Below are 113,629 nucleotides of genomic sequence, written 5' to 3'. Positions count from 1 at the left end.
TGACCGTCCCAGGTGCTGGCCAGCGAGCCGAGCAGCACCACGGTGTCCAGGTAGACGTGCGGGTTGAGCCAGGTCAGCGCCAGGCACGTGGTCACCGTGACCAGGAGGCCGGCCCGGCGGCCGGCCTCCTCGGTGACCAGCGTGGCCGGCCGCGCCGCCCGCCGGGCGGCCATCACCCCGTACGCCAGGAGGAACGCCGCGCCGCCGAAGCAGACGGCCGTGAGCAACTCGGGCGCCCGGCTGACCAGCGCTCCGGCACCCGCCGTCCCCGCGGTGATCAGCAACACGTCGGAGACCAGGCAGACCCCGACGACGGCCGCCACGTGCTCGACCCGCAGTCCCTGCCGCAGCACGAAGGCGTTCTGGGCGCCGATCGCGATGATCAGGGACAGGCCGAGGCCGAGCCCGGAGACGGCGGCGAGGAGAGTGGGGGACACGCCGACGAAGCTAACGGCCGACATTCGTCACCACCGCTCATGTTCCTGACGCAGCTGAAGCGGCTCTAATGATGAAGTGGACCTCGACCTCGGTCAGCTGCGCGCCCTGCAGGCGACCGTCACTGCCGGCACCCTCGACGGCGCCGCCCGCGCCCTGCACGTGACCCCGAGCGCGGTCAGCCAGCGGCTCAAGGCCCTGGAGACGGCGACCGGCCGGGTGCTGCTGGTGCGGAGCAAGCCGGTGCGGGTGACGGAGTCCGGGCAGGCGGTGCTGCGGCTGGCCCGCCAGGTGGCCCTGCTGGCCGCCGACGCCGCCCGGGAGCTCGTCGGTGAGGAGCGGATCACGCTGCCGATCGCGGTGAACGCCGACTCGATGGCCACCTGGGTGTTGCCCGCCCTCGCCCCGCTGGCCGGTGAGCTGGCCTTCGACCTGCACCGCGAGGACCAGGAGCGCACCGCTGCCCTGCTGCGCGACGGGCGGGTGATGGCCGCGGTCACCGCGGACTCCGAGCCGGTGCCCGGCTGCACGGTCACCCGGCTGGGCGGCATGCGCTACCGGCCTATGGCGACCGCCGCCGTCGCGGGCCGCTGGTTCCCCCACGGGGTCACCGCCGCGGCGCTGGCCCGGGCGCCGGTCGTCGTCTTCGACCGCGACGACGACCTGCAGCACCGCTACCTGCGGCAGCGGGGCGTGGACCCGGCCGCGCCGCCGCTGCACCTCGTGCCGGCGTCGGCGGACTACGTCAGCGCGGTGCGGCTGGGGTTCGGCTGGGGCATGGTGCCCGCGCAGCAGGAACCGGCCGGGGAGCTCGTCGACCTCGACCCGGACGGCGCGGTCGACGTCGTCCTGTACTGGCAGCAGTGGAAGTTGCGCACCCCGTCACTGGACCGCGTCGCCGACGCGGTGCTCGCCGCGGCTCGCCGCGCGCTCGATGAACCCGCCAGGTCCTGACGTCGGCCCCGCCCCGGCCCCGCCCCGGCCCCGCCCTGGGGGTCCTTCTTCACGCGCTGACCGGCACCGCCGCGGCGGTCCGCTCCCGGGCCGCGCGCACGATCGGCGACTCCCGCACCCGGGCCGGGATCGCGAGCGCCGCCTGCCGGAACGCCCGCAGCGCCGCCGTGGCTGCCGGGTCGGTGAGACCGAGGCCGGGCAACCCGTACAGCCGGCGGGCCCAGCGCGGCAGCGTGACGACGCCGAGGGCGGCCAGCGTGCTCCACGCCGGGCGGGCCGGGGTGAGCAACTGCACCCAGCGGGGCATCGGCGGGACGAGGACGAACCGCGAGGCGTTCCGCGCCGCCGGGGTCAACGCCAGCTGCGGGCGCACCCGCGCCAGGTAGGCGTCCAGCTCGGCGACGGTCGCCGGGACGTCGGCCTCCGCGCAGCCGATCAGCACCGCGGCGGTCACCTGCTCGGCCAGGTAGCGGTCGGCGTCGGCGTCGGTCAGCGGGACCCCGGCCCGGCGCGCCACCGACAGCATCGACTCGACCTCGCAGCAGTGCACCCACAACAGCAGGTCGGCGTCGTCCACCCGGTAGGAGCGGCCGGTGGTCTCCTCGACGGCCGACTTGTCCCGGTGCATGCTCCGGACGCGGCGGATCGCCCGCAGCGCCTCCCGGCGGGTGCCGAAGGTCACCGTGGCGACGTACTCGGCGGTGCGGGTCAGCCGGGCCCACGGCTCGGCGGTGAAGGCGGCGGAGAACTGGTGCACGCCGTCCATCGCGACCGGGTGCAGCGCCTGCAGCAGCAGGGCGCGGATGCCGCCGACGGAGAACGCCGGGTCGGCGTGGATGCGCCAGCTGACGCTGTCCGGGCCGAAGAACCCCAGCAGGTCCTCCTCGGCGGTGAAGTCGCGGATGGACGGGGTCGGGTTCACCGGAGGACGCCGCCCGGCGGCCGGGCCGGGACCACGGCCCAGAAGTCCAGCACCACCTGCAGCGTCCGCGCGGGGTTCTCGATGGCGGGGGAGTGGACCGCCCGCGGGATCACCTCGTGCCGGGCGCCGAGCCGGGTGGCCATGTCCGCCTGGACGGCCGGGGTCCACGCGTCGTCGGCGACCCCGTGGGCCACCAGCACCGGCACGCCGGTGGCGGCGAGTTCGGGGACGCGGTCCGGCTCGGTGAGCATCGCGTCGGCCATGCCGCGCAGCCCGGCCTCGCTGTTGGCGAGGAACCGGCGGGTGAGGAACTCCCGGGTCGGGGCCGGCACCGTCTGCGCCCGCGGGTCGGTCATGGCGAGCTGCTCGAGGGTCTGGCTGACCAGCTGGACGCCGCCGGCGTCCAGCAGGGGGGAGAGGTGGTCGAGCAGCTCCCGGCGGGGGCCGGTGAGCCCCGCGGGACCGCTGCCCAGCAGGGTCAGCGAGTCGAACAGCGCCGGCTCGGCGAGCACCGCGCCCCGGGCGACGATGCCACCGAAGCTGTGCCCGAGCAGGTGCAGCGGGCCGGCGCCGCCCTCCCGCAGCCGGCGGCCGAGGGCGACCAGGTCGGCGGCGAGCTCGGCGACGCTGTAGGCGGCCGGCTCGTCCGGGCCGGGGGACTCGTACTGGCCGCGCTGGTCGATCGCCACCGCCCGCAGCCCCGCGTCGGCCAGCGGTGACAGCAGCGGGGCGAAGTCCTCCTTGCTGCCGGTGAACCCGGCGACCAGCAGGACCGTGGCCCCTTCGGCACGGCCGGTGTCGAGCGCGGCCAGCTCGCCCGCGCCGCCCGGGAAGGTCACCCGGACCGCGTCGTGCGTGGCCAGCTGGCGGAGGTCGTCGGGGGCGGCGTGTTCGGAGCCTCCAGGCAGGACCATGACCCGAGTCTGCCTCGCGATCCGCGGTCGTGCCGCGATCTTCCCTCGCTTGTCAGCCGTTGGGGAGTCTCCCGGCCTTCACCGCAGACCGAGCACCTGGTCCGACGTCGCGTAGACCACGACCGGCCCGAGCAGGGCGGTGCGGCCTCCGGCCGGCAGGGTCCCGGCGGCGGTGGAGCGGTCCAGCTCGGTGCCGTCGGCGAGCGACCGGCGGACGAACGCGCCGTCCTCGGGGACGACGACGGCGTCGTCCGCGCCGCGTGCCGGCAGGCCCGTGGCCGGCACCGACCAGCGCGGCCGGCCGGTCTCCTGGTCCAGCGCCCACACAGTGCCGCGGGCCCACAGCAGCGTCACGTCCCCCACCTCCGCCTGCTGCAGCGGCTCGGCACGGGCGTCGTCCCCGGCGGCGAGCGCGGGCAACGGGAGTGGCTCGCGCAGGGTGCCGTCGTCCGGGTCGATCACGTGCACGGTGTCGCCGACGACGACGTCCACGAGGCGGCCGACCCCGGCCAGGCGCGCGGTGCGGCCCCCGGTGTCCAGGTCCCGGGTCCAGATCACGGTGCCCCCGAACCCGTCGAGCAGCTGCACCTGCAGCGGCGCGGAGCCCTCGCAGCGCTGGAGCACCACCACGCCGGAGCTGCCCACGTCGGCGCCCACGAACCGGCAGCCGGTCGCCGGGGTGTACCGCCAGCGGGTGTTGTTGCCGGTCGGGTCGATCGTCATGACGCCGGTCGGGCTGGCGGCCAGCAGGATCTGGTCGGTGCTGGCCAGGTCGACGTCGGCGCGGAACCGCACGTTGCGGTACCAGTCGCGTTCCCCGGTGGTGGCGGTCAGCGCGACCGCCTCGTTGCACCGGCCGGTGGTGCGGAACACGGCGATCACCACGCCGTCGACGGCGGTGGCGTCGCACAGCGTGGCGTTGGACCGGCGGTAGTGCCAGGCCTCGGTGCCGGTCCCGGCGTCGAGCATCGCCAGTCCGTGCTCGTCGGTCACCAGCACCCGGCCGCCCTCGACGACCCGGCGGGGCCCGTCGGTGGTGGTCGCCGTCCAGGCCGGCGCGAGCTCGTCGGCCGGCGCCGCGTCGGGCACGGTGGGCGCTGCCGCCGTGGTGGTGGAGGTGGCGACGACGTCGGAGGTGCGCCACAGCACGACGGCGACGGCGGCCACCACGAGGGTGACCGCCGTCCAGGTCCAGATCCGCAGCGGCGGGCGCCGCAGCCTGGTGCGTCGCTGGAACGGCCTGCCTCCAGGGGCCCGCCCCGAGTGGAGGATGGCCCCGTCCAGAGGCTCGTCCCGAGCCTGCGAGGGATGAGGGGGACGAGGTCCTTCTCGGGGGGAAGGCAGGTCCTTCATCAGGCGGCGGACTCGGAGCCCCCGCCGCTGCGCTTGGCACCGCCGCGCCGCCGGCGCCGACGGCGGGGTGCGCTGTCCTCGCCGCCGTCGGAGGTGGCGGTCTCGACGGCCGCGGCGTCGGCCTCCGCGGGGGCCGCACCGGCCTCGGCGGCGCCCCCGCCGCGGGTGCGGCGGCGGGGCCGGCTCTTGCTCGGGCCGGCCGACGGCTCGGCGTCCTCCCGGCCCGGGCCGGAGTGCTGGTCGGAGCGCCCGGCCGGCCGGTGCTTGCGCCCGGTCTCGCCCAGGTCCTCGACCACCTCGGCGTCCAGGCCCTCGCGGGTCCGCTGCGAGCGGGGCAGCCGGCCGGTCGCGCCGGTGGGCACGTCCAGGTCGGTGTAGACCCACGGGGAGGTGGAGTAGGTCTCCGGCGGGTCGGCGAAGTCGAGGTCCAGCGCCTTGTTGATCAGCTGCCAGCGGGGGATGTCGTCCCAGTCGACCAGGGTGACCGCGACGCCGGTGGAGCCGGCGCGGCCGGTCCGGCCGATCCGGTGCACGTAGGTCTTCTCGTCCTCCGGGCACTGGTAGTTCACGACGTGGCTCACGCCGGTGACGTCGATGCCGCGGGCGGCGACGTCGGTGGCGACCAGGACGTCGACCTTGCCGCTGCGGAAGGCGCGCAGCGCCTGCTCGCGGGCGCCCTGGCCGAGGTCGCCGTGCACGGCGGCCGCGGCGAAACCGCGCTCGACGAGGTCGTCGGCGACCTTCTGCGCGGTGCGCTTGGTGCGGCAGAAGACCATGACCAGGCCGCGGTCGCGGGACTGCAGCACCCGGGAGAGCAGCTCGGGCTTGTCCAGGTTGTGCGCCCGGTAGATGAACTGCGTGGTCTGCGGGACCGTCGAGCCCTCGTCGTTGCCGTGCGCCCGGATGTGCGTCGGCTGGCTCATGAACGACCGGGACAGGGTGACGATCGGGCCGGGCATCGTCGCGGAGAACAGCATGGTCTGCCGCTTGTCCGGGACCATCGCCAGGATCCGCTCGATGTCGGGCAGGAAGCCCAGGTCGAGCATCTCGTCGGCCTCGTCGAGGACGAGCACCTTGACCTTGCCCAGGATCAGGTGGCCCTGCTGCGCGAGGTCGAGCAGCCGGCCGGGGGTGCCGACGACGATCTCGACGCCGGACTGCAGCGACTGCACCTGCGGCTCGAACGCCCGGCCGCCGTAGATCGCCTGCACGCGGATGCCGCGCTTGGCGCCGGCCGCGGCCAGGTCGCGGGAGACCTGCACGCACAGCTCACGGGTGGGGACGACGACCAGCGCCTGCGGGACGCCGTCGCCGCCCTCGGCCGCCGGGACGACCCGCTGCAGCATCGGCACGCCGAAGCCCAGGGTCTTGCCGGTGCCGGTGCGCGCCTGGCCGATCAGGTCGTGGCCGGCCAGCGCCAGCGGGAGGGTCAGCTCCTGGATGGCGAAGGTGCGGGTGATCCCGACCTCGGCCAGCGCGGCGACGATGTCGGGGTGCACGTCGAAATCGGTGAACAGCGGGCTGTCGCTGGCCACGGGGGCGCCACCCAGCTGCTCGACCTGCGACTCCAGCTCCTCGGGAGCCGGTGCGCCGGTCTCGGCGTGGTCGAGCTCGGGAGCCGCCGTGGGGGTGGGGGTGTTCTCGGTGGAGGTCAGTTCTCTCGCCTCAGGTCTGATGGGGGACCGTCCCGCGTCGCCGTGCGGCCCGTCCTCGGGGCGCCGCCGGCGACGCTCGCCGGTCCCGGTCGGTTCCGGGATGTCGATCCAGCGCCGACGCGGCCAGTCGACCGGGCGTCGAGTGCAGACTGCCCGGGAGAGCTCCGGGTGGAGCGTCATCCGGCGGCCATCAGCGCACATCGGGTTGCACAGGGTAGAACGAGCCGAGCGGCTGTCCCATTCCATCGTAGCCCGCGGCTCCCGTTAGCCTGCCTCCGCTGCCCGCTCGACACCCCGGAACACCACCCGAGGGGGAGGGCCGGCCGGTCCGGAGGGGGAGTGCACGTGGGTGAGGTCGACCAGAAGGCGGTCGTGGAACTGCTGGGGGTCCTGTCCTACGCGGAGCTGACCGCGTTCGACCGGCTCGCCGAGGACGCCCGGATGGCCCCCTCGATCCAGGGCCGCGCCGCCGTCGCCCGGATGGCGGCCGCCGAGGTCGCGCACCACGACCGGCTCACCGCGCGGCTGGTCGAGCTGGGCGTGGACCCGGCGGAGGCGATGGCCCCGTTCGCGGCCGCGCTGGACGCCTTCCACGACGGCACCCGGGCCAGCACCTGGCTCGAGGGGCTGGTGAAGGCCTACGTCGGCGACGGGCTGGCGGCGGACTTCTACCGCGAGGTGGCCGCGTTCCTGCCGCAGCCGGACCGGGCGCTGGTCGAGGAGGTGCTCGCCGACACCGGGCACGCGGAGTTCGCCGTCCGTGAGGTGCGGGCGGCCATCGCCGCCGACCCGGCGGTCGGCTGGCGGCTCGCGCTGTGGGCGCGCCGGCTGGTCGGCGAGGCGCTCACCCAGTCGCAGGCGGTGATCGCCGAGCACGAGCAGCTCGCCGACCTGATCATGACCGGCACCGGCAGCATGGCCGGCGTCGGTGAGCTGCTGCAGCGGCTGACGACCGCGCACGGCCTGCGCATGCGGGCGCTCGGCCTCAACCCCTGACAGAAGGACCCCGGTGCCCCCCACGCCTCGCGAGCTCGGCGTGGGCCCCTGCACCGGGGCCGTTCCATCAGGTTGCGTCGAGCGCCTCCGGCGCTCAGCCGGCGATGAAGCCGACCCGGCGCTGGTCGGCCTCGGCGATCTCCACGTAGGCGATCTTCGCCGAGGGGACGACGACCCGGCGGCCGCGCTCGTCGACCAGGGTCAGCAGGCCGTCCTTCGCCGACGTCATCGCCCGGGAGACCTCCGCCGCGATCTCGTCGGGGCTCTGCGGGCTGTCGATGACCAGCTCACGGGGCGAGTGTTGGACACCGATCTTGACTTCCACGTGCAGATGCCTCCTCAGGTCTGGCTGCTGCTGACCACGCTAGTCCAGGCGCTGCGGGGCAGCCGGTCCGGCGCATGCGCCGACAGCGAACGGGGAGGGGTGCTCAGTCGGCCTCGACGTCGTCCCGGCGGGGGAACCGGGAGATGCCCCGCCAGGCCAGCGTCGACATCAGCGACACCGCCTCCTCGCGGGACAGCGTGCCCTTGTGTGCGATCCGCCACCGCGCGCTGCTCTCGAACAACCCGGTCAGACCCGAGGCCAGCAGCAGCGCGCGTTCCTGGTCGGCGCCGGTGTCCGCGGCGATGACCTCGGCGATCGCCTCGGTGCACGCCCGGGTGCCCCGGTCGACGACCTCCCGCACCTCGGCGTCGTTGCGCAGGTCGGACTCGAAGACCAGCCGGAACGCCTCGCCGTCGGCGTCGATGAACGCGAAGTAGGCACCCACCGCCGCGTTGACCCGGGCCCGGTTGTCGTCGGTGCCGGCCATCGCCTGGCGCACCCGGTCGGTGAGCTCCTCGACCTGCTGCTCGAGCAGCGCCAGGTACAGCTCCCGCTTGCCCGGGAAGTGCTGGTAGAGGACCGGCTTGCTGACCCCAGCGCGGTCGGCGATGTCGTCCATGGCCGCCGCGTGGAAGCCCTGCGCGACGAAGACGTCCTGCGCCGCCTGCAGCAGCTGCACGCGGCGCGCGCCCCGCGGCAGGCGGGCCGTCCGGCGCTGGGCCGGCGGCGCGGGGACGGGGCGGCTGGGCTGCATGGCCCGGGGATCTTACGGCGGCCCGGCCGGGATGGCGCGGATCGGCCGGACGGCCCCACTCCGGGCGGGTGCGGGCAGTGGTGTCCTACCGTCGGTCAGGTGACCGACGCACGGCTGTCCTCGACACCCCTCGCACGGCTGGGGCCGCTGGGGGCGCCCATCCCGCCGTGGCCGGGACAGATGGTGCCGGTGTCCGGTGGCGGTGAGGTCCTGGTCCGCTGTACCCCCTGGCGAGGGCCGCTCGACCCCGCGCCGCCGGAGCAGGGCGACCCGCCCCGGGAGCGCGCGCTCTACGTGCACGGCCTCGGTGGCGCGTCCACGAACTGGACCGACCTGGCCGCGCTGCTCGCCGTCCGCTTCGACGGCTACGCGCTCGACCTGCCCGGTTTCGGGATGTCCGCGCCCACGGCGCGGGACTACTCCATGCGCCGCCACGTCGAGGCGGTCGTCGACGTCCTGGAGTGGATGGTCGCCCGTCCCGGTCCCGGCCAGGGGCGGCCGGTCCACCTGCTCGGCAACAGCTTGGGTGGGCTGGTGAGCGTCTGGGTGGCCGCCCGCCGTCCCGACCTGGTCGCCACCCTCACGCTCATCTCGCCGGCGATGCCGGTCTACCGGGTCCCACCGGCCTTCGACCGGGCCATCACCCTGGTGCTGCTGCCGGGTGTGCCCTCCCTCGCGGGACGGCGGATCGCCGGGGTCAGCCCGGAGCAGCGGGTCCGCGGCCTGCTGCAGATGTGCTTCGGCGACCCGCGCCGGGTGCCGGAGGAGCGCTTCGACGAGGCGGTCGAGGAGCTGCGCCAGTACGACGCCCAGCCGTGGGCCGGGCAGGCACTGACCCGCAGCCTCCGTGGCCTGATGACCTCCTACCTGCGCCTGGGCCGGGCCAACGCCTGGCGGATGGCCCGCTCGGTCCGTGCGCCCACGCTGGTGGTGTGGGGCGACCGCGACAAGCTCGTCGACCCGGGGCTCGCCGAGCGGCTGGTCGGCGTGCTGCCGGACGCCCGCCTGCAGATGCAGCCGGGCGTGGGGCACCTCGCCATGCTCGAGTCACCGGAGCCCACCGCCCGGGCGGTCCTCGCGCTCGCCGAGGACGCCGCGGCGCCCGTTCCGGCCGGCCAGGCGGCGGCGCGCGGGTGAGCCGCGGCCGACACGAGACCGATACCCGGGTGGCTGCGCCGCCCACGCGCTGCCACGTGAGAGCCTGACCGCCGTGACCAGGCCGGACCACCCGGACCGGTCCGCCGGACCGCCCGTGCGGACGCATGCCGGGACACCTCGCGCGACGGGACCACTGGGCCCGTACGTGCGCCCTGCCGTGCCGGCCGGTCCCGTGCCCCGCCGTCCGCCGCCCCGCGTCGCGCCGCGGGACCAGTACGGACCGGCGAGCGGGCCCCTGGCCCGCCCCGCCTCCCGCCGCCGGCGCGTCGCCGAGCCGGACGGCTGGGTCCGGCGCTTCGTCCGCCGGCACGGCTGGCGGGCGTACGCCATCCCGCTGCTGACCGTCGCGACCCTGCTGACCGTCGCCGACGTGGCCGCCACCGCCGACGGCGGGTCCTACAAGGCAGCGCCCGCCGCCGGCGCGACCACGGCCACCCCGCCTGGTGCGCCGAGCCCCGCCGGAACGCCCGCGCCACCGCCGGCCGAGGGGGAGGGGCTGCCCACCGCCACCCCGCCCAGCGCGGCGCCGGCCACCTACGTCGAGCAGGGCGCCGGCAGCGTCACCGTCGTGGACGGTGTCTCCCCGGTGTACGGCAGCGGACCGCTGCAGAAGTTCGTCGTCGAGGTGGAGGACGGCATCGGCGTGGACCCCGCCGGCTTCGCCGCGGCGGTCGAGGCGACCCTCGGGGACGGGCGGTCGTGGGGGCACGGCGGCGCGCTGTCCTTCCAGCGGGTCGGCGCCGCCGAGGCCGCCGCGGGCGACTACGTCTTCCGGGTCAGCCTGATCAGCCCCGGCAGCATGGAGACCTACTGCCCGGGCGTCGGCACCGGCGGGTACACGTCCTGCCGGTACGGCGAGCGGGCGGTCATCAACCTGGCCCGGTGGGAGACCGCCGTCCCCGACTACGCCGGGGACGTGGCGACCTACCGGCAGTACGTCGTCAACCACGAGGTCGGGCACGCACTGGGCAGGGGGCACCAGCCGTGCCCGGGGACCGGTGAGGTGGCGCCGGTCATGCAGCAGCAGACGCTCGGGCTGGACGGCTGCGCCAAGAACGCCTGGCCGTTCCCGTGAGCCGGCCGTTCCCGTGAGCCGGCCGTTCCCGTGAGCCGGCCGTTCCCGTGAGTCGGCCGGTCCCGACCCGAGGAGGTGGCCGTGTTCGGCCGACGTGAGCTGGACCCCCTGCGGCTGCGCTTCGAGGAGGTCCACCGCCACCGGCCGCGCTCGGTGCTCTCGCCGTTCGTCGCCGTCGACGAGGTGGACCCGGAGGCCCAGCGCGACGGTGGGCTCCGGCTGCTCGGGTCCGGACCGGTGGCGCCCTTCTGCGCGGTCGTGCTCGACCTCGGCCCGCAGGGGTCGGCGAGGGGCTGGTCGCCGGGCTCTCCGGGCCCGCCGGGTCCGTGCTCGCCCGGTGGGACGCCGCGACCGGGGAGGTCCGGATCGAGGTCACCGGGCCGGACGGCGTCACCGTGGCCGGGACGGCGCCGCTGTTCCCGGAGCCGGCCGGGCAGGTCGCCGTCGTCGTCAACGAGAACCAGGTCACCGTCCTGGCCGCCCCGGCCGGGGACGCGCTGTGCCCGCTGCTCACCTCCCGCGACCCGGTCCGGACCGCGCTGGACCTGCGGGACCCCGCCGTCCTGGGCGGCCTGCAGTACGCGTGGGGGGCCGGCGGCGGCAGCGCAGCCGGGGTCCGCCGGGTCCGGGCCGGACTGTCCGGCCCGGTGGGGGTGCGTGACCCGCAGGTCGTGCGCCGGCCGGACGGGACGCCGTACGTCGTGGACGGTCGCCTGTACCTCACCATGACCAGCGCCGGCCTCGGCTTCTTCCAGCAGGCCCACTGGGGCGTCTGGACGCTGGACCTCGCCGACCCCGCACGGCTCGAGCAGGTCGGTGCGCTGTTCTCCGCCCGCGACGGGCGGGTGCTCGGTGACCACGCCGGGCACCTGGTGGTCGACGAGCCGGCCGGCCGGACGATCGTCGTCGTCTCCTCCTGGGGTGACCACGACACCGCGGTGGGCGTGCACGTGCGGCACACCACCACGAGCGAGGACCTGCTCACCGGCGTGCACGTGCTGGAGACCGAGCGGCTCGACCTGCCGACCGAGGAGAGCGCCTGGGACCCGTCGCTGGCCCTGCTCGACGGCCGCTGGCACCTGGCGTTCGTGGAGTGCTTGGCGTTCTCGCCCCGCTACACCTTCCACCCGGCGCTGGCCGTCGCGACCGGCGCGGACTACGCCCAGGGCCTGCGCCTCGTCGCCGCGGACGCCTCGCTCGAGCAGACCGAGGGCAGCCTGCTGACGCCGATCGGCGGGGAGTGGTACGTGCTGGCCAGCGACGGGGACGGCCGCCGCTACCCGGTGTACGACCTGCGGCTGCGCCGGCTGGGCGACCTGGCCGCGCCCTACGGGACGAACATCCCGCACCCCGCGGTGGTCCGGGCCGGACAGGGCCGCCGGGCCCCCTGGTGGCTGCTCACGTTCGACGGGACGGCGTGGCACGAGGACGTGCTCGGCTACGGCACCCACGGCGACTTCGTGGTGCTGGGCGCCCGTCCCCGCTGACGGTCCGTCGGAGATCACGACCCGGACCGCGGACGGCGGAATGAGGGGGCCGTGTCAGGCTGTTGAGCACCTCAGGACGTCGGCCTCCGGGCCGGCCTGCCCTGACGACACAGCCGTGTGAGGAGCGCCCCGTGCAGTTGCCACCCCTGGTGGAGCCCGCTGAGGACCTGTCGATCGACGAGGTCCGCCGCTACAGCCGCCACCTGATCATCCCCGACGTCGGTATGGACGGGCAGAAGCGGCTCAAGAACGCCAAGGTGCTCGCCGTCGGCGCGGGCGGCCTCGGCTCCCCGGTGCTGATGTACCTGGCCGCGGCCGGCGTGGGCACCCTGGGCATCGTCGAGTTCGACGTCGTCGACGAGTCGAACCTGCAGCGCCAGATCATCCACGGTCAGTCCGACGTGGGCCGGTCCAAGGCCGAGAGCGCGCGCGACTCGATCAAGGAGATCAACCCGAACATCGACGTCCGGCTGCACGAGACGCGCCTGGACAGCGACAACGTCCTGGACATCTTCAGCCAGTACGACCTGATCGTCGACGGCACCGACAACTTCGCGACCCGCTACCTGGTCAACGACGCCGCCGTGCTGCTCGGCAAGCCCTACGTCTGGGGCTCGATCTACCGGTTCGACGGCCAGGTGTCGGTCTTCTGGGACGAGCACGGGCCCAACTACCGCGACCTGTACCCGGTCCCGCCGCCGCCCGGCATGGTGCCGAGCTGCGCGGAGGGCGGCGTCCTGGGCGTGCTCTGCGCGACCGTCGGAGCGATCCAGGCCACCGAGGCGGTCAAGCTGATCACCGGCATCGGCGAGACGCTGCTGGGCCGGCTGATGGTCTACGACGCCCTGGAGATGACCTTCCGCACGATCAAGGTGCGCAAGGACCCGGAGGCCGAGCCGATCACCGGGCTCATCGACTACGACACCTTCTGCGGCGTCGTCTCCGACGAGGCCCAGCAGGCGGCAGCAGGCGCGACGATCACCGTCGACGAGCTCAAGGACATGATGGACGCCGGCAAGGACTTCGACCTCATCGACGTCCGCGAGCCGAACGAGTACGAGATCGTCTCCATCCCCGGCGCGCGGCTCATCCCCAAGGACGAGATCCTCTCCGGCCGGGCGCTGGCGCAGCTGCCGAACGACAAGCCGATCGTGCTGCACTGCAAGACCGGGGTGCGCTCCGCCGAGGTCCTCGCCGCGGTGAAGAACGCCGGCTTCCGGGACGCCGTGCACGTCCAGGGCGGCGTCACCGCGTGGGCGACCCGGATCGACAAGACCCTGCCGACCTACTGAGAGGACCCCGTCCCTCCCCACGATCGAAGGACCCCCGTCCTCCTCGTCCCTCGCAAGCTTGGGGCGAGCTTCGGGAGGGGCCGGCGCCGTGGGGCCCTGGGACGAGGCCGTTCCAGCAGCTCACCCGGGGCCCGGCCCGCCGTTCGGCGGACCGGGCCCCGGCTGCGTTTACTGGCGCCGTGCCCGCGTCCCCCCATGCCGACCTGCTGCTGCTCTTCCAACGGGCCCAGGCGCAGTTCACCGATCGGGTGGACGCCGTGGCGGCGGGGGACTGGGCCGCCCCGGCGCTGCCGGCGTGGAGCGTCGCCGACCTCGTCGCGCACCTGACCAGCGAGCAGCTGCGGGTGCCACCGCTGCTGGCGGGGGAGTCCCCGGACGCCGTCGCCCCGCGCATCCCGACCGACCCGGACGAGCTGCTGGGCGGCGATCCGCTCACCGCCTGGGAGACCGCCGGCGACGCGGCCCTCACCGCCTGGGCGTCGCCGGACGCGCTGGACCGCAGCGTCCAGCTCTCCGGTGGGCCGGCGCCGGCGGCGGACCACCTCGTCGAGATGACCGCCGACCTCACGGTGCACGCCTGGGACCTGGCCCGCGCGATCGGCGGGGTCACGCGGCTGGACCCCGAGCTGGTCGCGGCAGCCGGGCGGTACGCGGAGGAGCGGCTGGGCGACCGCGGGGTCCCCGGGCTGATCGACCCGCCGGTGCCGGTGCCCCCCGGGGCCGATCCGCAAACCCGGCTGCTGGCCCGGTTCGGCCGGCGGGCCTGAGCGCCGGGACCCTCGCGTCCGCGTCCGGCCGAACCGTCGCCCCGACCCCCTAGGCTGCCTCCCCGGCAGCGCACAGCAGAGAGGGTCACCGATGAGTCAGCCACCCCAGGGGCAGGTCCCCAGCGGACCGGACGACCGGTCGTCGTCCGGCGACCAGCCGGGTCGGGGCGGTGGCTGGGACCAGCCGTCCGGTCCGCCTCCGCAGCACCCGCAGTCCGCTCCGACCCCGCAGCAGCCCGGCCCGGGCGGCTGGGGCCAGCCGGGGTGGCAGCAGCCGGGCTGGGGCCCACCTCCGGGTCAGCCCGGCCAGGGCGGTGGCTGGGGTCAGCCCGCCGGTCAGCAGCCGCCGCCCGGTGGCTGGGGCCAGCCGCCGGCACAGCCGGGCCAGGGCGGTGGCTGGGGTCAGCCCACCGGCCAGCAGCCGCCGTCGGGTGGCTGGGGTCAGCCGCCGGCGCCGGGCGGGCCGTCGCCGACCCAGGTGTTCGGGGTCCCCGGGCAGCCGCCGCAGCCCGGCGTGACCGGCTGGGGCGGCCCGGGCGGGCCGGGCGCCCCGGGTGCTCCCGGCGGGGGCGGCGGGAAGCGCACCGGGGTGATCGCGCTGATCGCCGGCCTCGTGGTCCTCGCCGTCGTGGCCGCCGTGCTGCTCTTCACGCTGGGCGGCGACCCGGAGGAGGACACGGACACGGCCGCCGGGAGCGCCACGAGCGCAGCTCCGTCGTCGTCGCCGAGCGCGCCGTCGAGCAGCTCGGGCGGCGGGTTCACCGCCGCTCCGCCGCCGGGCGGCTCGGGCGGCGACGCCAACGAGGAGTTCGTGGCCACGCTCCCGCTCGACTTCACCGACTGCGCGGGGGTGCCGCTCGCCGGGGACGGCGACATCGCTGCGGCCTCCTGCGGTGCGGCGGCGACCCAGCCCGGCCCGGCGGAGGCCCAGTTCTACCTGTACCCGGACAAGGCCACGCTGGACGAGGTCTTCTCCACCGACGTGGCTGGCCTGGGCACGACGGAGCTCCCGGCCGACGGAGACTGCGCGACGGCGATGGGCTCCGGCGAGTGGACCTACCCGGACGGCAGCGTGGGCGGCCAGGTGGTCTGCGCGATCACCGAGGACGGCAACGCGCTCATCGCCTGGACCGACGACGAGTTCCTCACGGAGGGCGTGGTGCGCTCGCCGGGCAGCACGCAGGAGGACGTCGCCACGCTCTACGAGTGGTGGTCCAACAACTCCGACTACCAGAGCTGAGCCCGGAGGGACGGCGGTGCGGGCACCCGGGCCGGTGGGCCGGTCGGCGGAGGACGTCGACGAGGCCGTCTTCGACGTGGTCGAGACGATCCCGCCGGGCCGGGTGAGCACCTACGGCGCGATCGGGCGGCTCGTCGGGGTGGGGCCCCGGCGGGTCGCCCGCGCGCTGGCCGGGGGCGGCGCGGCGGTGCCGTGGCACCGGGTCGTGCGGGCGGACGGGACGGCGGCCGAGCCGGTCCGGGTCCGCCAGCTCGCGCTGCTGGCCGGCGAGGGCGTGCCACTGCGGGGATCCCGGGTGGACCTGGCCGCGGTCGGCTGGCCGGAGGAGTGCTGAAGGACCCCGTCCTCCCCTCCGCTCGCGAGCTCGCGAGGGAACCCGGGACGGGGCCAACGGAACTGTCGGCACCGCGTGGTGTCATCGAGGGGTGCGGGGGGAGACGACACAGCGGAGCGACGGCGCGGCGCCGGTCTACCGGTTGGTCCAGCCGGCGGCCGTGCCGCTGGTGCGACCGCGCCTCGACCCGGCCCAGCAGACCGTGGTCGGGCACCCCGGCGGCCCGCTCCTGGTGCTCGCCGGACCGGGCACCGGCAAGACGACGACGATCGTCGAGGCGGTCGCCGCCCGGATCGACGCGGGCGTCGACCCCGAGCGGATGCTGGTCCTCACGTTCAGCCGCAAGGCCGCCGTCGAGCTGCGCACCCGCATCACCGCGCGGGTCGCCCGCACCATCCGTGAGCCGGTCGCCCGCACCTTCCACTCCTACGCGTTCGGCGTGCTGCGCCGCGCCGCCGTGCTGCGCGGCGAGCCGGCTCCGCGGCTGCTCACCGCCGCCGAGCAGGACGCGGTGGTCGCCGAGCTGCTGCGCGGTGACGCCGACGAGGACGGCGCGGTGCGGTGGCCCGGCGAGCTCTCGGCCGCCCTGGGCACCGACGGGTTCCGCGACGAGCTGCGCGAGCTGCTGCTGCGGGCCACCGAGCGGGGGATCGGCAGCATCCAGCTCGCCGAGTGGGGCCGGGCCCGCGGGCTCCCGCACTGGGAGGCCGCCGCCGCGTTCGCCGACCAGTACGCCGGCGTCACCGCGTTCACCACCGCGGCGCGGGGCGGCGCGAGCGGCTACGACCCCGCCGAGCTGGTCCGCGCGGCGATCGACGAGCTGCGGGACGACCCGGAGCTGCTGCGCGACGAGCGGGCCAGGGCCGGCTGGCTGTTCGTCGACGAGTACCAGGACACCGACCCCGCGCAGGTCGAGCTGGTGGAGCTGCTGGCCGGCGGTGGCGGCAACCTGGTCGCCGTCGGCGACCCGGACCAGGCCATCTACGCGTTCCGGGGCGCCGAGCCCCGGGGGATCATCGACTTCCCCACCCGGTTCCGGCACCGCGACGGCCGCCCCGCCGACCGGCTCTCCCTCGGTGTCTGCCGCCGCTCGGGTGCGGAGCTGCTGGCCGTCAGCCGACGGGTGGCCGAGGGGCTGCCCGGCCCGTGGGAGCACCGCCGGCTCACCTCGGGAGAGGGCATCGACCCGGGCGCGGCCGAGGTGCACGTCTTCGACTCGCCGTCCGTGGAGGCCGCCTTCCTCGCCGACACGGTGCGGCGCGCGCACCTGCTCGACGGGGTGCCGTGGTCGCAGATGGCGGTCGTCGTCCGCTCGGCCTCCGCGAGCCTGGGCCCGGTCCGCCGGGCGTTGACCCAGGCGGGGGTGCCGGTCGCGGTCAACGCCGACGACGTCGCGCTCGCCGCCCAGCCGGCCGTCCAGCCCTTCCTCGCCGCCGTGGGCGCGCTGCTGCCGGCCGCACCCGGCCCCGACGGTGTCGCCGGCGAGACCGGGCTGGACGAGCCGGGGGCCGAGGCGCTGCTCGCCTCCCCGCTCGGCGGCGCCACCGTGCTGGACCTGCGGCGGCTGCGCCGGGCCGCGCGCCGCGCGATGGCCGCCCGCGGCGAGGACCCCGCCGTTCGCGGCGCGCCCCTGGCCGCGGTGCTCCTGGACGCGACCCTGCTCGACGCGATGCCCGAGCACGTCGCCCGCGCGGCGCACCGGGTGGCCCGCGTGCTGGCCGCCGGCCGGGTGAGCCTGGCCGGCGGAGGCTCGGCCGAGGACGTGCTGTGGGCGATGTGGCAGGCGAGCGGGCTGGCCGGCCGCTGGGGACGGGCCAGCGCGGCGGGCGGTCCGTCCGGCGCGGTGGCCGACCGCGACCTGGACGCCGTCGTCGCGCTGTTCGACGCCGCGGCCGGGTTCGTCGACCGGCTGCCGCACGCGGGCGTGGCCGCCTTCGTGCAGCACCTGGTCGCCCAGCAGCTGCCCGGTGACAGCGGCGCCGCCCGCGCACCTGCCGGGGAGTCGGTCCGGCTGCTCACCGCGCACGCCGCCAAGGGCCTGGAGTGGGACCTGGTCTGCGTCGCCGGCGTGCAGGAGGGGGTGTGGCCGGACCTGCGCACCCGGGCCAGCCTGCTCGGTGCCGAGGATCTGGTGGAGGCGGCCGGGGGCACCGACCCGGCCACCCTCGACCGCCGCACGCTGGCGCTGGCCGAGGAACGCCGGCTGTTCTACGTCGCCTGCACGCGGGCCCGCCGCCGGCTGCTGGTCACCGCCGTCGACGGTGCGCTGGAGGGCGGGGACGCCGGCGCGACGGCATCCCGCTTCCTCGACCTGATCGCCCCGCCGCCGCCCGGGACCGACGGCGCCCGGCCGCACACGCCGTTGCCCCGGCAGCTCACCCTGCCCGCGCTGGTGGCCGAGCTGCGCCGGCACCTCACCGATCCGCACACCCCCGCCCCGCGCCGGGCGAGCGCCGCCGCGGTGCTGCGCCGGCTGGCCGACGAGCGGGTACCCGGCGCCGGCCCGGCGGGGTGGTGGGGCCTGGCCCCGCTCTCCGACGACGCGCCCCTCGTCGACCCGGACGCCGTCGTCCCGGTGCGACCCTCGGCGATCGACACCTTCCAGCGCTGCCCGCTCCGCTGGGTGCTCGGATCGGTGGGCGCCGAGGCGGCACCGGAGGCCACCCGCACCGTCGGCTCCGCGGTGCACGACGTCGCGCAGCAGGTGGCCGAGGGGCTGCCGCCGGCCGAGGCGGCCGCGGTGCTCGACACCGAGCTCGACGGCCTGGACCTCGGCCCCGGCTGGTTCGACCAGCGCCAGCGGCAGCGCGCACAGGAGATGCTCGCGAAGTTCGTCGTCTGGCACACCCGCGGCGACCGGGAGCTGATCGCCGCCGAGGAGGACTTCGACGTGGTCGTCGGCCGGGCGCGGCTGCGCGGCCAGGTCGACCGGCTGGAGCGCGACGCCGACGGCCGGCTGGTCGTCGTCGACCTGAAGACCGGCAAGACGCCGCCGCGCACGGTCGAGGATCACGGCCAGCTCGCCGCCTACCAGGTGGCGGTGGCCGAGGGCGCCTTCGCCGAGCACGGCACCGTGCCCGGCGGCGCCGCGCTGCTGCAGGTCGGCGGGGTGCAGAAGGCGGCCAAGGAGCACCACCAGCCGCCGTTGCCGGCCGACGTCGGACCCCGCGAGACGTGGGCCGGTCAGCTGATCGCCGAGGTCGGGGAGGGAATGGGCGGCGGCAGCTTCGCCGCGCGCACCGACACCGACTGCGAGCGCTGCGCGTTCCGGCGCAGCTGCCCGATGCAGGAGTCCGGCCGGCAGGTGACCCGATGAGCGCCCGGTCCGCGTTCGACGGGCAGCTGGCCTTCGACCTGCCCGGAATGGTCCCCGTCACGAGCCCGGAGCCGCCGGAGCTGCTCACCCCCGCCGAGGTGGCCACCCGCTGCGGCCTGACGTACGCCCCGTCCCCGGAGCAGGCCGGCGTAGTCTCCGCGCCGGTCGACCGGCCGCTGGTGGTCGTCGCCGGCGCCGGTTCGGGCAAGACCGAGACGATGGCCGCCCGGGTGGCCTGGCTGGTCGCCAACCAGCTGGTCGCCCCGGAGGCGGTGCTCGGGCTCACCTTCACCCGCAAGGCGGCCAGCGAGCTGAACGCGCGGGTCCGGCTGCGGCTGGGCGCGCTGGCCGACCACCCGCAGACCGATCCCGCGCTGCGGGAGCGGCTGGCCATCGCCGCGCCCACGGTCGCCACCTACCACGGCTACGCGGCCGGCATCGTCGCCGAGCACGGGCTGCGGATCGGCGTCGAGCCCGGCGCCGGGGTGCTCGGCCCGGCGATGTGCTGGGGCCAGGCGGCCACCGTCGTCGCCGCGCACACCGGTGACATGGCCGACGTGAACCTCGGCCTGGTCACCACCACCGAGGACGTGCTGCAGCTCGCCGCCGAGCTCGGCGAGCACGACGTGAGCCCGGCCGCCCTGCGCGCCTGGACCGTCCGCTTCGAGCAGCAGCTGCGCGGCTACCCCGACGCCCCCAAGAAGCGGGGCCCCTACGCCGAGGTGCTGAAGATGCTCGGCCGTCAGCGGGCCCGTGCCGCGCTGCTGCCGATGGTCGAGGCGTTCGAGGCGCGCAAGCGCGCGGCCGGCGCCATCGACTACGCCGACCAGGTCGCCTTCGCGGCCCGGGTGGCGGTCAGCTCCCCGGAGGTCGGCCGCCGGGAGCGGGCCCGGTGGCGGGTCGTGCTCCTCGACGAGTACCAGGACACGAGCGTCGGCCAGCTGCGCATGCTGGAGGCGCTGTTCGGCGGCCCGGGCGGGCACCCGGTGCTCGCCGTCGGCGACCCCCGCCAGTCGATCTACGGGTGGCGCGGCGCCTCGGCCGGCACGATCGAGCGCTTCGCCCGCACCTTCCCGGGCACCCCCGACCGGCCGGCCGAGCGGCTCACGCTGTCCACCAGCTGGCGCAACGACCGGGCCGTGCTCGCGGTCGCCAACACCGTGGCCGCCGCGCTGCCCGAGCCGGAGCAGCCGCTGCCGGACCTGACGCCCTCGCCGGTGGCCGGTCCCGGAGCGGTGCACGTCGGGCTCTACGAGACCGTGGCCGAGGAGACGGCCGCGCTGGCCGACCGGCTCGCGCAGTGCTGGACGAGCACCGGCGCGAACGGGCAGCGCCCGACCATCGCGGTGCTGGCCCGGCGCCGCGCGCAGCTGCCCGGCATCGCGGCCGCCCTGCGCGAGCGCGGGCTCCCGGTGGAGGTCGTCGGGCTCGGTGGCCTGCTCGACGTCCCCGAGGTGTCCGACGTCGTGGCCACCCTCCGCGTGCTGGTCGACCCCAGCGCCGGCGACGCGCTGGGCCGGCTGCTCACCGGCGCCCGGTGGCGGATCGGCCCGCGCGACCTGGCCGCGCTGGAGTCCCGGTCGCGGGCGCTGGTCAAGGAGCGCGCCGCGGCCCGCCCCGCACCGGAGGGCGGAGCGGACGCGCCGGCCCCCGAGCTCCCGCGGGAGCGCGGCAGCATCATCGAGGCGCTGGACGACCTCGGCCGGCCCGAGGCCTTCTCGCCCGAGGGGTTCCGGCGGCTGCGCCGGCTGGGTGCCGAGCTCGGCTCGCTGCGCGGACGGCTGGGGGAGTCTCTGCCCGACCTGGTCGACGAGGTGGTGCGCTCCCTGGGGCTGGAGACGGAGCTGGCCAGCCACCCCGACGTCACACCCGGCGGCGCGCGCACCCACCTCGACGCCCTGCACGAGGTCGCCGCGGAGTTCGCCGAGCTGGCCGAACTGCCCTCGCTGCCGGCGTTCCTGGGGTACCTCGCCGACGCGGAAGTCCGCGAGCGCGGCCTGGAGCCCGGCGAGGTCGCGGTGAACCCGGAGGCGGTGCAGCTGCTCACCGGGCACTCCTCCAAGGGTCTGGAGTGGGACGTCGTCGCCGTCCCCGGCATGACCAAGGACCAGTTCCCGGCGCGGTCCGACGCCTCCGACTCCTGGATCCGCGACCCCGGCGCCGTCCCGGTCGAGCTGCGCACCACCGACCGCGCCGAGCTGCCCCGGCTGCACCTGCCGGTGCCCGGGTCCGGAGACCAGGCCGCGGTCCGCGACGCGCTGGAGGACTACGTCGCCGAGTGGAAGGACTTCGGCCTGGCCGAGGAGATCCGGCTGGGCTACGTCGCGGTCACCCGCGCCAAGCACCTGCTGCTGTGCTCGGGCAGCTGGTGGCGGGACGGCAAGACCGCCTGCGGCCCGTCGTCCCTGCTCCTGGCGGTCAAGGACGCGGTCGGGGCCGGTGCGGGCGTGGTCGACGCGTGGGCGCCGCCGCCGGCCGACGACGCCGAGAACCCCGCGCTGGCCGAGTGGCCGGTCGGGATCTGGCCGGCCGACCCGCTGTCCTCCGGTCGCCGGCGGGCGCTGTCCGCCGCCGCCGAGCTGGTGGCCGCCTCGCAGCCGCACCCGCTCACCGACGAGGCGCTCCGCGCCACCGACGACCCCCTGGTGGCCGACTGGCTGCGCGACGCCGACCTGCTGCTGCGGGAACGCGCCGAGGCCGGCCGCGGCGTGGTCGACGTGCCGTTGCCACCGCACCTGTCGGTGTCCGCCCTCGTCGCGCTGCGCCGCGACCCGGCCGAGCTCGCCCGCCGGCTCCGCCGGCCGATGCCCGCCGCCCCCGCGCCGCTGGCCCGCCGGGGGACGGCGTTCCACGCGTGGCTCGAGGAGCGGTTCGGCACCTCCCGGCTGATCGACCTCGACGAGCTGCCCGGCTCCGGCGACGCGGAGGCGGCCCCCGACGAGGCGCTCACCGCCCTGCAGGACGCCTTCCTCGCCAGCGAGTGGGCCGACCGCCAGCCGGTCGACGTGGAGGCCCCGTTCGAGACGCCGCTGGGTCCGCTGACCCTGCGGGGGCGGATCGACGCGGTGTTCGCCGACGGGCAGGGCGGCTTCGAGGTCATCGACTGGAAGACCGGCCCGGTGCCCGGCCCGGCCGAGCTGGCCGCCGCCGGGGTGCAGCTGGCCGCCTACCGGCTGGGCTGGTCCCGGCTGACCGGGGTGCCGGTCGAGCGGGTCAGCGCCGGGTTCCACCACGTGGCGGCCAACAGGACGCTGCGCCCGGTCGACCTGCTCGACGAGGCCGGTCTGCTGGTCCTGGTGACGGGCGCCGGCTGACGGGCCCGCCGGCGCGCGCCGCTACAGGCTCTCGGCCGCCGCGGTGAGCACCGCGACCGACGCCGCGGGCGTCTCCTGGAGGTTTACGAGATGGACCACCACGTCCCCCACCCGCGCGAAGTAGTTCTCGTTCATCTCGAAGGCCTCGTCGCCGACGCCATCGAGCGGGATGCGTTCACCAAGACCGGCCGTGAACTGCAGGTCGTCCGGGGGGAGCACCGCGATCGTGAACTCCTTGCCCGAGCCCGCGCTCCACGTGCTCCGGGTCCACGTGTACGTGCAGCTGGGACTCCCGGAGCCGGATGCGATCTCGGAGGTCACGGTGACCGCGACCTCGTCGTCGGGGAGCTGCTCGGACAGGATCCCGGCCATCTCCTCGTCGCTGACCAGGCTGCACGGATCGATGTCCGGCGCGCCGGCCGGGGCCTCGGTCGGGACGTCCAGGGCGTCCGTGGCGTCCGCCGGGACCTCGGCTTCGGCGTCATCCGCAGCGTCGCCGGCAGCCGGGTCGGGATCACCTCCGCACCCGACCAGGATGAGCAGGGCGATGGCGCACCAGACAGCTGCCAGGCGTGGTCGCGTCGCGCGTCGCATCCCGATCACCCGCACCCTCAGGGGTCGCCGAGCACTCGGTGGAGGATGCTGGCAGGGTGCGGCGGCTCCTCGCAATGCCCGCGCGTCCGCGGTACGCGGGGGTCGCCGGCGCACGTCAGGGCGTGAGCGCCCCGGCGGAGGCGATCCGGTCCAGCACGGTGCGGGCCAGCTGCTCGGGCGCCTGCTCCGGCACCCAGTGGGAGATCCCGGACAGCTCCACGAACCGGTAGTCGGCGGTGACCTGGTCCGCGCACGCCTCGGCGGCGGTGCGCCCCACGGCGACGTCGCCGTCGCTCCACACGTAGGTGGTGGGCACGTCCACCGGGTCGACGTGGTTGCCCGAGCTCAACGCCCGGTACCAGTTCAGCGCCGCGGTCAGCGCGCCCGGTGCGGACAGCTGGGCCACGTAGGCGTCGACCGCCTCCGCCGGCAGCCCGGGCGCCTCCAGCACCCGGCGCAGCCGCCGGGCGCCGTCGGCCAGCAGCACCTCCTCGGCCCTGCCCTCCTGCCGGAACAGCGCGATGTAGCTCGACCGCTCCTTCTGCTCCGGATCGGCCCGGTAGGCCAGCGTGTACGCGGTCGGGTGCGGCGCCGAGACCGCGGTCAGCGTGCGCACCCGGTCGGGGTGCCACGCGGCCAGGCCCCACGCCACGTTCGCTCCCCAGTCGTGCCCGACCACGTGCGCCACCGGCACGTCCAGCGCGGTCATCAGGTCGGCGGTGACCTGGACCAGGTTGGTCAGCGCGTAGGCGTCGACGTCGAGCGGGCGGGCGCCGGGGGAGTAGCCGAGCTGGTCGGGCGCGTACGTGCGCAGCCCGGTCTGCGCGAGCAGCGGCGTCACTGCCGACCAGGACAGCGAGGTCTCCGGGAACCCGTGCAGCAGGAGCACGGGCGGCCCGTCGTCGGGCCCGTCGGTCCGGACGTCGAAGGTCAGGTCGCCGACGTCCACCTGCAGCATCCCCACGCCCATGCACGCAACGTAGCCCGGTCCCTGCCCGGGCCGCGCGGTGCCGGGGGATACGGTCACGGCCGTGAGCGAGCTTGCGAGCGAACGGATGAGCACAGCAGCACCGCGAACGCGCTCGACGAGCGCCAGCGAGGAGAACTCGTGAGCAGCAGCGCCGAACGCGACTTCGTCACCGCCCACCGCGACGACCTGCACGCCGACCTCGACGCGTGGCTGCGCATCCCGTCGATCTCCGCCGACCCGGCGCACGCGCCGGACGTGCGGGCCAGCGCGGAGTGGCTCGCCGGGGCGCTGCGGCGCACCGGCTTCCCCACCGTCGAGATCTGGGAGACCGCCGGTGCCCCGGCCGTGTTCGCCGAGTGGCCGTCGGCGGACGCCGGCGCCCCCGTCGCCCTGGTCTACGGGCACCACGACGTCCAGCCGGTCGACCCGGTGGCGCGGTGGGAGCACCCGCCGTTCGAGCCGACCCTGGTCGAGGGGCCCGACGGACCGGAGCTGCGCGCCCGCGGCGCGATCGACGACAAGGGCAACGTCGCGTTCCACCTGCTCGGCATGCGCGCCCACCTGGCCGCCACCGGCCGGGACACCCCCGCGGTCACCGTCAAGCTGATCGTGGAGGGTGAGGAGGAGTCCGGGTCGCCGTACTTCGCCGACCTGCTCCGCACGCACGCCGACCGGCTGGCCTGCGACGTCGTCGTGGTCAGCGACACCGGCATGGCCGCGCCCGGCGTGCCCAGCGCGGTCACCGCCATGCGCGGGCTCGCCGACGCGGAGATCACCCTGCGCGGCCCGAGGGTGGACCTGCACTCGGGGTCCTTCGGCGGCGCCGTCCCCAACCCGCTGCACGCGCTGGCCACCCTGCTCGCCGGCCTGCACGACGCCGACGGCCGGGTCACCCTGCCCGGCTTCTACGACACGGTGCGCCCGCTCACCGAGCGGGAGCGCGACCTGATGGGCCGGGTGCCCTTCGACGAGCAGGCCTGGCTGGCCGGGCCGGCGGCGTCCCGGGTCGCCAGCGGCGAGGCCGGCTTCACCACCCTGGAGCGGATCGGCGCCCGGCCGACCGCGGAGGTCAACGGCATGTGGGGCGGCTACACCGGCCCGGGCCACAAGACCATCGTCCCCGCCGAGGCGCACGCCAAGATCACCTTCCGGCTGGTCGCCGACCAGGCGCCGGCCGACCTCGGCGACCAGGTGCGCGCCTGGGTGGCCGCGAACCTGCCCGCCGGCATCGAGGCCGACGTGCACGTCTCGCCGGGCGGTGTCGCGCCGTGCGCCAGCGACCTGGACCACCCGGCCATGGACGCGCTGCTGCGGTCGATCGCGCAGGCCTTCGACACCGACGCCGACCAGGTGCTGTTCACCCGCGAGGGCGGCAGCGGCCCGGAGGCCGACCTCGCCGGCATCCTCGGCGCGCCCCTGGTCTTCCTCGGCGCGGGTCTGCCCACCGACCGGATCCACTCGCCGAACGAGCGGGTGCTGCTGCCCATGCTGCACCGGGGCGCGGAGGCGGCCGCCCACCTATGGCGGGAGCTCGCCACCGTCCCGTTCCCGCGCTGATCCCGTGGCGGGGGACGTGGGCGGGGACCGGAGGTTCGGCAGCTACCGGCTGCTGGACCTCCTCGGGGACGGCGACACCGACCAGCTGGTCCGGGCGCACGACCCGGCGCTCGGGCGGGACGTCGTCCTCCGGGTGCTGGCGCCGCAGCCCGGCCGGCGGGAGCGGTTCCTCCGCGAGCTGCCCGTCGTCCTCCGGCTGGCCGAGCCGCACCTGGTCCGCGTGCACCGGTACGGGGACGTCGGCGGCCGGCTGTTCGTCGCCACCGAGCTGGTCGAGGGCGAGCACCTGGCGGAGGTGCTCGCCCGCACCGGTCCGCTCGACCCGGCGCGTGCCGTCGACGTGGTCGGGCAGCTGGCCCGGGCGCTGGACGTCGTGCACGCCGCGGGTCTCGTGCACCGGGACGTCGGTGCCTCCCACGTGCTGGTGAGGGCGCGCCCGGCCGGCACTGGCGGGGACGCCGTCCTGCTGGCCGACCTCGGGACCGCGCCGGGCGCCGGCCGGGACTCCGAGCACCCGGCCCCGGAGCTCGCCGCCGGTGGACCCGTGGACGGCCGCGCCGACGTCTTCTCGCTGGCCGGCCTGCTCTTCGAGCTGCTCACCGGTGCCCGCCCCGAGCCCGGCGCCGACCCGCCGGCGCCCTCGGCGCTGCGCCCTGGGCTGCCCCCGGAGCTGGACGGGGTCGTGCAGCGCGGGCTCGCCGCCGATCCCGAGCGGCGCTGGACCTCCGCCGGGGGGATGGCCGCCGCCGCCCGCGCCGCGCTGGCGCTCAGCGGCGTCGAGGTCGCCCGGCCCGCGGACGACGCCACGGGGATGACGGGCGAACGGGCACCGGGGCCGCGTCGGATCGTGCCCGCCGGTGCCGCTGCGCTGCTCGCCGTCCTGGCGGCCACCGTGCTGCAGCGGCGGCGGAGCTCCGGACGGCGACGGTGAGCGGGCCACAGGGCGCGCCGGCCCCGGGCTGGTACCCCGATCCGGACGGGGCGCCGGGCCTGGTGCGCTGGTGGAACGGGATGACCTGGTCGGACGTGACCACCCCGGCCGGCCCCGGCGTCCAGGTCGGCGCCCCGTTCCAGCCGCCGGCCGCACCGCAGTGGGAGCAGTGGGGCGGCCCGCCGGAGCAGCCCCGCCGCCGGCGCCGGTGGCCGTGGGGCGCCGGGCTGGGTGCGCTGCTGCTGGTCGCCGTCCTGGTTCTCGCCGGCGTGCTGTCCGGCGGATCGCCGGAGGAGGTGGCGGACGCGCCGCTCCAGGTGCCGCCGACCCAGGCCGGTCCCACCTTCCCGCCCGGGACGGTGCGCATCTTCGACGAGCCCGCCGGGATCTCCTACCCCTTCCTCGGCGACGGCTGGTTCGAGTGGGACCGCGGGCCGCAGCTGGAGACCACCGAGACGGCGGGGCAGTACTTCGTCACCCAGGAGAACCTGCCCGACGGCTTCGACGTGTTCATCGCCCAGTGCACGTCCGGGCCGCTGGGGGAGGGCTTCGGGTGGAGTGGGGCGGGCAGCCTGCAGGCGACCACCACGGCGATCGCGGACTACGTCCGCGCCGCGCACTACCCGGCGCCGAACGAGCGCACCGTGCGCCGGGACGAAGCGGTCACCGTGGACGGCGCCGCCGGCTGGGTCTACGAGTTCGACCTGTCCTGGGACGTCGCCGGCTACGACTCGACGGGGGAACGGGCGGCCCTGCTGCTCGTCGACGTCGGCCGGCCGGCGCCCGCGCTGCTCTACCTCTCCATCCCGAACACGCACGCCGAGCTGTACGGCGTGATCGACCGCGTGCTGGCCGACGTCCAGCTGATCTGATCGGGAACCGGACGGCGACGGGCCTCCCGGCGCGGTTAGGGTCGGTCCCGTGACAGCCCCACTGACCCTGCGGCACCCGGTGGAGCGGTTCACGCTCGACAACGGGCTGCGGGTCGTCCTCGCCCCCGACCGGAGCGTCCCCGTCGTCGCCGTCAGCGTCTTCTACGACGTCGGCATGCGCTCGGAGCCCCCGGGCCGCACCGGGTTCGCGCACCTGTTCGAGCACATGATGTTCCAGGGCTCGGCGCACGTCCCGAAGATGGAGCACGCCCGCCTCGTCCAGGCCGCCGGCGGCACCTTCAACGGCTCGACCCACCAGGACTACACGAACTACTACGAGGCGCTGCCCGCCGAGGCGCTGGAGCGCGCGCTCTTCCTCGAGGCGGACCGGATGGCCGCCCCGGCGATCACCGAGGAGAACCTCCGCAACCAGATCGACGTGGTGAAGGAGGAGATCCGGGTCAACGTGCTCAACCGGCCCTACGGCGCCTTCCCCTGGCTGCAGCTCCCGCCGATCGCGTTCGAGAGCTTCGCCAACACCCACGACGGCTACGGGTCCTTCGTCGACCTGGAGTCCTCCACGGTCGACGACGCCCAGGACTTCTTCGACCGCTACTACACCCCGGCGAACGCGGTGCTGTGCATCGGCGGCGACCTGGACCCGGTGCACACCGAGACCCTGGTGCGCCGGTGGTTCGACCCCGTGCCGGCCCGCCCGGCCCCGCCGGTCCCCCACACCGGTGAGCCATCGCCCACCACCGTCCGCCGCGGCGTCGTCGAGGACCCGCTGGCCCCCGCGCCGGCCGTAGCCGTCGGCTGGCGGGTGCCCGACCCGGTCGGCGACCTGGACACCTACCTCGGCACCGTGCTGCTCAACGAGGTGCTCAGCGAGGGCGACGCCTCCCGCCTGGAGCGCCGGCTGCTGCACACCGACCGGCTCGCGGTGGCGCAGCACAGCTACCTCGGCCTGTTCGGCGACCCCTTCGACGTCCGGGACGCCACCCTCCTGGTCGCCCAGGTGCACCACCCCGCCGAGGTCCCGGTGGACAAGGTGCTGGACGCGGTCCAGGAGGAGATCGACCGGCTGGCGACCGACGGCGTCGGCGCCGACGAGCTCGCCCGGGTGCAGGCCCGGGCCGAGGCGCAGCTGCTGCGCCAGGCCGACTCGGTGCTCGGTCGCACGCTGGGCTTCGCCGCCGCCGAGCTGATCCACGGCCGGGCCGAGCTGGCCGGCGAGCTGGCGGCCCTGCTGGCCACGGTGACCCCCGACCAGGTGCAGGCGGCGGCCCGCGGGCTGTCCCGGGACACCGCCGCCGTCCTGGAGCTGCGCGCGACCGGAGCCGCCCGATGACCGCACCCGTGCTCGACCTCTCCCTCGTCCCGCCGCTGGGCGAGCCCCGCCCCGCGACGGTCCCGGAGGTGCACGAGACGTCGCTACCCAACGGGCTGCGGCTGGTCGTCGTACCCCGGCCGGGGGTGCCGCTGGTGGAGCTCCGGCTGCGGGTGCCCTTCGCCGCCTCCTCCGCGCGCTCGGCCGCCGCCCACGTGGCGCGCACCTCCGTGCTCACCGGGGCCCTGCTGCTCGGCGCGGGCACCCACGACCAGCTGGAGATCGCCCAGCTGCTGCAGGCGCAGGGCGCGGAGCTGTCGGTCTCGGCGAACGCCGACCGGCTGCAGTTCAGCACCACCCTGCTGCCCGAGGGGCTCGGCGCCGTTCTCGGCGTGCTCGCCGAGCTGCTGAGCCGGCCGGCCTACGCGGCGCCGCAGGTGGACGCCGAGCGGTCCCGCGTGGTGGAGCGGCTGCGCATCGCGCGGTCGCAGCCCGGGGTGATCGCCCGGACCGCGCTGGCCGCCCGCCTCTACGGCGCCCACCCCTACGCGCAGCAGCTGCCCGACGCCGACCTGGTCGCCGGCGTCACCCCGGCCGCGCTGCGCAAGCTGCACCGTGACCGGGTGCTGCCGGCGGGCAGCACGCTGGTCCTGGTCGGCGAGGTGGACCCCGCCGCCGCCGCCGACGCGGTCGCCGGTGCGCTGACCGGCTGGACGGCGGAGGGCAGTGCCGTCACCGCGGCGCCCGTCCCGGTCCTCGAGCCGGGCCCGCTGCGGGTCGTCGACCGGCCCGGCGCGGTGCAGTCCAACATCCGGCTCGGCGGCCCCGCCCCAGGCCGCACCGATCCGGAGCTGGCCGCGGCCCGGCTGGCCGGCATGGTCTTCGGCGGCTACTTCTCCTCCCGGCTGGTCGAGAACATCCGCGAGCGGCGCGGCTACACCTACAGCCCGCGCAGCGCGGTCGATCACCTGCGCGGCGGTTCGTCGTTCACCGTGGACGCCGACGTCGCCACCGCGGTGACCGGACCGGCGCTGCTGGAGACCTGGTACGAGCTGGGCCGGATGGCCCTCACCCCGGTCACCGATGCGGAGCTGGAGTCCGCCCGGCGGTACCTGCTGGGCAGCCTCGCCCTCCGCACCGCCACGCACGCCGGGCTGGCCAGCACCCTGTCCTCGCTGTTCGGGGCCGGCCTGACGGCCGAGTGGCTGGCCGACCACCAGCGGGCCCTGGCCACGGTCGGGATCGAGGAGGTCACCGAGGCGTCCCAGCGCTGGCTCGCCCCGGCCGGTCTCACCGCGGTCGTGGTGGGGGACGCGGCGCAGATCGCCGTGCCGCTCGGTGCGATGGGGCCGGTCGAGGTCACCGCCCCCGACGTCCCCGTGCAGGCGTGAGCGTCCCGGCGGGCGGGAGCACCCCGGCCGACAACCCGCCTCCGGCGACCCGCCGGGGGGACTGGCCCGAGGACCGCCGGGCCGGGGCGACCACCGACGTCCCGCTGCTGTCGCGCACCGGGCACGACCGGGGCCACCTCGCCCGGTCCCTGCCCGATCCGGCCGAGGGGCGCCCGGTGCGGGTGCTGCTGGTCGACGAGCGCCGCACCGTGCCGGTGCGGGAGGGCGACGCCGGTCCGGAGCTGGTCTACGACGAGCGCGCGAGCTTCCCCGAGGGCGGCATCTACCTGGGGCGGGCCGACGGCGCCGCCTATGCCGCGGTCCGCGCGCCCCAGGGGGTCGGCGTCGCCGGCCGGACGGTGGACCGCTGGGCCGGCCTGCGGGAGGTGGGCGCCGCGCTGGGCGACCTGGACGCCGGGTTGCTGGCCGAGGCGGTCGCGATGGTGGAGTGGCACGAGCGCAACCGGTTCAGCCCGCTCACGGGCGCCCGCACCACGGTCGAGCGGGCCGGCTGGGTGCAGCGCGACCCCGAGAGCGGGGTCGAGGTCTTCCCGCGCACCGACCCCGCCGTGATCATGCTCGTGCACGACGGCGGCGACCGGTGCGTGCTCGGCCGGCAGGCGGTGTGGCCGGCCGGCCGGTTCTCGATCCTGGCCGGCTTCGTGGAGCCGGGGGAGTCGGCGGAGGCCGCGGTCGCCCGCGAGGTCGCCGAGGAGGTCGGGATCGAGGTCACCGACGTCCGGTACGTCGCCAGCCAGCCGTGGCCGTTCCCGCAGTCGCTGATGCTCGGCTTCGTCGCCCGCGCCGTCGGCACCGAGCTGCGCGTCGACGAGGACGAGATCGAGGAGGCGCACTGGTTCACCCGGGACGAGCTGCGCGCGGGCACCGGTCCGCAGGCGCTGCCGCCGGCGGTGTCCATCGCGCGGCACATCATCGACCGCTGGGTGGCCGGAGAGCTGTAGTTGGAGGACCCCGCTACCCCCCACCGCTCGCAGGCTCGCGGCGGGCTCCTGCAGCGGGGCCGTCAGGCAAGGCGGCCCTGCAGCACGAGGGCGGGGCGGTCGGCGTGGTCGGCCAGGACGACGGCGTCCGCGAGGGCCACCGGGTCGACCTCGGCGTCGTAGCGGTCGAACGCCGGCAGCTCCCAGGCGCGGTCCGCGGGGATCCGGCGGTGGCGCGCCGGCGGGCTGACCCGCACGTGCACGACGACGTCGAAGGCCAGCCCCAGCCCCTGCAGCAGCGACCCGGGCACGAGCAGGACCGCGCCCGGCGGCACCGGCCGGTAGCTCTCCCGGGCCGCCCGGTCGCGGGTGAGATCCCACAGCGCCGGCAGGTACTCCCCGGGCCCCTGCGGGCCGCTGCGGTCGAGCACCTCGCGGGCGAGGGCGGGGGTGTCGAGCCAGTCGGTGTATCGCGCGTCGGGATCGGTGCGGCCGTGCTCCAGCCGCAGGGACGCCGGCCGGTAGAAGCCCTCCGCCGGCACGAGGACCGCCGGCCGGCTGTGCACGGGCAGCCGTTCGGCCAACGCCGCGGCGAGTGCGTGCGGGCCCGTCCCGCCCGGGGGGACGGGCAGGTCGGGCCCGTCGACGGCGACCCGGAGCGCGGCGGCACCCGGCTCCGGCGGGACGTCGGCGAGCAGACCGGCCAGCCGGTCGGCGAGCGCGGCGGGGGAGAGCGGGACCGGTGCGCTCAGCTGTGCGTCTCCGGGAAGGCGCCGTCCGCGGACGGCACCCGGCTCGGGCGCGGGCGCACGACGCGCGGCGCCTCCGGCACCGGGGCGGGTACCGGGGGCTCGTCCGGGGCGGCGGCGGGCAGCGTCCCGAGCACCTCCGCGGCCAGTTCGTGGGCGGGGCGGCCCTGTGAGCGGGCGCGGCGGCGCAGCTCCTCGAAGGCGACGCGGGGCGTGGTGCAGTGCCGCTCGGCCAGCACGCCGATGGCCCGCTCGATCGAGACACGGGCGGCGAGGGCGTGCTCGAGCTGGCTGATGGTCCGGCGCAGCTCGGCGAGCTCGGCGGCCCGGGGGTCGTCGTCCGGAGCCGCGACGGCGGCCGGGCCGCGAGCGGCACGGCGGGCCTGGCGTCCCGGCTCGGGATGGGCGCCCAGCTCCTCGGCCACGAGGTCGGCGAGGGTCATCGCCTCGACCAGGGACAGCCCGTCGAGCGCCGCGCCGGAGGTCCGGGTGTCCACCGGGCCGTCGGGGCCCAGCACGGTCCAGCCGCGATGGCTGCGCACCACGAGCGCGGCGGGCAGGCCCTCGGGTGTGCGCAGGAGGTCGCCGGCGACGTCCGGGCGTGCGGGGTCCGCGACGGGGTCCATCACACCCTCTCCCAGTGCCGGCGACGTGTCGGACGGGGGCACCCCCGCGGCCCCGCTACGGGCGATCATCACCCGCTGGGGGCCGCGGGTCCGGGATCACGCGCCGGAGAGCTGCTCGAGCTGGGTCCTGACCTGGTCGATGCTCGGGTTGGTCAGCGCGGTGCCGTCGGCGAAGACCAGCGTCGGCACCGTCCGGTTCCCTCCGTTGGCGCGCATGACCAGCTCAGCGGCCTGCGCGTCGTGCTCGATGTTCACCTCGGCGAAGTCGATCGACTCGCGCTGCATCAGCTTCTTCAGCCGGAAGCAGTAACCGCACCAGTCGGTCGTGTACATGGTCACCGCGGACGCTGAGGCGCTCATCGGGTGGATCCTCCCTCGTTCCTCCCCGGGCCGACCACCCCAGGTGGGAAGAGGCGCCACGGGGCTCATCAGTTGGAGCGAACACCTCTCCCCTGGGGATGCTTCCCCGGGTCGTCGGCCCGGGCTGGGAGGATCGGGGACGTGGGGACGCCGGGGATCGCAGGACAGGTGGACGGGGCGGCGCTGACCGGGGCGGAGGCGGTGCTCGCCGGGCTGGACGACGAGCAGCGGGCCGCCGCGTCGGCGGTGCGCGGGCCGGTGTGCATCCTCGCCGGCGCGGGCACCGGCAAGACCCGCACCATCACGCACCGCATCGCCTACGGCGTGCACCTCGGCGAGTACGTCCCCGAGCAGGTCCTGGCCGTGACGTTCACCGCCCGCGCGGCGGGGGAGCTGCGGGGGCGGTTGCAGGCGCTCGGGGTCGGCGGCGTCCAGGCCCGCACCTTCCACGCCGCCGCGATGCGCCAGCTGCGCTACTTCGCGCCGCGGGTGCTGGGCGGGCCCATGCCCGGCCTGGTCGAGAACAAGCTGCGGCTCGTCGCCGGCGCGGCGTCCCGGCACCGGCTGAGCACCGACCGCACCAGCCTGCGCGACCTCGCCAGCGAGGTGGAGTGGGCGAAGACCACGCTGGCCACGCCCGAGGACTACCCGGCCCGGGCCGCGGCGGCCGGCCGGGAGCTGCCCTTCGACGCCGCGGCCGTGGCCGAGGTGTACCGCAGCTACGAGGCCGCCAAGCAACGGGACGGCGTCCTGGACTTCGAGGACCTGCTCCTGGTCACCGCCTACGCGATCGAGGAGCACCACGACGTCGCCCGCGAGATCCGGGCCCAGTACCGGCACTTCGTCGTCGACGAGTACCAGGACGTCAACCCGCTGCAGCAGCGGCTGCTCGACGCCTGGCTGGGCGGCCGGGTGGAGGTCTGCGTCGTCGGCGACCCCAACCAGACCATCTACACCTTCACCGGCGCCGACCCCGACCACCTGCTCGGCTTCGCCGACCGCTACCCCGACGCCGAGGTGGTCAAGCTGGAGCGCGACTACCGCTCCACGCCCCAGGTCGTGGCGCTGGCGAACAAGCTGATCGGGCAGGCTCCGCCGCGGCGCGGGCTGCCCGGGCTGCGCCTGCTCGGCCAGCGACCGGAGGGCCCGGCGCCCCGGTTCGCCGAGCACCCCGACGAGCCCACCGAGGCCGCCGCGGTCGCGCGGGCCTGCCGGCAGCTCATCGACGAGGGGATGCCGGCGAGCGAGATCGCGGTGCTCTTCCGGATCAACGCCCAGTCGGAGGTCTACGAGAACGCGCTGACCGACGTCGGCGTCCCGTACGTGCTCAAGGGCGGGGAGCGGTTCTTCGAGCGGCCCGAGGTGCGCGAGGCGGTGCTGCTGCTGCGCGGCGCGGCCGCCGGGGGCCACGAGGCCGGCGCGCTGGTGCCCACCGTCCGCGACGTGCTCGCCTCCACCGGATGGGCCGAGCACCTGCCGCCGGCCGGTGGCGCGGCCCGGGACCGCTGGCAGTCGCTTGCCGCGCTGGTCGACCTGGCCGTCGACCTGGTGGCCGAGCAGCCCGGCCTCGACCTGGCCGGCTTCGTCGCCCACCTGGCCGAGCGCGCGAACGCGCAGCACGCGCCCACGGTGCAGGGCGTCACGCTGGCGTCCATGCACGCCGCCAAGGGTCTGGAGTGGGACGCGGTGTTCGTGGTCGGGCTGGTGGACGGCGTCGTCCCCATCGCCCAGTCGCTGTCCCGCCCGGACTCGGTGGAGGAGGAGCGGCGGCTGCTCTACGTCGCCGTCACCCGGGCGCGCGAGCAGCTGACGCTGTCCTGGTCGCTGGCCCGCAACCCCGGAGGGCGGCGGTCCCGGCCGCGCAGCCGATTCCTCGAGGGGCTCACCCCCGACCTCCCGGCGGCACCCCGGCGGCCGGCCAAGCGCCCGAAGGTGGTGCTCGAGGGGGAGGCCGGCGAGCTGTTCGAGCGGCTGCGGGCGTGGCGGAGCGCCACCGCCCAGGAGGCCTCGGTGCCGGCCTACGTGGTCTTCACCGACGCGACGCTGCAGGCGATCGCCGAGGCGCGGCCGAGGTCGCTGCGGGAGCTGTCCGCGCTGCCCGGTGTGGGGGCCCGCAAGCTGGAGCTCTACGGCGCCGGCGTGCTCGCGGCCGTCGACGCCTGACGCGCCGCTGACCTGCGACGACGTCTTCTCCCAGAAAGTTCTCGTAATTCGTTTGACCGGCCTCCGCGAGCTCCCCTAGCCTTCGCTGCACCACCTGGTTGTGACCCAGGACGCAGCATGCGCAGCGAGACCGGCCGGCAGACCGGCCTCCGTCCCCGGAGAGGAGGGGCCCCGTGATCAGCATCGACTTCGTCGCCACCGGCTCGGGCATCGCGGCCCCCACGCCGGCTGCCGGCGCGTGCACCCCCGCGTGGACCGAGCAGGTCGTCCGGATGGCGCCGTCCGCCGCTCCGTTCCAGGGGACCGGTCTGCCCGTCGCCACGACCGCGGTCCGGCTGCGCGATCTCGCGCCCGACGCCACCGGTATCTCCACCGGCACGCCCGCCTCCGTCAAGCACCAGACCCGCACGGGTCTCGCCTCTCCCGGCGTCCCCGCGCAGCGCACCACCCCGGGTGACCTGCCCCCGGAAGACCCACTGAGCTAGCGCGCTCAGCTGGTCCTCCTCGAGGCCGCGGAACCCGGACACCGGGATCCGCGGCCTTCGTCCTGTGATGGCCCCGCGGACCCCACCCCGACCACCGGTCGGCGGGATCCGCCGTCCGGCCGCACAGACGAAGGAAGAGGAGGACCGGCCGTGCCGACCACGATCGACTCCGCAGCGTCCCAGCGCCGGCGAGGGTTCGACCGCACGCACGTGTCCACCAGCGGTCGCGAGACCGCGCCCACCCGCCGGGTGCTGCCCTGCCGGGTCCAGGACCCCGAGCTCTGGTTCGCCGAGAGCCCCGCCCGCCTGGAGGAGGCCAAGACGTGGTGCCACCAGTGCCCCGTGCAGGCCGCCTGCCTGGCCGGTGCCCTCGACCGCGGCGAGCCGTGGGGCGTCTGGGGCGGCGAGATCTTCGACCACGGGGTCGTCATCGCCCGCAAGCGTCCGCGCGGCCGTCCGCGCAAGGTTCGCGCGGAGGACGCCGCGTGACCGGCCACCACCGCGGCACCCGACCGGCCCCCGTCCCGCGCCCGGGCGCCGGGGGACCACCCACCCGATGCACCAGCTCGCGCCGCACGGCGCGCCCACACCCCGAGGACGTGCGATGTACCTGATCGACCAGGACCTGACCCGCGCCTACATGGCCGAGCGGGTCGCCGAGGCGGATCGGACCGCCCGCGCGCGGCGCCTCGTCGCCGCCCGCCGGTGGAACCGCAAGGCCGAGCGCGCGTCCCGGCGTGCCGCCCGGCTCAGCGCCGCCGTCTGGTGACCCGGACCCACCCCTCCCACGCCGGGCCCGGACGCGAACCGCGTCCGGGCCCGGCCGTCACGCGCGTCGTCACCCGACCACCGGCCGGTGCGATGGGGCACGATCGGGCAGGTGAGCAGCACACCCGCCGCGGCGCAGCGGCTGCGTGACCTCGCCCGGCTGCGCCGGGTCCGGGACCGGATCGACCGGGAGTACGCGCAGCCACTGGACGTCGAGGCGCTGGCGCGCGGCGTGCACATGTCCGCCGGGCACCTCAGCCGCGAGTTCAGGGCGGCCTACGGCGAGCCGCCGTACGGCTACCTGATGACGCGGCGCATCGAGCGGGCGATGGCGCTGCTGCGGCGCGGCGACCTCAGCGTCACCGAGGTCTGCTTCGCGGTCGGCTGCTCGTCGCTGGGCACCTTCAGCACCCGCTTCACCGAGCTGGTCGGCATGCCGCCCAGCACCTACCGGCGACTCGCCTCGGAGGCGGCGGCGGGGATGCCGTCGTGCGTGGCGAGACAGGTGACCAGACCGGTCAGGAATCGAGAAGCACCGGTCGCCGAGCCGCACCTAGCGTGACCGCCATGGACCTCACCATCCACCAGACGATGCTCCCGCACGACGACCCCGACGCCTCCCTGGCCTTCTACCGCGACGTCCTCGGCTTCGAGGTCCGCAACGACGTGGGGTACGGCGGGATGCGCTGGATCACCGTCGGCTCGCCCGACCAGCCCGGCACGTCGATCGTGCTGCACCCGCCGGCCGCCGACCCCGGCATCACCGAGGACGAGCGCCGCACGATCTCCGAGATGATGGCCAAGGGCACCTACGCCATGATCCTGCTGGCCACCAAGGACCTCGACGGCACCTTCGAGCGGCTGCAGGCCGGCGGCGCCGAGGTGGTCCAGGAGCCGACCGAGCAGCCGTACGGCGTCCGCGACTGCGCCTTCCGCGATCCCGCGGGCAACCTGATCCGGATCAACGAGCAGCGCTGAGCCGCCCGGCGCCCCAGGGCGCGGGCCGCCGGGTGGTCATCGTCACCACCCGGCCGGCGCCGGCCGTGAGATCGTGGAGACGGGTCCGCGACAGGACTCCCGGACGAGCACGCCGTACCCGGACAGCGACAAGACGGCGTTCCAGGAGTTCCCGTGTACTGGTTCGTCCTCGTCCTCTCCGGCGTCCTCGAGGCCGTCTGGGCCACCGCCCTCGGCCGGAGCGAGGGGTTCACCCGGCTGGTCCCGACCGCCGTCTTCGCGGTGGCCCTCGCCGCCAGCATGGCGGGTCTCGCCTACGCCATGCGCGGGCTGCCGATCGGCACGGCGTACGCCGTCTGGGTGGGCATCGGCGCCGCCCTCACCGCCGGCTACGCGATGTGGGCCGGGCAGGAGCCGGTGTCGGCCGTCCGGGTGCTGCTGCTGGTGGGCATCGTCGGCTGCGTCGTCGGCCTCAAGCTCACCCACTAGGGGCGCGCGCCCGGGAGTGTGCGGTCGCCGCCCGCCGTCACACTCCTGGCATGGCGAGCTGGCGAGAGGTCGAGGAAGCAGTCCCTGAGCTGGCCGCCGTCGTCCGCACGGCCTTCACGGCCGGGAGGCACGCGACGATGGCGACCCTGCGGGCGAGCGGCGCACCGCGGATCAGCGGCACCGAGGTGGAGTTCAGCGACGACGGAGAACTGCGCATCGGGTCCATGCCGGGCGCGCGCAAGGTCCAGGACCTGCTGCGGGATCCCCGGGTGGCGCTGCACAGCCCCACCGCCGACCCGGGGGAGGACGGGTCGACCTGGCCGGGGGAGGCGAAGGTCGCCGGGCAGGTGATCGGGGAGGCGCCCGGCGACGACGGCGCGCACGTCTTCCGCCTCGACCTCACCGAGGTCGTGTGGACCGGACTCACCGACGACCGCACGGCGCTGCGCATCCGGTCCTGGCACCCGGACCGGGGGCAGGAGGAGCACATCCGCACCTGACCGGGACGGCGGGCCGGCTCAAGCCGCGAAGCCGGGCAGCCACTCCTCGACGACGCCGCGGTAGGGCGCCTCGGCGTCGAGCTGGCAGAGCACCCCGATCGACCCGATCGTCACCCGGTGGATGAGCAGGTAGGCCGGCGGCAGGTTCAGCTGCCGGCCCAGTCGGCTGGCGTCGCTGCGGGGGTCGCCGATCCGGGCCGCCTGCTCCTGCATCCAGCGGCGGGTGAACCGGAACCGGGGGACGGCGACCGGCTCCAGGAACGGCAGCAGGTAGTCCAGCACCCCCTGGGCGTCGACCTCGACGGACTCCCGGATGAAACCCTCGCGCCGCAGGTCGGTCAGCACGTCCTCCGCCCGGCCGTCCAGAGCCCACTGCACCAGTCGGCCGATCGGCTCCGGATGGCCGTCGGGCAGCCGGGCGGTGGCGCCGAAGTCGATGACGCCGAGCCGGCCGTCGTCCAGCAGCCGGAAGTTGCCCGGGTGCGGGTCGGCGTGCAGCAGCCCGGCCCGCTCGGGGCCGGAGAAGTGCAGCTCGGCGAGGAGCAGCCCGGCCCGGTCCCGCTGCGCCTTGGTGCCCTCGGCGATGATCCGGGACAGCGGGATGCCCTCCAGCCACTCCGACACGATGACCTTCGGCGCGCTGGCCACCACGCGCGGCACGACGATCTGCGCGTCGCCGGCGTAGGCGGCGGCGAAGGTGCGCTGCGCGTCCGCCTCGAGCCCGTAGTCCAGCTCCTCGACCACCCGGGCCTTCAGCTCGGCGATCAGCGGCTTGACCTCCATGCCGGGGAACAGCGCCGCGAACAGCCGGGCGAAGCGCGCGAGCTGGGTGAGGTCGGCCATCAGCGCCGGACCTGCCCCCGGGTACTGGATCTTGACCGCCACCTCCCGGCCGTCCCGCCAGGTGGCCCGGTGGACCTGGCCGATGCTCGCCGCGGCGGCGGGTGCGTCGTCGAACTCCCGGAACCGCTCCCGCCACCGGCCGCCGAGCTGCTGGTTCAGCACGGCGTGCACCGTCTTCACCGGCATCGGGGGAGCCGCCTCCTGCAGCTTCACCAGCGCCTCGCGGTAGGGCCCGGCCACCTCGTCGGGCACGGCGGCCTCGAAGATCGACAGCTGCTGGCCGAGCTTCATCGCGCCGCCCTTGAGCTGCCCCAGCACGGCGAACAACTGCTCGGCGGTGCGCTGCTGCAGCTCGGCGTTGACCTCTTCGGACGAGCGCCCGGACAACCGCTTGCCGATGCCCAGGGTGGCCCGCCCGGCGGCGCCCAGGGGCAGGGACGCCAGCTTCGCCGTCCGGGAGACCGTCCCACGGGGGATGTCCCGTCCGGTGTCAGTCACCAGGTCATTGTCCACGCTGCCCGGTCGCGGCGCCCCCGGCCGGGCCGGAGCACGAGCAACCCGGGTGCCGCGGCCAGCGGCGCAACCGCGGCAGCAGCCCGGGGGGACGGAACTCGAGCGTGGCGTCCACCGCCGCAGGAGTGGCGTCCCCGTCGAGGTGGGCGAGCACCTGGACGGCCGCGGTCAGCGCGGTGAGCAGGCAGGTGACGGTCGCCCCGCTGGGGACCGGTTCCCGTGCGGTGAGCTGGGTGGCCAGTCGCGGCCAGGCCGGGTCGTCCTCCCGGCGCCAGGCGTCCGCGCAGCGCAGGCAGCTGCTGCTCCCCGGCAGCACGAGGGGGCCCACGACCCCGTTCTCGCCGCGGACGGTGGCCACCAGGTGCGGGGTGCCGTCGCGGTGCAGCGCGGCCGTCAGCGGGTCCAGCGCCGCCCACGGCCGGCACAGGACCACCACGTCCGGGGACCGCCCCGGCGGCAGGGGGCCCAGCTCGGTCAGCGGGCTCACCCGGCGGACCGCGTCGGCGGCGGCCAGGGACCGGGGGCGGCCCTCGTCGCTCGCCGCGACCCCGCCGACCACGGCCTCGGCGGCCAGGGTGCTGCCCCGGTCGCGCACGTGCACCCGCCCCACGCCGCTGGCCGCGAGGACCGCGGCCAGCGGTGTCCCCACCCGGGTGGCGCCGTCGACCACCACCGCGCTCTGCCGGCGGTCCCGCCAGCGCCCGCCCGCAGCCGACCGGGGCACGGCCGCGGGCAGCTCGGTGAGGGCGCGGGCCGCGGCGGCCGGGCCCGGGTCGATGGCCAGCAGGTCCGCGGCGGTCAGGTCGTGCACCAGTCCCGCGGCGCGGAGACCGCCCAGCACGTCGTCGACCACGTCGGCCGGCGTGCCCTCCGCGACCGACTCGCCGCGCAGCTGCCGCTCGGAGCGGCGCCCGTCCAGCCGGCGGAGGAGCGCGTCGACCCCCGGCCCGGCGGAGGAGATGCGGACGCCGTCGGCGCCGTCGACGCCACCGACCTGGACCGCACCGCCGGTGCGCCCGTCCCCGCCGAGCCGCAGTACCGCCGTGCCGGGCGGGAGGAGGGGATGCGGGCTCTCGGTCACGGTCAGGAGGCTGCCAGCGCCGGACGCGGTCGGTGCCCGCTGCCCACAGCCTGTGGACGACACTGTGGACACAGTGGGGAACCGTCGGAGTGTCGCTGTGCACCGACGGGGGGTGGGCCCGGGGAAATACTCCGACCGGTCCGCGGTTCCACGGGCTGAGCTGCGGGGACGGCGTACCCGGCCTGTGGACGGCGAGCCGCCGGTCCACCGAACGGGGGACCCCCTGCCACCCGCTGTCCACCGCCTGTGTGGACCTGTCCCCGGTCGGGTGTCCCCGGGCTGGGCGGACCGTCGCCTGATGGCTACGGTGCGTTCGTGCAACAGCGACTCGACCGTGGCCTGCCGGCTGCGCCCGCCGCCTCCGTCCCCGTTCCCCCCGGACAGGCGGCACTCGGGTCGACGGGGCACACGGCCACCGAGCCGGTGGAGGTCCGCCGCAGCGCCCGCCGCCGGCGGACGGTGACGGCCTACCGCGAGAACGGGCGCACCGTCGTGCTGATCCCGGCCGCGTTCAGCGCCGCGGAGGAGCGGCGCTGGGTCGACCGGATGGTCACCAAGCTGCAGACCCGCGAGGAACGGCGCTCGCGCGGCCTGGCGTCGGACGACGAGCTGATGGCCCGCGCGCAGGAGCTCTCCGCCGCGTGGCTGGGCGGCCGGGCCGTGCCGGCGAGCGTGCGCTGGGTCGACAACCAGAACCGCCGCTGGGGCTCCTGCACCCCGGCCGACCGCACCATCCGGCTGTCCAGCCGGCTGCGCGGCATGCCCGAGTACGTCGTCGACTACGTGCTCGTCCACGAGCTGGCGCACCTGCTCGAGCCCGGCCACGAAGCGCGGTTCTGGGCGCTGGTGCAGGTCTACCCGCGGATGGAGCGCGCCCTGGGCTTCCTGGAGGGCGTGGAGTCCCGGGCCGCGGGCGCGCTGCCGCCGGCGGGCGAGGACGACGAGCTGGAGCCCGGCGCCGTCGACTAGGACGGCCCCCTTCCAGGGGCCCGCCGCGAGCGCAGCGAGTGGTGGGGAGGAAGGGGGTCCTTCGTCAGCCCCGCGTGGGTCCCTCCTCGCCGTCGGCCGGGCGCTGGTCGTCCGCCGGGGCGTCGCCGTCCCCACCCGTCAGCTCGGCGAACGGGTCGGCCGCGCCCTGGCGCGCGACGAAGTCCAGCGGCTCGTCGAGGTCGTCGGAGGTCGGCAGCAGGTCGGGGTGCGACCAGAGCCGGTCCCGCTCGGCCGACCCGTGCTGCTGGGCCATGGCGCCCCACACCGTGCTCGCGTCCCGCAGCCGGCGCGGTCGCAGCTCCAGGCCCACCAGCGTGGCGAACGTCTGCTCGGCCGGGCCGCCGGAAGCACGCCGCCGGCGCATCGTCTCGGCGAGCGCCGGGTAGCCCGGCAGCCGATCGGCCGCCGCGGCCGCGACCACGCTGTCCACCCAGCCCTCGACCAGGGCGAGCAGCGTCTCCAGCCGGCGCAGCGCCATCTGCTGCTCGGGGGTCTCCTCCGGCTCGAGCACACCGCTGCCCAGCAGCCGCTGGATGCTCTCGGGGTCGCTCGGGTCGAAGCCGCCACCCAGGCCGCCGCCCATCGCCTCGTTCAGCCCCCGCTCGATCGCCTCGCGGTCGACGTGGATGCCCCGGGCGTAGGCGTGGACGGCGTCGGTCAGCTGCTGGCGCAGCCACGGCACGTGCGCGAACAGGCGCTGGTGCGCCGCCTCGCGCAGCGCGATGAACAGGCGCACCTCGTCGTCCGGCCGGTCCAGTCCGGCACCGAACGCGGCGACGTTCTGCGGCACCAGGACGCCGGCGCCCGTGGGCCCCAGGGGCAGGCCGACGTCGGTGCTGGTGACGACCTCGTCGGCGAGCTTGGCCAGGGCCTGGCCCACCTGGGCGCCGAACATGACGCCGCCCATCTGGCTCATCAGCCCGCCCAGCGGGCCGGCGATCGCGGCGGCCTCCTGCGGCAGCGCGCCGGTCATCGCGGCGACGACCCGCTCCGCGAGCGGGTCGATCAGCGCGGTCCACGCCGGCAGGGTCTGCTCCACCCACTCCACGCGGGACCAGGCCAGCGCCCGGTCGACGCCGGAGGGCAGCTCGGTGACCTGGTCCAGCCAGAGGTCGGCCAGGCGCAGCGCCTCGGCGACGGCGGAACGCTCGCCCGCCGACGTCGGCTGGTGCCCGGGCGCCAGCTGGCTGATCGCGCCCTGCCGGGCGAGGTCCCAGTTCACCGGCCCGCCGGACCAGCTCATGAGGCGCTGCAGCTCGGCGAACAGCGGCATCTTGCCCAGCAGCTCCTCGGGTGTGCCGCCGGCACCCGCGCCGCCGCCGAACAGGGCGCCGAAGCCGAACGGGTCGTTGCCGCCGGCGCCGGGCTCACCCCGGCGCTCGGGGTCGCGGTCGGGGAGCCCGAAGCCGAAGGGGACATCGCTCATGGCACCACCGTAGACGGGTTGACCTTGCTCGGAGCGCCCGCGCGGGGGTGCGGGGGAGCTCCGCCGTCCGCCCTGAGCGGACGTCGCCCGGGCGGGCGGTCAGCTCGGTCGCCTACCCTCGCCGTTCGACGGGGCGGGTCCGGGTCCCGCCGTCCGTGCGAGGAGGAGACGTGAGCCGTCGGACCACCGTCCTGGCCACCGGGACGGTGCTGCTGTTCGTCTTCGGCGTGCTCGGCGCCCTGCTGCCGGTGCCCTACGTCGCGCAGGTCCCCGGGCCCACCTACAACACGCTGGGCGACATCGACGGGCAGCCGATCATCACCGTCACCGGCCGGGAGGCCAACGACACCTCGGGCAACCTGAACCTGACCACCGTCGGCGTGCCGCAGGGGCCGCTCACCCTGGTGGGGGCGGTGCAGGGCTGGTTCGACGACGAGGTCACCGTCGTCCCGCGGGAGCAGGTCTACCCCTCCGACCGGTCGGTCGAGGAGACCCAGGAACAGAACCGGCAGGCCTTCCTCACCTCCGAGCAGGCCGCGCGCAGCGCCGCCCTCGGGGAGCTCGGGTACCCGGAGAAGGTCGTCGTCCAGGACCTCAGCGAGGACTCGCCGTCCACCGGGCAGCTGGAGGCCGGCGACGCGATCGAGGCGATCGCCGGCACCGCGACGCCGGACCTGAACACGCTGTCGACCGTGCTCGCGGGCATCGCGCCGGGCACCGCGGTGCCCGTCGCCTACACCCGGCAGGGCGTTCCCGGCTCGGGCACGGTGACCACCGGCCCCGCCGCGGAGGGCGGCGGCTCCGCGCTGGGGGTCATGGTCCTGCAGACGCCCTACGCGCCGTTCGACGTCTCGATCGAGGTGGACGACGTCGGCGGGCCGTCCGCGGGCCTGATGCTCAGCCTGGGCATCATCGACCTGGTCGGGGACGACGACCTGACCGGCGGGGCGGTCGTGGCCGGCACCGGAAGCATCGACGGCGACGGGAACGTGGGCCCGATCGGCGGCATCCCGCTGAAGATGGTCGCCGCCCGCGAGCTCGGCGCGGAGCTGTTCCTGGTGCCGGCGGAGAACTGCGCCGAGGCCGTGCAGAACGCCCAGCCGGGCCTGGCCATGGCCGAGGTCGCCACCCTCGACGACGCGCTCGACGCGCTCGCCGACCTGCGCGCGGGGAAGACCCCTGAGCCCTGCTGACGCCCACCGGCGGACACCACCGGACCGGCAGTCAGGGAACCGTGGTGTGCTTGTGCCGACGCCGGGAACCCGCCGTCGCCGGGAGAAGTTGAGGGAACGGACCCGTGTGGCCCGTCCCGCCGGACCCGGCGGTGCCGAGGCCCGTGGTCGCCGTCCGGTGGCAACCGCGCCACCACCGAGGTCGTAGGAAGACAGGAGACCGACCGTGGCCATGCGGCCCCCCGTGCCGGTGCCGACGCTGTCCCGGCGCGCCAAGCTGGTCATCGGCGCCGTCGCCGTGCTGCTGGTGCTGTTCACCGTCATCGGCACGCTGACCAACGTCTACGTCGACTACCTGTGGTTCGACGAGACCAACTACACCGAGGTCTTCTGGACCGAGGTCCAGACCCGCGCGCTGCTGTTCGCCGTCGCCGGCCTGGCGACCGGCGGGCTGGTGGCGCTGTCGGTCCACCTCGCGTACCGGTTCCGGCCGACCTTCCGGCCGATGTCGCTGGAGCAGCAGAACCTGGAGCGGTACCGGCAGTCGCTGGAGCCGCGCCGCAAGGTCGTGCTCACCGCGATCGCCGTGGTGCTGGGGCTGTTCGCCGGGTTCACCGCGCAGGGCAGCTGGCAGACCTGGCTGCAGTTCCGCAACGGCACGGACTTCGGCCGGACCGACCCGCAGTTCGGCAGGGACATCTCGTTCTTCGTCTTCGACTACCCCTTCTACCGGCTGGTGCTCGGCTTCGGGTTCACCATCGTGCTGCTGGCGCTGATCGGGGCCGTGCTCACGCACTACGTGTTCGGTGGGCTGCGGCTGCAGACTCCGGGGCAGAAGCTCAGCGGCGCCGCCCGGGTGCAGCTGTCGGTGCTGCTGGGCCTGTTCGTCGCGCTGAAGGCGTTCGCCTACTGGCTGGACCGCTTCGGGCTGGTCTACTCCGACCGCGGTGACGTGTTCACCGGGGCGTCCTACACCGACGTCAACGCGCTGCTGCCGGCGAAGAACATCCTGGTGTTCGTCGCCGCGATCTGCGCCATCGCCTTCTTCGCCAACATCGTGGTGCGCAACACCCTGCTGCCGGCCGCCGCGCTGGTGCTCCTGCTGATCGCCAGCCTGGTCATCGGAGTGGCCTACCCCGCGATCGTGCAGCAGTTCGTCGTCCGCCCCTCGGCCGACCAGAAGGAGCAGGAGTACATCCAGCGGGCCATCGGGTCGACGCTGGACGCGTACAACCTCTCCGAGGTCGAGTACGTCAACTACGCCACCGAGTCCTCGGGCAGCGAGGCCGACACCAATGCCGCGCTGGCGGAGTTGCGGAACGACACCGAGACGATCCCGAACGCCCGGCTGCTGGACCCCAACGTCCTGGCGTCGACGTTCACCGCCCGCCAGCAGATCCGCAACGTCTACGGCTTCCCGGAGAAGCTGGACATCGACCGGTACACGATCGACGGGGTCACCCAGGACTACGTGGTGGCCGTCCGCGAGCTCAACAGCTCCGGGCTCAGTGAGAACCAGAGCAGCTGGATCAACCGGCACACCGTCTACACCCACGGCAACGGCTTCGTCGCCGCACCGGCCAACCAGGTGGTCGCCGGCCAGGAGGGCGGCGAGCCGAACTTCACCACCGGCGACCTGCCCACCCGCGGCGACATCGAGGTCGAGCAGGCGCGCATCTACTACGGCGAGCTGCTCAACGACAACGGCCAGGACGTGTACTCGGTGGTCGGCGGCGGCGACCCGCGTGAGTTCGACCAGCCGGAGGGCGGCTCGGACGAGGGGCAGATCAACTCGACGTACGACGGCCAGGGTGGCGTCTCGATGGGCAGCTTCTTCCGGCAGCTGACCTACGCCATCTACTACCGCGAGCGGAACTTCATCCTCTCCGGGGCCGTGAACGACGAGTCCAGGGTGCTCTACGTCCGCGACCCCCGGGACCGGGTGGAGAAGGCCGCACCCTTCCTCGAGGTGGACGGCGACCCGTACCCGGCGGTGGTCGACGGCCGCATCGTGTGGATCCTCGACGGGTACACGACCTCGGACGACTACCCGTACGCGGAGCAGATGTCGCTGGGGGAGGCCGCCACCGACGCGCTCACCGGCACGGGCACCACGGCCCTGCCCGACCAGCAGTTCAACTACATCCGCAACTCGGTCAAGGCCACGGTCGACGCCTACGACGGCACCGTGCGGTTGTACGCCTGGGACGAGAGCGACCCGGTGCTGCAGACCTACCGCAAGGCGTTCCCCGGCGTCATCGAGCCGCGCAGCGCGATGGACGACGAACTCGTCGGCCACGTGCGCTACCCGGAGGACCTGTTCAAGCTGCAGCGCGAGGTGCTGACCCGGTACCACGTGGCCAACCCGGTCGACTTCTACAACCAGAACGACCGCTGGCAGGTGCCCAGCGACCCGACGATCACGAACGCCACCGACGACCAGCCGCCGTACTACATCCTCGCCCAGCGGCCGGGTGACGAGGGCGCGAGCTTCCAGCTCACCAGCGCGCTGAACGCGTTCGAGCGGGAGAACCTGTCGGCGTTCATCTCCGCCTCCAGCGACCCGGCCACGTACGGGGAGGTCCAGGTCCTGCGGCTGCCGGGCAACACGCCGTTCCGCGGGCCGCAGCAGGTGCAGAACTCGTTCCTGAGCAACAACCAGGTCAGACCGGATCTGACGCTGTTCAACAGCGCCAACTCCGAGGCGGTGTTCGGGAACCTGCTGACCCTGCCCATCGGGGAGAGCGGACTGCTGTACGTCGAGCCCCTGTACGTCCAGGGGTCGGGCGAGAACGCCTTCCCGCTGCTGCAGAAGGTCCTGGTCAACTACGGCGACCGGGTCGGCTACGCGAACACCCTCTCCGAGGCACTGGACCAGGTGTTCGGCGCGGGCGCGGGGGAGGCCGCTGCCGACAGCGAGAACACCGGCGGGACCGCGCCGACCGGTGAGCCGGAGCCGACGGAACCGACCGGGGAGCCGGCTCCGACCGGTGAACCGCCGGCCGGGGACGGCGGCTCGGACAACCCGGCGCGGGACCAGGCGGTCGGCCAGATCAACGCGGCCCTCGAGGCGCTGGCCAACGCGCAGCGCAACGCGGACTTCGAGGGCATCGGTCGGGCGCAGGCCGACCTGCAGGCCGCGATCCAGGCGTACCAGGCCGCGGTCGGGCAGGCGGGCGCGAGCCCGACCGGGTGATCCACGGGGTGGTCGGGCCGCCGTCCCGGCGGCCCGGCCACCCCTCGCGGCAGCGAGCCGGGAGCTGGGGTATGGTGATCTCACCGACGCGGGGTGGAGCAGCTCGGTAGCTCGCTGGGCTCATAACCCAGAGGTCGCAGGTTCAAATCCTGCCCCCGCTACAACGACGGAACGGCCCTCACAGTCACTGTGGGGGCCGTTCCGGTTGGTGCGGCCGTCCCCGCACGGGCCGAGGCGCTAGCATCGGTCGAGCACCGCCCCGGGCGACGCCGCGCGTCCTGCGGCGCGCCCTCTGCGGTCGGTGCTCAGGCCATCCACAAGTGGCCGTCGGTCCCCACCGTGGACGGGTTGCGGCCCCGAGGCGCGATCTCCGCAGATCGGTGGGCCGGGTCGCGTGCGCGGGGCAGTTCCCCGGGCCCGCGCCGCGCGACGTTCTCGCCGCGACGGCGGGACCGTGTGCGGCATCCGGCCGCCGCGGCAGCCGTGCCGGGCATCCAGGAGGAGGAGTTCGTGGCTCGAGGAGGCCAGCGCCCGACGGGCACTCGCCGTACCGCCCCGCGGGACGAGCGACGCGCCCGCGACCGCGGCGACGTGCTGTCGGGGCTCGCCCGGGCCGTCCGGGACGTCGAGGCGGCCGCCCAGCGCGGCCCCGTGACACCCGCCGTGCGCACGAGGTTCCAGGCCGTCGCGCTGGAGCTGCGGGAGGAGCGCGCGCGGGTCCGGGGAGACCGGACCAGCAGCGAGAGCCACCGGGCGGAGCAGCTCAAACGCCTCGACGGGATCGCGACCGTGCTGGCGAGGACCGCCGTGCGCGACCCCGCGCTCCTCGCGCTGCTCGCCTCGGACGCCGTCGCCGCCGACCCCGCCCGGTCGGTCGGGCGGGACCTGCGCGGCGTCGTCGGTGTCGGGGCCACCGACGGAGCGGCGCCGACGGTGCGCGCGGAGGCCTCCGCCGCGCCCGAGCGGCGGGTCGTGCCGCAGTCGGTCGTCTCACGGCAGCTGGCCAACCCCTTCCTCGCCCCCGACTACGACTCCGTCCGGCAGAGCAGCAGGGCCCGGCCGCAGCGGCTGGCCGGGTGGGAGCTGCTCGGCCCGCTGCTCAGTTCCTTCGAGCGCGCCGGCGGCGGAGCTCCGGCGTGCATGGACCTGCCCGCGCCGTCCGACCGGCACGCGGCGGGCGGTCGTGAGCTGATGCCGCACCAGGCGCAACTGGTCGCCGCAGCGGCCGCCGGCCACCGGACCTTCCTGCTCGCCGACGAGCCCGGCCTGGGCAAGACGGCGCAGGCGCTGCTCGCCGCGGAGGCGGCGAACGCGTATCCGCTGCTCGTGGTCGTACCGAGCGTCGTCAAGACCAACTGGGCGCGCGAAGCCGGCCTCTGGACGCCGCACCGCTCGGCCACCGTGGTCCACGGCAACGGTGACACGGTCAACGGCTTCGCCGACGTCGTCGTCGTCAACTACGAGGTGCTCGACCGCCACGTGGGCTGGTTCGGCGAGTTCGGCTTCCGTGGCATGGTCGTCGACGAGGCGCACTTCATCAAGAACAAGACCTCCCAGCGCTCGCAGCACGTCCTGGAGCTTTCCGAGCGCATCCGGTCCCGCACCGCGCGCCCCCTGCTCATGGCCCTCACCGGCACCCCGCTGATCAACGACATCGACGACTTCCGGGCCATCTGGCAGTTCCTCGGCTGGATCGACGAGACCAAGCCGCTCGCCGACCTGATGGACGCGCTCGAGGAGACCGGCCTGTCGCCGGCGGACCCCGGCTTCCACCCCGCCGCTCGCCGGTGCGTGATCGACCTGGGCGTCGTCCGTCGCCGCAAGGTCGACGTGGCCGCCGACATCCCCGCCCGCCGGATCGCGGACCTCCCCGTCGAGCTGGACGACAAGGCCGGCCGTTCGATCCGGGCGGCCGAGCGCGACCTCGCCCGGCGGCTGGTGTCGCGGTACGAGAGCGCGCTCGCGAGCCGCGCGTCCGGTGCCCCCGTCGAGGGGATCGACCACGACCTCGTGCGCCGGGTGGCCCGGTGGGAGCTGAAGGACGCGACCACGGCGGAGGCCGGCGAGAACGTGTTCGGCATGATGCGGCGCATCGGCCAGGCGAAGGCCGGCCTCGCCGCCGACTACACCGCCCAGCTCGCGCGCAGCGCCGGCAAGGTCGTCTTCTTCGCCAAGCACGTCGACGTGATGGATGCCGCCGAGGAGACCTTCGCCAAGCTCGGGATCCGGTTCTCGTCGATCCGTGGTGACCAGACGCCCACCGCCCGGCAGAAGCACATCGACGCCTTCGTCAACGATCCCGGCGTCGCCGTCGCCGTCTGCTCTCTCACCGCGGCCGGCGTGGGGATCAATCTGCAGGTCGCCTCCAACATCGTGCTCGCCGAGCTCTCCTGGACCGACGCGGAGCAGACCCAGGCCATCGACCGCAGCCACCGGATCGGGCAGACCGAACCCGTCACCGCGTGGCGCATCATCGCTGCGCAGACCATCGACGCGCGGATCGCCGAGCTGATCGACAGCAAGGCGGGGCTCGCCGCCCGGGCGCTCGACGGCTCCGACGAGGAGGTGCAGTCGTCGGCCGACGTCCAGCACGAGGCGCTCGTCGCGCTGCTGACGGACGCGCTGACGCCGTAGCCGTAGCGGTCACGCTGACCGGCGCGCGCTGCCGGGCCGCCAAGCACCTGCGGTGCTGTGCAGCACGGTCGGCACCGGGTGCTCCCGCGGTGCGGGGACACGCCCATCTCTGGCCGGCGCCGGTCGGGCGCTCAGCGGATGAGGCGCTCGAGCAGGTCGACGGCCTGCGCCGTGGTCGGCAGTGCCCTGGCTCGTCGAGCGAGCTCCCGGGCGGCGGCCCGCTCGGGGCAGTCACCGGCGAGCAGGTGCAGGGCGTCGCTCCGCACCTCGCCCGGCGTGCAGGTCAGCGGGTCGAGCACGCGGCACACGCCCAGAGCACGGCCACGGTCGGCAACCCACGGCTGGTCGGCACCCATCGGCAGCAGCAGGGAGGGCAGCCCGAGGGCGAGGGTCGCGACGACGGTGCCGGAACCGGCGTGCGACACGACCAGATCCCGGTCAGCCAACGCCTCGGCGAGCGGGACGAAGCGCTCGATCCGGACGTTCGCCGGCTGCGGGCCCAGCTCGGCGGGGTCGAGCTGCCGGCCCACCGTGACCAGCACGTCGACGTCAGGCTCGTGCAGCCCTGCCAGCAACCGCGGGAAGAGGTCGCCCGACTCTTGGGCGAAGATCGTCCCCAGCGTCACGTACACCGACTTTCGGCGCGGCCGGGGCGGTGCCGGGCCGGCTGGCACGGCCTCGTCCAGGATCGGCGGCCGGACGGCAACCGCGGTGCTCGGCAACGGGTCCGTCGGGTCGCGCAGCCCGGGCGGCACCGGCTCGAGAGTCAGGTCGCCGTGCAGCCCGGCCCGCTCATCGGGCGGCAGGCCGTAAAGGCTGCGCAGTTCCCGCAGCGGTGCCCGCTGCAGGTCAGCGTCGAGCGCCCCGCCGACGGCGAGGACGATGACGTCGGCGCACGGCACCCCCGCTGCCTCGGCCGCCACGCCGACACCGACGTCGACCTCATCACGCAGTACCAGGTCGGGACGCCAGCCGTCGATGAGCCCGCCGGTCCGTGCGGCACGTTCGGTGCCCACCTGACCGATGAAGAAGTCGGTGACCACTCGCTGTTCCCGCGACCGGTCGACGAGCCCCAGTGGGCGTCGTTCGTCGGGTGGCAGCAGGGTCGGCCCGCCGGTGTCGGCGGCCGGGAAACCCTCAGCCTCGACCGGGGCCACCATCGCCGACTGGCAGGCGTAGCGGACCTGGTGGCCGCGGGCACGCAACTCGCGCGCGTAGGGCAGGGTGGGCAGGAAGTGCCCGGTGCCCCCGGCGAAGGTGACCAGGACGCGCATGGAGGCACTCCCTCCCGGGGCGGCGGGCCCGGCCGCTCGCCCCAGTTCTCGTCGGTCGGCTCGGGTGGTGTCGGTGCGGCTCGGCAGCCGCAACTCTCGGGCTGCCCACGACACCGTGCCGGACCACGCCAGCAAGGTCGAGCCACGGCGGGCCCCTCGTACGAGCCACTCAGATCGGCGGGTCGGCCGGGGCCGCGAGCAGTGGCGGGATCGTCCCCGCACGTCCGCCGGGCCCGAGGCGCAGGTGCTATGCGATCGGGTGGGTCGCCCGTCGCCAAGGATCGCCCTGCGCCACGACGTATCGCCGCCAGACGTGTCGCCACGGGACCACGGCCACGATGACGACGACCAGCGAGCAGTTGACGATCACTTCGCTCATGGCCTCGTCCATGTCACCGGCCGCCACCACGGGGGCGGCTACGACGGTCAGCCAGATCAGCTTCCACAGCACCTCGAACAGCAGGATCGGCAGCAGCCGGACGGGATACCGCAGCCCCAGCAAGGCCAGGACCGACATCGCGGTGAGCAGGACGGCGACGACTCCCTCGTACAGCGGCATCGAGGGGTCGTAGCCGATGACGTCCGGCCACTTGACCACCGCGAGACCGATGCCCATGACGGCGTATCCGACCCGCATGAGGTTCACGCGCCAGAGCGGCAGGTCGTCCACGACGCCAGGGCCGGCGGCGCGGGCGAGCCTGGCGGTGACGGTCATGCCCGATCTCCTCGCTGGGAGTGGCCGTGGGTCCGGGTGCCCGGGTCGACGCTGGCGATGGGGACCGGGTCCACGGCCGTGTGCGGGTCGTGCCGCTGGCTGAGCTGCTCCATGAGGACCATGTGTTCGAGCGTGCTGTCCAGGCGTCACCCGCACATCGGGCTTCGGTCGATGCACGATTCACCAAGGTCGGCGGTCCTCCCGACTTTGGTCTCGTGGTCGCTGTGCGTCCCTGGGGCCACGTGCTCATGCTCCCGGCGATGGCCGCGGCGATGCTGCTCCGGCCGGCCGAGTACGCGCCCTGCTGAACCTTTGACCGCCCGCGGCCGGGCTCAGGCGGTGAGGTCGTCCAGCAGGGAGCGGATCCGGCGGTCCAGCTCGTCGCGCAGCTCCCGCACCTCCTCCAGGGGCCGGCCCGCCGGGTCCGGCAGGTCCCAGTCCACGTAGCGGGCGCCGGGGACGTCCGGGCGGGCGTCCGCGGCGCCGATGTTCACCACGACGTCCGCCTGGCGGATCAGCGCGTCGGACGGCGGCTCGGGATAGGGCTCGGCGAGGGGGACCCCCAGCTCGGCGAGTGCCTGGACCGCGACCGGGTTGAGCCGCCCGGTCGGCTCGGTGCCGGTCGAGCGGACGTCGACCCGGCCCTGCGCGTGGTGGTCCAGCAGGGCGGCCGCGAGCTGGGACCGGCCCTCGTTGTGACGGCAGACGAAGACCACCTTGGGCACCGGGTGCGCGGACTCGTTGCGCTGCCGGGCCAGGTCCACCAGCCGGTCCTCCGCCCGGTGCCGGGCGAGCACCGGGAGGAACGCGGTGACCCGCGCCTTCCTGATCAGCTCCTCGTACGACGAGCGGACCACGTCCTCGACCTCGTCCCGGGTGAGCACGCCGCGGTGCAGGCCGGCCAGGTCGTCGGTGAGCCGGAGGACGACGTCGTCCATCAGGTGGTCGGCGCCCCCCGGATCAGGCGTGTCGATGGCCCTCATGGCTTGATGATGCCGGAGCGCCGGGCCCCGTAGTCGCGATCAGCACCCGCTCGGCCCCTCGCCGTCCGTCCCTGCCCGTCCGTCGAGCGAGGACCCGGGCTAGCTCGGGACGACCTGGCCGGACCCCTGGACGGTGCTGGTGACCTGGGCGCCGCCGGTGTACTCGATGTCCCCGCTGCCGGTGACGACCGCGGTGAGCTGCCCGGTGACCCGCACGTCGGCGTCGCCGGAACCGCTCACGGTGACGGTGGCCTGCCGGCTGTCCAGCGACGAGCCGTCGTAGTCCCCGGACCCCTCGACCAGCACGTCCTGGACCGCGGCGGTGCCCTGGGTCTCCACGTTCCCTGAGCCGGCCAGTACGACCGCCAGCTCCTGGACCGCCACGCCGCTCACCTCGACCTCCCCGGAGCCGTTGACCGCGATCGAGAGTGCGTCGGTCGGCACCGACGCGACCTCCGCGTCACCGGATCCGTCCACGACGAGGCCGTCCAACCGGGGGAGGGTCAGGAAGTAGTGGACGTCCCCCAGCTCGAGGACCCGGCCGTCGATCCCCAGCACGAGCACCCCGCCCTCGACGTCGCTGGTCAGCCTGTCGATCACCTCGCTCCCGGCGGTCACGGTGAGCTGCGGGAGGTCGCCGGGCCCGACGGACAGGTCCCCGCTCGTCTCCAGCCGGACGCTGGTGACGCCGGCGACGGCGCGGTCCTCGGTGGTGTCGGGGCCGGGATCGGCGAACACCGAGCAGCCGGTGGCTGCGGTCAGGACGAGAACGGCGGCGGCGGGCAGCGTTGTGGTTCGGTGCTCGGTCACGGGCTCTCCAGGGGGATCGGGTCGGCTCAGGTGGCGTCCCGGAGGAGGGCGGGGCGGCCGCGGTGGCGGTCGGTGAGCAGGTCGACGTAGCGGGAGGTGACCGGCACCGGGAGGCCGTGGCGGGCGGCCGCGCGCACGACCGCGCCCGCGATGGCGTCCAGCTCGAGGGGCCGGCCGGCCTCGGCGTCCCGCTGCATCGACGACTGCAGCCCGGCCGGGATGCCGTCGAAGAAGGCCACGACGGTCGCCGCGTCGACCGCTGCGCCCTCGGCCCGGGCAACGGCGGCGGCCTCGCCGACGAGCGCGATCAGGTCGTCGCGACGTCGTTCGCGGACCTCCCCGGCCGGGGCGCCGGCGGCCGTGGTGAGCAGGGCCAGCGCGGACAGGAAGGTCAGCTTGCTCCACATCACCGTGGCCGGGTCGTCGCTGACCTGGGCGGTGACCCCGGCCTCGCCGAGGTCGTCGGCGAAGCGCCGGACGGCGACGGCCAGCCGGCCCGTCGCGGCCATCTCCACCCGCACGAACGGGCTGTCGTGCCGGATGACGCCGGGCGCCGTGCGGGTGGACTCGCACCGGATCGTGGCCGGGACAACGCCGGCCCCGGGGTAGCGGCGCTGCAGCAGGTCGACGTGCTCGACACCGTTGAGCAGGGGCACCACCAGGGCACTGCCGACCGCGTCGGCCGTAAGGCGCTCCAGCGCGTCGGCCAGCTGCGTGGCCTTGACCGCGATCAGGCAGACGTCGACGCCGTTCCCGAGTCGCCCGGCGGCCCGCACCCGGACGGAGAACGTGCCGAACTGCCGGCTCTCGACGCGGAGCCCGTCGCGGGCCAGGACGTCGACCGTGGTCGGGCCGGCCAGGCAGGTGACGTCTGCGCCGCGGCGGGCCAGCAGTCCGGCCAGCAGCCCGCCCACCCCGCCGGGACCGAGCACCGCGATGCGCTCGGCAGCACCCGGAGTGGCGGCGTCCTGGCTCATGTGCCCTCCCGTCGCACGGCGCCGGGCCCACGCTCCTCGGGTCCGCAGACCGGGGCAAGGGACTCAGCCGCTGGTCGTACGCTCGACCGTGGTCCGGATGAGCTGCCGGGCGGCGGCCAGGGCCTCCTGCAGCGACATCCGGGCCCCCTCGGCCGACGCCGCGTCGGTGGCCTCGTCGCCCAGCCGGGCGCGCACGGCGGCGAGCGCCTGCTCGAGTCGCTGCCGGTCCCGGACGAAGCCGGGCTGGTGCTGCTGGTTGCGGCGCACCGCACCGCCCAGCAGCGCGGCGTCCCGGTCCTCGCCGAGGTCCGCGAGGAGCGCCGCCAGGCTGAGCAGCACCCACCACTGCGAGGCGGTGTTGCCGAGGTCCTGCCACTGGTCGAGCAGGCGGCCGAGCTCCCGGAGCGCGACCAGAGGTGAGTCCCGCCCACCCAGCAGGGGCGCCGCCGAGCTGCGGGCCAGCATGACGAGCAGCCGGTTGTCCACCCGGGACGCGTGCTCGACCGCCGCCGTGTAGTTCGCCAGCGCGCCGGCCGGGTCGGAGTGGAGGAGGGCCTCGCCCAGGACGTAGTGCCACCACGCGAGGGCGCTCGGGTTGCCGCTCGCGCGGACGGCGTCCCGCAGGTCGGCGGTGCGGGCGGCGGCCTCGGCAGCGCCGCCGTCGTAGGTGATCACCTGGCAGACCGACAGGTCGAGCGTCAGGCCGAGGAGGGGCTCGCCCGCCCGCCGGTAGAGGCCCGCGGCCTGGCGGTAGCGCCGCACGGCCTCCTCCGTCTGACCGGCGAACATCGCCAGCGCGGCCCGCTGGTCCAGCACCCGGGCCGCGGCGGGGGAGTCCGGTCCGCCGGCGGCCGCCAGACCCCGGCTGGTCAGCTCCTCGGCGTCGGCCATCCGGCCCACCGCCCACGCGGCGGCGGCCGCGGTGGCCATGGCGTCGGGGAGCCGGGGGTGCTCGACCTCCCACCCGGCGACGGTGAGGCCCCACTCCAGCAGGTCGACCCGCTGGTGGAAGTACGCGTAGTCGTGCACGTCGCCGGCCAGCCGGACGGCGAGCGGCCGGTCGTCCCGCACCGCGTGCGCCCAGGCCGCGTGGAGGTCGGCGGTGAGGGCGCCGAGTGCGGCCACCGCCTCGGGCTCGCGGGGAGTCCACAGCAGCGCGCTCCACGCGGCCAGGCATCCCGCGGTGTCCTCCGCGTGCCGGGCGCGGACCGCGCGTCGCTCGTCGTCGCCGAGGTGCTCGGCGGCGAAGGCGCGCAGCGTCTCCAGCAGCCAGAACCGGCCGTCCCCCGCCTGCACCAGCGACTGCTCGGCCAGCCGCGCCAGCAACGGCGCGACCGCGGGCGGGGTCAGCGGCGGTCCGCCGCACACCGCCTCGGCCTGGCCCAGGGTGAACGAGGACGGGAACACCGCCAGCCGGGCGAACAGGCGCGCCTCGTCGTCGGAGAGCAGCCGGAACGACCAGTCGACGACGGCGCGCACCGAGCGGTGCCGGGCCGCGGCCGTGCGGCGTCCGCCGGACAGCAGGTCCAGGCCCTGCGCCAGGCGGGCCGCGAACTCGCGCAGCCCGAACGTCGGTGCCCGCGCGGCGCCGAGCTCGATGGCGAGCGGGAGACCGTCGAGACGGCGGCAGGTGTCCGCGATGACCGCGACGTCGTCGTCGGAGAGCGCACCGGCCTCCAGCCCCGGCGCCCGGTCGATGAACAGCTGCACCGCCGGGGTGTCCCGGGCGGCGCCGGCGGGCACGGGCAGCGGCGCGAGGACGTGCACGTGCTCGTGCCCTACGTCCAGCCGCTCCCGGCTGGTCACCAGGAGCGTGAGGTCCGGGACCTCGGCCAGCAGGCGCTCCGCGAGCGGCGCGAGGTCGGCCAGCACGGTCTCGGCGTTGTCCAGGCACAGCAGGCCGCCGGCATCGCGCAGCGCCTCGGCGAGCGCCCCGGCGGCATCGCTCCCGCGCGGGAGGTCGACCGTGGTGGCCTCCGCCAGGGAGTCCACCAGGCGCTGCGCCGTCGTCGTCGACAGGTCGGCCCACCACACCGCGGCGTCGGCGCCGGCGAGGCGGTGAGCCGCCTCCATCGCCAGCCGCGTCTTGCCGACCCCGCCCGGTCCGACCAGCGTGACGAGCCGTTGCTGTCCCAGGCAGTCGGTCAGCAGCGTCAGGTCCGTGGCCCGTCCCAGCAGCGGGCCGGGCCGCCACGGCAGCGCGCGGACCGATCCGGCCGGCGCGGGCCGCGGCGGCCGGCGGGGCGGCTCGCGGGGCGCCGGCACCGCGCCGCGCAGGATCTGGGTCTGCAGCTCCCGGAGCGACTCGCGCGGGTCCATGCCGAGCTCGTCGGCGAGCAGTTGCCGGTGCCGGCGGTAGACGTCGAGCGCCTCGGCCGCGCGACCGTCCGCGGACAGCGCCCGCATGAGCACCTCCACCGTGCGCGGCCGGTGCGGATGGCCCGCGACGAGCTGCCGGCCGGCGGCGACGGCCTCGGGGACGGCGCCGCGCGCCAGCTGCAGCGCCGCCCGCTCCTCGAGGGCGGCGATCCGCAGCTCCTCCAGCCGGATGGCCGGCGCCCGCGCGAAGCCCTCGGCGAACTCGCCGTAGGCGGGTCCACGCCACAACGCCAGCCCGCGGTCCAGCGCGGCCGCGGCCGCGTCGGGGTCGGCGGAGGCCAGCGCGCCGGCCTCCCGGTACGCCGCCTCGAACACCTCGGCATCGACCAGACCGGCGTCGACGGCCAGCTCGTAGCCCGCCGGCCGGGTCCGGACCGCGGCACCCAGCGGGCCGAGGGCGGTCCGGAGCCGGCGGACCACCTGGTGCAGCGCGTTGCCGGGGTCCTGGGGCGGGTCCTCGTCCCACAGCACCTCGATGAGGCGGTGTGCCGGGACGGTGGTGTTCGGCTGAAGGAGCAGGGCGACGAGCAGCGCGCGCAGCCGGACGCCCGGCAGGAGGATCCGCTCGTCGCCGTCCTCGACCTCGACCTCGAGCGGACCGAGGACACGGAACATGTCGGCGGCCACCTCGACGTTTGACCGGGGCAGTCTGACATGCCCGCAGGGACGGCGACACCGCGACGACACCGGGCCGACAGGGGCCCCCCGCACGCTCCTCGCATCGGTTCCCCGCGTGGCGCTCCCCGCCACCGGCCGATGTCCCCCCGATCGCAGAGGAGCACGTCCATGCCCTGGTTCCCCGGTTCCGTCGGACGCGTCCACCACACCGCCTGGCACCCCGTGGGCGGGGTGCGCGGCGTCGTCGTCCTCCTGCACGGCTACGGCGAGCACGCCGGGCTGTACGACGCCCTCGGCCGCCGGCTCGCCGCCGACGGCTGGGCGGTGCACGCGATGGACGCCTGCGGCCACGGGCGCAGCGACGGGGAGCGGGCGGTCATCGCCACGTGGGACTCCTACGTCGACGACGCCCGGCAGCTGGCCGCGATCGCGCGGGCCGAGCACCCGGCCGGTCCGCTGGTGCTCGCGGGGCACTCCGGCGGTGCGCTGGCCGCCTACCTGCTCGCCCTCCGGTCCCCGTCGATCGCGGACGCGCTGGTCCTGTCCGCGCCGCCGCTGCGCCCGCTGGCGTGGGTCGCGGAGGAGCTGGCCGGCGAGACCGCGGACGAACCGGCCGACGTCGACCCCAGCGAGATCTTCAGCACCCACCCCGAGTACGTGCACGCGCTGCTGCACGACCCGCTGACCTGGCACGGCGGGTTCCGGCACGAGACGCTGCGCGCCGTGGCCGCGACCTGGCCGGAGGTGCGGGCCGGCCTGGACGGCGGCCGCCCGGACCTCCCGGTGCTGTTCGTGCACGGTGAGGAGGACCCGGTGGTCCCGCTCGCCGACGGACTCGCCAACGCGGAGCAGCTGCCGAACGCCTCGATCGTCACCTTCCCGGGCGACCTGCACGACGTCCTCAACGAGTGCGACCGCGCCCAGGTGCACGACGCGGTGGCCCGCTTCCTGACCACGACCGTCGACGTCGCGGCCCGCGCGGCCTGACCCCGCCCGCTGAGGAGGAACAGCGATGACCACCGTCCAGGACCCCACCGCCCCGGCTGCTGTCGCGCCGACCGCCGACGAGGTGGCCGAGCGCGTGTTCCAGGCCGCGCTCGGCGCCTTCGACACGCTGACCATCTACCTCGGCGAACGGCTGGGCTGGTACCAGGCGATGGCCGGCGCGGGCCCGCTGTCCGCGGCGGAACTGGCAGGCCGCCGGCGGTCTGCTCACCGCCGTCGAGCCGGCCGGGCCGGGCGAGCCCCGCCGGTTCGAGCTGCCACCGGGAGCGGCCGAGGTGTTCACCGACCGGTCCAGCCTGGCCTACCTCGCGCCGTTGACCCGCTTCGTGGCGGCTGCGGCCGGGCAGCTGCCCGCGCTGGCGGACGCCTACCGGACCGGCTCCGGCGTGAGCCGGGCGCAGTTCGGCCCGGACGCCCGCACCGGCCAGGCCGACATGAACCGCCCCTGGTACGAGCAGGAGCTGGCTCCGGCGCTGCGCCGCGTGCCGGACCTGCACGAGCTGCTCGACCGGCCGGGCGCCCGGATCGCCGACGTCGGCTGCGGCGAGGGCTGGTCGACGGTCGCTCTCGCCCGGGCGTACCCGCGGGCGTCCGTGCGCGGCTACGACGTCGACGCCCCGTCCACCACCGCGGCGGCGCGGCACGCCGCGGGCGGCGCCTGGGTGAGCGCGTCCGGTTCGTGACCGGGGACGCCGCCACGGCGCTGCTGGAGGCGTCCGTCGACGCCGTCTTCGCCTTCGAGTGCCTCCACGACCTGCCCCATCCGGTGGACGTGCTGTCGGCGGCGCGCCGGGCGCTGCGGCCCGGGGGAGTGGTCGTCGTGATGGACGAGGCCGCCGAGGAGGAGTCCACCGCGCCGGGAAGCGACGTCGAACGGCTGCTGTACGGGTTCAGCACGCTGGTGTGCCTGCCGGACGCCCGGTCGCACCGGCCGTCGGCGGCGACCGGGACGGTGATCCGGTCGTCCACCGTGCGCGACCTCGCGCAGCGGGCCGGGTTCGCGGCCGTCGACGCCGATCGAGGGGTTCGGCTTCTGGCGCTTCTACCGCCTGCGCCCCTGACCCGGCCGGCGGGCCCGGGTCACCGGAACGTCGCTCCGGTGATCCGGGCCCGGAAGAACTCACCCTCCGCCTGACGGTCCGTGCCCCACCACCAGCCGGCACGGAGGACCGAGCCGATGGTCACGCCGGCGGAGGTCCGCTCCGCCTCGAAGGCCACCCCGAACCGGTGCCGGCCGAACGGCGCGCCGCCGGGGTTCCCCCAGCGGTCCATCTCCGCGCCGAGCAGCCGCCCGTCCGGGCCCACCTGCAGCTCGACGCGCTCGTCCTGCCCACTGACGTGCCAGGTGGCGACGACCCGGTCCTCGGCGGACCCCGGCGTCCAGGTGGCGCTGCGGAACGCCGTCGGCAGCAGGGTCGCCTCGCCGGCCAGGCGGCCCGCCGCGCTGCGCGTGACGTCCGGCCCGGACGCGGACAGCAGGGGGACGAGCCCGCCCAGCCGCCAGCGCATCTCACCCGAGCCCGAGCTGAACCGGTCGAAGCCGGTCACGGGGAGCCCGTACAGCCGCGCGGTGGCCGCCCAGACGAGACCGCGCGGCGGCGCGAGCACCTGGCGCGCGGTGAACGGGCGCCACGTGCCGATGCGGATCTCCCCGCGCATGGACAGCTCCACCGTCCGCCACAGCGGGGTCCCGGGCGCGACGGCATGGGTGAGCCAGCGGCGCGCAGCGGCGGGCAGGTCGGCGACCATCGAGGGGTCGAACGCCGCCGGCCGCTCGGTGCGGCTGCTCAGCACGCGCCAGTCCCCTGCCACACGGCGTGCCGCCCGGGGGACGTGGTCAGCCGTCACCCGCCGGACCGTAGCGCCGGAGAGGTCCCGCCCGCTGCCAGGATGACGGCGTGACGACGGCGCTCGACGACTTCCAGGCCCAGCGTCAGCGGCTGTTCGGCATCGCCTGCCGGATGCTGGGCTCGGCCGCAGACGCCGAGGACGTGGTGCAGGACGCTTGGCTGCGCTGGCGGGGCGTCGACCACGCCCGGGTGTCGGACCCGGCGGCCTACCTGGCGCGCACCGTCACCAACCTGAGCCTCACCGCGCTGACCTCGGCCCGCGCCCGCCGCGAGGTCTACGTCGGGCCGTGGCTGCCGGAACCGGTGCTGACCGGGCCCGGCGCGGAGCCGGACCTCGGCCCGCTGGAGGACGCGGTGCAGCGGGAGAGCGTCTCGTTCGCGCTGCTGGCGCTCCTGGAGCGGCTGCCCCCGGCGGAACGCGCCGCCTACGTGCTCCGCGAGGCCTTCGCGTACAGCCCGCGGGAGGTCGCCGAGCTGATCGGGACCACTGAGGCCAACGCCCGGCAGCTGCACTCGCGGGCCCGGCGGCACGTCGCCGTCGCGCAGTCCCGGGAGGTGGACGTCGCCCACTGGCAGGACCTGATCGCCCGCTTCCTCGTCGCCGCCCGGGACGGCGACCTCGGCGGGCTGGAGGCCCTGCTGACCGCGGACGTCGTGTCGCGTGCCGACGGCGGTGGCGTGGTGCACGCGGCCCGCCGCCCGGTGCGGGGGCGCAACGACGTGGCCCGCTACGTCATCGGCCTCGTCCACCGCTTCCAGCAGGGGCTGCTCCCGGCCCTCGTCGAGGTCAACGGCGCCCCGGCGGTGGCCTTCACCGACGACGGGGACCTGCGCGCCGTGCTCGTGCTGCACACCGACGGCGAGCGGTTGACCGAGCTGGACCTGGTCGTGAACCCGGAGAAGCTGACCTACGCCCACGGGCAGCTGTCACGGATCGGCGGGCTGTCCGGTCTGAGCGGGTGAGAAAGGGAGAACCACCCATGACGACCACGTTGGTCACCGGAGCGACCGGCGTCCTCGGCGTCCCCACCGTCTCGCGGCTGCGTGCCGCCGGGCACCACGTCCGCGCCCTCAGCCGGCTCAGCGGCCCCGGGCTCACGACGGGGGACCTGCTCACCGGCGCCGGTCTCCGCGAGGCGGTGGCCGGCGCGGACACGGTGCTGCACCTGGCCACCGGGCCGCGGGGCAAGGGGGACGTCGAGGCGACCCGCAGGCTGCTGGACGCCGCCACCGCCGCCGGGGTCCAGCACCTCGTGCTCATCTCCATCGTCGGGATCGACGACATACCGCTGGCCTACTACCGGGACAAGGTGGTCATCGAGCGGCTGGTCCGGGAGTCCGGCCTGCCCTCCACCGTCCTGCGGGCCACCCAGTTCCACTCCTTCGTCGAGGCCATGTTCACCGCGCAGCGCCGTTCGCCGGTCGTCGTCGCGCCGGCGATCCGCCTGCAGCCGATCGCCGTCGAGGAGGTCGCCGACCGGCTGGCCGAGCTCGCCGGCGCGGCCCCGGCCGGGCGGGTGGCCGACATCGGCGGCCCGGAGCAGCACGGTCTCCCCGAGCTGGCCCGGATGTGGGCGCGGGCCACCGGCACGCGCCGGCCGGTGCTGCCGCTGTCCCTGCCGGGCAAGCTGTTCGCCGCCTACCGGTCGGGTGCGGCGCTGGTCCCGGGGCCGGCGTTCGGACGGCAGACCTTCGCCGCCCACCTGGCCACCCGGTCGGGAGCCCTCCGGTGATCCCCTTGCTGCGGGCCGGGCTGGCGCTCCTCGCGGCCGTGCAGATCGTGCTGGGGCTGTGGACGCTGTCGTCCCCGGCGAGCTTCTACGCCGACGTGCCCACGGTCGACCTCACGCCGCCGTTCAGCGAGCACCTCTTCCGCGACTTCGGGGGCGCCACGCTCGGGCTGGCCGTCGTCCTGACGGCCGCGGCCGTGTGGACGGAGCGCGGCTGGTCGTCGTGGTGCTGCTGGCGTACCTGACGTTCGCCGTCCCTCACCTGGTGTTCCACCTCGGGCACCTGCACGGCGCGAGTGCGGCCCAGGCCGCGGCGCTGGTGGTCGTGCTCGCCGGCTCGGTGCTGCTGCCGCTGGCGCTGCTGCTCGCCTGGCTGGTGACGTGGATGCCGCCGCCGATGACCGCGGTCCCCACCCCCCTGCGCGGCGTCCTCCCGGCCTGGGGTAACCTGATCCTACCGACGCGGGGTGGAGCAGCTCGGTAGCTCGCTGGGCTCATAACCCAGAGGTCACAGGTTCAAATCCTGTCCCCGCTACCAACCGGAGGGTCCGGTCACCGCACGCGGTGACCGGACCCTCCGTCTGTCTGCCTGCCGCTGTGCCAGCGGTGGACCGGAACAGGAGGAACGGATGGGACGGGGAGCCTCGACCGCGACGTCAGCGGAGTCCGCGCCGCACCACTGGCCCGGGCAGGTCACCGAGCGGGCCATGGCCGACAGCCGGCCGATTCTCTACTTCGACGACGAGGCGACGCCGGGGCCGGTGCACGACGCCGTCGACACCCGCCCGCTGCCCGAGCCCCCACGCGCCGGCGAGGTCCGCTTCGACGTGCTGACCGGCGAGTGGGTCACCATCGCCGGGCACCGGATGAACCGGACCTTCCTGCCCAGCGCGGCGGACTGCCCGCTCTGCCCGACCCGCGACCCGGCCCGCCCCAGCGAGGTGCCCGACCGCGACTACGACGTCGCCGTCTTCGCCAACCGCTTCCCGAGCCTCGCGCCGCTGACCGTCGAACCCGGCGCACCGCAGCCGCCGGTCCTGGGCCCGGCCGACGGGACCGCCTACGGGCACTGCGACGTCGTCGTCTTCTCCAGCGACCACGCGGCGTCGGTGGTGGAGCTGCCGGCCGCGCGGATGCGCACGATCGTCGAGGCGTGGGCGCAGCGGACCGAGGCCCACTCGGCCGACCCGCGGATCGCCGAGGTCTTCGTCTTCGAGAACCGCGGCGAGGAGATCGGGGTGACGCTCAGCCACCCGCACGGGCAGATCTACGCATACCCGTTCGTCCCGCCCCGGTCGGCGCAGTTCCTCGAGCAGGCCCGCCGCCACCGGCAGGCGACCGGCAACGACCTGCTGCGCGACGTGCTCGACGCGGAGCGCTCCGAGGGCACCCGCGTGGTGCTCCGCGGTGAGCACTTCACCGCCTACGTGCCCCGCGCCGCGCGCTGGCCGGTCGAGGTGCACCTCGCGCCGCACCGCGACGTGCCCGACCTCGCCGCCCTGGACGACGCCGAGCGGGACGAGCTTGCCGGGCTCTACCAGGAGCTGCTCCGCCGCGTCGACCGCTTCCACCCCGGGGTGGACCAGGTGCCCTACATCGCCGGCTGGCACCAGGCACCGACGGGAGAGGACCGGGAGCTGGGCCGGCTGCACCTGCGGCTGTTCTCGTTGCTGCGCGCGCCGGGAAAGCTGAAGTACCTGGCCGGCTCGGAGTCCGGCATGGGTGCGTGGATCAACGACACGACGCCGGAGCGGATCGCGGACCGGCTGCGCGAGGTGGCGTCGTGAGCGGACAGCGGCGTGAGCACCGCAGCGAGGGCCAGCGAGCGAGGAGCGGAGCGCCGCGCGGGACCGAACGGGGATTGCTGTGAGCAGTGCGAAGGAGCAGGCGGAGCTCGCTGTCGCCGAGCTGCGCTCGGTCTGGGGCGTGGAGACGGACGGGGTCTGGGCCGCCCCCGGCCGGGTCAACCTGATCGGCGAGCACGTCGACTACAACGGCGGACGCTGCCTGCCCCTGGCGCTCACCCGGGTGACCGCCGCGGCGGTGCGCCGCCGGGACGACGACCGGGTGCGGCTGGCCAGCTCCGACCCGCACGCCGCGCCGTTCGAGGGCACCCTCGCCGACCTGGGCCCGGGCGCGGTCTCCGGCTGGGCCGCCTACGCCGCCGGCACCCTGTGGGCGCTGCAGCAGGCGGGCGTGGACGTGCCGGGCATGGACCTCGCCGTCAGCAGCGACGTCCCGCTGGGCGCAGGGTTGTCCAGCTCCGCGTCGCTGGAGGCGGCCGTGGCGATCGCCGCCGCCGAGCTGGCCGGCCGGGACGACGACGAGACGCTGCGCCACCTGCTCATCCGGGCCGCGATCCGGGCGGAGAACGAGGTCGTGGGCGCCGGCACTGGCGGGATGGACCAGACCGTCGCGCTGCTCGCCGAGGAGGGCTCGGCGCTGCTCATCCACACCCGGGACTTCCGCACCGAGCCGGTGCACCTGGGCCTGGCGGAGGCCGGCCTGGAGCTCATGGTCATCGACACCCGGGTGAAGCACACGCTGGCCGACGGCCAGTACGCCAAGCGCCGCGTCGACTGCGACGAGGCCGCCCGGCAGCTGGGCCTGGAGTGGCTCAGCGACGCCGGCCCGGGCGAGGTCGAGCGGCTGACCGACCCGCGCCTGCAGGCCCGGGCCCGGCACGTTATCTCGGAGAACCAGCGGGTCGACGCCGTGGTCGAGCTGGTGCGCGCCGGGCGGGTGGCCGCGATCGGCCCGCTGCTGGACGCCTCGCACGCCTCGCTGCGGAACGACTACGAGGTCTCGGCGGTGGAGCTGGACGTCGTCGTGGCCGCGGCGCGGGAAGCCGGGGCGCTGGGCGCCCGCATGGTCGGCGGCGGCTTCGGGGGCTCGGCGATCGCGCTGATCCGGCCGGAGGACGCCGAAGCGGTGAGCGACGCGGTCGTCGCCGCCTGCCGGGAGCGGGACCTGACGGAGCCGGTCACCCTGACGGTGACCTCCGGTCCGGCCGCCCGCCGGATCTCCTGAACGCCGCGACCCGGTCGCCAGGCACTGAGCCCCCCTCCGAGGTGCTGCCGCCCGCCTGACAGGGTGGGACCCATGCGTGTCCTGGTCGCCGGGTGGTTCAGCTTCGACGAGGTGGTCGCCACCATCGGCGACGAGCTGGGAGCCGACGTCGTCGTCGGCTGGCTCACCGAGCTGGGCATCGAGCACGACGTCGCCTGGGCGCCCTACCTGCAGCGGGGTCCGCACTGGCGTGACCTGGACGCCGCGCAGTACACGCACCTGGTGTTCGTCAGCGGCCCGCTCATGGACATGCCGCTCATCCGCGAGCTGACGGCTGCCTTCGCCTCCGCCCAGCGCTGGGCGGTGAACGTCTCCGTGGTGCCCGACGATGCCCGCCCGCTGTTCCACCGGGTCTGGGAGCGGGACGGCGCCGGCACGTCCCGGCCGGACCTGGCCATCGCCACCACCACGCCGGACGTCCCGGTCGTCGCCGTCGCCTTCGCGCCGGCGCAGGAGGAGTACGGCAGCCGCAGCCGGGCCGCCGAGGTGCGCGCGGCCATCGAGGGCTGGCTGAGGGCCCGCGGGATGCCGTGGTTCGAGCTGGACATGGACCTGTACGACAAGCCGTACGAGCGGTTCCCGTCGCAGGTCGAGGCGCTCGTCCGGCGGGCGGACGTCGTGGTCAGCATGCGGCTGCACGCGCTGGTGCTGGGCCTGGCGCACGGCGTGCCGGTCATCGCCTGCGACGCGGTCGCGGGCGGGGCGAAGGTCAGCGCGCAGGCCGCCGCGCTGGGCTGGCCGGTGGTGCTCCGTGCCGGTGAGGTGGACGCGACGACGCTGGACGCGGCGCTGGAGCACGCGCTCTCGGGCACGCTCGGCGACGAGATCGCCGACGCCCGGCAGCGGGGCGCGGACGCGATCGCCCAGGCCCGGGAGTGGTTCACAGCGCAGCTCGCGGAGGGTTGACCGGGCCGGGCTCACCGGCCACGGTGGGCGGGCGCTCGCTCAGCCCCTGGAGGCCCCGTGTCCGTATCCGCCGTCCGGCCCGGTCTCGGCCTCGACGGGATCGACCTCTCCGACCGGGCCTTCTGGGCGCAGCCGCCGGAGATCAAGCACGCCGTGCTCGACCTGCTGCGCCAGGAGAGCCCGTTCGCCTTCTTCGACGAGCCGGTGCTCCCGTACATCCAGTCCGGCCCGGGCTACCACGCGGTCACCCGGTACGCCGACGTCGAGGCGATCAGCAGCCGGCCCGCCCTGTTCGCCTCCGGGCCCGGAGCGGTGTCCATCCAAGACATGCCGCCGGACCTCAGCGAGTTCTACGGCTCCCTGATCAGCATGGACGACCCGCGGCACGCCAAGATCCGGCGGATCGTGGCCCAGGCGTTCACGCCCCGGGTGCTGGAGCACCTGGTCGCGTCGGTGCAGTTGGTCGCCGACGACGTCGTCGTCCGGGCCCGGCGCAAGGCCGAGGACGGCGACGGCACCATCGACGTCGTGGCGGACCTCGCCGCGCCCATCCCGCTGCGGGTCATCTGCGACATGATGGGCGTCCCCGAGGGCGACCGGGCGATGGTGCTCGAGCAGTCGAACGTCATCCTCTCCGGCGGCGACCCCGACCTCGTCGAGGACGAGGAGTACGCCGTCGCCGCCTTCCTGCGGGCAGGGGAGCTCCTGGCGCGGCTGATGACCCGGCTGGCCGTCGAGCGGCGGCAGCGGCCGGCCGACGACCTGACCACCGCGCTGGTCACCGCCGAGGTCGACGGCGAGCGGCTCAGCGACCAGGAGATCGCCAGCTTCTTCATCCTGCTGCTGGTGGCGGGGAACGAGACCACCCGCACCGCCATCGCCCAGGGCGTGCTGGCGCTGGCCGAGCACCCCGACCAGCGGGACCGCTGGGCCGCCGACCCCGGCCTGACCCGGACGGCGGTGGAGGAGATCGTGCGCTGGACCAGCCCGGTCACCTGGATGCGGCGGACGGCGACGCAGGACGTCGAGCTCGCCGGACGCAGGTTCCGGGCGGGAACGAAGTTCGTGCTGTTCTACACCGCGGCCAACCGCGACCCGGCCGTCTTCCCCGATCCGCACCGCTTCGACCTGGGGCGGGACCCCAACCCGCACGTCGGCTTCGGGTCGCGGGGCCCGCACTTCTGCCTCGGCGCCCACCTGGCGCGCCGGGAGATCGGCGTGGCGTTCCGGGCCTTCTTCGACCACCTGCCGGACCTGGAGGTCACCGGCGAGCCGGACCGGCTGCGGTCCTCGTTCATCAACGGCCTCAAGCGCCTGCCGGCCCGGCTGACCGGCGTGCGCTGACCCGGGCCGGGGTCTGCTCCCTGCTGTCCGTGCTGCCAGCGCACCATCTCGGTGATCCAGATGGGCGCGAACGGGGACGTGCAGTTGGGGGGAGTCGGGTAGTCCCTGAGCGCGCGCAGCTTGCCGCGGTTCACCCCGTGGTCGTTCCCGTGCCGCTCGTTCACCTCGCGTGCCCTCGGGTCCTCGAGCGCGGCCGGCTCGGCCATCACCCCGGCCACCGTCGTCTCGGCCACCGTCGTCTCGGCCACCCGGGCCTCCTGTCGCTCCTGTGGGATCCAGCCGGAAGTGTCCTCCCGGGTGCTTGTGCTCTGAGTGCGGGTGGCACTCAGAGCACGAGCGCGCTTGGAGAACCTCAGCTGCTCAGCGGGCGGTCAGCCCAACGGCCGCTGGGCGGTGGCGAACCGGCGCTCCAGCTCGGGCGACACCGGCCGGCGCTGCCGCAGGGCGCGGGGGAGCAGCCGGGCGACGCCGAGCAGCGCCCGGCGGGCGGCCCCGTCGCGGGGAGCCCGGCGGATCAGCCGGCCGGTCGCGGCCAGCGCCACCGGCAGCGGCCGGCGCAGCCAGTCGACGAGCACGTCGTTGCGGGTCTGCAGCGCCCAGCGCTGCGGGGTGGGCCGGTCCGGGCCGGCCGGGGCGTGCCAGGCGACGACGTCCTCGGCGAAGACCAGCTGCCGGCCCGTCGCGGCGAGGTCCAGGGCCAGCAGGTGCTCCTCGCCGCCGAAGAACAGCAGCGGGGAGAACCCACCGACGGCGAGGTAGGCGTCCCGGCGGACGACGGCGGCGAACGCCGGGAAGCTGAGGACGTCGGGCCCCGGGGCGCCGGGGGAGCGGCCCAGCACCGCCGCCCGGTGCTTCCGCGTGACGGCGTCCTCCGACCCGTCGTCGGCCAGCCGCACCCGGCCGACGACGACCGCGGCCCGCGGGTGGGCGTCGAGCAGGTCGGCGGCGCGATCGAGGGCGCCGGGCTCCCACCAGGAGTCGTCGTCGGCGAAGGCGACGTACCGCGTCGACGTGCGGCGCACGCCGTCGGTGCGGGCGACCGCGCCCGCGTTGGCCGGCAGCTCGACGAGCTCGACCCGGGGGTGCTCGGCGCGCACTGCGGCGACGGTGCCGTCGGCGGAGGCGTTGTCGACCACCACCACCGGCGGGCCGTGCGGCCGGTCCAGGTGGGCGAGCGAGCGGAGCAGCGACTCCCGCCGGTCCCGGGTGGCGACGACGACGCTGACGCGGTGCACCCCCGCTGTCTACCGGAGGGGCTCCTGCGCCCGGCGGGGGGCGTCCTGGCAGAGTCGGGGCGTGATCGAGCTGCGCACACCCGGCGAGTTGGAGGCCATGCGCGCCGCGGGTGCGGTGGTGGCCGACATGCTGGCCGCCGTCCGGAACGCCGCGGCCCCCGGGGTCCGGCTGACCGAGCTGGACGAGGTGGCCCGCGCCGTCCTCGCCGACGCCGGTGCGACCTCCCCCTTCCTCGGCTACGCCCCGCAACCGACCACCCCGCCGTTCCCGGGTGTCGTCTGCCTGTCGGTCAACGACGTCGCGCTGCACGGCATCCCCACCTCGCGGGAGCTCGAGGACGGCGACCTGCTCAGCGTCGACGCCGGGGCCACCCTCGACGGCTGGGTCGGGGACTCGGCGACCACCTTCCCGGTCGGCACACCGCGGCCGGCGGACCTGGCGCTGGTCGACACCGCCGAGCGGGCGCTGCAGGCGGGGATCGCCGCGGCCGTGGTCGGCAACCGGGTCGGTGACGTCTCGGCGGCGATCGCGGCGGTCGGCCGGGCCGGGGGCTGCGGGATCAATACCGACCAGGGCGGTCACGGGGTGGGGCGGACGATGCACGAGGCGCCGCACGTCCCGAACGAGGGCCGCCCCGGGCGGGGCGTGCCGCTGCGCGCCGGGCTGGTGATCGCCATCGAGCCGTGGTTCCTGGCCGGCGGCGACGACGACTACCGGGTGGACGCCGACGGCTGGACGTTGCGCAGCGCCGACGGCAGCCGGGCGGCGCACGTCGAGCACACGGTCGCGGTCACGGCGGACGGCCCGCGCATCCTCACCGCCCCGCGTTGAAGGACTACCCGGTCTGAGCGAGGGCCTGCTCCAGGTCGGCGAGCAGGTCGTCGACGTCCTCGATGCCCACCGACAACCGCACCAGGTCGCCGGGCACCTCGAGCGGCGAGCCGGCGGCGCTCGCGTGGGTCATCCGGTGCGGGTGCTCGATGAGCGACTCCACCCCGCCCAGCGACTCGGCCAGGGTGAACAGCCGCGCCCGCTCGCACACCCGCAGCGCCGCCTCCTCGCCGTCCCGCAGCCGGAACGAGAGCATCCCGCCGAAGCCGGACATCTGCTTCGCGGCGATCTCGTGGTGCCGGTGCTGCGGCAGGCCCGGATAGAGGACGTCGCCCACCGCCGGGTGCTCGAGCAGCCACTCGGCGATCCGGGCGGCGTTGGCCGAGTGCCGGTCGATCCGGACGCCGAGGGTCTTCAGCCCGCGCAGCACCAGCCAGGCGTCCATCGGCCCGGCCACCGCCCCCATCGCGTTCTGGTGGTAGGCCAGCTGCTCGCCCAGCTCGGCGTCGGCGGTGACCAGCGCCCCGCCGACCACGTCGGAGTGCCCGCCCAGGTACTTGGTGGTCGAATGCACGACGACGTCGGCGCCCATGGTCAGCGGCCGCTGCAGGTAGGGCGAGGCGAACGTGTTGTCGACGACCAGCAGCGCGCCGGCGCCGTGCGCGACCTCGGCCAGCGCGGCGATGTCGGAGACGTTGAGCAGCGGGTTGGTCGGCGTCTCGCACCACACGACCCGCGTGGTCGGCCGGATCGCCGCCCGCAGCGCGTCGAGGTCGTTGAGGTCGACCGGCGTGTGCTCGACGCCCCACCGGGAGTACACCTTCGACACCAGCCGGAACGTGCCGCCGTAGGCGTCCCCGGGGAGGACGACGTGGCCACCGGGCGCGCAGACGGTGCGCAGCAGCGCGTCCTCCGCGGCCAGCCCGGAGGCGAACGCCAGCCCGGTGCTGCCCTCCTCCAGCGCGGCCAGCGCCTCCTGCAGCGCCGTGCGCGTGGGGTTGGCGCTGCGGCTGTACTCGTAGCCGCCGCGCAGGCCGCCCACGCCGTCCTGCTTGTAGGTGCTGGTCAGGTGCACCGGGACGACGACCGCCCCGGTCGTCGGGTCCGGCTCCTGGCCGGCGTGGATGGCGCGCGTGTTGAAGCCGGGCTGGGTCATGCCCCGACCGTAGGAGACAGGCCGACCAGGTGCCCGAGCACGTCCTGCCTCGTCACCACCCCGGCCGGCTTGCCGTCCACGTGCACGAGCAGCGCGTCGGCGGTGCCCAGCGCGCTGACCGCGGCGGTCACCGGCTCGCCGGAGCCGATGATCGGCAGCGGCGCGGACATGTGCCGCTCCACCGGGTCCGACAGGTTGGCCCGGCCGGCGAACAGCGCGTCGAGCAGCGTCCGCTCGGCGACCGAGCCGACCACCTCACCGGCGGTCACCGGCGGCTCGGCGCGCACCACCGGCAGCTGGCTCACCCCGTACTCGCGGAGGATGTCGATCGCGTCGCGCACCGTCTCGTTGGGGTGGGTGTGCACCAGCGCGGGGGTCCGCCCGGCCTTGGCGTCGAGCAGCTCGCCGACCGTCTCGCCGCCGGCGGCGGTCAGGAAGCCGTAGTCGGCCATCCACTCGTCGTTGAAGATCTTGTTCAGGTACCCGCGGCCGCCGTCGGGCAGCAGCACCACCAGGACGTCGTCCTTCGTCAGTCGCTCGGCGACCCGCAGGGCCGCGACGACGGCCATCCCGCAGGAGCCGCCGACCAGCATCCCCTCCTCGCGGGCCAGGCGGCGTGTCATCGCGAAGGAGTCGCCGTCGGAGACCGCGACGATCTCGTCGGCGACGGTCCGGTCGTAGGTCGCGGGCCAGAAGTCCTCGCCGACGCCCTCGACCAGGTAGGGCCGCCCGGTGCCGCCGGAGTAGACGGAGCCCTCGGGGTCCGCGCCGACGACGCGCACCCGCCCGCCCGAGACCTCCTTGAGGTAGCGCCCGACCCCGCTGATCGTCCCTCCGGTGCCGGCGCCGGTGACGAAGCAGGTGATCCGCCCGTCGGTCTGCGCCCAGATCTCCGGGCCGGTGGTCTCGTAGTGCGACCGCGGGTTGGCCGGGTTCGAGTACTGGTCGGGCTTCCAGCCGCCCGGGGTTTCGCGGGCCAGCCGGTCGGACACCGAGTAGTACGAGCGGGGGTCGGCCGGGTCGACGGCGGTGGGGCAGACGTGCACCTCGGCGCCGTAGGCCTTGAGCACGTTGATCTTCTCCTGGCCCACCTTGTCCGGGCACACGAAGATGCACCGGTACCCGCGCTGCTGGGCCACGATGGCCAGCCCGATGCCGGTGTTGCCGCTGGTCGGCTCGACGATGGTGCCGCCCGGGCGCAGCGCGCCGGCGGCCTCCGCGGCCTCGATCATCCGCAGCGCGATCCGGTCCTTCACCGAGCCGCCCGGGTTGAGGTACTCGACCTTGGCGAGGACCAGCGGCGCGTCGGGGCCCAGGTGCTCGGTGACGCGGCGGAGCCGCACCAGTGGGGTGTCACCGATCAGGTCGACGACGGACTCGGCGTACTGCACGGGATCTCCCTGGCGGACGTCGGGAGCCGGTGGCGGGGTGACGCGGCCGGCTGTGGACCTCATCCCATCAGACCGCGCCGCCGACGGCTGCGACGGTGCGGCGGGCACGCGAACCGGACCAGTTGATCGTTTACGGCGGATACGCTTTCTCCGCCGAGTTCGCGCTCGGGCGCGAGGCCGTCCACAGCACCGGCGGACCGTCGAGGGGAGGGTCATCAGGACATGAGCGAGGGTCTGGGCCGCCTGCACGCGGAGCTGGCCGGAGTGGTCCTGGTGGCCCGGGAGCTGCCGGACGTGCTCACCGAGGTCGTGGGCATCTCCCGGCGGGCGCTGCCCGGCGCAGAGGCCGTGTCGATCACGCTGATCCGTGAGGAGGACGCCTTCACCGCCGCGTTCGACGGGCAGATCGCCATGGACGCCGACGAGATGCAGTACGTGCGCGGCTACGGCCCCTGTCTGGACGCCGGGCGGGCCGGAGAGGTGTTCCTGATTGCGGACATGCGCGCCGAGGACCGCTGGCCGGACTACACCCAGCAGGCCGCGGAACGGGGCGTGGGCAGCTCGCTGTCGGTGCCGTTGCCCTTCCAGGGGGCGTCCATTGGGGCGCTGAACATCTACTCCTCCCGGGTGGGGGCGTTCCGCGACGCCGACGTCACGCTGGGGGAGGAGGTCGCCGGCTTCGTGGCGATCGCGGTGGCCAACGCCGAGGCCGCGGCCCGGGCGACGACCGACGCCGAGAACCTGCGCCGGGCGATGGTCTCCCGCGCGGTGATCGAGCAGGCCAAGGGCATCCTCATGGAGCGGTACAAGGTGACCGCGGAGCAGGCGTTCACCCTGCTCACCCACTCCTCGCAGCGCACCAACGTGAAGCTGCGGGACGTCGCCGAGCAGCTGGTCTCCACCGGGGCGCTGCCCGGCACCTGACCGGCTGGCGCCCGGTCGACCGCGGACGTCAGGATGCGGGCATGACGCGCAGCCTCCCGACCGTCCCCCGGCGCACCCTCGGCGGCCTGGAGGTGTCCGCCCTGGGCCTCGGCTGCATGGGCATGAGCCAGATGTACGGCGCCGCCGACCGCAGCGAGTCGCTGGCGACGATCCACCGCGCGCTGGACCTCGGCGTGACCTTCCTCGACACCTCCGACGTCTACGGCGAGGGGCACAACGAGGAGCTGGTCGGGGAGGCGATCGCCGGGCGCCGCGACGAGGTCCAGCTGGCCACCAAGTTCTCCCTCACGCACCGGGAGGGGGGCGGCATGACCATCGACGGCCGCCCCGAGAACGTGCGCGCGTGCGTGGAGGCGAGCCTGCGCCGCCTCGGCGTCGAGGTGATCGACCTGTACTACCAGCACCGGGTCGACCCGCGGGTGCCGATCGAGGACACCGTCGGCACGATGGCCGAGCTCGTGCAGCAGGGCAAGGTCCGGTACCTCGGGCTGTCCGAGGCCAGCGCGGCCTCGATCCGCCGGGCGGTCGCCGTCCACCCGATCGCCGCCCTGCAGAGCGAGTGGTCGCTGTGGACCCGGGACCTCGAGGGGGAGGTGCTCGGCGTCGCCCGGGAGCACGGCATCGGCATCGTGCCGTTCAGCCCGCTCGGCCGGGGTTTCCTCACCGGCGCGATCAACAGCCAGGACGACTTCGCCGAGGACGACTGGCGCCGCACGCACCCGCGCTTCACCGGCGAGGCGTTCACCGCGAACCTGCGGCTGGTCGACGCGGTCCGGGCGCTGGCCGAGGAGAAGGGGGTCACGCCGGGCCAGCTGGCGCTGGCCTGGGTCCTGGCGCAGGGGGAGGACGTCGTGCCCATCCCGGGCACCAAGCGGCGCAGCTACCTGGAGGAGAACGTGGGCGCGGCCGGCGTCGCGCTGACCGCCGAGGACCTGGCCCGGCTCGGCGAGATCGCCCCGCCCGGGGTCGCCGAGGGTGGCCGGTACGCCGACGCGTCCTACGCGTACGGGAACAGTCCCGAGCCGGCCTGAGCAGCGGCGTGGCCGAGCCCGTCGTCGTCGGTGCCGACCTCGGCACCAGCGGCCTGAAGGCCGCCGCGCTGGACTCCGACGGCGCGGTGGTCGCCGAGGCGGAGGCGCCGTACGTGGTCCAGCGGCCGCGGCCGAGCTGGGCGCAGACCGAGGTGGCGGTCTGGCTGCAGGCGCTGGACGGCGCGCTGGCCGAGCTGGCCGACCGGCTCGGCGGTCGCGAGGTGGCCGCCCTCGGGCTGTCCGGGCAGATGCACGGCGCGGTGCTGGTCGACGACGGGGGGACGGCGCTCGCCCCTGCCCTGCTGTGGCCGGACACCCGCGCCACCGCCCAGGTCGACCGGTGGCGGGCGCTGCCCGCCGCGGACCGCGCCGCCCTGGCCAACCCCCTCGTGCCTGGGATGACCGGCCCGCTGCTGGCCTGGGTCGCCGAGCACGAACCGCACCTGCTCGACCGGGCGGCCGCCGTGCTGCTGCCCAAGGACGCCGTCCGCGCGGGGCTGGTGCCCGGTGCGCCCCCGGGGGTCACCGACCGCAGCGACGCCTCGGCCACGCTGCTGTGGGACGTCCCCGCGGACCGCTGGTCCGTGGCCGCGGCGGCAGCCGGCGGTGTTCCGGGGCGTCTGCTCCCGGCGGTCCGCCCGGGCGCCGAGGTGGTCGGCACCGCGGTGACCCCGGTGGGGGAGGTGCCGGTCGTCGTGGGCGGCGCCGACACCCCGCTGGCGCTGCTCGCCGCCGGCACGCGCGTCGGGGTGCAGGTCAACCTCGGGTCCGGGGTGCAGCTCATCCGGCCGGGGGTGGCGCCGGCGCCGGTGCTGGACCCCGTCGTCCACTGCTACGCCGACGCCGGGGACGGCTGGTACGGCATGGCCGCGCTGCAGAACGGCGGCACCGCGTGGTCGTGGGTGCAGGAGGTGCTCGGGCTGGACTGGGCGGGCTTCGTCGGCAGCCTGTCGGCGGCCCGGCCGGGTGCGGGCGGCGCCGTCTTCACCCCCTTCCTCACCGGTGAGCGCGGCGGCGTCGCCGGCCCCTCGGCGCGCGGCGCGTGGACCGGGCTGACCGCCGACACCACCCGGGCGGACCTGGCTCGGGCCGCGCTGGAAGGGGTCGTGTTCGCGGTCGCCGCGGCCCGGCAGCTGCTGGGGCCGGTCGGGGAGGATCAGGTGGTGGTCACCGGCGGCGGTGCCCGCGACCCCGGGGTGCTGCAGCTGCTCGCCGACGTCCTCGGGGACCCCGTGCAGCACCTCGAGGTGCGCAGCGCGTCGGCGGCCGGTGCCGCGGAGCTCGCCGCCCGGGGGGTCGGGCGCGACGTCGTCCCGCGGCGGGTGGCCGGCCCGGTGGTGGAGCCCGCGCCGGAGCCCGGGCTCGCCGCGGCCCGGGACCGGTGGACCGCCGCGCTGGGATGAGGGCGCTCACCGCGCGGAACGTCTCGGCAACTGGCACCGTTGAGCGGAACGGACGGGGCCGGTGTGGCTCCTCGGAGAGGGAGGGAGGCGCGTCATGGCGTCGTCGCTGTTCAACAAGGTCGTCCAGTTCGCCAACAGCCCCAAGGGCCGGCAGGTGATCCGGCAGGCCACGGACAGGGCCCAGCAGATGGCGAAGGACCCGAAGACGCGTGCCCGCATCGACGACGTCCGGCGTCGGATGCAGGGCGGCCGCGGCGGCAGCGGGACCGGCCGCACCTACTGATCGCGGCTCAGTCCGACGGCGCTCGTCCCGTACGCGGGGCGAGCGCCGTCAGCACGTCGGGGTGCAGCACGCCGTTGCTGGCCACCGCGCTGCCCCCGGCCGGCCCCGGGGTGCCGGTCAGGTCGGTGAAGGCGCCCCCGGCCTCGCGCACGATCACGTCCAGCGCGGCGAGGTCCCACAGCGAGACCTCGGGCTCGCAGGCGATGTCCACCGCGCCCTCGGCCACCATCATGTAGCTCCAGAAGTCGCCGTAGGCGCGGGTGCGCCACACCGACCGGGTCAGGTCCAGGAAGCTGTCGAGGCGTCCCCGCTCCTCCCAGCCGGACAGGCTGGAGTAGGACAGGCTCGCGTCGGCGAGGGTGCCGACCTCCGACACCCGGCAGCGCGTGGCGTTCTCCAGCCGCCGGCCCGTCCACGCCCCCACGCCTGACGCCGCCCACCAGCGCCGGTTGAGCGCCGGCGCGGACACCAGGCCGACCACCGGCACGTCGCCGTCCAGCAGCGCGATGAGGGTCGCCCAGATCGGCACCCCGCGGACGAAGTTCTTGGTGCCGTCGATCGGGTCGATGACCCACCGGCGGTCGCCGCGGCCGGTGCTGCCGAACTCCTCGCCGAGCACCGCGTCGCGGGTGCGGGCGCGGGACAGGCTCGAGCGCAGCTGCTCCTCGACGGCGTGGTCCGCGTCGGTGACCGGGGTCAGGTCCGGCTTGGTGTCCACGCGCAGGTCCTGCGCGCGGAAGCGGTCCAGGCTGATCGAGTCGGCCTGGTCGGCCAGCACGTGCGCCAGGCGCATGTCCTCGTTGTAGCCCCGCTGCGCCGACGTCATGGCAGGCAACCTATCGGCCGGTGCCCCCCGCGCCCCGCCGACAGCTGGTGACGTGCGGGAACGGCCCCGGTGCGGGGGGCCGCGCCGAGCGGGCGAGGCGTGGGGGCAGGGGGTCCTCAGTCGAAGACGGCGGCGCTCACCCCGCTCGGTCCCTCGTACTCGCGGTCCTCGATCTTCTTCAGCGCGTCGAGGACGTCCTTGCCGCCGCCGTGGTCCTCGGCGTGCTTGACGATCTGCTCCTTCGTGGCCGGGTAGTCGATGCCCCCGAGGGCCTTCTGGATGTCGATGGGGCTCACCATGCGGCCCGGCGTACCCGCAGCCGCCCGACCGATGCACGGATACCGTCGGGCCGTGGACGCGGGGACGATCGTGGGGCTGCTGGCCGATCCGGTCCGGCTGCGGGTCGTCGCCGCGCTGGCGCTCGGCGCCGCGACGATCGAGGAGGTCGCGCAGGTCTCCGGGTTGTCGCTCAAGGAGGTCGCGCTCGCCGCGCGGCGGCTGGCCCGGGCCGGGCTGGTGCACCGCGACGGGCACCACCTGGCGCTGCACGCCGAGCGGTTCGGGGAGGCCGCCCGGGCCGCGGCGGCCAGCGCCCCGGCGGCGGAGCCGCTGTCCGAGGACCCGGCGCAGGACGCCGTCCTCCGGTCGTTCCTGCGCGCGGGCCGGCTGGTCTCCATCCCGGCCCAGCACAGCAAGCGGCGGGTGGTGCTGGAACACCTGGTGCACGTGTTCGAGCCCGGCGTCCGGTACCCGGAGCGGGAGGTCAACGCGCTGCTGGCAGCCTGGTACCCGGACGTGGCGGCCCTCCGCCGGTACCTGGTGGACGAGAGCCTGCTCTCCCGGGACGCCGGCGTGTACTGGCGCAGCGGTGGACACGTCTTCGTGTGACGGTGGCGGGAGCATCGCAGGGAGCGCCAGCGACCGACGAGCGGACCGCGGCCGGAACACGTCCAGTGTTGTCGACGCGTGATCGGGAGGCAGACGGGTGCGACGGCAGGTGTTCGCCTTCTCGGGGGTGCTCGAGCCGCGGGCCGGCGAGCGGGGCAACCGTCCGCTCGTCGAGCACGCGCTGGCGCTCGGGCGTGCCCGGCGGGTCGCCGAGGGGCCGGTCCGGCTCTGCTACCTGCCGACCGCGGTGGGGGACGACCCGGCGGCGGTCGCCGTCTACGCGCAGGTCTTCGGCGGCCGGCCGGACGTCGTCCTGACCTCGCTGCGGCTGTTCCCCCGGCCCAGCGTCCCCGACCTGCGGACCCACCTGCTCCAGCAGGACGTCGTCTTCGTTGAGGGCGGCAGCGTGGTCAACCTGATGGCGGTCTGGCGGGCGCACGGCGTGCCCGCGGTGCTGCGGGAGTGCTGGGAGGCCGGGATCGTGCTCGTCGGCCAGGGGGAGGGCTCGCTGTGCTGGCACGCGGGCGGGCCGACCGACGCGTGGTCCGCCGGGCTCGCGCCGTTCACCGAGGGCCTGCGCCTGCTGCCGCACAGCAACGGCGTGCACGACGACCGCACCACCCAGCCCCGCCGGGAGGTCTACCGCCGGCTGGTCGCCGAGTCGGTGCTGCCGCCCGGTTACGCCACCGAGGACGGCGTCGGGCTGCACTACATCGGCACCGAGCTGGCCGAGGCGGTGACCGTCCGGCCGGGTGCCCGCGCCTGGCGGGTGCGCGCGGACGGCGACGGCGGCTGGACCGAGCGCCCGGTGGCCGCGCGCGTCGTGTGAAGCAGGACTGAGGGTGGGCGGGGTCGTTTCCTAGTGTCCGGGGCCGAGCTGGCCTACCGCGCCGATGAGCCGGCGGAGGCTGTCCAGCCGCTCGCGGCCGGCCGGGGGGCCGGCGGCGGCCCACGCGTCCAGCGCGCACTCCGGGTCCTCGGCGCCGTGCCCGCAGCCGGGCGGGCAGTCGACGGCGGCCTCGGCGAGGTCGTCGAAGGCCTGGAGCACGTCGTCGGCGGTCACGTGGGCCAGCCCGAACGACCGGATACCGGGCGTGTCGATGACCGTGCCACCCCCGGGCAGGTCCAGCAGCACCACCGAGGACGACGTGTGCCGGCCCTTGCCGATCTTGCTGACGTCCCCGGTGGCCCGGAAGGCGTCGGGCACCAGCCGGTTCACCAAGGTCGACTTGCCGACTCCGGACTGCCCGACCAGCACGCTCATCCGCCCGGAGATCCGGACCAGCAGCTCGTCCAGCGGCGTCTCGCGCGACATCGGCACCGCCTCGACCTCGAGGCCGGCGTAGCGGTCCAGCAGCGGCTGCGGGCTGGCCAAGTCGGTCTTGGTCAGGCAGAGCAGCGGCTGGAGGCCACCGGCGTAGGCGGCGACCAGGCACCGGTCCAGGAAGCCCAGCGCCGGCTCGGGGTCGGCCACCGCCGTGACGACGACGAGCTGGTCGGCGTTGGCCACCACGATCCGCTCGGTGGGGTCGGTGTCGTCGGCGGTGCGGCGCAGCGACGTCACCCGGTCCTCGATGACGACGATCCGGGCGAGGGTGTCCGGCCGTCCGGAGGAGTCGCCGACCAGCCGCACCCGGTCACCGACGACCACACCGTGCTTGCCCAGCTCGCGGGCGCGCATCGCGGTGACCTCGACCGGGGCGCCGTCGGGGCCCTCGACCCGCACCTGCATCCGGCCGCGGTCCACCGCCACCACGAGCCCCGGGACGGCGTCGGTGTGCGCCGGCCGGGTGCGGGTGCGCGGCCGTGAGCCGCGCCGGCTGGGCCGGACCCGGATGTCGTCCTCGTCCGAGCGGCTGTCGTGCCGGCGGCTCATGCGGGGTCCCGGGGCGTCAGCGGTCCGCCCCGACCTGCTGGCCCAGCAGCTGCGTCCACCGGTCGACGAAGTCCGGCATCGTCTTGCCCACCGCGCCCGGGTCCTCGGCCTCGACGCCCTCGACGGCCAGCCCGAGCACCGCCGCCGCGTGCACCATGCGGTGGTCGGCGTAGGAGCCCAGCCGGGCCGGCCGCCCCGGACCGGGCTCGATCTCCAGCCCGTCGGGCAGTTGCCGGACCCGCGCGCCGACCGCGGTGAGCACCTCGTCGAGCGCCTGCAGCCGGTCGGTCTCGTGCCCGCGCAGGTGCGCGATGCCGGTGAGCCGGGACGGCCCGTCGGCGAGCGCGCACAGCGCGGCGAGCACGGGGGTGAGCTCACCGACCTCGCCGAGGTCGGCCACCAGGGGCGCGATCCGCGCACCGCCGGTGACCCGCAGGCCCTCGGCCGTGCGGGTCACCTCGGCGCCCATCGCGGTGAGCAGCCCGTCGAGCTGCGCGCCGGGCTGTGTGGTGTCGGTGGGCCAGTCCCGGACGGTGACCCGCCCGCCGGACACCAGCGCCGCCGCGAGGAAGGGGGCGGCGTTGGAGAGGTCGGGTTCCAGGACACGGTCCACGGCGGCGATCGGCCCGGGGGCCACCCGCCAGCCCCCGTCGGTGGGGACGACGTCCACCCCGTGCTCGGCCAGCGCCGTGACGGTCATCTCCACGTGCGGCATCGAGGGCAGCTCCCCGGCCACCCGCAGGTACAGGCCCTCGGCGAACCGGGGCGCGGCCAGCAGGAGACCGGAGACCACTTGGCTGGACTCGCTCGCGTCGACGGTCACCGCGCCGCCGCGCACCGCGCCGGTGCCGTGCACGGTGAACGGGGCCCGCCCGCGACCGCCGTCGTCGACCTGCACGCCGAGCGCGCGCAGCCCGGCGATCAGCCCCGCGTTGGGCCGGTCGTGCAGCCGCGGGTCGCCGTCGAGCCGGACCGGGCCGGTCGCCAGCGCCGCCACCGGGGGCAGGAAGCGCAGCACCGTGCCCGCGAGACCGGCGTCGACCTCGGCCGGCCCGCGCAGCTCGCCGGGGGTGACCAGCCAGTCGTCCCCGTCATCGGCGACGCCCACGCCGAGCGCGCGCAGCCCGGCGGCCATCAGCTCGGTGTCCCGCGCGCGCAGCGGCCGGGCCAGCCGGCTCGGCCCGTCGGCCAGGGCGGCGAGCACGAGGGCGCGCGCGGTCAGCGACTTGGAGCCGGGCAGGGAGACGACGGCGTCCAGCGGCGAGCCGCGGTGCGGCGTCGTCCAGACCTCGACCATGGGCTCCATCCTGCCCTGCCGGGTCAGCCCTCCCGCAGCGTGGCGACGGCGGCGGCCACCCGCCGGGCCCGGGTGGCCTCGGCCTTGGCGCCCTCGACGGCCAGCACGTGCCGGCGCTGGTTGCTGTAGGAGAGGGCGTCGAAGCGGCGGCGTGCCTCGGGCTCGGCGTCCAGCGCCGCGGTCAGGTCGGCGGGCACCTCCACGACCCGCGGTGCCTCGTCGAGCTCGACGTCCACCTCGACGGTGTCCCCGGCCGCCACCCCGGCCGCCGTGCGGTGCTCGGCGGCCAGCGGCAGCCAGTAGCTGCCGGCCATCGGCGCGACGGTGCTGCGGTAGGTGTGCCCGCCCACCGACACCGTCACCGGGGGCCGCTTGCCGGCACCCAGCGCCGTGACGACCTCGGCGGGGACCTCCAGACCCGTCGCCGTCTTGCCGCCCAGCACCACCGTCGTGGAGAACCTCATGGCCGGAGAGGATGGCAGCACCGGGCGACCGGAGTCACCCGCCCGCGGGCTTGTCGGCCTTCTTCGCCGGCAGCGTGCGCACCAGTCGGCGGTTGGCGAACTCGAACATGCCCAGCTCGGACAGCTCCCGGCCGTAGCCGGAGCGCTTCACCCCGCCGAAGGGCAGCTCGGGCGAGGAGCCGGAGGGCTGGTTGATCCAGACCATGCCGGACTCGATGCGCTCGGCGACCGAGCGGGCCCGGTCCAGGTCGCTCGAGTACACGACCGCGGACAGGCCGTACTCGCTGTCGTTGGCCAGCCGGACGGCCTCCTCCTCGTCGGCCGCCCGGTGCACGACCGCGGCGGGCCCGAAGAGCTCCTCGGAGTAGGCGCGCATGTCCGGGGTGACGTCGGCCAGCAGCGTGGCCTCGACGAAGGCGCCCGGGCGGTCGGGGCGGCCGCCGCCGGCGAGCACGGTGGCACCCTTGTCGACCGCGTCCTGGACCTGCGCCACGAGCTCCTGCGCGGCGCGCTCGGAGGAGAGCGGGCCGAGGGTGGTCGACGGATCCGCCGGGTCGCCGGGGGTGAAGCCGGAGAACGCCTGCTGCAGGCCGCCCACGACCTGGTCGTAGACCTCGTCGAGCACGATGAACCGCTTGGCCGCGATGCAGGCCTGCCCGGTGTTGGCCATCCGGCCCATCGTGGCGGCCTTGACGGTGCGACCGACGTCTTGGGCGTCGAGCACGACGAACGGGTCGCTGCCGCCGAGCTCCAGCACGGACTTCTTCAGGTGCCGGCCGGCGATCTCCGCGACGCTGGCCCCGGCCCGCTCGCTGCCGGTGAGGGTCACGCCCCGCACGTGCCGGTGCGCGATCACCCGCCCGACGTCGGGGATCCGCAGGAACACGTTCGTGTAGACCCCCTCGGGCGCCCCGGCGTCGCGGAACAGCTGCTCGAGCGCGAGGGCGCACTGCGGGTTCAGCTCTGCGTGCTTGAGCAGGACCGTGTTGCCCAGCACCAGGTTCGGGCCGGCCACCCGGACCACCTGGTACAGCGGGTAGTTCCACGGCTCGATGGCCAGCAGCACGCCGAGCGGCTCGTTCACGACGACGGCCTCGCCCTGCATCACGTCGATCGGCCTCGGCGCGAGGAAGCCCGGGCCCTTGGTCGCGTAGTACTCGAGGATGGCGGCGGCCAGCTGCACCTCACCGGCGGCCTCCTTGATCCGCTTGCCCATCTCCCGGGTGATGAGCGCGGCGAGGTCGCCCTGCCGCTCGCGCATCAGGTCCGCGGCCCGCTGGACGACGGCCGCCCGCTCCTCGACCGGCCGGCGGCGCCACTCACCGAAGGCCGCGTGCGCCCGCTCCACGACGCCGTCGACCGCGTCGGTCTCCAGGAACGGGAACTCCCGCTCGGTCTCCCCGGTGTAGGGGTTCACCGTCGCGTAGGGGCGGGCGCCGGCGTCGCCGGCGGTCTCGGGCTGCCCGCTCGCGGGCTCCTGCGTGCTGGTCACCTCGTCGTGCCTCCGTCGGCTGGTCGTCGTCGGCTCCCGTCCTACCCCTCCTCGGGAGCGCACGCGAGGGAGCGGCGACTGTCGGTCCCCCCACCTAGGCTCGGGGATCACGGGACCGGGCACCGGCCCGCCCGGGGAGGGAGCAGCCGTGTGTGGTCGGTACGCCGCCAGCCGCCGTCCCGAGGACCTCACGGTCGAGTTCGAGGCGGTGCCCGCCGAGGGGCAGTCCCCGCTGCCGGCCGACTACAACGTCGCGCCGACGAAGGACGTGTACGTGGTGCGGCACAAGAAGGAGCGGGACGCCGAGGGCGCGCTCACCGGCGGCGGGCACCGGGAGCTGCGGGCCGTCCGCTGGGGGCTGGTGCCCTCCTGGGCCAAGGACGCCTCGATCGGCAACCGGCTGCTCAACGCCCGGGTCGAGTCGCTCACCGAGAAGCCCGCCTTCCGCACGGCGGCCGCCACCCGGCGCTGCCTAGTCCCCGCCGACGGCTGGTACGAGTGGGCGCCGCACCAGGACCGGCCGGGGAAGCAGCCGTACTACGTCACGCCCGAGGACGGGTCCGGGCTGGCCTTCGCCGGCCTCTGGGAGGTCTGGGGGAGGGGTGAGGACCGGCTCTACACGTGCACGGTGGTCACCGCGCCCGCCGTCGGTGCCCTCACCGAGGTGCACCCGCGGATGCCGCTGGTGCTGCCCCGCGACCGGTGGGCCGAGTGGCTGGACCCGGAGCGGCAGGAGGTCGCCGAGCTGGCCACCCCCACCCCGCCGGAGTACGTCGAGCGGCTGGAGATCCGGCCGGTCGGCCCGGCGGTGGGCAACGTGGCCAACAACGGGCCGCAGCTGACCGCCCGCCTGGAGTCGGTGAGCGCGCCGGCCGACCAGCCCGCGTTGTTCTGAGCCCCGCCCGACCCCGAGCGACGAGGTGACCCGCTGACCACCGAGACGCCGCGCCCGTCCGCCGCGCCGCCGCACCCCGACCCGGCTCCGCGGGCGCTGCCCGGGTGGGTGGCGGCCGCGGTCACCTTCCTCGCCTCCGGGACCGTCCTGGTGCTCGAGGTGGTCGGCCTGCGTCTGATCGCCCCCTACGTCGGGGTGACCCTGCAGACCAGCACGGCGGTGATCGGCTGCGCGCTGGCCGCCATCGCGCTCGGGGCCTGGGCCGGCGGCACCACCGCCGACCGCAGCGACCCGCGGCGGCTGATCGCGCCGCTGCTGGTCGGCGGCGGCGCGCTGGTCGTCGCCGTCGTCCCGGTGGTGCGGTTCGCCGGTGCGCTGCTCACCGGCGCCCAGGCCGGGAACGTGCTGCTGCTGGCCTTCGTCGCCGTCGGCGTCCCGGCCGCGCTGCTGTCGGCCGTGCCGCCGATGGTGGTCAAGCTGCAGCTGAGCAGCCTGGCCGAGACCGGGTCGGTGGTCGGCCGGCTGTCCGGGATCGGCACGCTCGGCGGGATCGTGGCCACCTTCGCGACCGGGTTCGTGCTGGTCGCGGTGCTGCCGAGCAGCGTGATCCTGGTCGGCGCGGGGGTGCTCGTCGTCCTGGTCGGGGTGGCCCTCGCGGTGCTGCTGCGGCGCCGCGCGCCCGGCGCCGCCGGCCGGCTGCCGGTCGGCCTGCTGGTCCTCGCCCTGGCCGCGCCGGCGCTCGCCGTCGTCGCACCCACCCCGTGCGAGCAGGAGACGGCCTACCACTGCGCCCGGGTCGACGCTGATCCCGGGCGGGACAGCGGCCGGGTGCTCCGGCTGGACACGCTGCGCCACTCCTACGTCGACCTCGCCGACCCGACGTACCTGGAGTTCGAGTACGTCCGCGCGGTCGCCGCGGTCACCGACGCGCTGGCCCCGGCGGGCGAGCCGCTGTCGGCCCTGCACGTGGGCGGCGGCGGGCTGACGCTGCCGCGGTACCTGGCCGAGGTCCGCCCGGGCACGGTGAGCCGGGTGCTCGAGGTCGACCCCGGCGTGGTCGCGGTCGACGAGGAGGAGCTGGGCCTGCGGACCTCCCCGGCCCTGGAGGTGCGGGTCGGCGACGCGCGGGTCGGGCTGCTGGACGAGCCGGCGGGGGAGCGGGACCTCGTGGTCGGCGACGCCTTCGGCGGCCTGTCGGTGCCCTGGCAGCTGACGACCACCGAGGCCCTCGAGCTGGTCGACGCCGCGCTCACCGCGGACGGCGTGTACGCGGTCAACCTCATCGACCACCCGCCGCTGGACTTCGTCCGCGCCAAGCTGGCCACCATGCGCGCGGTGTTCACCCACGTCGTGCTGCTGGCGCGCGCGCCGGTGGTCGCGCGGCAGGACGGCGGCAACGTGGTGGCCGTCGCCTCGCAGCGGCCGCTGCCGGCCGCGGCGATAGCCGCGGGCCTGGCCGACCGGCGGCTCGCCTGGCAGGTGGTGGAGGGCGGCGAGCTGGACCGGTTCGTCGGCGACGCCGCCGTCCTCACCGACGACTTCGCCCCGGTCGACCAGCTGCTCACGCCCTACGGCTGAGACCTGCCCTGCGGATCATCGTGTGCCGTCACTGCTGCCGGTGTCCTCGAGCGGGCCACCTCCGGGGCTCAGCCGTTCGCACACCGTTGCCGGGTGAGGCGCAGGCCCGACGATGACGCAGTGCCGCGACCGCGACCGCGACGCTTCGCGCGTGGTGCGCACCGGCGCCGCGTGTGGATCGGGCCGAGCCTCGCCGGCATCACCGGTCTGATGGCCCTGGGCGATGATCCTCGGTGGCGCAGCGCGTCACTGGCCGTCGTCGCTGCTGCTCTCGTCGGTCAGGTCGTCTACGCGAGGCGACGCTGGCCAAAGCCTGAGCGGCCTCCTTCGGGACACATGGAGACGCGGCGTTCCCGCGGGAACGTGTGAGCGTCTCGCATCCCGCAGCACCTTGTTCTCGGGTTGCTCGTGGACTGGACGTCGGCCGGGTCGCGGGCGAGCTCCGTGTCGGACGTTCCCGCGGGAACGTCTTTCCGGCTGTCGCCCCAAGCCGCCCATTCTGGGCGACCGGCCCTATATGTATCTACCGGACACTGGCAAGGGTGCGAGTCACCTACGACGCAGAAGCCGACGCCGCCTACATCTCGCTCACTGACAGGCCGTCGGGCTGAACGACTGGTGGTTCGGCGGCGTCCTGCTCACGGGTCTTGCTCTCGTGATGATCGGCCGCTCCATCAAGGCCAGGAGATCCTGGCCGCGCAGCGATACGTGAGGCATATGTCCCAGTGCGGCCTTTGAGTGCTGGGTGCGGGATGTGTTCAGTTCGGCCAGCTCACCGTCACCCCCCGCCCGGCGGCGATGTGGACCGGCCTACTCAAACAGCAGTGAGCCCAGTCCACGACGGACGCCGGGCGTCTCGGCCACCCGGCGGATGGCCAGCATGGTGCCGCCGACGTAGGGATCCGGGGTCTCGCCGGTGTCGTGCCGCATGACCAGCCGCTCGCCGGTGCCGCCGAAGACGATCTCGGTGCTGACCGCGAAGCTGGGAAGCCGGACGGAGTGGACGCGGCTACCGGCCACCTCCGCGCCGCGCGCCTCGGGCGGGCCGTACAGCTCCGCCAGCGGGACCGCGGAGATCGGCGTGCGTACCGCGCCGAGGGTCTCGGCGAGTTCCCGGGCGGTGCCGCTGGGCACGTCGGGCTTTCCGGCGCTGGCATAGTCGATGATCTCCCAACGGTGGAGGTGCGCGACTGCGCGCATCGCTGCCTGCTGCAGCACGGCGGCCTGGATGGAGAAGTTGCCGGCGGCGATCACGCCGACGCCCTGGTCGCGGGCGAGTCGGTCCAGCTCTGTGTAGTCGTCGGCGGTCAGACCGCTGGAGCCGATGACCGTGTGCACGCCGGCGCGCACGGCGGTCCAGACATTGCTCTTGACCGCGGCGGCGCTGGTGTAGTCGACCAGCACATCGACCTCGCCGGCGTCGAGAGCGTCGGCGACGGTGGCGTGGACCTTCCCGTCGCTGGTCGACGTCGTGACCAACGACAGCCTCTGCCCGGCGGCGGACCGGGACACCCCCGCGGTCAGGGTCAGGTCATCGGCGGCGTCGATGGCGGCCAGGATGGGGGGTGCAGTCCAGCCGGTCACACCGGCGAAGCAAACCCGGGTCACGGGCGAACCCTACGGTCAGCGCGCGGCCCCCGCTTCCGATGTCCAAACGGGTGGGCAGGCGCTCCGACGGTGTCTCCAAGGCCGCCTTCAGGGACGGGGCGGTGAGGCACGAGATCCACAGGGCAGACCCTGAGGTGCGGGGTCCCGTCAGCTACGGGCGATCGGCGCGGTCCGGGCCCGGGTGAGCCGCACCAGGTCGGCCGGGTCGAGCTCCACCTGCAGCCCCCGGCGCCCGGCGCTGATCAGCACCGTCGGGAAGCCGAGCGCGGACTCGTCGACGACGGTCGGCAGAGCCTTGCGCTGGCCCAGCGGGCTGATCCCGCCGCGCACGTAGCCGGTGGCGCGCTCCGCGTCGGCCGGTTCGGCCATCGCGGCCCGGCGCCCGCCGGCGGCCGCGGCGAGCGCCTTGAGGTCCAGCTGGGCGCTCACCGGGACGACGGCGACGGTGAGCGCCCCGTCCACCCGGGTGACCAGCGTCTTGAACACCCGGGCCGGGTCGGCGCCCAGCGCGGCGACGGCGACCTCGCCGTAGCCGTGCCCTCCGGCGCCGTCGGCCGGGTCGTACTCGTGCAGGGAGAAGGACGCCCGGGCCCGTTCGAGGGCCCGTACCGCCGGGGTCGCCGCCACGGCCGAGGAACCTAGCCCAGTCGGCACCTCAGACGCCGGTGGACTCCCGGACCACGATGTCCGGCGCGAAGATGCTCTTCCGCGCCGGCAGGCTGCCGTCCTCCCGGCGGCCGTCGAGCAGCCGCACCGCCTCGCGGGCCATCGAGTCGATGGGCTGGTGGACCGACGTCAGCCGCGGCACGGTCAGCTGGCCCATGCTCGAGTCGTCGTAGCTGACCAGCTTGACGTCCCGCGGGACCTCGACGCCGGCCGCGCGCAGGGTGGTCAGCAGGGACACCGCGATGACGTCGGCGCCGCACACGATCGCGTCCGGGAGCGGCCCGTCGTCCAGGAGGGTCCGGGCCGCCTCCCGCCCCCACTCGGCGCTGAACTCACCGAGCAGGAACCCGCGGTCGGGGGCGACGCCGTCCGCGGCGAACCGGCGGAAGGCGCGGAGGCGCTCGTCGGCGGTGCTCGTGGTGGGCCGGGCGCCGATGTAGGCGAACGTCCGGCAGCCGCGCTCCCGCAGGTGCTCAACGCACTGCCGGACGCCTTCGTCGTTGTCCCCGCCGACGAAGTCGGTCCCCGCGGCCTCGGCGATGCGGTCGAACTGGGTCACCGCCACCTCCGCGGCCGCCGCCCGGAGGGCCGGCACGGAGTCGTGCGCCGAGACGGGGACGACGATCAGCCCGTCCACCCGACGGCCGACGAGCAGGTCGACGCGGGCGGCCTCGGTGGCGACGGTGTCCCGGGAGTCGCACAGGATCAGCGACCGGTCGGTCTCGGCCAGCACCTGCTCCACCGCCTCGACGGCCGCGACGAAGTACGGGTTGCTGATCGAGGGGACGACCATCCCGATGGTGTCGGTCCGCTGGGTCCGCAGCGCGCGGGCGAACACGTTGGCGCTGTACCCCAGCTCCCGGCTCGCCTTGAGCACGCGGCGCGCCATCTCGGGGTTGACCGACGGATGACCGGCGAGCGCGCGGGACGCGGTGGCGGGGGAGACGTGGGCCGCGGCGGCGACGTCCCGCACGGTGATGCTCCTGCCCATCGGCTCCTCCTCCCCTAGGAAATCGATTCCTGAACGGGCGCACTGTAGCCGCCGCCACGGGCTCCGTCACTGGTCTGACGGCCGGCAGGCGCGGCTCCTCCAGTCGGGTGGGGGGGGGCAGGTGAGCCGTTACCGGACCGCAATCAAGCCGAGGAGATGTGATGGTTGACACCGGCGGCGGCACCGGCTTACATGCCCTCTCGACTGAGAAATCGATTCCCCGTCCCCGAGACCTGAGGGTGTGGCAATGACGCCAACGCAGGTGGACGTTGCCGTGGTCGGCAGCGTCAACATCGACCTGGTCGCCTCCGTGGCGCGGCTCCCGCAGCCCGGCGAGACCGTGTCCGCGGACGACTTCGCCCAGTTCCCGGGCGGCAAGGGCAGCAACCAGGCCGTGGCGGCGGCCCGCCTCGGGCGTCGCGTCGCCTTCGTGGGGCTGATCGGTGACGACGCCGCGGCCGGCGAGGTGCGGGCGGCGCTGGAGCGCGTGTCCGTCGACGTCACCCACCTGCAGACCGAGCCCGGGACGCCGACCGGCCGGGCGCTGGTGGTGGTCGACGAGGCCGCCGAGAACACGATCATCGTGGTCGGCGGCGCCAACATGCGGCTGACCCCCGCGCACGTCGAGGCAGCCGGCGACGTGGTGCGCGGCGCCCGGGTGGTGGTGGCCCAGCTGGAGATCCCGGTCGAGACGGTCACGGCCGCGGCCCGGCTCTCCGGGGGCAGGTTCCTGCTCAACCCGGCGCCCGCGCGGGAGCTCCCCGCCGAGCTGATGGAGCGCGTGGACGTCCTGGTCCTCAACGAGACCGAGTACGAGGTCGTCGCGGGCCACCCGCTGCCGGACGACCCGGCGGACCTCGGCGCCCGGCTCGCGTCCTCGGGCTGGCAGTGCACCGTCGTGGTCACCCTCGGTGCCCGCGGCTGCCTGGTGTGGGACGGCGGCGAGGTCGCCCACGTCCCAGCCCCCGTCGTCCCCGTGGTGGACACCACCGGTGCGGGCGACACGTTCATCGGTGCCCTCGCCGACGCGCTCAGCCGGGACGAGCCGCCGCTGACCGCGGCGCGCTGGGCCGTGCACGCCGCGTCGAAGTCGGTGGGCGCGCTCGGGGCGACGACCGCCATGCCCGACCGGGCGGCCGTCCTCGCCGCGATGGCGAGCGCCGCCGACGGCGCCTCCGCCGAGCCCGAGGGCTCCCTCCCCAGCGAGGAGGCCCCCGCCGAGCAGCGATGACGACCCGGACCGGAACGAAGCAGCAGTTCCAGACACGTGCAAAGGAGCACAGCATGAAGAAGCAGCGCATGATGGGCGGCCTCGCGGCGGCGGTCGTCGTCGCCCTCAGCCTCACGGCGTGCGGCGGCGGGGACGACGCGGGCAGCGGGGGGAGCGCGTCGGGCGGTGGCTCGGACACGCCCGCGGTCGCCAACGTCATCAACGGGCCGCTGGGCGACCAGGGGTTCTTCGACGACGCAGCCCGCGGCATGGCCGAGATCGAGAAGGCCGGCAGCAAGATCCAGAACATCCAGGCGGACGCCAACAACCCGGCCCAGTGGAAGTCGAACCTGGAGTCGGTGTCCGGCGGTGACTGGGACCTGGTGATCACCGGGACGTCGCAGATGGTCGACATCCTCACCGAGACCGCGCCGCAGTACCCCGACCAGGACTACGTCCTCTACGACAGCGTGGTCGAGGCCCCGAACGTCGCCTCGATCGTCTACAAGCAGAACGAGGGCTCGTACCTGGCCGGCGTCCTGGCGGCGCAGGCGACCACCAACACCGAGGCGTTCCCGCTCTCCAGCGGGAGCAAGAAGGTCGGCCTGGTCGGCGGGATGGACATCCCGATCATCAACGACTTCGTCGAGGGCTACAGGAAGGGCGTCGAGACGGTCGACCCCACGATCGAGGTCCTCGTCTCCTACGTCGGTGACTTCACCGACTCGAACAAGGGCTTCGACCAGGCCACCGCCATGTACGAGCAGGGCGCCGACGTGGTGTTCCAGGTGGCCGGTGGTGCCGGGATCGGTGTCCTGAAGGCGGCGGAGGAGTCGAACAAGTACGCCATCGGCGTCGACTCCAACCAGAACGGCCTGCACCCGGGCCACGTCCTGGCCTCGATGCTGAAGAACATCGGCGTCTCGCTGGAGTCGGCCGTCGAGGACTACAAGGCCGGTGAGCTCGCCTTCGGGGAGACCACCGAGTACGGCCTGTCGAACGACGGTGTGAGCCTCACCTTCGAGGACAACGGCGACACCGTGCCGCAGGAGATCCAGGACCAGATCAAGGACTACGCCCAGAAGGTCATCGACGGCGAGATCCAGGTCCCGACGGCGCTCTGACGCCCGGCGGGGTGCCGGCCGGCCGCCGTGGCCGGCCGGCACCTCCCTCGCTCGACGCACACCGACGTGCTCGCCCCCGAAGGAAGACGCCTCATGGCCACACCGCTCCTCGAGCTCCGGCACATCACCAAGGCCTTCGGGCCGAAGGTGGCCAACGACGACATCTCGCTGTCGGTCCAGCCCGGGCGCATCCATGCCCTCGTGGGCGAGAACGGCGCCGGCAAGACGACGCTGATGACCATGATCGCCGGCACGGCGCAGCCGGACGCCGGGCAGATCATGTTCGACGGCGCCGAGGTCTCCATCACCAGCCCGAAGAAGGCTGCGGAGCTGGGGATCGGCATGGTGCACCAGCACTTCAAGCTGATCCCGTCGCTCAGCGTGGCCGAGAACGTCTTCCTCGGCCGCGAGCTGCGCACCGCGCGGGGCACCGTGGACACCAGCCGCATGGAGCGCGAGGTGGCCGCGCTCAGTGCGCAGTTCGGCCTGGAGATCGACCCCCGGGCGAAGGTCGCGTCGCTGTCGGTGGGCCTGCGTCAGCGGGTCGAGGTGCTCAAGGCGCTCAGCCACGACACCCGGCTGCTCATCCTGGACGAGCCCACCGCCGTGCTGACCCCGGGCGAGACCGACGACCTGTTCGTCGTCGTCCGGTCGCTGGCCGAGAAGGGCTGCGCGGTCCTGTTCATCTCGCACAAGCTCGGCGAGGTGCTCGCGATCGCCGACGAGGTGACCGTGATCCGCGACGGCCGGGTCATCGACACCCTGCCGGCGGCCGGGCTCTCCCAGACCGACATCGCGCAGATGATGGTGGGCCGCGAGGTGCTGCTGCGCATCGCGCACACCCCCGCGCGCCCCGGCGCCCCGGTGCTCGAGGTCGACGGCCTCACCGTGGTGGACGAGCGCGGGGTCACCGTGCTCGACGACCTGTCGCTGACCGTCCGGTCGGGCGAGATCGTCGGGATCGCCGGCGTCGAGGGCAACGGCCAGTCCGAGCTCGCGGCCGCGATCGCCGGCATGCAGGCCGTCGACGGCGGCCGGGTCGCCCTGGCCGGGAGGGACATCACCTCCGCGAGCGTCGCCAGCCGCCGCGCCGCCGGCCTGGCCTACATCCCCGAGGACCGCGACTTCGTGGGCTCCGGCCCGGCGCTCTCGGTCACCGAGAACGTCATCCCCACCCATCTCACCCCGCCGGTGGCCCGCCGCGGCTGGGTCAGCGGGCGCGCCGCGGACGCCTTCGCCGGGCGCCTGATCAAGGAGTTCGACGTCCGCGGGGCGGGTCCGTCGACGCCGATCGGCACCCTGTCCGGCGGCAACGTGCAGAAGGTGATCATCGCTCGGGAGTTCGCCAGCGACCCGACGCTGCTGATGGTCAGCCAGCCCACGCGCGGCGTGGACGTCGGCGCGATGGAGTTCGTCCACAACGCGATCGTGTCCCGCCGGGACCAGGGCAGCGGCGTGCTGCTGCTGTCCGCGGACCTCAACGAGGTCATGTCGCTGTCCGACCGCCTGCTGGTGATGTACCGCGGCGAGATCATCGCCGAGTTCACCCAGGAGACGATGAGCGAGGCCGCGGTCGGCCTCGCGATGGCGGGCGTACGGCCCAGCGCCGAGGAGGTCCGCGAGGCCGAGGCGAGCCACGAGCAGGTCGCCGCCCTGGTCTCCACCCACGAGGAGGTCGCGGGCGAGCAGGTCGAGGAGCGGGTGCTGGCCGCCGCGGCCGAGGTGCGCCCCGCCGGTGCCGACGACGCGCCGGCCGCGCCGCCGGCGGTCCCGGTACGCCCCGACGACGACGTGGCGGCGCCGCAGGAGGGCTGGCAGGCCAAGCTCAGGCGGGGTGCCCTCACGGCGCTGCGCGGGTCGGTGCAGCCCCTGGTGGCCGTGGCGATCGCGCTGCTCATCGGCGCCGGCGTGATCCTCGCCCTGGGCGAGAACCCGCTGGCCGCCTACGACCAGCTCTTCTTCTCCAGCCTCCGCCGCCCGCAGGGCGTCGGTGCGCTCATCGCCCAGTTCATCCCGCTCGCCGTGCTCTCGGCGGCGGTGATCATCAGCTTCCGCGCCGGCTTCTTCAACATCGGTGGCGAGGGCCAGCTGTTCGTCGGCGCCTTCACCGGCGCCTGGGTGGCGTTCACCTTCACCTCGCTGCCGGGGCCGGTGCTGATCGTGCTGACCCTGCTCGGCGGCATGGTCGGCGGTCTGGTCTGGGGCTTCATCCCCGGTGCGCTGCTCGCGCTGTGGCGGGTGGACATCATCGTCACCACGCTGATGATGAGCACGATCGGCATCCTGCTCACCGGTTACCTGGTCACCGGGCCGTTCCAGGACCCCACCGCGGGGCTGGCGGGCTCGCCCAAGGTGGCCCCGCAGGCGCGGTTCACCATGTTCGACCCGCAGTTCGGCGTCGGGATGGACCTCGTGATCGCGATCGTCGCGGTGGTCGCCCTCGGGTTGATCCTCACCCGCTCGGTGTGGGGCCTGCGGGTCCGCCAGCTCGGTGAGATGAACCGCTTCGCGGAGTACACCGGGGTCAGCCCGCGCGCGATGAGCGTCCAGGTCATGGCGCTCTCGGGTGCGGTGTCCGGCCTCGCCGGCGCGATCTTCGTGCTCGGTCCCAACGGCGGCCGGTTCCTGCTGACGTTCTCGCCGGGGTACGGCTTCCTGGGCATCACGGTGGCCCTGCTGGCCCGGCTCAACCCCTGGGCCGCGGTCCTCGCCGCTGCCTTCTACGCCGACATGATGGCCGGCTCGAACGCCATGCAGATCAACACGTCGGTTCCCTTCCCGCTGGTCAACGTGCTGCAGGGCATCATCATCCTGCTCATCACCGCAGTGTTCGTGGTCGACCGGCGCACCCGGCAGCGGGTGCTGGCGCTGCTGCCGCTCCGCCGTCCGGGCGCCACCGCCGCGGCGACCGCGCCCGTCGTCCTGGCCACCGAGGCCGAGGAGAGCACCCCCCTGGCGCCGGCCGGCCGGTCCGGTCCCGACGCGACGCCGCCACCACCGTCGGGCACAGCCGCGCACGGCGCGACGGCGGTCCCGGTCCGCACCGACACCACCGAGTCCCGCGAGGACGTGCGATGAACGCCCTGGAGCAGATCCTCACGGCCGGCACGCTGTTCGTCATCCTGATGAAGGTGGCGCCGCTGCTGCTGGCCGCCATCGGCGGCGCCTTCACCCAGCAGGGGAACATCCTCAACATCGGCCTCGAGGGCATGATGCTCATCGGCGCCTTCACCGCGATCTCCGTGGGCTCAGCGTTCGACAGCGCCCTGGTGGGCGTGGTGGCCGCCGTGCTCGCGGGGCTGGCCCTGTCGCTGGTCTACGCGGCGGGCACGCTCTGGCTCAAGGCGGACTTCATCGTCGTCGGCATCGGTGTCAACCTGCTGGCCGCGGGGCTGAGCGTCTTCCTCCTGCAGGTGCTCTACGGCAACCCCGGCGTGACCCCGCCGTCGGCGAACATCACGCTGCCGCGCATCTCCCTCGGCCCGCTGGCCGACGTGCCGGTGCTCGGCACGGCGCTGAACAACCAGACCGCCCTGGTCTGGCTGGCGCTGCTCAGCGTGCCGCTCGCGTCGCTGGTGCTGTACCGGACGCGGTACGGCGTGCACCTGCGCGCCGTGGGTGAGGACGCCGACGCGGCCGCCGCGGCGGGCATCCGGGTCACCCGGGTCAAGGCGCAGAGCATCCTCATCTCCGGGGTGCTGTGCGGTGCGGCCGGCGCCCAGCTCGCCATGGCGACCCTGGGCAGCTTCACAGCGGACATGACCTCGGGCCGCGGGTTCATCGCCGTCGCCGCGCTCACCTTCGGGCTGGCCCGCCCGGTCCGGACGATGGTGGCCGCGTTCATCTTCGGCGCGGCCGACGCGGTGGCCGACCAGCTCGGCATCGCCGGGTTCAACTCCAACCTGGCGCTGATGACCCCCTACGTCATCACGATCCTGGCCCTGGTGGTCGCGGGCATCCAGTTCCGCCGCATCCGGGGGGCAAGGGCGTCGGCGACACCGACGCCGCAGGTCGCCTGACCGCCCCACCCCGACAGCTCACCACCGCCGCGCGACGCGGCGGAGACCCCACCTGCTGCGAAGGAGCACTGCCGCATGACCGAACGCCTCATCCTGGACTGCGATCCGGGGCACGACGACGCCCTGGCGATGATCCTCGCGGCCGGCGACCCGCGGGTGGAGCTGCTCGCCGTCACCACCTGCGCCGGCAACCAGACGCTGCCGAAGGTGACCCGCAACGCACTCGCCGTCTGCGCCGTCGCCGGCATCGACGTGCCGGTCGCAGCCGGGTCCGTGGGGCCGCTGGTCCGTCCGCAGATGGTGGCGCCGGAGATCCACGGCGAGTCCGGGCTGGACGGCCCGGTGCTCCCGGAGGCGACCCTCGAGCTGGACCCCCGGCACGCGGTCGACCTGATCATCGACGTGGTCCTGGCCGCCGAGCCCGGGACCGTGACGCTGGTGCCGACCGGACCGCTCACCAACATCGCCCTGGCCATGCGCAAGGAGCCGGCGATCGTCGAGCGGGTCAAGCGGGTCGTGCTCATGGGCGGCTCCTACACCCGGGGCAACAAGACCCCGACGGCGGAGTTCAACATCGCGGCGGACCCGGAGGCGGCCCAGGCGGTCTTCTCCGCGCCGTGGCCGGTGACGATGGTCGGCCTCGACCTCACCCACCAGGCCACCGCCGACACCGACGTGGTGGACCGGATCAAGGCCATCGGGTCCCCGCTGTCGTCGTTCGTGGTCGACGTCCTGGAGTTCTTCGGCAGCACCTACCGCGAGCAGCAGGGCTTCGACGCCCCGCCCGTGCACGACCTGTGCTGCGTCGCCTGGCTCGGCGACCCGGAGGTCTTCACCACGCGGGAGGCCTTCGTCGCGGTGGAGCTCACCGGGACCTGGACGAACGGGATGACGGTCACCGACTTCTCCGGCCTGCTCGGCCAGCCGGTCAACACCGACGTCGCCATCACGCTGGACAAGCAGAGGTTGTGGGACATGACCGTGGACGCGATCGCCGCCCTCTCCGCGCAGCCGGAGGTGGCGGCACGATGACCACCGAGCTGATCTTCGACTGCGACACCGGCATCGACGACACGATGGCCATCGTCTACGGCGCCGGCAACGGCGCGGAGTACGTGGCCTGCACCGTCACCCACGGCAACGTCCCGGTCGAGGTGGGCACCCGGAACACGATCACGGTGCTGGACACCCTGGGGCTGACCGGCGTGCCCGTGCACCGGGGCGCCGCGCGCCCGATGGCGCAGCCGCTGGAGACGGCGGAGTTCGTGCACGGCCAGGACGGGCTCGGGGACGCCGGGGTGCCGGCGTCGACGCGCCAGCCGGCGGGCACGCTCGCCGCCGCGGAGATCGTGCGCCTGGCCCGCAGCCGGCCGGGCGAGCTCACCCTGGTCGCCGTCGGCCCGCTGACCAACATCGGGCTGGCTCTCCTGCTGGAGCCCGAGTTGCCGCGGCTGATCAAGGACGTTGTGGTCATGGGCGGCGCCGTCGGCGTGCCGGGCAACGCCTCGGAGATGGGCGAGGCCAACATCTGGCACGACCCGGAGGCCGCCCAGCTCGTGCTGGACGCGCCCTGGGACGTGGTGCTCGTCGGCCTGGAGATCACCATGTCCACGCAGCTGACGCAGGAGGCGCTGAAGCGGATCGAGACCTCTCCGGACCCGCGCGCGCAGTTCATGTGGCCCGTGATGCAGCAGTACCTGGACGTGTACGAGAAGAACCTGGGCGAGCGGACCTGCGTGCTGCACGACCCGTTGGCGATGGCCCTCGCCCTGGACCCCGAGCTGGCCACCTACCGGCTGGTCCGGGCGTCGATCGAGCTGCGCGGCGAGCGGTCGCGCGGTCAGGTCGTGGCCGACCTGCGCGGCTACGAGCCGACGCTGGAGGACCCGCGGGAGCCGGGGGTGGTGCGCCTGGTCGACACGCTGGACACCGCCGCCTTCCACGAGCGCTTCCTGCGCTCCCTCGGTGCCTGAGGGAGGGGGAGTCATGCCTCGTCCCGTGCTCATCGACACCGACCCGGGTCTGGACGACGCGCTGGCGATCATGCTGGCGTTCGCCTCACCGGAGCTCGACGTCCGGGGGGTGACCTCGGTCGGCGGCAACACCGGCCTGCAGCACACCACCGAGAACGCCCTGCGGCTGCTGCACCTGCTGGACCGCGACGACGTCCCGGTCGCGGCCGGCGCCGACACCCCGCTCGTCCGCCGGGACTCCCGGCCGGCCACGGAGGTGCACGGCGAGGAGGGGATGGGCGGCGTCCGGCTGGACCCCGCCCCCCGCGGCGCGGACGCCCGGTCGGCCGTCCAGCTGATGACCGACGTCATCGAGCAGTCCGCCGAGCCGGTCACGCTGATCGCGCTCGGGCCGCTGACCAACGTGGCGGCGCTGTTCGCCGCAGCGCCCCTGACGGCGGCCAAGCTGGAGCGGATCGTCCTCATGGGCGGCGGCGCCCGGATCCTGGGCAACACCACGCCGACCGCCGAGTTCAACATCTGGTTCGACCCGGACGCCGCCTCGCGGGTGTTCGCCGGCGGCGTCCCGGTCACCATGGTCGGGCTCGACGTCACCCACTCCGCGGTCACCACCCCGGAGGACTGGGACCCGCTGCGCGGCGGCGGCCGGATGGCCGAGGCCCTCCTCGGGATGGTCGACTTCTACACCGCCCGGCACGTCGAGTGGTCCGGCAGCGACCGCACGCCGCAGCACGACTCGCTCGCCGTCGCGGCGGCGATCCGCCCGGAGCTGGTCACCACCCGGCACCTGCACGTGGACGTCGAGTGCGCGGGTGCGCTGACCCGGGGGATGACCGTGGTCGACCTCGAGAGGCTGTCCGGGGAGAAGGCGAACACCGACGTCGCGCTTGAGGTGGACGGCGCCGCCTTCGCCCAGCTGCTGGTCGGCCGCCTGGCCGAGCTCGACGCCCGGCTCGGCGCATGACCGCGGACCTGCGGGCCGATCGCGCCGGCCGGCCGCTGAAGATGGTGCTGGACTGCGACACCGGCGTCGACGACACCCTGGCGATCCTCTACGCGGCCCTGCACCCGGCCGTCGAGCTGGTGGGCGTCGGGTCGGTGTGGGGCAACGTCGACGTCGAGACCGCGACCCGCAACTCGCTGCACACCGTGCACATGGCCGGCCACCCGGACGTCCCCGTGGCGCGGGGCGCGGCCGGCCCGCTGACCGGGGCACCGGCGGTGTACGCGTACCACGTGCACGGGCGGGACGGGCAGGGCAACGCCGGCACCGGCCGCACGGTGGGGGAGCCGGTCGCGGAGACCGCCGCCTTGCAGATCATCCGGCTGGCCCGGGCCTACCCGGGTGAGGTGGAGGTCGTCGCCGTCGGCCCGCTGACCAACCTCGCGCTCGCGCTCGGGCTCTGCCCCGAGCTGCCCGAGCTGGTCTCCGGCGTGACGATCATGGGCGGCGCCGCGCTGGCGCCGGGCAACGTCACCGAGGTGGCCGAGGCCAACATCTGGTGCGACCCGGAGGCCGCCGCCGCGGTGTTCCGGGCGCCGTGGCCGCTGACCATGGTCGGCCTCGACGTCACCATGCGGACCACGCTGGACGAGGGGCACCGGGCCCGGCTGGCCGCCGGCGGCACGATCGGCGGCTACGTCGCCGGCATCCTCGACCACTACATGGGGTTCTTCGCCGAGGCCGCCTTCGGTGAGCGCCGCAGCTGCCTGCACGACGTCCTCGCCGTGGCGGTCGCCGCCGGGACCCTGGTCCCCACGCTCGCCCCCACCGTGCGGGCGTACGTGGAGACCGGCGACGGGCCGACCCGCGGGCAGACCGTGTGCGACCTGCGCGGCATCTACATGGGCTTCCCCGCGCAGGACGGCGCGCACTGCCGGGTGGTCCTGGAGACCGACCCCGCCTTCGCCGAGGCCGTGGTCGACCTCATCCACTCCGCGGGCGACTCCGCCGTCCCGCTCGATCGCGAGGAGCAGGCATGAGCGGCCTCACCGGGCAGGTCGCCCTGGTCACCGGCGCCGCGCGTGGCATCGGCCGGGCGACCGCGCTGGCGCTGGCCGAGGCCGGCGCCGCCGTCGTCGTCAGCGACATCGGGCGGCAGGTGGAGGGGCTGACCTACGGCACCGCCACGAACGAGGACCTCACCACCACGGTCGCGATGATCGAGGAGGCCGGCGGGCGGGCGGCGCGGGCCCTCGTCGACGTCCGGGACCACGGCCAGCTCGTCGCGGCCGTGGACCTGGCGGAGAGCACCTTCGGCGGGCTGGACGTCGTGGTGGCGAACGCCGGCGTCGCCAGCTGGCCGGAGAGCACCTGGCAGGCCACCCCCGAGCAGTGGCAGACGATGATCGACGTCGTGCTGACCGGCACCTGGAACACCTGCCGGGCCGCGATCCCGGCGATGCTGCGCACCGGCCGCGGCGGCTCCATCGTCATGGTCGGGTCCACCGCGGCGGTCAAGCCGGTGCCGACCATCGGCCACTACGCGGCGGCGAAGAACGGCGTCATCGGGCTGATGAAGAGCCTGGCGCTGGAGCTCGCCGGGAACAGCATCCGGGTCAACGTCGTCCACCCCGGTGGCACCGGGACCGAGATGACCCAGAACCCGGCCGCCGAGCACTGGCAGGCGACCGCCCCCGGGGTCGGTGGCGCGCTCGAGCTGCCGATGCCCGTCCAGCGGATGGAACCGCTGGACGTGGCCCATGCCATCCGCTGGCTGTGCACGGACGAGGCCCGCTACATGACCGGGACCCAGATGGTGCTCGACGCCGGCGCCACCCTCCGTTGACCTTGGAGCCCTCATGAGCACGTCGCCCGTGGTCGTGTCCGACGCCGTCCGGGAGGCCCTCGCCGATGGCCGCCCGGTCGTCGCGCTGGAGTCGACGATCATCTCCCACGGCTTCCCGCGCCCCCGCAACCTCGCGGTGGCCCGCCGGTTCGAGCTGGTCCTGGTGGACGCCGGGGTCACGCCCGCGACGATCGCCGTGGTGGACGGCGTCCCGCGGGTCGGCCTGGACGATGCCGCGCTGACCCGGATCGCCGAGGACCCCGCCGTGGTCAAGGTGTCCAGCCGGGACCTGGCCGCGGCGATGGTGCAGGGCGTCACCGGCGCGACGACGGTCGCCGCCACCGCGCTGCTCGCCTCCCGCGCCGGCATCCGGGTGTTCTCCACCGGCGGGCTGGGCGGCGTGCACCGCGGCGCGGCGGAGTCCTTCGACGAGTCCGCGGACCTGGCGGCACTGTCCCGGCTGCCGATCACCGTGGTCTCGGCCGGGGTCAAGTCCATCCTCGACATCCGGGCGACCCTGGAGCGGCTGGAGACCCTCGGGGTGACCGTCGTCGGCTACCGGACCTCGCGGTACCCGGCCTTCTACGTCACCGACTCCGGCGTCGACATCGACTGGCGGGTCGAGTCGGCCGAGGACGTCGCCGCGGTGATGGCGGCCCAGGACGCGCTCGGCCTCCAGCACGCCGTGCTGGTGGCCAACCCGCTGCCCCCGGAGAGGCAGCTCGACCCGGAGCTGCACGACCGCGTCCTCGCCGACGCGCTCGCCGCGGCGCAGCGGAACGGCGTGACCGGCAAGGCGGTGACCCCGTTCCTGCTCGACCACTTCCAGCGGCACACCGAGGGCGCCAGCCTGGAGGTCAACACCGACATCGCCGTCTCCAACATCGCGCTGGGCGGGGAGATCGCGACGGCGTGGGCCCGCCGCGGGGCGGCGTCCGGGCAGCCGGCCGGCTGATGACCGGTCCCGGGCGGGTGGTCGTCGTCGGGGACGTGGTCAACGACGTGCTGGTCCGCCCGCTCGGGCCGGTGACGCCGGACTCCGACACCCGGGCGACGATCGTGCGGCGGCCGGGGGGCTCGGCGGCGAACCTGGCCGCGTGGCTCGGGTCCCTCGGCGCCCCGGTCAGCTTCGTGGGGCGGGTGGGCGCCGGGGACCGGGACTTCCACGCCGGCTGCTTCGCCGCCCTCGGTGTGGAGCCGCACCTGGCGGTCGACCCGGAGCGGGAGACCGGGACGATCGTCGTCGTCCTGGACGACGCCGGCCGGCGCACGATGCTCGTGGACCGGGCCGCGAACTCGGCCCTGACCGCGGCCGACGTCCCGCCCGGGCTGCTGGAGCGGGCCGCGCTGCTGCACCTGACGGGGTACTCGTTCTTCGAGCCCGGCGTCCGGACCGCCGCGCTGGAGCTGATGGCCCGCGCCCGGGCGCTCGGCGTCCCGGTGTCGGTCGACCCCAGCTCGGTGGCGTTCCTCCGCGACGTGGGCGCGGAGCAGTTCCTGGCCTGGACGGCGGGGGCCCGGTTCTGCTTCCCCAACCGGGACGAGGCGGCGGAGCTCGCCGGGACCGGCGACCCGCGGCGGGCCGCCGAGGCGCTCACGGCGCACTACCGGACCGTGGTGGTGACCCTCGACGGTGACGGCTGCGTGGTGGCCGACCGGGGGACCGACCCGGTGGCCGTCCCCGTGCACCGGCTGGTCGCGGTGGACCCGACCGGCGCCGGTGACGCGTTCTGCGCGGGCTTCCTCGACGCCTGGTGCCGGGGTTCGGACCCGATCGCGGCCGCTGCCGCCGGGGCGCGGGTGGCGCGCCGGGCGGTCAGCCGGCTCGGCGGTCGGCCCTAGCCGAGCCGGGCGCGCAGCGCCGCCTTCTCCTCTGCGGGCAGCCAGGCGGCGTCCAACGCCTCGCGGTTGTGCCGGGCGAGGTCGTCGGCGGTCAGCCCGAGCTCCGCGGCGAGCGCCGCGTAGTCGCCGGCCAGGTCGGTGCCGCCCATCGCCGGGTCGTCGCTGCCCAGCGACATGCTGACGCCGGCGTCGTGCAGCAGCCGGATCGGGTGCTCGGCCGCCGGGCCTCGGTAGTTGTAGGTGGTGGACAACCACGCGCAGGTCACGTGCGTGCCGCCGTCCCGGACCCGGGCCAGCAGCTCCCGGTCGCGCACGAGGGCGTAGCCGTGGTCGATCCGGGTGCAGCCCAGCAGGTCCAGGGCGTCCCGGAGCTCCGCGGCGTCGAACCGCTCACCCGCGTGCGCCGTCGTCTGCAGGCCGGCGTCCCGGGCCAGCGCGTAGGCCTCGGCGAACGCCGCCGGCGGCCCGGCCGTCTCGTCGCCGTCCATCCCGATCCCGACCACGAGGTCACGGTCGCCGTCGGCCACCGCCCGGACCATCTCCACGGCCGCGGCCGGGCTGTGCGCGCGGTACACGGACGGGATCAGCCGGGTCACGATCCCGGTCTCCCGGCGGGCCTCCTCGGCGCCGTCGGTGATGCCGGCCAGCAGCTCGCCGTAGGGCAGCGCCGGGTGCAGCGTGGGGTTGAAGAACATTTCCCGGTAGACGACGCCGGAACCCCAGGCGGCGTCGACCAGGGCCTCGTAGGAGATCCGCCGGACGTCGTCGCGCGTGAGCACCGCGGCGCAGAGCCGCTCGAACACCACCATGAAGGTGGCCATGTCGGTGTAGTCGTAGACCCGCGCCGGGTCCGCCGTGGGCAGCGCGACGTCGTGGGCCCGGGCCAGCTCCAGGAAGGTCTGCGGCCGGACGCAGCCCTCGAGGTGGCAGTGCAGCTCGACCTTCGGCATGGCGCGCAGCCGGTCCGCGGTCACCGCGGTCACCGCGGCACGGCGACCGAGCGCGCGGCGGCGACGAACAGCGCCGCCGGGTTCGCCGTCATCAGGCCCGTGGCGGTGGCCTCCGGCACGCCCGCCTCGACCAGCCGGGGGAGGAAGGCGGTCGGCACGTACCCGTAGCCGTTGCCGCCGTTGCGGGTCCACATCGCCTTGAGGAAGACGTCGTGGGAGAGGAGCAGCCGGTCGCCGTGGCCGTCCTCGACCAGCCCGCGCACGGCCTCCACGGTGTCCTCCACCGACGGCGACTGGCCCTCCCCGGGGAAGTTGAACGGCATCCCGATCATGTCGAACTCGAGCCAGACGCCGCGGGCGGCGACCTCGCGCTGGTAGGCGGTGTCCTTGCCCGAGGGGTCCATGTGGCACAGCACCACGGCCGCCGGGTCCACCCCGTGCTCGAGCACGATGTCGACGACCTCGTGCGCCCGCCGCTGCCATCCGGGCAGGTGGATCAGCAGCGGCACCCCCGTCTGCACCTGCGCGAGGCAGGACGCGACCAGCGTGGCGTGCTCCGCCGGGGTGAACCGCGGACCGACGCCGATCTCGCCGATGACGCCGACCTGCACCGTCCGGCCGTCGGGCAGGTCCACGCCCTGCCGGATCTCGCCCACGAGCTCGGTGACCATCCCGTCGACGTCGTCCTCGCCCAGGGAGTGGTCGTCGCCGTGCGACAGGCACCACCCGCCGGCCATCACGACGTTGAGGCCGGTGGCCTCGGCGACCCGCACGAGCGCCGCCGGGTTGCGGCCGGTGCCCGTCGTGTTGTTCACGACCGTGCGCCCACCGGCCCGGACGAACACGTCCAGCTCGGCGACCACCGTGTCCAGGTCCCGCTCGTCGAAGCCGCAGTTGTCCGCGCAGGCATAGGGGTCCTCGCGCAGGAGCCAGGCCAGTTCCGGCGTGACCCGCGCGCCGGCCAGGGCGGCGGAGAACGGGCGCACGCCCGGGTACAGCGCCTCGGACAGGTCGTTGAACAGGTGCTCGTGCGGCAGGGTCATGCCCAGCTCGCTCACGGGCACCGGGCCCAGCACCGTCTGCACGGTTCCGGACCGGTTGGCAGCGGGCGGCGGTTCGTCGGCGTGCTGGGACATCGTCGTCATCCTTCGGGCCGGGGGGGCGGGGGAGGAGTGCGGGCCGGCGCCGCGGCGGTGGAGCCGCGGACGACCAGCGCGCCGGGCAGCCGGTGGGTGCGTACCGGGGCGCGCCGGGTCCGCCCGGCGGGGGGCGCGGACTCCACGGCGTCCAGGAGCAGGTCGACCGCGTGCCGGGCGATCGCGGTCACCGGCTGGGCGTAGGTGGTCAGCGGGGGCTGCAGGTAGCGGCCCAGGTGGATGCCGTCGAAGCCGGCGACGGACACGTCGGCGGGCACCCGCAGGCCGTGGTCGCGGAGGGCGGCGATCGCGCCGACGGCCATGACGTCGTTCGCGGCGAACACCGCTGTGGGACGGACGCCGTCGGCCAGCAGGCCCGCGGTCAGGGCGTGGCCCGAGTCCTCGGTGAACACCCCGCCGCGCACCAGCCGGCCGTCGAGCGGCACGCCGTGGGCGGCCAGCGCCCGGCGGTACCGCTCGGCCCGCTGCTCGGCGACGTCCAGCCCGCGCGGGCCGGCCAGGTGCGCGATGCGGACGTGCCCGAGCCCGATGAGGTGCTCGACCACGGCGGCCGCGCCGGCGACGTTGTCGCACTGCACCGCGGTCGCCGCCGGGGCGGGCGCCCGGTCGAACGCCACGACGGGCACCGGGCCCGGCGGTCCCGGCACCCGCCGGGCGGAGTGCTCCGAGGCCACCAGCAGGACCCCGTCGACCAGCCGGGAGCCGGCCACCCGGGCCGCCTCGCGCTCGGGGTCGTCGCTGTCGACGACCAGCAGCGACCAGCCCCGCCGGGAGACCTCGGCGTGGACGCCCGCGACCAGCTCGGGGAAGAACGGGTTGACGATGGAGGGCGTGACCAGCCCGATGTTGCCGGTCCGCCGGCGGCGGAGGTCCCGCGCGGCCGCGGACGGGTGGAAGTCGAGCTCGGCGATCGCGGTGCGGACGCGGTCCAGCGTCTCTGCGGAGACGTGCGCCGTGCCGGTGACCGTCCGTGACACCGTCGCGGTCGAGACCCCGGCGCGGCGCGCGACGTCCCGGACGGTCGCCCGGCCTCCGGCCACGGAACTCCCTCGTCACCGACGGGCATGTAACCGATTACCTGCCCTGTCGCGCTTGTCTAGCAGCCGTCGTCCTGGCTGGTCAACGGCATCCGCTCAGTAGCATGCGTCGCCGCCATCTCTTGCGTACATGGCGTTACATGCCTAGGAACGCGGCATGCCCCGCATGATCATCGACACGGACACCGCCTCCGACGACGCCGTCGCGCTGGTCCTCGCCCTGACCGCCGCCGACGTGGACGTCCTGGCCATCACGGTGGTGGCGGGCAACGTGCCGCTGGAGATGGGCGTGCAGAACGCCATCTACACGCGGGACCTCTGCCGGTCGACCGTCCCGGTGCACGCCGGCGCCGACCGGCCGCTGCTGCGCGAGCAGGTCCTCGCCCACGACGTGCACGGCGCGGACGGGATGGGCGACATCGGCCTGCCGCTGACCGGGGGCGAGCCGGCGCCGGACCACGCCGTCGACGTCCTGATCGAGCTGGCCCGCCGGTACCCGGGGGAGATCACGCTGGTCACCCTCGGCCCGCTGACGAACGTCGCCCTGGCCCTGCGCAAGGCGCCGGACATCGCCGGGCTGTTCGACCGGGTGGTGATGATGGCCGGCACGGGGGACGGCACCGGCAACGTGACGCCGGCCGCCGAGTTCAACGTCTACGTCGACCCCGAGGCCGCCGACGTCGTCTTCCGCTCCGGGATGCCGCTGGAGATGGTCGGCTGGGACGTCTCGCGCAACGACGCCACCCTGACCCCCGCGGACGCCGAGGAGCTGGCGGCGCTCGGCCCGCTCGGGGAGTTCTGCGCCGGCATCCAGCGGCAGCTCATCGAGTTCTGCCGCACCGTGACCCACATCGACGGGTTCGACCTGCCCGATCCGGTCACCATGGCGGTGGCGATCGACCCCGGGGTCGCCGCCCGCGTCGTCCACCGCCCGGTGGCGGTGGAGACCACGGGGACGCAGACGGCCGGGATGACGGTCGTCGACCACCTCGGCGTCACCGACCGGCCCGCCAACGTGCACGTCGTCCTCGCCGCCGACCGGGCGCGCTTCCTGTCGATGCTCCACCGCGCCTGCGCGCGCTGACGATCCGTCCGAGAGAGGTCCCCCCATGTCCCAGAAGCTGATCCTCGACTGCGACACCGGCACCGACGACGCCGTGGCCATCATGCTGGCCGCCCTCCACCCCGAGCTGGACCTGGTGGGGGTGACCACGGTCAACGGCAACGTCGAGGTGCAGTACTGCACGGACAACACGCTGCGCGTCCTCGACCACATCGGCCGCGCGGAGATCCCGGTGTACGAGGGTCTGCGCCGCCCGATCGTCCGGTCGGACTTCCCGGTGCCCCGCCACTCGGAGGTCAACCCGAGCAGCAACATCCACGGCCGCGAGCTGCCCCTCCCGCCGGCGACCAGCCGCAAGCAGGACACCGGCGCGGTCGAGTTCCTCGTGGAGACCTATCGGGCGACCACCGACGAGATCGCGCTGGTCCCGGTCGGGCCGCTGAGCAACATCGCCGCGGCGATCGCGATCGAGCCGCGGCTGGTGGAGGCCGTCCCGGAGGTCGTGATCATGGGTGGCGGCAACGTCAAGGGCAACGCGACGCCGTCGGCCGAGTTCAACATCTGGGCCGATCCGGAGGCTGCCGCCGCGGTCTTCGCCGCCGGCTTCCCCCGGATCACGCTGGTGCCGCTGGACGCCACGCACCAGGCCCTGGTGTCCCGCGAGCAGTGCCAGGCCCTCGCGGCGCTGGGCACCCCCGCGGGCGAGGCCGCGGCCACGCTCATCGGGCAGCGGATCACCGGCTACGACGCCACGCAGCCGATGGCGACGCCGGGCAGCGCCCCGGTGCACGACGCCCTCTGCGTCGCGTACCTCCTGCACCGGGAGGTGCTCGACGTCCAGCGGACGCACGTCGACGTCGAGACGGCGGGGGCGCTGACGGTCGGCCGGACGGTCATCGACCTGTACTCCCGCAGCGGCAAGGAGCCGAACTGCGACGTCGCGCTCGGTGCCGACGCCGGGCTGTTCGTCGACTTCATGCTGCGGACGTTCGCGCCCCGCAGCTGACCGTCTCCCGGCCCGCCGCACGATCCCGGCGGGCCGGGAACACGACCGGAGGGCGTGCGGTTGCACGGGCCGTGAGCAGCACAGTCCCCGGCACGCGGACCCGCCCCGCGCGGAGTTCCGGGCCCTCCCGTCGTCCCCCCGGCCGACCCGGTGCCCCACGGTTAGGATCGGCCGAGGTGGTGGTCCGCTCCCGGGCCCCGCAGAGAGGACGGTCGGTGCCTGAAGAGCCTGCGGTCGACAGCACCGCCACGGGGACGGACGTCACCGGCGCGGTCGAGACCCCCGAGGCCCGTGCCGACGGCAGCCGTACCGAGCTCGCCGAGACGCGAGCGGCACGCGACGCCCGGTTCGAGCGCGACGCACTGCCCTTCCTGGACCAGCTCTACCCGGCAGCGCTGCGGATGACCCGCAACCCCGCCGACGCCGAGGACCTGGTGCAGGAGACGTTCGTCAAGGCCTACTCCGCGTTCCACCAGTTCGCCGAGGGCACGAACCTCAAGGCATGGCTGTACCGGATCCTGACGAACACCTACATCAACAGCTACCGCAAGAAGCAGCGGCAGCCGCAGCAGTACCCCACCGACCAGGTGCAGGACTGGCAGCTGTACGCGGCGGAGGAGCACACCTCCAGCGGGCTGCGCTCGGCGGAGATCGAGGCGCTGGACCACCTGCCCGACTCCGACATCAAGGACGCCCTCCAGCAGTTGCCGGAGGACTTCCGGCTGGCGGTCTACCTCGCCGACGTCGAGGGATTCGCCTACAAGGAGATCGCCGAGATCATGGGCACGCCCATCGGCACGGTGATGTCCCGGCTGCACCGCGGTCGCCGCGGGCTGCAGAAGCTGCTCGCCGACTACGCCCGCGAGCGCGGCTTCGTCCGCGCCGGAGCCGCTGAGGAGGCTCGCTCGTGAGCGAGCCGGCGAGCTCGTGGACGAGCACAGCACCCCTGGGCACGTGCCCGACGAGCGACAGCGAGGAGGGTTCGTGACCAACGCCGCTCACGACGACGCTCACATCACCTCGTGCGACGACGTCCTGTCGCACGTCTTCGAGTTCCTCGACCACGAGACCGACGACGCCCGGCGCGCGGTCATCGCCGAGCACCTCGAGGACTGCTCTCCCTGCCTGCGGCAGTTCGGGATCGAGCAGGAGTTCAAGGCGCTGGTCCGCCGGCGCTGCGGCGGGGACGCGCCGCCGCCCGGGCTGCGGGACCGGATCAAGGTCCAGCTGACCAGCGTCACCTTCGAGGAGGACGGCACCCAGGTCAGCGTCGAACGGGCCACCGTCGAGACCATCACCGAGGAGCGCCGCTCCTAAGAGGACCCCCTGCAGGTCCCACCCGCTCGCGAGCTCGCGTGCGGGACGTGCAGGGGGCCGGGGGCGCCTCGGCTCAGGCGTTGGGGCGCTTGCCGTGGTTGGCGGCGTTCTTCTTGCGGCCGCGCCGCTTGCGTCCACGCTTGGACATGCCGGCCTCCTCCCTCGAGACGTGCCGGACCCGTCTGGCCCGGAGTGGTGAACGGGGCCGGCGGGGGGTGCGGAGCACCCGGGTACCGGCCAAGCTGACACGGCAAGGGTCTCACGGGACGGGAACCGGCCGTGCGCAGGTACGGCGACCGGTCCCCGTCGACGAGGACGACACCGGCGCGAGCCGGGGACGGGGGACGACGTGGTCTTGACGGTGGCGGACAGCGTGCTGGTCGCCGGACGCGGGCCGATGGCCTGCGCGGTGATCCGGGCGTGCTCCCGGCTCGGCGTCAAGTCGGTCGCCGTCTACTCCGAGGCCGAGCGGGACGCCCGGCACGTGCGGCTGGCCGACGAGGCGGTCCTGCTGGGCCCGGCACCGGCCACCGAGTCCTACCTCGACGCCGACCGGCTGGTGGAGGCCGCCCGCCGGAGCCAGGTGGAGGCGGTGCTCCCGGTCCCGCCCGCGCTGGCCGGCAACGCGCGCCTGGCCGCCACGGTCGTGGACGCCGGGCTCACCTGGGTCGGGCCGGACGCCGAGGTGCTGGAGCGGCTCGGCGGGGACGGCGTCGAACCGGCGAGCGAGCGGGGCTTCCTCGCCTGGGTCACGGCCGAGGGCCTGCACCACGTCACGCCGGTGCTCCGGGACCGCGCGGGCGGCACACCTCGGGTGTCCTGGACCCCGGCCCACGGGCTCGGCCCGCTGCCGGCGGCTGCCCGCCGGCTGCCGGAGCTGGGCTGGCGTGGGCTGGTCACCGTGGGCATCGACCCCGACGGCGAGCTCGCCGAGGTGGCCGCCGGCTTCTCCCTGGACATGGCGGTCCTCGAGCGCTCGCACGGTGTGGACGCCGTCGAGCTGACGCTGCGCAGCGCGGGGGACCGGCCGTTCGGGCCGGTGCCGGCGGACGGTGCTCCCGGTCGCCCGGCGGTTGCCGTCCAGCTGCGTTCGACCCTGCCGCCCGGCACCGCCGGCCGGATCACCGGCCGGCTGCCCGACGTCGCGCCGCAGCGCGGCGGCGACGCGGTCGCGGTGAGCGGCTACGACCCCGGTGACCGGCTCGACGGCTGGTACGACGCGCTGCTGGCCACGGTCAGCGCCGCGGGCCCCGACCTCGCCGCCGCGGCCCGTGCCGCGTCGGCGGTGCTCACCGGCCTGCCGGAGACCGGGGTGCCGCACGACGGGACGGCCGTCTGCGGCGTGCTGCAGCGGCTGGCCGGCTCGCTGGTGTCCGACCTTTCCTGACGTCGCGTGCGGTCCGGAGCCGACCGGTGGACGTGCTTTCATGTGCACGCCGTCGGCTCCGGCGGTCCCGTGGTCGATGAGGAGGAGCGCCGGTGGCGGTGCAGGAGATCCACGCCGAGATGGTCTCCAGCGTCTGGAAGGTCCTGGTGACCCCGGGGAGCGAGGTCGCGGCGGGGGACACCCTGGTGATCCTCGAGTCGATGAAGATGGAGATCCCGGTGCTCACCGAGCACGCCGGCCGCGTCGAGGAGCTCCACGTGGTCGAGGGCGAGGTCCTGCAGGAGGGCGACCTCATCGCCACCGTCGTCGCCGCCGAACGAGGAGCCGCGCACTGAACCGCTGCCCCGCAGGGTAGGTGGGGGCGGTGTCCCGGCCCCCGCCTAGGCTCCGGCTCACGATGAGCAGCCTGTCCGACCGTCTGACCCGCGGATCCGCGTCGAGCCCGTCCCAGGTCGACCACGCCCGGCGGCTGGTGGCCGACTGGCAGCTGCTGGCCGACCTCGCCTTCGCCGACCTCACGCTGTGGGTCCCCCTCCAGGACGGCGCCTGGTGGTGCGTCGCGCAGGTCCGCCCGCTCACCGCGCCCACCAGCCAGCCCGAGGACCTCATCGGCGCCGAGGTCAGCGGTGCGGCCGCCGAGCAGCTCGCGCAGGCGCACCGCGAGGGCCGGCCGGTCACCGAGGGCGACCCTGACTGGTCGGGGCCCAACCCCCGCCGCCGGGAGGTCATCCCGGTGCGGCACGACGGTGTGGTGGTGGCCGTGCTGGCCAAGGACACCAACCTGGCCGCCACCCGGGCGCCCTCGATGCTCGAGCTCACCTACCTCGACATCGCCGCGGACCTCTCGCTCATGGTGGCCGCGGGCACGTTCCCACCGCGGATGCTCGAGGACGCCGAGATGAGCCCGCGCGTGGGGGACGGCCTGGTGCGGCTGGACGCGGCCGGGCGGGCCGTCTACGCCAGCCCCAACGCCCTGTCGGCCTACCGCCGGATGGGCGTCGTCGGCGACGTGGTCGGCGCGGACCTGGCCGCGGTCACCCGCCGGGTGTCCGCGGACCGGGTCGCCGGCGAGGCGGTGGCGGCCAGCATCGCGGCGGCGGTGGCCGGGCGGTTCCCCGATCCGATGGACGTCGAGAACGAGGCCGCCACGATGCTGGTCCGGGCGCTCCCGCTGCAGGCGCCGGGCGCGGAGGAGGGCGCGCTGGTCCTGATCCGCGACGTCACCGACGTCCGCCGCCGGGACCGGGCGCTGATGACCAAGGACGCGACCATCCGGGAGATCCACCACCGGGTGAAGAACAACCTGCAGACCGTCGCCGCGCTGCTGCGGCTGCAGGCTCGCCGGATGACCGAGCCGGCGGCGCGCGCGGCGCTGGAGGAGTCGGTGCGCCGGGTCGCCTCGATCGCCGTCGTGCACGAGACGCTGGCCGGCAGCCGGGAGGACGTGGTCGAGGTGGACGACGTCCTCGACCAGGTGCTGCCCATGCTCGGCGACGTGACGTCCGTGGGGCCGGCCGCGCGGATCAAGCGGGTGGGGAGCTTCGGTGAGCTGCCCGCGGCGGCGGCCACGCCGCTGGTCATGGCGGTCACCGAGCTGCTGCACAACGCCGCGGTGCACGCCTTCGACGCCGGGGCGCCGGGCACGATCGTGCTGGCCGCGGAGCGCGACGGCCACGACCTGGTGGTGCGCGTGCGGGACGACGGGCGCGGGCTGCCCGCCGGCTTCGACCCGGCCGCGAGCACGGGGCTGGGGCTGCAGATCGTCCGCACGCTGGTGACCACCGAGCTGTCCGGGGCCCTCGAGATGGGGTCCCCCGGGGACGGCGGCCCGGGGACGGAGGCGGTGCTCACCCTGCCCGGGGCCGGGCGGCTGCGGCGGTGAAGCAGCAAGGGCCGCTCCCGAGGGAGCGGCCCTTGCTGTGTGAGTGCCCACTGCAGGCTCCGCCGCGAGCGGCGGGGTCTCGTCAGGCGGTGTGCACCCGGGTGCGGGCGGTGCGGCGCTTGAGGGCGCGGCGCTCGTCCTCGGAGAGTCCACCCCAGACGCCGGAGTCCTGGCCCGAGCTCAACGCCCACTCCAGGCACGACTGCGTCACCGGGCAACGCCGGCACACCGCCTTGGCCTGCTCGATCTGGACGACGGCGGGGCCCGTCGTCCCGATCGGGAAGAAGAGCTCCGGGTCCTCGTCCCGGCAGAGGGCGCGGTGGCGCCAGTCCATGGCCGTGTACTCCTCGATCTCGTATCGCGTCATCGGTCATCGGTCCGCAGGACCGCACACACTGAGGCCCGCGCGCTGGATCTTCAGCGCGTCGACCGGCGACCGCCTGCTTGTTACCAGCAGGTTGCTTGCTGTGATGCTTTCACGAGTCGCCGGGCTGTCAAGCACACTTCTGGCTCTCCGGGGGCCTCGTGAGGAAGCTCACCACGGTACCGCGACCCTCGCCACTCGTCGGCACGGGGACGGTGGTGCGCGACGCGGGCCGCCGATCGCTGCGCGGGTCACACGACGACGCGCAACGCCTCCGGGATCGAGCGCACCCGCAGGCCCGTGGCCGTGCCGAGGTGGTCGCCGTCGAGCTGCCAGCCCTGCGGCCGGACCGAGGTGAGCGTCGCCTCCGGGAGGTCGTGCCAGCGGTGGACCCCGCGGCCGCGCGCGTCAGGGCGGGCCGCCATCGTCTGCCGCACGTGGTGCAGCATCCTGGCCACGCCCATCCGGCCCATCGCGAACACGTCCAGGCCGGTGTCGAAGGACGCCTCAGGGCTCGGGTTGACCGGCCGGGCACCCAGGTACGTCCACGGGCTGACGTTCGAGAGCAGGGCGAGGAACAACCCGTCGACGGGCGGCTCGCCGGGCACCTCGAGCGTCATCGGCGGACGGCGCCGGTCCGCGCCCAGCACGAAGGCGTTGACCCCGGAGCGGACGTAGAGCGAGCCCGAGGAGCGGCGTCCCTTGGCGCGCAGCGCCTCCACCCGGGCGATGACGTCGGCGTCGAACCCCATCCCGGCGGCGAAGACGAACCAGCGGCGCTCGGTCCAGTCGTCCGTCGTCCGCGCGGCACCGGAGGCCACCGGCCCCGCGGCCGGATCGCCGGTGTCCTCGGGCGCGTGCGTGCGTGCCGACGCGGTGCCCAGCGATACCAGCCGCGAGCGGGCGGCGCGCAGCGCGTCGAGGATCTCGCTGGTCGCCTCGACCGGGTCGCGGGAGAGGCCCAGGGCGCGGGCGAAGACGTTGGTCGAGCCACCCGGGACGACGGCGAGCATCGGCACGTCGGGCCCGGGGCCGCCGGACAGCAGGCCGTTGACCGCCTCGTTCACGGTGCCGTCGCCGCCGAGGGTCACGACGACGTCGACGTCGACGCCGTCCCCGGCCGCCTCGGCGGCCAGCTCGCGGGCGTGCCCGCGGTGCTCGGTCTCGACCACGTCGACCTTGAGCTCGCTGGACAGCGCCCGGACCAGGACGTTGCGCACCCCACGGGTGGTCGTGGTCGCCGCCGGGTTCGCCACCAGCAGCGCACGCATGGGGTCAACATAGCCAGCGCCGTCGCCGGCCTCACGCGGACGGCCCGGCACGCCGCCTGGCGTAGCCTCGGCGCCGTGCCAGGCCAGGTGGGAGATAGTCGGCGCGTGCGTCGGCGACCGCGCGCGGAGCGGCTGCTGGGCGGTGCGGCCGAGCCGTCCGCGCCGCGGGCAGAGCGGCCGGTCACCGAGGCGCCGCCGGCGCTGCGGAGGGCCGCGCTGGTGGTCGGTGTCGAGGCGCTCGCGCTGGCCGTGGTCGCCGCCGTGCTGCTGTTCCTGACCCTGACCAGCTCACCGGACAGCGTCGGGCGGGCGCTGGCCGAGGTCGTCTACGTCGGGCTCACGGCCGGGCTGCTCGGTGCCGCCGCCGTGGGGCTGTGGCGCGTCAAGGGCTGGGCCCGCGCGCCGGTCGTCGCCCTGCAACTGCTGCTGGCGGTGCTGGGGTACACGCTCGCCTTCGAGGCCGACCTCCCGCTACTGGGGGTCCCGGTCCTCGTCCTGGTCGGGATCGAGCTCTACCTGCTCGCCACCCCGGAGGCCCGGCTGGCCTACTTCGACCGCTGACCCGGACGGCCGCGCCACCCTCACGGTGAGGCTTGACATGGCCCCCTCGGTCAACGGTCATACCCGTCCGAAGATCACGGCGTGGTCCCCCGAATGCCCTCGGGGACACGAGCCGCTGAAGGTCGTGCGTGACGGCGCAGAAGACGGCCGGCCCACTAGTGCTCCGTCGCGGTGTTCGTTGAGGTCATGCCGGAGCGGGTGGACCATTTCTCATGGCGGCGCATGTGCGGACGGTGAACGTTCCGGAGGCCGATCGGCGGGAGCTGGAGCGGCGGGTCCGGGACAGGGGCGCGCCGGCCCGGGAGGTGGAGCGGGCCCGGATCGTGCTGCT

The 113,629-nt window shown here is 75.1% G+C and carries 109 protein-coding genes, 2 tRNA genes and 1 riboswitch (1 of these 112 cut by a window edge); of the genes, 70 read left to right on the top strand and 41 right to left on the bottom strand.

Going from position 1 to position 113,629, the window contains the following annotated elements:
* Window positions 1-437 carry the 5' portion of a LysE/ArgO family amino acid transporter gene (locus HK417_RS11495; protein WP_222266482.1) on the bottom strand. It extends 190 nt beyond the left edge of the window, so 437 of the gene's 627 nt are visible here — the first part of the coding sequence; the start codon lies at window positions 435-437; the stop codon falls past the left edge of the window.
* 76 nt (window positions 438-513) lie between these two features.
* Here HK417_RS11495 and HK417_RS11490 point away from each other — a divergent pair, with 76 nt between their 5' ends.
* Window positions 514-1,389, top strand: a complete 876-nt coding sequence (locus tag HK417_RS11490; RefSeq protein ID WP_222266480.1) for a LysR family transcriptional regulator ArgP — start codon at window positions 514-516, stop codon at window positions 1,387-1,389.
* 49 nt (window positions 1,390-1,438) lie between these two features.
* On the opposite strand, the gene HK417_RS11485 is transcribed toward HK417_RS11490, so the two are convergent.
* From HK417_RS11485 to HK417_RS11470, 4 genes are all read right to left on the bottom strand, one after another.
* Window positions 1,439-2,311, bottom strand: coding sequence for an oxygenase MpaB family protein (locus tag HK417_RS11485; RefSeq protein WP_222266478.1), 873 nt, complete (start codon window positions 2,309-2,311; stop codon window positions 1,439-1,441).
* Window positions 2,308-3,225 (bottom strand): alpha/beta fold hydrolase, encoded by a 918-nt coding sequence (locus HK417_RS11480; RefSeq protein ID WP_222266476.1) that lies wholly within the window; start codon window positions 3,223-3,225, stop codon window positions 2,308-2,310. Before HK417_RS11480 ends, HK417_RS11485 begins: the two co-directional genes overlap by 4 nt.
* A gap of 78 nt (window positions 3,226-3,303) precedes the next feature.
* Window positions 3,304-4,392, bottom strand: coding sequence for an outer membrane protein assembly factor BamB family protein (locus HK417_RS11475; protein WP_308123521.1), 1,089 nt, complete (start codon window positions 4,390-4,392; stop codon window positions 3,304-3,306).
* 185 nt (window positions 4,393-4,577) lie between these two features.
* The gene (locus HK417_RS11470; RefSeq protein WP_308123520.1) at window positions 4,578-6,413 is read right to left on the bottom strand and encodes a DEAD/DEAH box helicase; all 1,836 of its coding nucleotides are present in this window, start codon (window positions 6,411-6,413) and stop codon (window positions 4,578-4,580) included.
* Window positions 6,414-6,578: 165 nt separating this feature from the next.
* Between HK417_RS11470 and HK417_RS26455 the strand changes: the two genes are divergently transcribed.
* Window positions 6,579-7,229: a ferritin-like fold-containing protein gene (locus HK417_RS26455; protein WP_222266474.1), complete on the top strand. Its 651-nt coding sequence runs from the start codon at window positions 6,579-6,581 to the stop codon at window positions 7,227-7,229.
* A gap of 94 nt (window positions 7,230-7,323) precedes the next feature.
* Here HK417_RS26455 and HK417_RS11460 read toward each other — a convergent pair whose 3' ends face one another.
* Together HK417_RS11460 and HK417_RS11455 are read right to left on the bottom strand one after the other, a co-directional pair.
* Window positions 7,324-7,554 carry a DUF3107 domain-containing protein gene (locus tag HK417_RS11460; protein ID WP_222266472.1) on the bottom strand — a complete coding sequence of 77 codons (231 nt, stop codon included), beginning with the start codon at window positions 7,552-7,554 and terminating at the stop codon, window positions 7,324-7,326.
* Between the two features lie 103 nt (window positions 7,555-7,657).
* Entirely contained in the window at window positions 7,658-8,308 is a 651-nt protein-coding gene (locus HK417_RS11455) for a TetR/AcrR family transcriptional regulator (RefSeq protein WP_222266470.1), read from the bottom strand.
* Window positions 8,309-8,407: 99 nt separating this feature from the next.
* Between HK417_RS11455 and HK417_RS11450 the strand changes: the two genes are divergently transcribed.
* The 9 genes from HK417_RS11450 to HK417_RS11410 all read left to right on the top strand — a co-directional run bounded on the left by HK417_RS11450 (window position 8,408) and on the right by HK417_RS11410 (window position 22,291).
* Window positions 8,408-9,445, top strand: coding sequence for an alpha/beta fold hydrolase (locus HK417_RS11450; RefSeq protein ID WP_222266468.1), 1,038 nt, complete (start codon window positions 8,408-8,410; stop codon window positions 9,443-9,445).
* A gap of 166 nt (window positions 9,446-9,611) precedes the next feature.
* On the top strand, window positions 9,612-10,541 hold the full coding sequence (locus tag HK417_RS11445) for a DUF3152 domain-containing protein (RefSeq protein ID WP_308123518.1): 930 nt from the start codon (window positions 9,612-9,614) through the stop codon (window positions 10,539-10,541).
* Window positions 10,542-10,867: 326 nt separating this feature from the next.
* Window positions 10,868-12,028 carry a hypothetical protein gene (locus HK417_RS11440; protein WP_222266466.1) on the top strand — a complete coding sequence of 387 codons (1,161 nt, stop codon included), beginning with the start codon at window positions 10,868-10,870 and terminating at the stop codon, window positions 12,026-12,028.
* A gap of 131 nt (window positions 12,029-12,159) precedes the next feature.
* Window positions 12,160-13,320: an adenylyltransferase/sulfurtransferase MoeZ gene (gene moeZ, locus HK417_RS11435; protein ID WP_222266464.1), complete on the top strand. Its 1,161-nt coding sequence runs from the start codon at window positions 12,160-12,162 to the stop codon at window positions 13,318-13,320.
* 179 nt (window positions 13,321-13,499) lie between these two features.
* A complete protein-coding gene (locus tag HK417_RS11430) occupies window positions 13,500-14,087 on the top strand; it encodes a TIGR03086 family metal-binding protein (RefSeq protein ID WP_222266462.1) in 588 nt (195 codons plus the stop codon).
* 91 nt (window positions 14,088-14,178) lie between these two features.
* Complete coding sequence (locus HK417_RS11425) at window positions 14,179-15,327, top strand: hypothetical protein (protein ID WP_222266459.1); 1,149 nt, start codon at window positions 14,179-14,181, stop codon at window positions 15,325-15,327.
* Between the two features lie 16 nt (window positions 15,328-15,343).
* On the top strand, window positions 15,344-15,661 hold the full coding sequence (locus HK417_RS11420; RefSeq protein WP_222266458.1) for an MGMT family protein: 318 nt from the start codon (window positions 15,344-15,346) through the stop codon (window positions 15,659-15,661).
* A 91-nt stretch (window positions 15,662-15,752) separates the two neighbouring features.
* Window positions 15,753-18,977, top strand: coding sequence for an ATP-dependent helicase (locus HK417_RS11415; protein WP_222266456.1), 3,225 nt, complete (start codon window positions 15,753-15,755; stop codon window positions 18,975-18,977).
* A complete protein-coding gene (locus HK417_RS11410; protein ID WP_222266454.1) occupies window positions 18,974-22,291 on the top strand; it encodes an ATP-dependent helicase in 3,318 nt (1,105 codons plus the stop codon). Before HK417_RS11415 ends, HK417_RS11410 begins: the two co-directional genes overlap by 4 nt.
* 21 nt (window positions 22,292-22,312) lie before the next feature.
* Here HK417_RS11410 and HK417_RS11405 read toward each other — a convergent pair whose 3' ends face one another.
* On the bottom strand, window positions 22,313-22,885 hold the full coding sequence (locus tag HK417_RS11405; protein WP_222266452.1) for a hypothetical protein: 573 nt from the start codon (window positions 22,883-22,885) through the stop codon (window positions 22,313-22,315).
* 115 nt (window positions 22,886-23,000) lie between these two features.
* Window positions 23,001-23,912, bottom strand: a complete 912-nt coding sequence (locus tag HK417_RS11400; protein ID WP_308123517.1) for an alpha/beta fold hydrolase — start codon at window positions 23,910-23,912, stop codon at window positions 23,001-23,003.
* A gap of 81 nt (window positions 23,913-23,993) precedes the next feature.
* Here HK417_RS11400 and HK417_RS11395 point away from each other — a divergent pair, with 81 nt between their 5' ends.
* Genes HK417_RS11395 through nudC form a run of 6 tightly spaced genes read left to right on the top strand, consistent with a single transcriptional unit; the run spans window position 23,994 to window position 30,898 of the window.
* Complete coding sequence (locus HK417_RS11395) at window positions 23,994-25,412, top strand: M20/M25/M40 family metallo-hydrolase (protein WP_222266450.1); 1,419 nt, start codon at window positions 23,994-23,996, stop codon at window positions 25,410-25,412.
* A 4-nt stretch (window positions 25,413-25,416) separates the two neighbouring features.
* Window positions 25,417-26,343 (top strand): serine/threonine-protein kinase, encoded by a 927-nt coding sequence (locus HK417_RS26450; protein WP_222266448.1) that lies wholly within the window; start codon window positions 25,417-25,419, stop codon window positions 26,341-26,343.
* Window positions 26,340-27,215, top strand: coding sequence for a DUF2510 domain-containing protein (locus HK417_RS11385; protein ID WP_222266446.1), 876 nt, complete (start codon window positions 26,340-26,342; stop codon window positions 27,213-27,215). The genes HK417_RS26450 and HK417_RS11385 overlap by 4 nt, the downstream gene beginning before the upstream one ends.
* Before the next feature lie 49 nt (window positions 27,216-27,264).
* Complete coding sequence (locus HK417_RS11380; protein WP_222266444.1) at window positions 27,265-28,566, top strand: M16 family metallopeptidase; 1,302 nt, start codon at window positions 27,265-27,267, stop codon at window positions 28,564-28,566.
* Entirely contained in the window at window positions 28,563-29,936 is a 1,374-nt protein-coding gene (locus HK417_RS11375) for a M16 family metallopeptidase (protein WP_222266442.1), read from the top strand. Before HK417_RS11380 ends, HK417_RS11375 begins: the two co-directional genes overlap by 4 nt.
* Entirely contained in the window at window positions 29,933-30,898 is a 966-nt protein-coding gene (nudC, locus tag HK417_RS11370) for an NAD(+) diphosphatase (RefSeq protein ID WP_222266440.1), read from the top strand. The genes HK417_RS11375 and nudC overlap by 4 nt, the downstream gene beginning before the upstream one ends.
* 62 nt (window positions 30,899-30,960) lie before the next feature.
* Here the strand turns inward: nudC and HK417_RS11365 are convergent, their stop codons facing one another.
* The 3 genes from HK417_RS11365 to HK417_RS11355 form a co-directional block, all read right to left on the bottom strand.
* Entirely contained in the window at window positions 30,961-31,461 is a 501-nt protein-coding gene (locus tag HK417_RS11365; RefSeq protein ID WP_261326381.1) for a uridine kinase, read from the bottom strand.
* A 164-nt stretch (window positions 31,462-31,625) separates the two neighbouring features.
* Complete coding sequence (locus HK417_RS11360) at window positions 31,626-32,252, bottom strand: ANTAR domain-containing protein (protein WP_222266438.1); 627 nt, start codon at window positions 32,250-32,252, stop codon at window positions 31,626-31,628.
* A gap of 96 nt (window positions 32,253-32,348) precedes the next feature.
* Window positions 32,349-32,612 carry a mycoredoxin gene (locus HK417_RS11355; protein ID WP_222266436.1) on the bottom strand — a complete coding sequence of 88 codons (264 nt, stop codon included), beginning with the start codon at window positions 32,610-32,612 and terminating at the stop codon, window positions 32,349-32,351.
* Between the two features lie 141 nt (window positions 32,613-32,753).
* On the opposite strand from HK417_RS11355, the gene HK417_RS11350 reads away from it, so the two are divergent.
* The 8 genes from HK417_RS11350 (at window position 32,754) to HK417_RS11315 (ending at window position 37,974) form a co-directional block, all read left to right on the top strand.
* On the top strand, window positions 32,754-34,775 hold the full coding sequence (locus HK417_RS11350) for an ATP-dependent helicase (RefSeq protein ID WP_308123515.1): 2,022 nt from the start codon (window positions 32,754-32,756) through the stop codon (window positions 34,773-34,775).
* Between the two features lie 173 nt (window positions 34,776-34,948).
* A complete protein-coding gene (locus HK417_RS11345) occupies window positions 34,949-35,260 on the top strand; it encodes a hypothetical protein (protein ID WP_222266435.1) in 312 nt (103 codons plus the stop codon).
* Window positions 35,261-35,410: 150 nt separating this feature from the next.
* Entirely contained in the window at window positions 35,411-35,749 is a 339-nt protein-coding gene (locus tag HK417_RS11340; RefSeq protein ID WP_222266433.1) for a WhiB family transcriptional regulator, read from the top strand.
* A gap of 115 nt (window positions 35,750-35,864) precedes the next feature.
* The gene (locus tag HK417_RS11335; RefSeq protein ID WP_222266431.1) at window positions 35,865-36,029 is read left to right on the top strand and encodes a hypothetical protein; all 165 of its coding nucleotides are present in this window, start codon (window positions 35,865-35,867) and stop codon (window positions 36,027-36,029) included.
* 111 nt (window positions 36,030-36,140) lie between these two features.
* Window positions 36,141-36,590, top strand: coding sequence for a helix-turn-helix transcriptional regulator (locus HK417_RS11330; RefSeq protein WP_222266429.1), 450 nt, complete (start codon window positions 36,141-36,143; stop codon window positions 36,588-36,590).
* Window positions 36,591-36,595: 5 nt separating this feature from the next.
* Window positions 36,596-37,006: a VOC family protein gene (locus HK417_RS11325; RefSeq protein WP_222266427.1), complete on the top strand. Its 411-nt coding sequence runs from the start codon at window positions 36,596-36,598 to the stop codon at window positions 37,004-37,006.
* A 78-nt stretch (window positions 37,007-37,084) separates the two neighbouring features.
* Window positions 37,085-37,149, top strand: a riboswitch (guanidine-III (ykkC-III) riboswitch).
* 10 nt (window positions 37,150-37,159) lie between these two features.
* Complete coding sequence (locus tag HK417_RS11320; protein ID WP_222266425.1) at window positions 37,160-37,474, top strand: DMT family transporter; 315 nt, start codon at window positions 37,160-37,162, stop codon at window positions 37,472-37,474.
* Between the two features lie 50 nt (window positions 37,475-37,524).
* Entirely contained in the window at window positions 37,525-37,974 is a 450-nt protein-coding gene (locus tag HK417_RS11315) for a pyridoxamine 5'-phosphate oxidase family protein (RefSeq protein ID WP_222266423.1), read from the top strand.
* An 18-nt stretch (window positions 37,975-37,992) separates the two neighbouring features.
* Here the strand turns inward: HK417_RS11315 and HK417_RS11310 are convergent, their stop codons facing one another.
* Window positions 37,993-39,315, bottom strand: coding sequence for an ABC1 kinase family protein (locus HK417_RS11310; protein WP_222266421.1), 1,323 nt, complete (start codon window positions 39,313-39,315; stop codon window positions 37,993-37,995).
* Window positions 39,316-39,319: 4 nt separating this feature from the next.
* Window positions 39,320-40,411 (bottom strand): ThiF family adenylyltransferase, encoded by a 1,092-nt coding sequence (locus HK417_RS11305; protein ID WP_222266419.1) that lies wholly within the window; start codon window positions 40,409-40,411, stop codon window positions 39,320-39,322.
* Between the two features lie 315 nt (window positions 40,412-40,726).
* On the opposite strand from HK417_RS11305, the gene HK417_RS11300 reads away from it, so the two are divergent.
* Complete coding sequence (locus tag HK417_RS11300) at window positions 40,727-41,380, top strand: M48 metallopeptidase family protein (RefSeq protein WP_308123514.1); 654 nt, start codon at window positions 40,727-40,729, stop codon at window positions 41,378-41,380.
* A gap of 64 nt (window positions 41,381-41,444) precedes the next feature.
* On the opposite strand, the gene HK417_RS11295 is transcribed toward HK417_RS11300, so the two are convergent.
* Complete coding sequence (locus tag HK417_RS11295; protein ID WP_222266416.1) at window positions 41,445-42,827, bottom strand: zinc-dependent metalloprotease; 1,383 nt, start codon at window positions 42,825-42,827, stop codon at window positions 41,445-41,447.
* 170 nt (window positions 42,828-42,997) lie between these two features.
* On the opposite strand from HK417_RS11295, the gene HK417_RS11290 reads away from it, so the two are divergent.
* From HK417_RS11290 to HK417_RS11275, 4 genes are all read left to right on the top strand, one after another.
* Entirely contained in the window at window positions 42,998-44,020 is a 1,023-nt protein-coding gene (locus HK417_RS11290; protein WP_222266414.1) for a YlbL family protein, read from the top strand.
* Between the two features lie 211 nt (window positions 44,021-44,231).
* The gene (locus HK417_RS11285) at window positions 44,232-47,195 is read left to right on the top strand and encodes a UPF0182 family membrane protein (protein ID WP_261326403.1); all 2,964 of its coding nucleotides are present in this window, start codon (window positions 44,232-44,234) and stop codon (window positions 47,193-47,195) included.
* An 87-nt stretch (window positions 47,196-47,282) separates the two neighbouring features.
* Window positions 47,283-47,356: transfer RNA gene (locus HK417_RS11280), tRNA-Met, on the top strand.
* Between the two features lie 349 nt (window positions 47,357-47,705).
* Complete coding sequence (locus tag HK417_RS11275) at window positions 47,706-49,829, top strand: DEAD/DEAH box helicase (RefSeq protein ID WP_222266410.1); 2,124 nt, start codon at window positions 47,706-47,708, stop codon at window positions 49,827-49,829.
* Between the two features lie 131 nt (window positions 49,830-49,960).
* Here the strand turns inward: HK417_RS11275 and HK417_RS11270 are convergent, their stop codons facing one another.
* The 7 genes from HK417_RS11270 to HK417_RS11245 all read right to left on the bottom strand — a co-directional run bounded on the left by HK417_RS11270 (window position 49,961) and on the right by HK417_RS11245 (window position 57,582).
* A complete protein-coding gene (locus HK417_RS11270) occupies window positions 49,961-51,103 on the bottom strand; it encodes a glycosyltransferase (protein WP_222266408.1) in 1,143 nt (380 codons plus the stop codon).
* Window positions 51,104-51,350: 247 nt separating this feature from the next.
* Window positions 51,351-51,818: a hypothetical protein gene (locus HK417_RS11265; RefSeq protein ID WP_222266406.1), complete on the bottom strand. Its 468-nt coding sequence runs from the start codon at window positions 51,816-51,818 to the stop codon at window positions 51,351-51,353.
* Window positions 51,815-51,940, bottom strand: a complete 126-nt coding sequence (locus HK417_RS25335; protein ID WP_261326380.1) for a hypothetical protein — start codon at window positions 51,938-51,940, stop codon at window positions 51,815-51,817. The genes HK417_RS11265 and HK417_RS25335 overlap by 4 nt, the downstream gene beginning before the upstream one ends.
* A 210-nt stretch (window positions 51,941-52,150) precedes the next feature.
* Window positions 52,151-52,801 carry an arsenate reductase/protein-tyrosine-phosphatase family protein gene (locus HK417_RS11260; protein WP_222266404.1) on the bottom strand — a complete coding sequence of 217 codons (651 nt, stop codon included), beginning with the start codon at window positions 52,799-52,801 and terminating at the stop codon, window positions 52,151-52,153.
* Window positions 52,802-52,900: 99 nt separating this feature from the next.
* Window positions 52,901-53,611 carry a head GIN domain-containing protein gene (locus HK417_RS11255; protein ID WP_222266402.1) on the bottom strand — a complete coding sequence of 237 codons (711 nt, stop codon included), beginning with the start codon at window positions 53,609-53,611 and terminating at the stop codon, window positions 52,901-52,903.
* A gap of 26 nt (window positions 53,612-53,637) precedes the next feature.
* Window positions 53,638-54,588: a ketopantoate reductase family protein gene (locus tag HK417_RS11250; RefSeq protein WP_222266399.1), complete on the bottom strand. Its 951-nt coding sequence runs from the start codon at window positions 54,586-54,588 to the stop codon at window positions 53,638-53,640.
* Window positions 54,589-54,651: 63 nt separating this feature from the next.
* Window positions 54,652-57,582 carry an AfsR/SARP family transcriptional regulator gene (locus HK417_RS11245; RefSeq protein ID WP_222266397.1) on the bottom strand — a complete coding sequence of 977 codons (2,931 nt, stop codon included), beginning with the start codon at window positions 57,580-57,582 and terminating at the stop codon, window positions 54,652-54,654.
* A 171-nt stretch (window positions 57,583-57,753) separates the two neighbouring features.
* On the opposite strand from HK417_RS11245, the gene HK417_RS11240 reads away from it, so the two are divergent.
* The 3 genes from HK417_RS11240 to HK417_RS26440 all read left to right on the top strand — a co-directional run bounded on the left by HK417_RS11240 (window position 57,754) and on the right by HK417_RS26440 (window position 59,725).
* Window positions 57,754-58,572, top strand: a complete 819-nt coding sequence (locus HK417_RS11240; RefSeq protein WP_222266395.1) for an alpha/beta fold hydrolase — start codon at window positions 57,754-57,756, stop codon at window positions 58,570-58,572.
* 293 nt (window positions 58,573-58,865) lie between these two features.
* Complete coding sequence (locus tag HK417_RS26445) at window positions 58,866-59,273, top strand: methyltransferase (protein ID WP_222266393.1); 408 nt, start codon at window positions 58,866-58,868, stop codon at window positions 59,271-59,273.
* Window positions 59,270-59,725 (top strand): methyltransferase domain-containing protein, encoded by a 456-nt coding sequence (locus HK417_RS26440; RefSeq protein WP_222266392.1) that lies wholly within the window; start codon window positions 59,270-59,272, stop codon window positions 59,723-59,725. Before HK417_RS26445 ends, HK417_RS26440 begins: the two co-directional genes overlap by 4 nt.
* Here HK417_RS26440 and HK417_RS11225 read toward each other — a convergent pair.
* The gene (locus HK417_RS11225) at window positions 59,671-60,438 is read right to left on the bottom strand and encodes a DUF6544 family protein (RefSeq protein WP_222266390.1); all 768 of its coding nucleotides are present in this window, start codon (window positions 60,436-60,438) and stop codon (window positions 59,671-59,673) included. The two genes, HK417_RS26440 and HK417_RS11225, sit on opposite strands and share 55 nt — an antisense overlap.
* A 50-nt stretch (window positions 60,439-60,488) precedes the next feature.
* On the opposite strand from HK417_RS11225, the gene sigJ reads away from it, so the two are divergent.
* The 9 genes from sigJ to HK417_RS26135 all read left to right on the top strand — a co-directional run bounded on the left by sigJ (window position 60,489) and on the right by HK417_RS26135 (window position 67,489).
* Window positions 60,489-61,403: an RNA polymerase sigma factor SigJ gene (sigJ, locus tag HK417_RS11220; protein ID WP_222266387.1), complete on the top strand. Its 915-nt coding sequence runs from the start codon at window positions 60,489-60,491 to the stop codon at window positions 61,401-61,403.
* Window positions 61,404-61,420: 17 nt separating this feature from the next.
* On the top strand, window positions 61,421-62,173 hold the full coding sequence (locus tag HK417_RS11215) for an SDR family oxidoreductase (protein ID WP_222266385.1): 753 nt from the start codon (window positions 61,421-61,423) through the stop codon (window positions 62,171-62,173).
* Window positions 62,170-62,415, top strand: coding sequence for a hypothetical protein (locus HK417_RS11210; protein WP_222266383.1), 246 nt, complete (start codon window positions 62,170-62,172; stop codon window positions 62,413-62,415). The genes HK417_RS11215 and HK417_RS11210 overlap by 4 nt, the downstream gene beginning before the upstream one ends.
* Window positions 62,394-62,654, top strand: a complete 261-nt coding sequence (locus HK417_RS11205) for a hypothetical protein (protein WP_222266381.1) — start codon at window positions 62,394-62,396, stop codon at window positions 62,652-62,654. Before HK417_RS11210 ends, HK417_RS11205 begins: the two co-directional genes overlap by 22 nt.
* A tRNA-Met gene (locus tag HK417_RS11200) sits at window positions 62,632-62,708 on the top strand. Before HK417_RS11205 ends, HK417_RS11200 begins: the two co-directional genes overlap by 23 nt.
* 91 nt (window positions 62,709-62,799) lie before the next feature.
* Complete coding sequence (galT, locus tag HK417_RS11195; protein ID WP_222266379.1) at window positions 62,800-63,957, top strand: galactose-1-phosphate uridylyltransferase; 1,158 nt, start codon at window positions 62,800-62,802, stop codon at window positions 63,955-63,957.
* 79 nt (window positions 63,958-64,036) lie between these two features.
* Window positions 64,037-65,200 (top strand): galactokinase, encoded by a 1,164-nt coding sequence (gene galK, locus HK417_RS11190; protein ID WP_222266377.1) that lies wholly within the window; start codon window positions 64,037-64,039, stop codon window positions 65,198-65,200.
* 72 nt (window positions 65,201-65,272) lie between these two features.
* The gene (locus HK417_RS11185; protein ID WP_222266375.1) at window positions 65,273-66,145 is read left to right on the top strand and encodes a polysaccharide pyruvyl transferase family protein; all 873 of its coding nucleotides are present in this window, start codon (window positions 65,273-65,275) and stop codon (window positions 66,143-66,145) included.
* 57 nt (window positions 66,146-66,202) lie between these two features.
* A complete protein-coding gene (locus HK417_RS26135; RefSeq protein ID WP_222266373.1) occupies window positions 66,203-67,489 on the top strand; it encodes a cytochrome P450 in 1,287 nt (428 codons plus the stop codon).
* A gap of 371 nt (window positions 67,490-67,860) precedes the next feature.
* Here HK417_RS26135 and HK417_RS11175 read toward each other — a convergent pair whose 3' ends face one another.
* Window positions 67,861-68,724: a glycosyltransferase family 2 protein gene (locus tag HK417_RS11175; RefSeq protein ID WP_222266371.1), complete on the bottom strand. Its 864-nt coding sequence runs from the start codon at window positions 68,722-68,724 to the stop codon at window positions 67,861-67,863.
* 61 nt (window positions 68,725-68,785) lie between these two features.
* Here HK417_RS11175 and map point away from each other — a divergent pair, with 61 nt between their 5' ends.
* Window positions 68,786-69,556: a type I methionyl aminopeptidase gene (gene map / locus HK417_RS11170; protein ID WP_222266369.1), complete on the top strand. Its 771-nt coding sequence runs from the start codon at window positions 68,786-68,788 to the stop codon at window positions 69,554-69,556.
* A 4-nt stretch (window positions 69,557-69,560) separates the two neighbouring features.
* Here the strand turns inward: map and HK417_RS11165 are convergent, their stop codons facing one another.
* Both HK417_RS11165 and HK417_RS11160 read right to left on the bottom strand, forming a co-directional pair.
* Window positions 69,561-70,712, bottom strand: a complete 1,152-nt coding sequence (locus HK417_RS11165; RefSeq protein WP_222266367.1) for a cystathionine gamma-synthase — start codon at window positions 70,710-70,712, stop codon at window positions 69,561-69,563.
* A complete protein-coding gene (locus HK417_RS11160) occupies window positions 70,709-72,103 on the bottom strand; it encodes a cystathionine beta-synthase (protein WP_222266365.1) in 1,395 nt (464 codons plus the stop codon). Before HK417_RS11160 ends, HK417_RS11165 begins: the two co-directional genes overlap by 4 nt.
* Before the next feature lie 222 nt (window positions 72,104-72,325).
* On the opposite strand from HK417_RS11160, the gene HK417_RS11155 reads away from it, so the two are divergent.
* The 4 genes from HK417_RS11155 to HK417_RS11140 all read left to right on the top strand — a co-directional run bounded on the left by HK417_RS11155 (window position 72,326) and on the right by HK417_RS11140 (window position 75,765).
* Window positions 72,326-73,027 carry a GAF and ANTAR domain-containing protein gene (locus tag HK417_RS11155; RefSeq protein ID WP_222266363.1) on the top strand — a complete coding sequence of 234 codons (702 nt, stop codon included), beginning with the start codon at window positions 72,326-72,328 and terminating at the stop codon, window positions 73,025-73,027.
* A 41-nt stretch (window positions 73,028-73,068) separates the two neighbouring features.
* Entirely contained in the window at window positions 73,069-74,079 is a 1,011-nt protein-coding gene (locus HK417_RS11150; protein ID WP_222266361.1) for an aldo/keto reductase, read from the top strand.
* An 8-nt stretch (window positions 74,080-74,087) separates the two neighbouring features.
* On the top strand, window positions 74,088-75,482 hold the full coding sequence (locus HK417_RS11145) for an FGGY family carbohydrate kinase (protein WP_222266358.1): 1,395 nt from the start codon (window positions 74,088-74,090) through the stop codon (window positions 75,480-75,482).
* A 94-nt stretch (window positions 75,483-75,576) separates the two neighbouring features.
* Window positions 75,577-75,765, top strand: coding sequence for a hypothetical protein (locus HK417_RS11140; protein ID WP_222266356.1), 189 nt, complete (start codon window positions 75,577-75,579; stop codon window positions 75,763-75,765).
* 7 nt (window positions 75,766-75,772) lie between these two features.
* Here HK417_RS11140 and hisN read toward each other — a convergent pair whose 3' ends face one another.
* Both hisN and HK417_RS11130 read right to left on the bottom strand, forming a co-directional pair.
* The gene (hisN, locus tag HK417_RS11135; protein WP_222266354.1) at window positions 75,773-76,591 is read right to left on the bottom strand and encodes a histidinol-phosphatase; all 819 of its coding nucleotides are present in this window, start codon (window positions 76,589-76,591) and stop codon (window positions 75,773-75,775) included.
* 116 nt (window positions 76,592-76,707) lie between these two features.
* Window positions 76,708-76,890, bottom strand: coding sequence for a DUF2795 domain-containing protein (locus HK417_RS11130; RefSeq protein WP_222266352.1), 183 nt, complete (start codon window positions 76,888-76,890; stop codon window positions 76,708-76,710).
* A 52-nt stretch (window positions 76,891-76,942) separates the two neighbouring features.
* Here HK417_RS11130 and HK417_RS11125 point away from each other — a divergent pair, with 52 nt between their 5' ends.
* Together HK417_RS11125 and HK417_RS11120 are read left to right on the top strand one after the other, a co-directional pair.
* Complete coding sequence (locus HK417_RS11125; protein ID WP_222266350.1) at window positions 76,943-77,479, top strand: DUF2087 domain-containing protein; 537 nt, start codon at window positions 76,943-76,945, stop codon at window positions 77,477-77,479.
* Window positions 77,480-77,576: 97 nt separating this feature from the next.
* Window positions 77,577-78,308, top strand: coding sequence for a peptidase E (locus HK417_RS11120; RefSeq protein ID WP_222266348.1), 732 nt, complete (start codon window positions 77,577-77,579; stop codon window positions 78,306-78,308).
* A gap of 30 nt (window positions 78,309-78,338) precedes the next feature.
* Here the strand turns inward: HK417_RS11120 and rsgA are convergent, their stop codons facing one another.
* The 4 genes from rsgA to HK417_RS11100 are packed head-to-tail and all read right to left on the bottom strand — an operon-like array spanning window position 78,339 to window position 82,608.
* On the bottom strand, window positions 78,339-79,355 hold the full coding sequence (rsgA, locus tag HK417_RS11115; protein WP_222266346.1) for a ribosome small subunit-dependent GTPase A: 1,017 nt from the start codon (window positions 79,353-79,355) through the stop codon (window positions 78,339-78,341).
* 16 nt (window positions 79,356-79,371) lie between these two features.
* Window positions 79,372-80,652 carry a 3-phosphoshikimate 1-carboxyvinyltransferase gene (gene aroA / locus HK417_RS11110; protein ID WP_222266344.1) on the bottom strand — a complete coding sequence of 427 codons (1,281 nt, stop codon included), beginning with the start codon at window positions 80,650-80,652 and terminating at the stop codon, window positions 79,372-79,374.
* A 23-nt stretch (window positions 80,653-80,675) separates the two neighbouring features.
* Window positions 80,676-81,116, bottom strand: a complete 441-nt coding sequence (locus HK417_RS11105) for a YdeI/OmpD-associated family protein (protein ID WP_222266343.1) — start codon at window positions 81,114-81,116, stop codon at window positions 80,676-80,678.
* A gap of 34 nt (window positions 81,117-81,150) precedes the next feature.
* Window positions 81,151-82,608 (bottom strand): NAD-dependent succinate-semialdehyde dehydrogenase, encoded by a 1,458-nt coding sequence (locus HK417_RS11100; RefSeq protein WP_222266341.1) that lies wholly within the window; start codon window positions 82,606-82,608, stop codon window positions 81,151-81,153.
* A gap of 148 nt (window positions 82,609-82,756) precedes the next feature.
* Between HK417_RS11100 and HK417_RS11095 the strand changes: the two genes are divergently transcribed.
* Together HK417_RS11095 and HK417_RS11090 are read left to right on the top strand one after the other, a co-directional pair.
* A complete protein-coding gene (locus HK417_RS11095) occupies window positions 82,757-83,503 on the top strand; it encodes an SOS response-associated peptidase (protein WP_222266339.1) in 747 nt (248 codons plus the stop codon).
* 108 nt (window positions 83,504-83,611) lie between these two features.
* Window positions 83,612-85,081 carry a fused MFS/spermidine synthase gene (locus tag HK417_RS11090; RefSeq protein WP_308123513.1) on the top strand — a complete coding sequence of 490 codons (1,470 nt, stop codon included), beginning with the start codon at window positions 83,612-83,614 and terminating at the stop codon, window positions 85,079-85,081.
* An 810-nt stretch (window positions 85,082-85,891) separates the two neighbouring features.
* Here the strand turns inward: HK417_RS11090 and dapB are convergent.
* The 3 genes from dapB to HK417_RS11075 form a co-directional block, all read right to left on the bottom strand.
* The gene (gene dapB, locus HK417_RS11085; protein ID WP_222266337.1) at window positions 85,892-86,689 is read right to left on the bottom strand and encodes a 4-hydroxy-tetrahydrodipicolinate reductase; all 798 of its coding nucleotides are present in this window, start codon (window positions 86,687-86,689) and stop codon (window positions 85,892-85,894) included.
* 147 nt (window positions 86,690-86,836) lie between these two features.
* Window positions 86,837-87,316, bottom strand: a complete 480-nt coding sequence (ybaK, locus tag HK417_RS11080; RefSeq protein ID WP_222266335.1) for a Cys-tRNA(Pro) deacylase — start codon at window positions 87,314-87,316, stop codon at window positions 86,837-86,839.
* A gap of 28 nt (window positions 87,317-87,344) precedes the next feature.
* Complete coding sequence (locus HK417_RS11075) at window positions 87,345-88,346, bottom strand: LacI family DNA-binding transcriptional regulator (protein WP_222266333.1); 1,002 nt, start codon at window positions 88,344-88,346, stop codon at window positions 87,345-87,347.
* Between the two features lie 247 nt (window positions 88,347-88,593).
* Here HK417_RS11075 and HK417_RS11070 point away from each other — a divergent pair, with 247 nt between their 5' ends.
* From HK417_RS11070 to HK417_RS11020, 11 genes are all read left to right on the top strand, one after another.
* Complete coding sequence (locus HK417_RS11070; RefSeq protein WP_261326378.1) at window positions 88,594-89,577, top strand: ribokinase; 984 nt, start codon at window positions 88,594-88,596, stop codon at window positions 89,575-89,577.
* Between the two features lie 53 nt (window positions 89,578-89,630).
* Complete coding sequence (locus HK417_RS11065; protein WP_222266331.1) at window positions 89,631-90,680, top strand: BMP family lipoprotein; 1,050 nt, start codon at window positions 89,631-89,633, stop codon at window positions 90,678-90,680.
* Window positions 90,681-90,773: 93 nt separating this feature from the next.
* Complete coding sequence (locus HK417_RS11060) at window positions 90,774-93,758, top strand: ATP-binding cassette domain-containing protein (protein ID WP_222266329.1); 2,985 nt, start codon at window positions 90,774-90,776, stop codon at window positions 93,756-93,758.
* Complete coding sequence (locus tag HK417_RS11055; protein ID WP_222266327.1) at window positions 93,755-94,699, top strand: ABC transporter permease; 945 nt, start codon at window positions 93,755-93,757, stop codon at window positions 94,697-94,699. The genes HK417_RS11060 and HK417_RS11055 overlap by 4 nt, the downstream gene beginning before the upstream one ends.
* 75 nt (window positions 94,700-94,774) lie before the next feature.
* Complete coding sequence (locus tag HK417_RS11050; RefSeq protein WP_222266325.1) at window positions 94,775-95,731, top strand: nucleoside hydrolase; 957 nt, start codon at window positions 94,775-94,777, stop codon at window positions 95,729-95,731.
* Entirely contained in the window at window positions 95,728-96,672 is a 945-nt protein-coding gene (locus HK417_RS11045) for a nucleoside hydrolase (RefSeq protein ID WP_222266323.1), read from the top strand. Before HK417_RS11050 ends, HK417_RS11045 begins: the two co-directional genes overlap by 4 nt.
* Window positions 96,673-96,685: 13 nt before the next feature.
* Window positions 96,686-97,636, top strand: coding sequence for a nucleoside hydrolase (locus tag HK417_RS11040; protein WP_222266321.1), 951 nt, complete (start codon window positions 96,686-96,688; stop codon window positions 97,634-97,636).
* Window positions 97,633-98,655 carry a nucleoside hydrolase gene (locus tag HK417_RS11035; protein WP_222266319.1) on the top strand — a complete coding sequence of 341 codons (1,023 nt, stop codon included), beginning with the start codon at window positions 97,633-97,635 and terminating at the stop codon, window positions 98,653-98,655. Before HK417_RS11040 ends, HK417_RS11035 begins: the two co-directional genes overlap by 4 nt.
* Window positions 98,652-99,461, top strand: a complete 810-nt coding sequence (locus tag HK417_RS11030; protein WP_222266317.1) for a mycofactocin-coupled SDR family oxidoreductase — start codon at window positions 98,652-98,654, stop codon at window positions 99,459-99,461. The genes HK417_RS11035 and HK417_RS11030 overlap by 4 nt, the downstream gene beginning before the upstream one ends.
* 13 nt (window positions 99,462-99,474) lie before the next feature.
* Entirely contained in the window at window positions 99,475-100,416 is a 942-nt protein-coding gene (locus HK417_RS11025; RefSeq protein WP_222266315.1) for a pseudouridine-5'-phosphate glycosidase, read from the top strand.
* A complete protein-coding gene (locus HK417_RS11020) occupies window positions 100,374-101,303 on the top strand; it encodes a carbohydrate kinase family protein (protein WP_222266313.1) in 930 nt (309 codons plus the stop codon). Before HK417_RS11025 ends, HK417_RS11020 begins: the two co-directional genes overlap by 43 nt.
* Here HK417_RS11020 and add read toward each other — a convergent pair.
* The 3 genes from add to HK417_RS11005 are packed head-to-tail and all read right to left on the bottom strand — an operon-like array spanning window position 101,300 to window position 104,450.
* On the bottom strand, window positions 101,300-102,286 hold the full coding sequence (gene add / locus HK417_RS11015; RefSeq protein WP_222266311.1) for an adenosine deaminase: 987 nt from the start codon (window positions 102,284-102,286) through the stop codon (window positions 101,300-101,302). The two genes, HK417_RS11020 and add, sit on opposite strands and share 4 nt — an antisense overlap.
* Window positions 102,283-103,389 (bottom strand): phosphotriesterase family protein, encoded by a 1,107-nt coding sequence (locus HK417_RS11010; RefSeq protein WP_222266309.1) that lies wholly within the window; start codon window positions 103,387-103,389, stop codon window positions 102,283-102,285. Before HK417_RS11010 ends, add begins: the two co-directional genes overlap by 4 nt.
* A 5-nt stretch (window positions 103,390-103,394) precedes the next feature.
* A complete protein-coding gene (locus HK417_RS11005; RefSeq protein WP_222266307.1) occupies window positions 103,395-104,450 on the bottom strand; it encodes a LacI family DNA-binding transcriptional regulator in 1,056 nt (351 codons plus the stop codon).
* Window positions 104,451-104,604: 154 nt separating this feature from the next.
* On the opposite strand from HK417_RS11005, the gene HK417_RS11000 reads away from it, so the two are divergent.
* The 4 genes from HK417_RS11000 (at window position 104,605) to rsrA (ending at window position 107,833) form a co-directional block, all read left to right on the top strand.
* A complete protein-coding gene (locus tag HK417_RS11000) occupies window positions 104,605-105,531 on the top strand; it encodes a nucleoside hydrolase (protein WP_222266305.1) in 927 nt (308 codons plus the stop codon).
* A 25-nt stretch (window positions 105,532-105,556) separates the two neighbouring features.
* Window positions 105,557-106,516, top strand: a complete 960-nt coding sequence (locus tag HK417_RS10995) for a nucleoside hydrolase (protein ID WP_222266303.1) — start codon at window positions 105,557-105,559, stop codon at window positions 106,514-106,516.
* Window positions 106,517-106,731: 215 nt separating this feature from the next.
* Entirely contained in the window at window positions 106,732-107,427 is a 696-nt protein-coding gene (locus HK417_RS26130; RefSeq protein ID WP_222266301.1) for a sigma-70 family RNA polymerase sigma factor, read from the top strand.
* A gap of 73 nt (window positions 107,428-107,500) precedes the next feature.
* Window positions 107,501-107,833 carry a mycothiol system anti-sigma-R factor gene (gene rsrA / locus HK417_RS10985; RefSeq protein WP_222266299.1) on the top strand — a complete coding sequence of 111 codons (333 nt, stop codon included), beginning with the start codon at window positions 107,501-107,503 and terminating at the stop codon, window positions 107,831-107,833.
* Window positions 107,834-107,906: 73 nt separating this feature from the next.
* Here rsrA and HK417_RS27280 read toward each other — a convergent pair whose 3' ends face one another.
* Window positions 107,907-107,981, bottom strand: coding sequence for a 50S ribosomal protein bL37 (locus HK417_RS27280; RefSeq protein ID WP_439957920.1), 75 nt, complete (start codon window positions 107,979-107,981; stop codon window positions 107,907-107,909).
* A 201-nt stretch (window positions 107,982-108,182) separates the two neighbouring features.
* On the opposite strand from HK417_RS27280, the gene HK417_RS10980 reads away from it, so the two are divergent.
* The 3 genes from HK417_RS10980 to HK417_RS10970 all read left to right on the top strand — a co-directional run bounded on the left by HK417_RS10980 (window position 108,183) and on the right by HK417_RS10970 (window position 111,102).
* On the top strand, window positions 108,183-109,220 hold the full coding sequence (locus HK417_RS10980; protein ID WP_222266297.1) for a biotin carboxylase N-terminal domain-containing protein: 1,038 nt from the start codon (window positions 108,183-108,185) through the stop codon (window positions 109,218-109,220).
* A gap of 92 nt (window positions 109,221-109,312) precedes the next feature.
* Window positions 109,313-109,555 (top strand): biotin/lipoyl-binding carrier protein, encoded by a 243-nt coding sequence (locus HK417_RS10975; RefSeq protein ID WP_222266295.1) that lies wholly within the window; start codon window positions 109,313-109,315, stop codon window positions 109,553-109,555.
* A gap of 62 nt (window positions 109,556-109,617) precedes the next feature.
* Window positions 109,618-111,102, top strand: a complete 1,485-nt coding sequence (locus HK417_RS10970; RefSeq protein WP_222266293.1) for a sensor histidine kinase — start codon at window positions 109,618-109,620, stop codon at window positions 111,100-111,102.
* 82 nt (window positions 111,103-111,184) lie between these two features.
* On the opposite strand, the gene HK417_RS10965 is transcribed toward HK417_RS10970, so the two are convergent.
* Together HK417_RS10965 and HK417_RS10960 are read right to left on the bottom strand one after the other, a co-directional pair.
* Window positions 111,185-111,469 (bottom strand): WhiB family transcriptional regulator, encoded by a 285-nt coding sequence (locus tag HK417_RS10965; protein ID WP_439957919.1) that lies wholly within the window; start codon window positions 111,467-111,469, stop codon window positions 111,185-111,187.
* Between the two features lie 248 nt (window positions 111,470-111,717).
* Window positions 111,718-112,737 carry a diacylglycerol/lipid kinase family protein gene (locus tag HK417_RS10960; RefSeq protein WP_222266291.1) on the bottom strand — a complete coding sequence of 340 codons (1,020 nt, stop codon included), beginning with the start codon at window positions 112,735-112,737 and terminating at the stop codon, window positions 111,718-111,720.
* 105 nt (window positions 112,738-112,842) lie between these two features.
* Here HK417_RS10960 and HK417_RS10955 point away from each other — a divergent pair, with 105 nt between their 5' ends.
* The gene (locus tag HK417_RS10955) at window positions 112,843-113,298 is read left to right on the top strand and encodes a hypothetical protein (protein WP_308123512.1); all 456 of its coding nucleotides are present in this window, start codon (window positions 112,843-112,845) and stop codon (window positions 113,296-113,298) included.
* Window positions 113,299-113,629 lie beyond the last annotated feature (331 nt).

Origin of the sequence: Modestobacter marinus (assembly GCF_019799945.1) — a bacterium.
Lineage (GTDB): Bacteria > Actinomycetota > Actinomycetes > Mycobacteriales > Geodermatophilaceae > Modestobacter > Modestobacter marinus_B.
This window is presented reverse-complemented; position numbering and strand designations above follow the sequence as displayed.

What these genes read in the sequence shown, in the direction of transcription:
- HK417_RS11315 (WP_222266423.1), top strand. Translation starts at nt 37,525, where the DNA reads ATGGCGAGCTGGCGAGAGGTCGAGGAAGCAGTCCCTGAGCTGGCCGCC.
- HK417_RS11240 (WP_222266395.1), top strand. Translation starts at nt 57,754, where the DNA reads ATGCCCTGGTTCCCCGGTTCCGTCGGACGCGTCCACCACACCGCCTGG.
- HK417_RS11185 (WP_222266375.1), top strand. Translation starts at nt 65,273, where the DNA reads ATGCGTGTCCTGGTCGCCGGGTGGTTCAGCTTCGACGAGGTGGTCGCC.
- HK417_RS11060 (WP_222266329.1), top strand. Translation starts at nt 90,774, where the DNA reads ATGGCCACACCGCTCCTCGAGCTCCGGCACATCACCAAGGCCTTCGGG.
- HK417_RS11075 (WP_222266333.1), bottom strand. Translation starts at nt 88,346, where the DNA reads ATGGGCAGGAGCATCACCGTGCGGGACGTCGCCGCCGCGGCCCACGTC.
- aroA (WP_222266344.1), bottom strand. Translation starts at nt 80,652, where the DNA reads ATGGTCGAGGTCTGGACGACGCCGCACCGCGGCTCGCCGCTGGACGCC.
- rsgA (WP_222266346.1), bottom strand. Translation starts at nt 79,355, where the DNA reads ATGAGCCGCCGGCACGACAGCCGCTCGGACGAGGACGACATCCGGGTC.
- HK417_RS11045 (WP_222266323.1), top strand. Translation starts at nt 95,728, where the DNA reads ATGACCACCGAGCTGATCTTCGACTGCGACACCGGCATCGACGACACG.
- HK417_RS11025 (WP_222266315.1), top strand. Translation starts at nt 99,475, where the DNA reads ATGAGCACGTCGCCCGTGGTCGTGTCCGACGCCGTCCGGGAGGCCCTC.
- HK417_RS11250 (WP_222266399.1), bottom strand. Translation starts at nt 54,588, where the DNA reads ATGAGCCAGGACGCCGCCACTCCGGGTGCTGCCGAGCGCATCGCGGTG.
- HK417_RS11215 (WP_222266385.1), top strand. Translation starts at nt 61,421, where the DNA reads ATGACGACCACGTTGGTCACCGGAGCGACCGGCGTCCTCGGCGTCCCC.
- HK417_RS11265 (WP_222266406.1), bottom strand. Translation starts at nt 51,818, where the DNA reads ATGACCGTCACCGCCAGGCTCGCCCGCGCCGCCGGCCCTGGCGTCGTG.
- HK417_RS11405 (WP_222266452.1), bottom strand. Translation starts at nt 22,885, where the DNA reads ATGCGACGCGCGACGCGACCACGCCTGGCAGCTGTCTGGTGCGCCATC.
- HK417_RS10970 (WP_222266293.1), top strand. Translation starts at nt 109,618, where the DNA reads ATGAGCAGCCTGTCCGACCGTCTGACCCGCGGATCCGCGTCGAGCCCG.
- HK417_RS25335 (WP_261326380.1), bottom strand. Translation starts at nt 51,940, where the DNA reads ATGGTCCTCATGGAGCAGCTCAGCCAGCGGCACGACCCGCACACGGCC.
- HK417_RS11335 (WP_222266431.1), top strand. Translation starts at nt 35,865, where the DNA reads ATGTACCTGATCGACCAGGACCTGACCCGCGCCTACATGGCCGAGCGG.
- HK417_RS11375 (WP_222266442.1), top strand. Translation starts at nt 28,563, where the DNA reads ATGACCGCACCCGTGCTCGACCTCTCCCTCGTCCCGCCGCTGGGCGAG.
- HK417_RS11065 (WP_222266331.1), top strand. Translation starts at nt 89,631, where the DNA reads ATGAAGAAGCAGCGCATGATGGGCGGCCTCGCGGCGGCGGTCGTCGTC.
- HK417_RS11040 (WP_222266321.1), top strand. Translation starts at nt 96,686, where the DNA reads ATGCCTCGTCCCGTGCTCATCGACACCGACCCGGGTCTGGACGACGCG.
- HK417_RS10965 (WP_439957919.1), bottom strand. Translation starts at nt 111,469, where the DNA reads ATGACGCGATACGAGATCGAGGAGTACACGGCCATGGACTGGCGCCAC.
- HK417_RS11245 (WP_222266397.1), bottom strand. Translation starts at nt 57,582, where the DNA reads ATGTTCCGTGTCCTCGGTCCGCTCGAGGTCGAGGTCGAGGACGGCGAC.
- galT (WP_222266379.1), top strand. Translation starts at nt 62,800, where the DNA reads ATGGGACGGGGAGCCTCGACCGCGACGTCAGCGGAGTCCGCGCCGCAC.
- HK417_RS11470 (WP_308123520.1), bottom strand. Translation starts at nt 6,413, where the DNA reads ATGACGCTCCACCCGGAGCTCTCCCGGGCAGTCTGCACTCGACGCCCG.
- HK417_RS11360 (WP_222266438.1), bottom strand. Translation starts at nt 32,252, where the DNA reads ATGGACCCCGTCGCGGACCCCGCACGCCCGGACGTCGCCGGCGACCTC.
- HK417_RS11000 (WP_222266305.1), top strand. Translation starts at nt 104,605, where the DNA reads ATGCCCCGCATGATCATCGACACGGACACCGCCTCCGACGACGCCGTC.
- HK417_RS11050 (WP_222266325.1), top strand. Translation starts at nt 94,775, where the DNA reads ATGACCGAACGCCTCATCCTGGACTGCGATCCGGGGCACGACGACGCC.
- HK417_RS11455 (WP_222266470.1), bottom strand. Translation starts at nt 8,308, where the DNA reads ATGCAGCCCAGCCGCCCCGTCCCCGCGCCGCCGGCCCAGCGCCGGACG.
- HK417_RS11410 (WP_222266454.1), top strand. Translation starts at nt 18,974, where the DNA reads ATGAGCGCCCGGTCCGCGTTCGACGGGCAGCTGGCCTTCGACCTGCCC.
- HK417_RS11070 (WP_261326378.1), top strand. Translation starts at nt 88,594, where the DNA reads ATGACGCCAACGCAGGTGGACGTTGCCGTGGTCGGCAGCGTCAACATC.
- HK417_RS11260 (WP_222266404.1), bottom strand. Translation starts at nt 52,801, where the DNA reads ATGAGGGCCATCGACACGCCTGATCCGGGGGGCGCCGACCACCTGATG.
- HK417_RS11055 (WP_222266327.1), top strand. Translation starts at nt 93,755, where the DNA reads ATGAACGCCCTGGAGCAGATCCTCACGGCCGGCACGCTGTTCGTCATC.
- HK417_RS11270 (WP_222266408.1), bottom strand. Translation starts at nt 51,103, where the DNA reads ATGCGCGTCCTGGTCACCTTCGCCGGGGGCACCGGGCACTTCCTGCCC.
- HK417_RS11295 (WP_222266416.1), bottom strand. Translation starts at nt 42,827, where the DNA reads ATGAGCGATGTCCCCTTCGGCTTCGGGCTCCCCGACCGCGACCCCGAG.
- HK417_RS11480 (WP_222266476.1), bottom strand. Translation starts at nt 3,225, where the DNA reads ATGGTCCTGCCTGGAGGCTCCGAACACGCCGCCCCCGACGACCTCCGC.
- HK417_RS11035 (WP_222266319.1), top strand. Translation starts at nt 97,633, where the DNA reads ATGACCGCGGACCTGCGGGCCGATCGCGCCGGCCGGCCGCTGAAGATG.
- HK417_RS11105 (WP_222266343.1), bottom strand. Translation starts at nt 81,116, where the DNA reads ATGAGGTTCTCCACGACGGTGGTGCTGGGCGGCAAGACGGCGACGGGT.
- HK417_RS11030 (WP_222266317.1), top strand. Translation starts at nt 98,652, where the DNA reads ATGAGCGGCCTCACCGGGCAGGTCGCCCTGGTCACCGGCGCCGCGCGT.
- HK417_RS11155 (WP_222266363.1), top strand. Translation starts at nt 72,326, where the DNA reads ATGAGCGAGGGTCTGGGCCGCCTGCACGCGGAGCTGGCCGGAGTGGTC.
- hisN (WP_222266354.1), bottom strand. Translation starts at nt 76,591, where the DNA reads ATGACGTCGGCGCAGCGGGGCTACAACGAGGACATGCGCCTGGCGCAC.
- HK417_RS11140 (WP_222266356.1), top strand. Translation starts at nt 75,577, where the DNA reads ATGGCGTCGTCGCTGTTCAACAAGGTCGTCCAGTTCGCCAACAGCCCC.
- HK417_RS11325 (WP_222266427.1), top strand. Translation starts at nt 36,596, where the DNA reads ATGGACCTCACCATCCACCAGACGATGCTCCCGCACGACGACCCCGAC.
- HK417_RS11010 (WP_222266309.1), bottom strand. Translation starts at nt 103,389, where the DNA reads ATGTCCCAGCACGCCGACGAACCGCCGCCCGCTGCCAACCGGTCCGGA.
- HK417_RS11355 (WP_222266436.1), bottom strand. Translation starts at nt 32,612, where the DNA reads ATGAGCGCCTCAGCGTCCGCGGTGACCATGTACACGACCGACTGGTGC.
- HK417_RS11165 (WP_222266367.1), bottom strand. Translation starts at nt 70,712, where the DNA reads ATGACCCAGCCCGGCTTCAACACGCGCGCCATCCACGCCGGCCAGGAG.
- HK417_RS10960 (WP_222266291.1), bottom strand. Translation starts at nt 112,737, where the DNA reads ATGCGTGCGCTGCTGGTGGCGAACCCGGCGGCGACCACGACCACCCGT.
- HK417_RS10995 (WP_222266303.1), top strand. Translation starts at nt 105,557, where the DNA reads ATGTCCCAGAAGCTGATCCTCGACTGCGACACCGGCACCGACGACGCC.
- HK417_RS11285 (WP_261326403.1), top strand. Translation starts at nt 44,232, where the DNA reads ATGCGGCCCCCCGTGCCGGTGCCGACGCTGTCCCGGCGCGCCAAGCTG.
- HK417_RS11130 (WP_222266352.1), bottom strand. Translation starts at nt 76,890, where the DNA reads ATGGTGAGCCCCATCGACATCCAGAAGGCCCTCGGGGGCATCGACTAC.
- HK417_RS11425 (WP_222266459.1), top strand. Translation starts at nt 14,179, where the DNA reads ATGAGTCAGCCACCCCAGGGGCAGGTCCCCAGCGGACCGGACGACCGG.
- HK417_RS11150 (WP_222266361.1), top strand. Translation starts at nt 73,069, where the DNA reads ATGACGCGCAGCCTCCCGACCGTCCCCCGGCGCACCCTCGGCGGCCTG.